We start from the raw sequence: 112,884 nt of genomic DNA, 5'->3' as shown, positions 1-112,884 counted from the left end.
GAGGAAGGCCATGGCCACGGCGAAGAGGAGGGCCACGGCGGTGGGAGCACCGTCACCGTTTCGCCGCAACAATTCGCCGCCATCGAGGGCAAGCTTGGCAAGGTGGAGATGAAGGACCTCACCACCGCCCTCAAGGCCGTTGGCTTTTTGAAAGTGCCGCCGCAGAACGTGGCCGACATCACCGTGGCCATGGGCGGCACCGTGCGCGAAGTGCTGGTGCAGGAAGGCGACCATGTGAACAAGGGGCAGGTGCTCGCTACGGTCACCGACCCTTCGATCATCCAACTGCAACGCGACTACCTCGATGCGAAAGCACGACTGGTGTACGCCGAAACGGAATTGGAACGCCAGACCGAACTGGCCCGCGCCAACGTGAGCGCGCAGAAGACCCTGCAACAGGTCACGGCGGAACACGCCTCCTTGCGGGCCAGCGTGAACGCCCATGCCGAGCAGTTGCGCCTGATCAACATCGACCCCGAGAAGCTCACTGCCAATGCACTGCGCTCAGCCGCGGGCATCGTAAGCCCCATCGATGGCACCGTGGCGCACATCGCGGTGAACGTGGGAAGCAAGGTGAGCAACGATGCCACCATGTTCCGCGTGGTGAACAACAGCAAGCTCCACGTGGACCTCTTCCTCTACGAACAGGACATCGCCTCCGTGAAGGTGGGCCAGACAATCGACCTCAGCCTTACCAACCTGCCGGGCAAGAACTACACGGCCGTGGTCTTCGCCATCGGCAGCGCTTTCGAACGCGAGACGAAGACGATCCCGGTGCACGCGGAGATCACCGGCGACAAAGTGGGCCTCATCGACGGCATGGGCGTTACCGGGCGCATCAGCGTAGGCCACGCCACCACCACCGCCGTGCTCACCGAGGCCATCGTGAATATGGAGGGCAAGGACTACGTGTTCATCAGGACCGAAGGAGAAGAGGAGCATGGGCATGGGCATGATGAAGAGCCCGCGCACAAGGAGGAACCGGCGCACAAGCACACCGAAGGGGAAGCACACGATCGCGCAACGGAGAACAAGGACGCGCATGCCAAAGGAGACGAGCACGAACATGACCACGGCGCGGAACATGCACACGAGGCCGTGGCCGACAGCATGAGCTTCCAGCGCATCGAAGTGAAGCGTGGAACGACCGATGGCGCGTACACAGCGGTCACCTTCCTGCAACCGGTGGACCCGGACGCCGAAGTGGTGACCGGTGGCGCCTACTACCTGATCGCGATGATGAACACGAGTGAAGGACACGAGCATTAAGATCATGAGCACCCATCACGCCCTTGCTGTTCGTTCCACGTGGCGGACCTACCTACCCGCCATTGTTTCGTTCATCCTGCTACTCAGCGGCATCGCCATCGACCAGCTGGCACCGCAGCTCTGGCAACAGGCCCGGTGGCGTTTCGCCTGGTACTTGGCCGCGTACCTGCCGGTAGGCTTGCCGGTGCTGGTGAATGCGGTACGTGCCATCGCGAAGGGCGCGGTCTTCAGCGAGTTCTTCCTGATGAGTGTGGCCACTATCGGCGCCTTCTACATCAAGGAGTACCCCGAAGGCGTGGCGGTGATGCTGTTCTACGCCGTGGGCGAACTCTTTCAGGATGCTGCGGTGGACAGGGCCAAGCGCAATATCCAGGCCTTGCTGGATGTACGTCCGGATACCGCGAACGTGCTGCGCGACGGCGTCCCGGTGGAAACGCCCGCTGCTGAGGTGAAGGTCGGTGACATCCTCCGCATTCGCGTGGGCGATCGCGTGCCGTTGGACGGAAAACTCCTGAGTGAAAAAGCGGCCTTCGATACCGCGGCCCTCACGGGCGAAAGCGTGCCGCGCACCATCGTGAACGATGCGCCGGTGCTTGCGGGCATGATCGCTGCGGACAAGGTGGTGGACATGGAAGTCACCAAACCCTTCGGCGAAAGCAGCCTCGCACGCATACTGGATCTGGTGCAGAACGCCGCCAAGAGCAAGGCACCAACGGAGCTCTTCATCCGCCGCTTCGCACGCATCTACACGCCGATCGTGGTGGCGCTGGCGTTGGGCATCGTGCTGGTGCCGATGGTAATGATACAGCCCTACGTCTTCAACGACTGGTTGTACCGCGCACTCATCTTCTTGGTGATCTCCTGCCCTTGCGCACTGGTCATCAGCATCCCGCTGGGCTATTTCGGTGGCATCGGCGCAGCAAGCCGCAAGGGCATCCTGCTGAAGGGCGGCAACTACCTCGATGTGCTCACCAAGGTGAATACCGTGGTGATGGACAAGACCGGCACGCTTACCGAGGGCGTGTTCGCTGTTCAGGAGGTGAAGCCTGCGGAAAGTACCAGCGCGGAGCAACTGCTCGGCGTGGTGAAGGCCATGGAAGCGCACAGCACGCACCCCATCGCAAAGGCCGTGTTGGAACATCCGCAAGGCGATGCCATGGGCGAGGCCACGAACGTGGAGGAGATCAGCGGCCACGGTATGCGCGGTACGGTGCAGGGCAAGGAGGTGCTGGTGGGCAATGCGCGCCTCTTGAAGAAGTTCAACGTGCCCTACCCGGCGGACGTGGATGTGGTCGAGGATACCATCGTGGTGTGTGCGATCGGCGGCAGCTACGCGGGCTACCTCACCGTGGCCGACAAGGTGAAAGCGGACGCACAGCAGGCGGTGAACGAACTGCGTGCATCGGGTGTGCGCGAGATCGTGATGCTCAGCGGCGACAAGACGGCCATTACGCAGCGCGTCGCGGCCAAGCTGGGCATCCACAAGGCCTTCGGCGACCTGCTGCCCGAGGACAAGGTGGCAAGGATGCGGGAGGTGAAGAAGAACCCTGTGGCCGTGGTGGCCTTCGTGGGCGACGGCATCAATGATGCGCCGGTGCTCGCGCTCAGCGATGTGGGCATCGCCATGGGCGGCCTTGGCAGCGATGTGGCGATCGAGACGGCCGATGTGGTCTTGCAGAACGACAAGCCGAGCAGCATCGCTGAGGCCATCCGCATCGGCAAGGCCACCAAGCGGGTGGTCACACAGAACATCGTGCTCGCTTTCGGGGTGAAGGCTATTGTGCTGGTGCTGGGTGCGGGCGGTTTGGCCACGCTATGGGAAGCCGTCTTCGCCGATGTGGGCGTAGCGCTGCTGGCGATCCTGAACGCGAGCAGAATGCGGTGAGGGTTCTGGAACATAACTTGCGTGGCTACGAACATGAAACAGCTGACCACCCTGCTCTTTGCCTTTTGCACACTGGGCCTATCTGCACAAACCGGTGCAGTTTCCCCGCCCGCCAAAGGCAAGAAGACCGCCACCATCGCCATCCAGAGCACTGGCATCTGCGATATGTGCGAGAAGACCATCGAGACCGAACTCGTCTATACCAAGGGCGTGAAGAAGGTGGATGTGGACCTCAGCACCGCTGCCGTGAGCGTGACCTACGATCCGCGCAAGACCGACGCGGACAAATTGCGTGCAGCACTCACCAAGCTGGGGTACTCCGCTGATGGTACACCGGGTAATGCCTCAGCATTTGCCAAGTTGCCCCAATGCTGCCAGAATGAAGGCTGCGGCAAGTTGCCGGTGAAGCAATGAAGCTTCATTGGGCCATGCCGACGCAGGTGCGGCCATACTACGGAGCAGAGTTGCGCAAGAGCGAAGAGGCTCGCACGCTCGGCGATCTGCAACTCGAATGGCACCATCTCGAGCGGGCCCATATTCTCGGCCAGCGTTGGCCCTTGGAGCACAACGCGGTGCATTGGCGCATGCTGAAGTTCGGGTTCCGTACCAAGAACATGCGCGAGATCATCGGACAGTTGCCGCGTCTGGTCTTCGGTGGGGTGAAGAGCTTCGCGGGCACGGTGCCGATCGGGAATACGGGCGGAGCGAATGTGCCGGCGCTGAAGCCGCTGGCGTTACCAGACGACCTAGCAGCGATACTCAATGACACCTTTGCCGTGTGATCGATAGTGCGATCACCGTGTCCGAGAGTGAATGGAGTATCGTGCCCTTCGCGGGTCACATATTCCGCCGATACTGCCCCCCCACCTCAAACATTGCAGCAGTTAACTGACCCAGGCTGCAATACTTGGTCGCTTCCATCAAGACCGCAAACATGTTCTCGTTCTTGATCGCAGCCTCTTGAAGCTTCCGAGTGCGGCTTTCCCTTCAGCCTCATAAGCCTTCTGCACGTTCTCCACGGTGCGGATCTGCGCTTCCTTCTCCTCTTCCGTAGCACGGATCACTTCCTTCGGGAGAACGGTCGGCGATCCTTTGCTCGACAAGAACGTGTTCACCCCAATGATCGGATACTCACCCGTGTGCTTCAGGGTCTCGTAGTACAAGCTCTCTTCCTGGATCCTTGAGCGCTGGTACATGGTCTCCATGGCGCCCAGCACGCCGCCGCGCTCGGTGATGCGGTCGAACTCGCTGAGCACGGCCTCTTCCACCAGGTCGGTGAGCTCCTCGATGATGAAGCTGCCCTCGCGCGTTCCCTTGCTTTGATCACACTACGATGTACCGCTCTTGCAAATACGTTAGCCACTTATCGAAATCGGGTGATGGCGAATGCTCCTGGCAGATATCAAGAAATCGTTCATAAGTAAGCGTCATGAACCTGCCGTCCGGTGCGGCTAGGAAGGACTTGTAGCCTGTGCAAGCGTCGTCCATTTGCTTATTGCCTTTCGGGAACAAGGTGAGCGAGGTAGCGTGGGCAAATCGCTCAGGATGCTTGAGCAGAATGCTCTCCGCGAGTAGGTGGTTCCGCCAGATCTGCCGGTAATCGTCTGTGATCACCTGTGTTTCGCATCCCGGCTTGAATATCCCACAGGCAGCCATGACCTTGAAGTAAATAGAGGCTCGGTCATTCACAGTTCGCTCTTCCGTGGAGCCATGCTTCAATTTGTAGGCGCGTTCGGTGTACTTCACCTCAATCCCGATAAGCCCCCGCCGACCTTCCTTATCAGTGCTTTCGGTATATGCATCGAAAGATGTACCATCATTCAAATACTCTGAACGTGGCGACGGCGCAAACTCGATGCGAATCGGATCGACAGTGCTCAAGGGTTCTCCAAGCAAGTCTGAGAAAACCTGCAGGCGATACTTATCGTCCAAGTTCAGGGGCCAGAGCATGTTCAACGGAATGTGCTCGCTCCGAAGCATGTTCCCATAGACCTTCTCGCTCGTTATCGGATAACGCTTCCTAGCGGCTTCCAAGATGCCTAACTCGGGATAGAAGTTGCATCCTGCATCCGCGTCGCATGGCGTTAGGAAGTTGCCGTAGTTCTTCGTCTTACTCCATCCGTGTGGCAATTTCAACCGCTCTGCACGGAATCTTGATTGATGAAGGCGCGCCTTCTTCAGGAATTCGGACTTATCGAGTCCGTCATCCCCGCTGTATTGTGGTCCGATACCGTAACTCATCACATATTCCTTCTGTACTGTCCGCCGACTTCGAACATGGCCGCAGTGAGTTGACCGAGACTACAGTACTTGGTGGCTTCCATCAACACTTCGAACATGTTCTCATTCTTGATCGCAGCTTGCTGGAGGTCTTTGATGGCTTTGGCCGCCTCATCCGCATAAGCAGTTCGGAGATTCTCGACGGTCGCTATCTGGGCTTCTTTCTCCTCTTCCGTAGCTCTGATGACCTCTTTCGGCAAGATCGTCGGTGATCCTTTGCTCGACAGGAAGGTATTCACCCCGATGATGGGATACTCACCCGTGTGCTTCAAGGTCTCGTAGTACAAGCTTTCCTCCTGGATGCGGCTGCGCTGGTACATCGTTTCCATCGCACCCAAGACCCCACCACGTTCCGTGATCCGATCGAACTCCGTCAACACCGCTTCCTCGACGAGATCCGTCAATTCTTCGATGATGAAGCTGCCCTGCAACGGGTTCTCGTTCTTGGCCAGGCCGAGCTCGCGGTTGATGATGAGCTGGATGGCCATGGCGCGGCGCACGCTTTCCTCGGTGGGCGTGGTGATGGCCTCGTCGTAGGCGTTGGTGTGCAGGCTGTTGCAGTTGTCGTAGATGGCGTACAGCGCCTGCAACGTGGTGCGGATGTCGTTGAAGTCGATCTCCTGCGCGTGCAGGCTGCGGCCGCTGGTCTGGATGTGGTACTTGAGCATCTGGCTGCGCTCGTCGGCGCCGTAGCGGTGCTTGAGCGCCTTGGCCCAGAGGCGACGCGCCACGCGGCCCATCACGGCGTACTCGGGGTCCATCCCGTTGCTGAAGAAGAAGCTCAGGTTGGGCGCGAAGGCGTTGATGTCCATGCCCCGGCTGAGGTAGTACTCCACGTAGGTGAAGCCGTTGGCCAGCGTGAACGCGAGCTGCGAAATGGGGTTGGCGCCGGCCTCCGCGATGTGGTAGCCGCTGATGCTGACGCTGTAGAAGTTGCGGACCTTTTGGTCGATGAAGTACTGCTGAACGTCGCCCATCAAACGCAGCGCGAACTCGGTGCTGAAGATGCAGGTGTTCTGCGCCTGGTCCTCTTTGAGGATGTCGGCCTGCACGGTGCCGCGGACCTGGGCGAGGGTGTCGGCTTTGATCTTGGCGTAGACGTCGGCCGGGAGCACCTGGTCGCCAGTGATACCGAGCAGGAGCAGACCCAGACCGTCGTTGCCTTGGGGGATGTCGCCATGGTAACGCGGGGCCGTGGGCTTCGGGCCTCGGGCTTCGGGCTTATCCGCGGTCGAGCCCGCAGCCCGTGGCCCATGGCCCGCAGCCTCCCATCTCTCTCGTATCCGCTTTTCCACTTCCTCAACGAGACCATTGGCGCGGATATACTTCTCGCAGTTCTGGTCGATCGCGGCGTTCATGAAGAAGCCGAGCAGCATGGGCGCGGGACCGTTGATGGTCATGCTCACGCTGGTGTTGGGCGCGGTGAGGTCGAAGCCGCTGTAGAGCTTCTTGGCATCATCGAGGCAGCAGATGCTCACGCCGCTGTTGCCCACCTTGCCGTAGATGTCCGGACGACGACCGGGGTCGTGGCCGTAGAGCGTGACGCTGTCGAAAGCGGTGCTGAGGCGCTTGGCCGGCATACCCTGGCTCACGTAGTGGAAGCGCTTGTTCGTGCGCTCCGGACCGCCTTCGCCGGCGAACATCCGCGCGGGGTCCTCGCCCTGGCGCTTGAAGGGGTAGATGCCCGCGGTGTAGGGGAAGAAGCCCGGCGTGTTCTCCTGCATGGCCCAGCGCACCTTGTCGCCCCAGCTCTTGAACTTCGGCAGCGCCACCTTCGGGATCTTCAGGTGACTGAGGCTCTCGGTGTGGTTGGGCACCTTGATCTCCTTGCCGCGCACCTGGTAGATGTAGAACTCGCCGCTGTACTTCGCCTCCTCGGCCTTCCAGTTCTGGAGCATGGACCAGAGGTGGGGGTCGAGGTCCTTCTTGATGGACTCGAACTTCGAAATGAGGGCTTCAAGCTGCAAGCCACTAGCCTCAAGCTTGTTCGGGGTCGAGCTTGAAGCTTGAGTCTTGAGGCTTGAAGCTTCGAGCAGGTCAGGACCACCGAAGGTCAACACCGCACTGTACAGCCCGTAAAGCTTGTCCGCGATCTCCGCCTGCTTGCGCACGTGGGCATCGTAGCGGCGGTTGTTCTCGCTGATCTCGCTCAGGTAACGGCTCTTGGCGGGGGGGATGATCCACACCTTCTCGCTCATCTCGTCGTGGGCGTGGAAGGTGCTCTGGAAGTCGACGCCCGTCTTCTCGGCGATCTTCTTCATGAGCCGCGCGTACAGCGTGTTGGTGCCGGGATCGTTGAACTGGCTGGCGATGGTGCCCACCACGGGCAGGTCATCGTCGTTGGCGTCCCACAGCTGGTGGTTGCGCTTGTACTGCTTCTTCACGTCGCGCAGGGCATCGAGGGCGCCGCGCTTGTCGAACTTGTTGATGGCCACCACGTCGGCGAAGTCGAGCATGTCGATCTTCTCCAGCTGCGTGGCCGCGCCGAACTCCGGCGTCATGATGTAGAGCGAGACGTCGCTGTGGTCCAGGATCTCGGTATCGCTCTGGCCGATGCCGCTGGTCTCCAGGATGATCAGGTCGAAGCCCGCGGCCTTCAGGATGCTCACGGCCTCCTTCACGTGCTTGCTCAGCGCGAGGTTGCTCTGGCGCGTGGCGAGGCTGCGCATGTACACGCGCTCGCCGCGGATGCTGTTCATGCGGATGCGGTCGCCCAGCAGCGCACCGCCGGTCTTGCGCTTGCTCGGGTCCACGCTGATCACGCCGATCGTCCGCTGCTGTCCTTCCGGGCTTGACCCGGAATCCAGGATGAAGCGGCGGATCAGCTCGTCCACCATGCTGCTCTTGCCCGCGCCGCCCGTGCCCGTGATGCCGAGGATCGGGGCCTTGCTCGCTTCGGCCTTCTTGTGGATCTCGTCGGCGATCTTGCCGAACACTTCGGGGTGGTTCTCGGCGGTGCTGATCAGCTTGGCGATGGCCGGCCAGTTCTGCGGGCTCAGCTTCTTGGCCTCGCCGTTCACCTTGTCGCTCAGGTCGAAGTCGGCCTTCTCCAGCAGGTCGTTGATCATGCCCTGCAGGCCCATCGCGCGGCCGTCATCCGGGTGGTAGATGCGCGTGATGCCGTAATCGTGCAGCTCCTCGATCTCGCTGGGCAGTATGGTGCCGCCGCCGCCGCCGAAGATCTTGATGTGCCCCGCGCCCTTCTCCTTCAGCAGGTCGAACATGTACTTGAAGTACTCGTTATGCCCGCCCTGGTAGCTGGTCATGGCGATGGCGTGGGCATCCTCCTGGATCGCGGTGTTCACCACATCCTCCACGCTGCGGTCGTGCCCCAGGTGGATCACCTCAGCACCGGTGCTCTGGATGATCCGCCGCATGATGTTGATCGCGGCATCGTGGCCATCGAACAACGAGGCGGCGGTAACGACGCGGATCTTGTTCTTGGGGGTGTAGGGAGGAGCTTGGACGAAGGACATGGTGCGAAGCTATTGACCTGGATGCCTCGGTTTGAGGTTACTCATCATAAGGACTACATTTGACTACATGAAAACCACCCGCGAGCTCACCGCCATCATCGAACGTGAGGGCAACGGCTATGTGTCGCTATGCCCGGAGTTGGACGTGGCCAGCCAAGGCGATACCGTGGAAGAGGCGCGAGCTAACTTGATCGAGGCCCTCGAGCTGTTCTTCGAGACCGCCTCACCCAGCGAGGTGCGCGAGCGGCTTCACGATGAAGTGCTGGTGACCCGCGTGAAAGTGGCGGTGTGATGCGCACGCTGAGCGGGCGCGAGGTCTGCGCCATCCTTCGAGCGCACGGATTCGAGCAGGTGCGGCAGCGCGGCAGTCACATCATCATGCAAAAACAGGTTCCCGGCTCCACTATCACGGTGCCTGTGCCGGACCATAAGGAGATCCGCATCGGCACTTTGATGTCGATCATCCGCCAAAGCGGTTTGGACCGTTCGGTATTCGCCTAGGCTTCCACGCCACGGCTGTGCCCCAAGTGAATCACCTCGGCGCCGGTGCTCTGGATGATGCGCCGCATGATGTTGATGGCGGCATCGTGGCCGTCGAAGAGACTGACGGCGGTGACGACGCGGATCTTGTGCTTTGGGACGTAGGGTGGGGCTCGGACGAAGGACATGAGGCTAAGGAATCTGGAGAGGGTGGACCCGAACTCATCCCGCCGCGCGTTACGTTAGCCCAGCGCAGCATTGATCTCATCATGCGGCTCACGCTTCTTCCCTTCGCGCTGCTGCCGTTCAGCGCACCTGCCTGCACCAGCTTCAAGGTGACCGCCGATGGCCGCACCTTCATCGGCTGCAACGAGGATGCGTGGAGCATCAATGCACAGGTGCGTTTCGAGCCGGGCCGCCGTGGCGACTACGGCGCCATCTATTTCGACCACTTCAACGGCCATCCCCTGCGGCAACAGGGTCCCCAGTTGGGCATGAACGAAGCCGGGCTGGTGTTCGATGGACTGACCATCCAACCACACCAGGTGACCCCCGTTCCGGGCCTTCCACAGGTGCGGTTCGACGACCTGATGCCGATGCTGATGCGCACCTGCGCCTCGGTGCAGGAGGTTGCCAATCGGATGCGCACGTACGACCTAAGCTGGCTTACCCGCTCCATGCTCTTCTTCGCGGACCGTCATGGCGGCTACCTCATCGTAGAGAACGATACCATGATCCTGGGCCATGACCCGGCCTATACGGTGAGCAATTGGCGCATGGGGACATGCAGCGATCCCGCCACGATCCCCATTCCACGCTTACAGAGGGGCCGCGAACTACTGCTGAGTGGCATGGGTGCGTCGTTCGAGGAAGCCGAGAACGTGCTCTCCACCATGACCGTATGCCGGCCGAAGAAGGGCGAAGGCACCTTGTTCAGCGTGTTGTTCGATCCGCAAGAGGCCAAAGCGCACCTCTACTTCTACCACGATTTCAGCCAGTGCGTCACCTTCTATCTGAAGGAGGAACTCGCGAAGGGCGACCGCACGGTGGATATGGCCTCGCTCTTCGGTGCGCGTCCGGAATACGATCGACTGAAGAGCTACCTCACGCCCTTCCACCAGCGGTGGCTGTGGTGGGCGATGCTCGGGCTGGCCGCGTGGGCGATGGTCCTCGGCGCGGTGAACCTTGTGCGATTCATCGTGCGCGTCGCATCCCGATCGCTCGGGCGCCACAGCAGGTCGGTGATCGCTCCGCTGCTATCCGGTCTTACCTGCGTTGTGCTCATTGCCTTGATCGGCGTGCTGCTGATGCAGGAAGGGGTGTACTACTTCGGGCTGGGTTCCGTGCATCAAGCGCTGGCTTGGGCCCCGTTGCTCCTTACGCTGTTCGGTTCTGCTTCGCTCTGGGTTCAATGCAAGGGCAATGCACCGCGGCGCACGATGCTGCCCATTGGTGCCCTCCTCCTGGCGGGGCTTTGCGCGCTCGGCTATTGGGGCATGCTGCTGCCCTGATGACCGAATCCGAGGAAGTCCAAGCTGGAATCGCCTAACCCGCCCTTCTGAATACCAATCCCAACCAGCCGCGGTCCACGCGGATCTCCTGCAGGATGCCGTCGCGATAGACGTAGTGGTTCTTCTCCTTGTTCGGCAGCTTCAGGATGTACTCGCCCGGGGCGATGCGCTCCAAGGGGCACTCGAAGAGCTCGCTCTCCACGAAGATGCTGTCCTGCCCCACGGGCTCATCGTAATACATGCGCGCCGTTGTCCATGGATTCTTCGGGAGGTCGGCGCTGTACACTTTTTCAGGATGCACCACATAGAGCCCGCGTCCGCCGATGCACCGGAGCGCGCTGCTGTCACGGAGCGCGCCGCTTTCGTGCACGGTGGTGAGGCAGTTGGTCACGCGCCCATCAACATGCATCGTGCGCGCCACCGTGTGCACCTGCCGCTTCCACAGGAAAGTGAAGTCCGAGCGGGAGATCATCGAATAGGTCACGCTGTCCCCTTTGGCCACGCGCAGCACGTCGATGGTGCCGAGCATCTTGTTGTTGTGGAAGATGTGGAAGACGCCATCCTGCGCGGCGCTTTGGAATGAAATGAGGAACAGCCCGAAGGCTAGCGTGCGCAGCATGGATGGGAAGGCGCGGGAAATGTAGGCGGCTAGCTCAGTTCTTCCACAGGGAACACGTGCCGCACCGGCCCGCCAAGCGGATCCTTCTCCTCCTTCGGCTTCGCGAATGCGCTCCGAGCCAGGTAGAGCGACAGCGCACCGATGCACACCGAGAGGGCGCTCAGCGCGATCGTCCATGCATCCCCTTCGCCCCTGGCTGCGGCGCTCAGCGCGTTCAAGAGGGTGGTGGCGCTGAGCAGGTTCCCCCAGCCCACCCACTCGAACACTTGCCCTTGCCAGCGAAAGAGGCTCCACCCAACGAGCAAGGTGGCAATGGGGACCAGGCTCAAGTAGGCCGTGGCCTGATCGAACTGGATGTCCTTCTCCAGCAATGAGCGGAGCACGCGCAGCCCGGCCGATAGGGCGATGATGCCCAGGAGTGCCCAGTGCGCGTTGCGGAATTTCTCCCGTGCCCATTGCGTGGGCATGTAGCGCAGCAGCTCGGCGATCTTCTTCGGTTTGGCCTCGGGGTGCTCCAGCACCAGCGTATCGAACACCGCCTGCTTGGGCATGCCGAAGCCTAAGAGCTCCTTCGCTTTGTTCCGTACGGCCTTGTTCATGGAAGGGCGAATGTGCGGAGTACGTCTTGAATACTGCCACCGTCCATGGAATCGAATTGCCGTTGGTCGCGAGGCAGCGGGTTGATGATCTTATCGTCCAGCGCATACATTCGTTCTGCCATGCGGATAACCATCCTCTTCCTGTTCGCGATGCCCTTGCTTGTTACAGCCCAGAACTGGTGCCCGCCGGGGGCGACGTGGAATTTTGAAGAGTTGTCCATCGGCTTCACCGGCTATCGCCATCGCGTGTACGAAGGGGATACGATAGTGCTCGGTCAGAATGCCCAACGTATCCGTACGACGGGGATGAGGGTGGACTTGCTATTGCAGGATACCGTCTGGATCGATCAGGTCCAGTACACTTCGCTGCTGAGTAATGTGCTCATGGTGCCGGCATGGAGCCCGAATGGTGTGGCTTGGGACACGTTGCTGCGTTTCGATGCCGTTCCGGGCGATCGATGGTACCCGCCAGGCTACGGTCAAGCCTGCGCTGGGCTGGAGCCTTTCGGCCAGTACCAGGTCTTGGATACGAGCCATGTAGTCGTGAATGGAGTGTCTTTGCGCCGTTGGGCCTACGGTATGCTCGGTCCGAATGGGGAGATCATCGCTGGCAACGCCTTCTATTACGAACGGGTCGGGTTCACATCCAATTTCGTTCCCTACGCATACTGCGGGATTATAATAGATGTAGGAGAGATGTTAATGTGCTACTGGGATGCCGACCTGACGTTTTTTGGGCCATGGACTGCTCCTGGCACCGAATGCGACTTCACTCTTGGCGCAGCAACCACAGCGAGCGTCCAGTTGGTTGCTGTTGCGCCCAACCCGGGCCGCGAGCAAATCACGCTCACCCTGCCTTCATCGCCTCACCGGGTCGAGGTCCTCGATGCCTTGGGCCAAGTGGTGGCTATGCGAACCCATGTCGCAGGCATGACCACCATCGGTACCACGCAGCTCCCTTCAGGCGCTTACCTGATCAGGGTTGAAGGAGCCGATGGCGCACGCACGAGCTTGCGCTGGGTGAAGGAGTGATCGGCCACTTGGCGTTGAAAAGCGAGGAGGCCTTTGGAACGCTGCTTCATTGGTTCCCCTACATTCACCAACGCTAATCCAACGGGCCATGGTGAGATTCGCCGCTTCCCTTCTCTTCCTGCTTTTCGCTGCCGCTGCCATCGCGCAGTGCCCTAACAACAATGTGCTCACGGGCGCGGCCGTGACGCCCACCTGCCCGGGCACCACCAATGTGCCCTGCGTGCAGGGCGGCCAGTACGCGCTGATCAATGTGGTGACGGGCAACACGTACACCTTCAGCACCTGCGGCGCCTCCTTCGATACGCAGATCACCCTTTACAACAACGCCGGTGGCGGCTCGCTCGGCTACAACGACGATTTCTGCGGACTGCAATCCACGGTGACCTGGACAGCGGGCTTCACCGGGCAGCTCCGTGTGCTGATCGACCTGTACAACTGCGCCACCAACGCCACCTGCGCGCCGCTGGCCATCACCTGCGCAACGCCGCCCGCTGGCGATTGCGTGTACACGCTCACGCTCTTCGACAGCTTCAGCGATGGCTGGGGCACATCGAATGTGGGCGTGAGCATCAACGGAGGGCCCTTCCAGTACTACACGGTTCCATTCGGATCGCCTTCCGTCTCCGTGCAGTTCGGCGTGAACATCGGCGGCACGGTGGTGCTCACCTACAACGCGTCGGGCGCCTGGCAAACGGACAACTCGTACATCCTCACGCTCGGCGGCTCCACGCTGTTCAATTCCGGCACCCCGCCGGCAGCGGGAACCACTTACGCCGGCACGGTGACCTGCGTGCCGCCGCCGCCACCGCAAGAGGATTGCCTCGGCGCCATGACCATCTGCAGCAACGTGTCCATCGGCAACAACACCACCAACACCGGCAATGTGGCCGACATCAACCCAATCAACTCCGGCTGCCTCGACGTGACCGAGTTCCAGGGCACTTGGTACGTGTTCTCGCCCAGCGCCTCCGGCAACCTCGGCTTCTCCATCAATCCGCTCGGTCCGGATGATTATGATTGGGCGGTGTGGGGGCCATACCCGCCAGGCTCCAACCCCGGCAACCTTTGCCCGCCCAGCGGACCGCCAATCCGATGCGCCGCCTCGAGCGGTCCGGCCACATTCGCGAGTACCGGCAGCTATTCCACCGGCATGGGCCATGCCACTTTCTCGCCCCCGCAATTCGCGAGCACGGCGGTTTCCTATGGGATACCCGCCACCTTCGATGCCTGCCCGCTGGTCGCTCCGCAGCGTTGCGGCTGGGTGCCCGGCATGCAGGTCGTGATCGGTCAGGTGTACCTCATGTACATCAGCAACTGGAGCCAGAGCAGCACAGGCTTCAGCCTGGATTGGATCCTGCAGAACGGCGCGTCGCTCGATTGCACCATCCTGCCGGTTGACTTGCTGAACTTCGATGCGCACCGCGACGGTACAGGCGTGAACCTGGAATGGCGCACGGCGAGCGAATCGGGCACGGCATACTTCAGCGTTGAGCGTTCAAGCGATGGCCAGTCCTTCGAGTCCATCGGGCATGTGCAGGCTGCTGGGAGCAGCGCACAGGCGATTGACTATCGGCTCGTCGATGAGCATCCCTTGCAAGGCGTGAATTATTACCGTTTGCATCAGGTCGATGAGGATGGGGCGGCTGCTTACTCCGGCACCCGTGTCGTGCACATCGTGCCCCTCGCCAGCACGGTGCACCTGGTGCCGAACCCGGGCTCAGCCATGGTGCAGGTGCTGCTGAATGGCGCTGAGGCAGGTGGCCTCTTCGAATTGCGCGATGCGACCGGGCGCCTGGTGTTGCAGCGGCTCATCTCGGATGCGCGCATGGAATTCGATGCCAGTGCGCTTCCCTCTGGTGTGTACGGCTACCGCGTGCTCGCGCGGAATGGCGAGGCCGCTGCGCGTGGCACCTGGGTGCGCGACTGAGCCTTCTACTCCGGGATCAAGCGCCCGCTTCCCGTGATCACGCTCTGAACGCTGGCGGGATCGCCTTTATAGAACACGTCGCCCGCGCTGCGCACCTGCGCCTCCAGCTCGTTCACCGCCCAGCAACGGATGTCCGCCACGCTGCTGTTGTTCACGCGGACAGTGCTTGCGCGAAGTCCGCTCGCATCGATGGGCGCCATGATACCGCTGTAGAGGTTCGCTTCGTTGCACGCGCCTGTGATCAGCGCATCGCCAGCGCCGGTGTGCAATGCGATATCGAGACGGTCAACATCAACCTTAAGGTCCACGCTGCCTTCCGCGCCCCATTGCTCCACTAGGAGGTAGTCGCAGCGCAGCGTGTCGGCGCAGCTGATGTCGCCTGTGCCGCGCAGGGTGATACGGCAGATGCCCTCAGCCGGTACATGAACCGTGATGCGCGGCTTGAAGCTGCGGACCCATCGGCAGCGCATGTCGTTGCGGATGCTCAGGGTTCCGTCCTTCACATCGGTGACCACCTGCCCAATGAGGTTGGCGCCGCCTTCCACCGCCACGCTCCCCGTTGCGCGCGCCTCGAACACCAGATCGACGCGGTCCTCGATCTCGACGGAACTGAATGCAGGGACAGCGCGCTCTTCCACTTGATTGGAGCCGGTGCTGGTCACGCAATCGTCCCATTGCTCGCGCTGGCAGCCGGCGAGCACGATGAGCAAGCAGGGGAGAAGAGGCTTCAGTTCCATCGGTATCCGATGCCGAACTCCCAATGGTCGGCGGTGGCGAAATGGGTCTTGAGGCAGACACTGGCGAGCAGGCGCTTGCCCAAGCGGTAACGCATGCCGGTTCGTTGATAGACCGGAGCATCGTCGGGAGCAGGGCTGTATAGATAGCCGCCGAATTGGAAGAGCAATTCCCCGCGCCCCAGCAACAGGGAGCCGCCCGCATGCGCACCGGCTTGCGTGAGCGCCGCCCGGCTCTTCCCTTCTAGCCCGGGCAGCACCGTGGCCAGGTCGCCTTTGTTGAACAAGTCGATGCCGCCGCCCAGCGCGCCCTTGCCGCCCACGCGCCAGCTCGCATCAGCGCTCAGCGCGTACACGCTGTACTGGCCATTGAGCGGACGGCCGCTCTCGCTCACGCCGAAGGCAGCAACCACGTGGTACTCGCGGCGCTCACGTTCGAAGCCGATGCGCTCCGGCGCGCTGCGCTGCGGGGGCGCCTGCCCTAATGCGTACGATGCACCGAGCGATAGGCTCAGGAAGTTGAGCCCGAGGTTCGGCTGCTTCGCGCTGCCGTTGCTCCAATGATCGATGCTGAGGCCCAGTTGCACAGCGATGCGCTGGGCCTCGTACCGCAATTCGGGCATCAGTTGCATGGCGCCATTGATCCGCGAGCCGATGGCGATCTGCCGCGTGTTCTCGCGCCGGTCGAATGGTTTGCTCACGTAGCCAACGCCCCAGCCCACGCGCAGGCCCAAGCTCAAGCGCTCGCCGTGCATCAGCGGGAAGGTGAGATAGGGCATCAGGCTCATGGCATCGCCGATCCGCTGCGGATTAGCCATGCGCGTGTGGATCGCGAGCACGCCGTAGCGCGGAAGCCCGTAGGTCCGATGCCATTCCCGATCGCCCTCAACGCGGCGTTCGATGAACACTTCGCCTGCACCAGCATGACCTTCCACCAGGATCCAACTCGCCGGCCGGTGCGCCCAGAGGAAGCCGTAGTGACCCCGCGCTCCGATGCTCCACGGCTGCTGGGCGCAGGCAGTGGCCGCAAGGATCAGAATTGGGAGTAGAGCCGGTCGCATTCGGCGGGGAAGTTATCCGGCATGCCAGCCGCCTCACGCACGCCCTCGCGGATGGAATTGCAGGATGCTCGCCCGCAGGTATTCGCGGTCGAGGTGCGTGTAGATCTCCGTGGTGGTGATGCTGGCGTGGCCCAGCATCTCCTGCACGGCGCGCAGGTCGGCGCCGCCCTCGACCAAATGCGTGGCGAAGGAGTGGCGGAAGGTGTGCGGGCCGATGGCTTTGCGCACGCCGGCCTTCACCGCGAGCGCGCGCACCAGCTTGAAGACCCACATGCGCGAGATGCCGCTTCCGCGCCGGTTCAGGAAGAGGATGTCCTCCGCGCCTTTCTTCACCGGGAGATGGCCGCGCTCATGAGTCTGGTAGAGTCCGATCCAGTGCAGCGCCTCCGCGCCGATGGGGACCAATCGCTCCTTGTCGCCCTTGCCCACCACGCGCACGAATCCTTCCGCCGCGCTGATGCGCGAGATCCGCAAGCCGCAGAGCTCGCTCACGCGCAGGCCGCAGCCGTAGAGCGTCTCTACCATGGCGCGGTCGCGGTGGGCCATCGGTTTGCTCAGGTCGATGGCGTCGCAGATGGCATCGACCTCGTCGAGCGTGAGGAACACGGGCAGCTTGCGGCCGAGGCGCGGGCTGCTGAGCAGCGTGCTGGGGTCATCCGTGATCGCTTTCTCCTTGCGCAGATAGCGGTGGAACATGCGCACCGCGCTGAGCAGCCGCGCCTGACTGGTAGCTGCTGCACCGCCCTTTGCAATCGTCGAGATGAATGCCTGCAGGTCGTCGAGGGCGAAGGCGTCCGGTGCGATGGGTGGCGCCTGCCCCTCCGCATGGGCGCGCAGTTTGCCCAGGTCGGTGAGGTATGCCGAGAGCGTGCGGTCGCTCAACGAGCGCTCCAGCTTCAGGTGCATGCGGAATCCGCGTAGCGCCTTGTCCCAATCCATGCGTGCGAAGGTGGAGCGGCTTGGGCCGGGTAAGCCGTGCGCTCAGGTACGCAATGCCAACGCGGCGATGTGGATCCTTCCGCGCTCGGTCGGTGATAGCGAACTTCGCCCGCATGAGCGCCACGCCACGCATCCTCATCCTGAACGGACCCAACCTCAACCTGCTCGGCTCGCGCGAGCCTTCGGTTTACGGCGGCCGCTCCTTCGAGGAGTATTTGGTGGAGCTGCGCGAAGGGATGCAAGGGTGCAGGATCGATCACCTGCAGACCAACCTGGAGGGTGAGCTGGTGAGCGCCATCCAGCAGGCCGATGGGGTTCATGCTGGCGTGGTCCTGAACGCCGGCGGTTACTCCCACACCTCGGTGGCCATCCGTGATGCGGTGGCCGCCGTGCGCGTGCCGGTGGTGGAGGTGCACATAAGCAACTTGCTGGCGCGCGAGCCTTTCCGGCACGAATCGCTCGTGGGAGCGGTGTGCGCGGGCAGCATCATGGGCCTGGGCCTCGATGGCTACCGCTTGGCGGTGCTTCACTTGCTGGAGCGCCCCTGAACGAAGGCAGCGGCATCGAGCTGGTCGAAGCGGCGCCATCCGATGATGAAACGGTCGTAAGCGATGCTGCGCAGGTAAAGGCCCGTGAGGTCGGGGTCGCGCTCGGTGCGCATCAGCTCCCGGCGCTGGCGCAGCACGCGAGGCAGAGCGGAGAAGTATGACCAGTGCGCGCGCATCACCTGCCATGCGTGGCCGGGGTGGCCTTCGAGCAGGAACTTCAGCGAAGCGAAGCCGTCGAGCACCAGGCGCCGAAGGATCCGCAGGCCCAGCGCTCGCGACTTCAGGTTCTTGGTGAGCACGATGAGGCTGTTGCGGAAGTTGAGGTAGGTCTTGAAGGTGCTGCCATAGCCGAGCGATCCGCCGCCCACGTGCAGCACCCGAGCCGCACTGGTGTAACCGATGCTCCAGCCCATGCGGCGCAACCGCCAGCACAGGTCGATCTCCTCCATGTGCGCGAAGAGCGCGGCATCAAAGCCGCCCGCTTCGCGGAATGCATCGCTGCGGATCATGAGGCATGCGCCCGTTGCCCAGAACACCGGGCGGTCATCGTCGTACTGTCCGTTATCCTGCTCCGTGAGCTCGAAGATGCGGCCGCGGCAGAAGGGGTATCCGTTGCGGTCGATGCAGCCGCCCGCTGCGCCGGCATGCTCGAAATGCTGCGGTGCCGCGTGGGCGAGCACCTTGGGCTGGCAAGCCGCCATGCGCGGGTGGGCATCCATGTACGCGTTGAGCCGATCGAGCCAGCCCGGCATCACTTCCACATCGCTGTTGAGCAGCACGAAACGTTCGGCATCGACCTGCTCGAGGGCGGCATTGTATCCACCTGCGAAGCCGAGGTTCCTCACCAGCCGCACGCAGCGCACTGCGGGGTGCGCGGCCTGCAGCCACGCGACGGAATCATCGGTGCTGCCGTTGTCGGCCACCACCACCTCAGCCCCTGGGCTGTGCTCCACCACGCCAGACAGGAAGCGCTGCAGCCAATGCTTGCCGTTGAAGTTCAGGATCACGACGGCCGTCCGGTTCATGGAACGGCAAAGGTGGCGCGCATCGGCCTGAGCGCTAGCGCGGCATCTGGAAGAATTCCCGCACGCGGTCGCCCTCGATGGTGTTCAGGTCGCGCTGCTGCACATCGCCAGGCGGATTGTTGCGCCCGTGCAGCACGCGCAGCCATTGCGGGTTCTGGATCTCGCCCGGCACCTCGCTGTGCAGCAGCTCGAAGCAATTGCTGGCCAGGTCCGGCTGGTAGAAGACGAAGCGGCGGTTGGTGAACTGGCCGGCGCGGTAGTAGTGCCAGATGGTGTAGGGCGGGGTGCCCATCTCGTTGAATCGGTCCATCATGGTGTTGGGCGGCCCGTAGCGCAGGTACACGTAGCCGCGGCCGGTCTGGTAGCCGCGCATCACCCGGCAGCCGAAGAGCTTATTCACCTTGATCACTTCGGCGCGGTAAGCGTTCCATGCGGCTTCCGGGTCGGCGGGATTGCGGTTCATCCAGAAGCTGTAGAAGAAGCGCCGCATCAGGTCGATGTCCCGGTCCTTCCACCGGTCGTCGATCACCTTGCGCTCCAGCGGCTCGGCGATCGGGTGCATGCTGCTGATGTGCTCCGCCAGCGAGTCCCGATCGGTCATCGCGCCCGCGAAGGTGTTGCTGAGGTCGAGCGCGGCCAGTGATTCCAGGTCGTACCGGCGCTGCGCCGTGTTGCTCCGCTGGAAGAAGGCCTCCTTGCGGGCCAGCAGCGCTCCGCTCCTGTCGCGCGCCTCGATCACCGCCAGGTAGTTGCCGCTGGGCAGCTCACCGATGGGCAACTGCACCGCCACCGGCACCACGGGGGCGGCTTTCGCACGGATGCTCCGCTTGAAGGCTCCTTGCACGCGCTTGTGCTCGAAATCCTCGATCTGCACGTTGAGCAGGAACAGGCTGTCGGCGCCGAATGCCGCATCTGTGCCGTAGACCTCAGCGTAGAGCCCGACCTCCCCGATGCTCGTGGGCAGGTAGTCGCTCAGCAAGGGGACCGGCCAGAAACCGGATGCGCGCGGCCGTGCGGCAGTGGCCGTTTCTATCCGCTCCGCCAGCATGATCTCGCTCAGGCTCACACCGTCAGGCAAGGCGCCAACAGCGAGCGGCGCGCGGTAATGCGTCACGGTGGTGTCGCTGCTGTTCAGATCGCGCAGCTCGATCACCAGCTCATACGCTCCCGGCGCAAGGTCGAAGGATTCCTGATGGATCAGGTCGGTCTGCAGCGAATCGAGCCGCTCAGGGCCGAGCACCTCGGTCTTGGCGAATGCCTTGATGGCGCCGGCCTGCTCGATCAGCGTGAGGGCCTCTATCCTTGCCTGCATGAAGCCTTCGGCATTGCGCGTGGCCACCATGGATCCCGCGAGGAAGGCCATGCTCAGCTCCACGCGTGGCCCCACGCCGGGCACGTGGTAAACCTTGGATTCAACCACGATGCCGACAGCGCCATCGGTGATGGTGGGCGTGAGCAATAGGAAGGCGAGTGCGCAGGGGTTCCGCATGGTGTGCCAAAGCTAGCGCCCATGCTTGGCCGGCTGCTGCCGGTGCCTTGGCGACCCGCGCCGCTGCCTGCACACTAGCGGCACGCCAACGGTTGGTCATCAGGGTTCACCATCGGGTTTAACCAAATGGTTAATATTGCGCCCGCAGGCCCCCCGAGAAGGAAGAGACCACCGAGCAGCGGATCCTCGAAGCGGCGCGCGCGATCTTCATCCGCAAGGGCATGGCGGGCACCCGCATGCAGGAAGTGGCCGATGAGGCCGGCATCAACAAGGCGCTCCTCCACTACTACTTCCGGGATAAGCAGCGGCTATTCAAGGGCGTGTTCAAGGGCGGTGTGGAGAAGCAGTTCGGCTGCATCTGGGATTCGCTCAAGGGGCGCGAGCACCTCTTCGAGGCCATCGAGGCCTTCGTGGCGGCCTATCTGGACCGCATGACCGAGAATCCGCAGCTGCCGCTCTTCATCGCCAATGAGCTGAACCGCGATCCCGATGGGCTGCGCGCCTTCATCGACCGGGGCATGGATAGCCGTCAGTGCTTCCTGAGACTCGTGTCGGAAGCGCGGGAGCGCGGCGAGATCATCGACATCGATCCGCGCGAGCTGCTGGTGAACATCATGGCGCTGTGCGCGCACCCCTTCATCGCCCGGCCCATGATCATGCACGTGCACGGCATCACCGAGGAAGCATTCCGCCGCATGATCAGCAAGCGCCGCAAGTCCGTCCCCGAATTCATCATCCGATCCATCCGCGCATGAACGACCTCTTCAAACGAAGGCTGACCGTGATCATTGGCCTGCTGCTCCTCGTGGGCGGAGTGGCCACCTGCAAGCGCTTGGCCGGCAGCCGCAGTTCACCCGAGCGCACCAACGGTCCGGCTGCTCCCCGGCCTGTGCGGGTGTTGGAAGCTCGCAATGGCCCCGTGCGCATCAGCATCCCGGTATCGGGCCGAGTGCGCGCCACGGACCGCATGCTCATCACAGCGGAAGTGGGCGGCGCATTGCAGCGCACCAGCAAGCCCTTCCGCGAGGGGACATCATTCAGCAAGGGCGAGCTGCTCTTCCGCATCGACGAAGGCGAGGTGCGCGCACAGATCAATGCCCAGCAGAGCGCCTTCATCCGTGATCTGGTGCAGCTGGTGCCCGATCTGCGGATCGACAGGCCCGAGGAAGCAGCCAAGTGGGAGGCTTACCTGAAGAGCGTGCCCATTGAAGGCGTGCTGCCCGCGTTGCCCGTGCTGAGCAGCGATCGGGAACGGAACTACCTCGCCGGGCGCGGGGTGCTGGACAAGTACTACAGCTTGCGCGCGCTGTATGAGCGCATGGCGAAGTATGCGGTGACCGCACCATTCGATGGCGTGGTAACGACAGCGGGGATCGAGCCCGGGACGATCATCACCCCGGGCACACGACTGGGAGAGCTCATCGCGCCCAACACGCTCGAATTGGAGTCGGCTGTGGGCGCGGGTGAGCTGCGGCACGTGCGCGTTGGGGACACCTTGCGCTTCCAGGCCGAGGATGGGAGCGAGGCAAAGGGCCGGATCATCCGGGTAGGGGAGACCATTGATGCGGCCACGCAGACCGTGAAGGTGTTCGTGCAATTGAGCAGCAAAGGATTGCGCGATGGCCTGTATGTGTCCGGCACCATCGATGGCGGTAGCGTCGAGGAGGCGATCGCTGTTCCGCGCAGCGCGCTCACCGATGATGGTGCGCTCTACACCGTGAAGGACTCCTTGCTGGCCCGCAATCCGGTGAGCATCCTGCATCAAGGCATGGAGCAAGCGGTGGTGCGCGGCATCGCCGAAGGGCAATGGGTGGTCACGGATCGGATGAGCGGAGCCTTTGAGGGCATGCGCGTGGCACCCGTCAAACCATGAAAGGGCTCACCGGCTATTTCCTCCGCTATCGGGTGAGCGCGCTCGCGGTGATGGCGCTGCTGCTGATCTTCGGTTGGTTCGGGCTGCAGCGCACGCGCAGTTCCTTCTTCCCCGAGGTGGAGAGCCGGCGCATCCAGGTGCAGGTGGCCCATCCCGGCGCATCGCCCGAAGAGGTGGAGCAGGGCGTGGTGCTGCGGATCGAGGATGACCTCAAGGGCGTGAGCGGCGTGGAGCGCATCAGCAGCGTGAGCCAGGAGAACGGCGGCGTGATCACGGTGGAAGTGCTCAAGGGCTTCGATGCCGACGTGGTGCTCCAGGACGTGAAGAACGCCATCGAGCGGATCCCGGCATTGCCCGAGGGCATGGAACCCGTGCGCGCCTTCAAGGTGGAGAGCGTGCAGCCAGCGGTGAGCTTTGCGCTCACCGGAGAGGGCATCGGCCTGAAGGCGCTGAAGAATGCCGCGACGCGCGCCGAGCTCGACCTGCGCGCCATCCCAGGCATCAGCAAGGTGGCTGTTACGGGCCTGCCTGAAGAGGAAGTGGAGGTAGCCTTCCGCGAGGAAGACCTGCGCGCGGCCAACCTCACGCTCGCGCATGCCGGCGCGGCGCTACGCGCAGCGAACATCGACCTCACCGGGGGCAAGGTGAAGACCGCCGATGAGGAATTGCTGATCCGCGTGCGCGATAAGCGCATGGATGCCGAGGGCCTGCGCCATACCGTGATCCGCGCTGGCGCTGATGGCCGCTTGCTGCGGCTGAGTGATGTGGCCGATGTGCGCGATGCCTGGGCCGACGATCCCGCGCGCAATTACGTGAACGGCCAGCCCAGTGTGGTGCTCAGCCTCAGCAGCACCATCACCGAGGACATCCTCTTCATCGCCGATACCACGCGCGGTTACATCGATTCGTGGAACCGGAAGGGCGGCCCCATCCGCGCGGAGCTGATCCTGGACAGCACCACCGTGCTGCGCGACCGCATCGAGATGCTAGTGTCCAATGGCCTGCAAGGGTTCGTGCTGGTGCTCATCACCCTCGCGCTCTTCCTCAACTGGCGCCTCGCCTTCTGGGTGGCGCTCAGCATCCCGGTCTCCTTCGCAGGCATGTTCATCCTGGCGCCAGGGCTGATCACCATCAATGTCATGAGCCTCTTCGGGATGATCCTCGTGGTGGGCATCCTGGTGGACGACGGGATCGTGATCGCAGAGAGCATCTACCAGGAGCATGAGCGGGGCGTGCCACCCGTGCAGGCGGCTTTCATCGGCATCCGCAGGGTGATCGGCGCGGTGATCAGCAGCGTGCTCACCACCGTGGCCGCCTTCACCAGCTTCTTCTTCATCGAAGGAAGGCTCGGCGATTTCGCACCGACCCTGGCCATCGTGGTGATCGCCACGCTCGTGGTCTCGTTGATCGAGGCCGCCTTCATTCTGCCTGCGCACGTGGCGCATTCCGAAGCGCTCACCGCGCCCACGCGCAACCGCCTCGAGATCTACATGGATGGCGTGATGGGCCGGCTGCGTGACCGGCGCTATGGCCCCTTCCTGGACCGTGTGCTGCGCAACCGGATGCTTTCCTTCGGCGTCGCCTTCTTCCTGCTGGCCTTCACGGTCGGCTCGGTGGGCGCGGGCTTCATCAGGACCACCTTCTTCCCGGTGATCGAGCGCGACGACGTGGGCGTGGAGCTGGAGATGGTGGCTGGCACGCGCGAGCATGTCGTGTTCGATGAGCTGCAACGCCTTGAGCGTCTGGCCTGGCAGGTGAATGACCAGCTCAGCGCCTGGAGGCCCGACAGCCAGGATGTGATCCTCAAGGTGCAGACCATCCTGGGGCCGCGCGCCGAGCAGGGCAAGCTCAACATCGTGCTGCTCAATGCCGAGGAACGTGGCTTCAAGGCAGAGGAGATCACCAGTCGCTTGCGGGAGCGCGCCGGGGAATCGCCGGGAGTGGCCAACCTCACCTTCGGCCTGGCCACGCCATTCGGGAAGCCCGTGAGCGTTTCGCTGCGCAGCCACGACCTGTCCGAACTCAATGCCGCGAAGGACGAATTGCGCGCCGAGCTTCAGAAACTGCCCATGCTCCGTGATGTGGTGGACAGTGACCGGCCCGGCAACCGCGAATTGGTGCTGCGCCTGAAGGACCAAGCGCGATTGCTCGGCTTCACCACCCAGGAGGTGCTCGCGCAGGTGCGCCAGGCCTTCTTCGGGCTGGAGACCCAACGCGTGCAGCGCGGTGAGGATGAGGTGAAGATCTGGGTCCGCTACGCGGAAGATGCGCGTTCCTCCTTGCGCCAGCTCGAGGACATGCGCATCCGCACGGCTGACGGGCGATCGTATCCGCTGAGTGAGCTGGTCACCTACCGTATCGAGCGCGGGATCCGCAGCATCAGCCACCTCGATGGCAAGCGCGAGGTGCGCGTGGAGGCCGATCTCGCCAACAGCGGGCAGAGCGCCACCGATGCGCAGGAAGTGATCCGCTCCGAAGTGATGCCTGCCGTCCAGGCCAGGAATCCCGGGCTGAGCTACAGCTTCGAGGGACAGGGCGAGCAGAGCCGTAAAGTGGGGACATCGGCACAGCGCGTGTTGCCCTTCACCCTGCTGATCATGCTGTTCCTCATGGTGATCGCGCTGCGCTCATTCCCGCAGGCCATCGCCATCCTGCTCGGTCTGCCGTTCGCATTCATCGGCATCGGCTGGGGGCATGCGCTGCACGGGGTGCAGATCAGCCTTTTCAGCTTCTTCGGCGCCATCGCCCTCATCGGCGTCATGGTCAATGACTCGCTGGTCATGCTGAGCGCATTCAATGCGAACCTGAAGGAGCGCATGACATTCACGCAAGCCCTGCGCGCAGCGGCGCTCTCGCGCCTGCGCCCCATCCTGCTCACCTCGCTCACCACGGTGGCAGGCCTGCTGCCCATCACCTTGAACACCAGCTTCCAGGCGCAGTTCATCATTCCCATGGCCATCACGGTGGCCTACGGGCTGGTGGTGGCCACTTTCATCACCCTGGTGCTGTTGCCCATCTACATCACCGTGCTCAATCAGGTCCGGCGCTTCATCCATTGGCTCTGGAATGGGCGTTGGCCAACGCCTGAGGAAGTGGAGCCGGCAGTAGAAGAGATCCCCCATGAGAATCAGGAGCATCATCATCAGTAGCCTTGTGTGCTGCGCTGCATCCGCGGTGCTGGCGCAGGACACGCTCAGCCTGGATCGCGCCATCCAGCTCGCGCTCGCCAACGAGCATGGCATCCGCATCGCGCGCAACGAAGCGGCCATCGCCGAGGCGGCGGCCACAGCTGGCAATGCGGGCCTTCTGCCCCGCGTGGATGCCGGTGCGCGCGGCAACTACAGCAATCAGGACACGAGGCTCGATTTCACCGAGGGCATCCCGGATGTGGAGCGCAATGGCGTGGTGAACACCACGCTCGGCGGGCAGCTGGGGCTCACCTACACGCTCTTCAATGGCATGGGCAATTTCGCTGCGCTGGAGCGTTCGCAATGGAGCGCGCAAGCAGCTGAATTGCGCGCACGGGCGCAGGTGGAAGGCACGCTCACGCAAGTGATCGCCCTCTATTACGCCGTGGCATCGCTGGAGGAGGACGTGGCCATCACTGAGCGCCTGCTCGCCATCTCGAACGATCGGTTCACCCGACTGAAGGGCAGGGCGGAGCTGGGCGCCACGGGCAGGCTCGACCTCCTGAATGCACAGGTCGATCTGCAAGCCGACAGCGCCGCGCACATCCTGGCGCGGCAGCGGCGCGATCGCACTGCGCGCGACCTGAACGTGCTGCTCGGATCGGGGCCTGATGCGGCCCTGCTGGTGTCGCGCCGGATCGCTTTTACCGGACCGCTTTCGGAGGAGCAACTGGTGCAGGAAGCCATGCACGGCAATGTGCAGCTGGCCTCGGCAACGGCACAGGTGCGCGCGGCGGAAGTGGATCAGCGGATCGCGCGGTCGCTCCGTTGGCCGCGCCTGGACCTGAGCGCGAACTACGGCGTGAACGACCAGCGCAACGGTGTCGGCCTGGTGCTCGGCACCTACACGCAGGGATTGAACGCGGGCCTCACGCTGAGCGTGCCCCTCTACGATGGCGGGCGCGTGGGCACGCAGGCGGAGCAGGCGCGGCTGCGCGCCGAGAATGCGGCGATCGCCGAGCAGCAGGCCCGCGTTCAGGTGGAGCGCGATGTGCGCAACGCGTTCACCGCTTGGAGCAGCCAGCGCGAGGTGCTGCGGATACAGGGCGAAGCGGTCTCCACGGCCCGCCTCAACTTCGACCGCACCCGCGAACTGTTCCAGGCCGGCCAGATCACCGGATTGCAATTCCGGCAGGCGCAGCTCGATCTTGCGAACGCCGAGCGGCAGGCGGTGGTGGCAGGATTCGATGCGAAGGTGGCCGAGCTGGGCCTGCTGCGCGCGAGCGGTGGCCTGCTAGTCGCTCTCGGGCTCGTCGGAGTCCGATGAAGCTTTGCGCTTCCGCATCCGGAAGAGCACTTCGAAGGCGGCCTGGCCGTCGGTGCGCATGTGCAGGCTGCCATCGAGCTGCTCCGCCAGCGCCTCCACGATCTCGAGCCCGAGCTTGCCCTGTCCGATGCGCAGTCCGCGTTGCGGGGGCACGCCATTGTTGGTCACCACCAGGCGGTGCAGGTCGCCCTCCACGCGCGACACCGTTAGCTCGATATGGCCGCCCGTGGCGTGCGGGAAGGCATGCAGGTAGGCATTGGTGACCAGCTCGCACACGATGATGCCGAGCTCGATCGCGGTGTCCTGATCGCATTTCAGGCCCTGCGCATCGACGCTGATGCTGACGGTGCTGTGCTGATCGCTGTGCATGGCGCTGATGGAGTCGGTGAGCTGCGTCAGGAACGAATCGAGGCTGATGCTGCGCAGGTCGGGCTGGTCATAGAGGCGGTGGTGCACCAGGGCGATGGTGTCGATGCGGCGCTTGCCGCGGAGGAATTCCTCGCGCACGGCCGCGTCGTCGAGCGAGCTGGCCTGGAGATTGAGCAGGCTGCTGACCACTTGGAGGTTGTTCTTCACGCGATGATGCACCTCGCGGCTCAGCACATCGCGTTCGCCCATGGCCTTGGTGAGCCGATGCTGCAGCTGCCTCGCATGGAGGTCCAACAGCCCGGCGCGCTTGCGGTGCTTGCGGCCGCGCCAGGCCAGCATGATCAGGAGTGCGGTGAGCAGGGCGAGGGTCGCCGCGCCGATGTTGAGGGCGCGCCGTTCGGACGCTGTCCATTCACTGAGCGGTGCGGTCTCCATCATGATCACGGCATGCAGCAGGCAGCCGTTGAGCTGCACCGGGCTCACTTGCATGGCATAGGGCACGCCGCCGTGCTCCAAGTGGTAGGCGTTGTTGAATTTGCGCTCGATCCAAACCGGGAGCGCGCTGGCGAGCGCGATCGCCATCGGCTCGGCGGTCGCAGCCGCGTTGGCGGCGTACACCTTGCCATCGCCGTTGATCACCAGCACGCCATTGCGCATCATGGTGGGCGAGCGGGCATCGAGCCTGTCCGCACGGCCGAGGTCGAATTCGATCATGAGCACACGGTACGTCTGATCGCTGCCCGGCCTTCTGATCAACTGGCCGACCTGGAGCGCGCTCTCCGTGCTGTCCACGAACTGGCGCTCATTCCAAACGGGCTCGTCGCGGTTGTTCTCGATCGCCTTGCTGAACCAGCCTCGCTCACGCGGGTCGTAAAGGCCGTAGGCGTTCCAGGTCATGGGCACGGTGTCGATCCTGTAGGGCCCCGTTGCGTAGGCCTTGGGCAGCGAATCCTTGCTGCCTGATTCCGTGCGCACCAGAACCGCTCCTTCGTCCGTGCGATGCAGGCTGATCTCGTTTCCCAGCTCGTCAGCCAATCGCACCGAATTCACGGGCCAGTGGGCGTGCAGCACCGCTTTCCACCGTTTGATCAGGTCATTCTCCGATGCGCCCTCCGCTATTGCCGCAGCTTCCTGCTTGGCGATGCCCTGCCATTCATTGAACATGGCGTCGATCCGCACATCGAGCATCTGATGCGAGCGCAGGAGGCCGAGCCCGGCGAGGTCTTCCGTGCGTTGCCGGATCTCCGCATGGTAGCGCCAGAGCAGCCATGCCGCAGCAAGCACGAGCATGGCCAGGAGCCAGGGCAGGGCGCGGTCCAGGGTGTTGCGCTGCATCAGGGGCAGGATTCGTCGCTGATCACGGTGCGGGTGGCCTCAATGGCGGCGCCGCCATCCTTGATCTGCCCGGTGGTGAGTGCCCGCGGGATGAAGTAGATGCCGTTGAGCCTGCCCGCGAGGAGCATGCCGGGCCGCAGGCAGGTATCCGCCTCGAAAGCCTCAACGGTGCGGCCTTGGTAATAGAGGTCGATGCCGAGGCTCACGCGCTTGTCGGCACCGCTCACATTCTTCAAGCGGAGCAGCAGCTCGCTTGGCTTGCCGGGCGGATGGCTCCAGCGGTAGGCGATCTCGACGCCATCGTGCGTGCCCTTCTCGATGTACTGCGTGCCGGCGCACGAAGCGAGCGTCAAGAGGAAGAGGATGCTCAGCGGTCTCATCGGTGAATCCGTTGCAATCGTTCCAGCACCTGCTCCAGGCCTTCATCGTCGAGGTCGAGGTGGGTGACCATGCGTACCTGGGCCGGCCCGATGGCGAAGCAGCGCACGCCGCCGGCCTCGAGCTGCGCCACATGCTCGCGGGCCGATCGCCCACCTGCCAGGTCGTAGATGATGATGTTGGTCTCCACGGGCATCACGCGCGCGCACCAAGGCATCACCGCCAGTGCATCGCCGATCCGCTTGGCGCGCTGGTGGTCATCCTTCAACCGGTGAACATGGTGCTCGAGCGCATGCAGGCCAGCAGCCGCGAGCATTCCCGCCTGCCGCATGCCTCCGCCGAACCGCTTGCGCACTCGGCGGGCCTGGTGGATAAAGGCGCGATCGCCGATGAGCACGCTGCCCACAGGGGCACCAAGGCCCTTGCTGAGGCAGATGGAGATGCTCTGGAAGGTGCGGCCCCAATCCTGCGGAGAGCCGCCATCAACGGCCATGGCGTTGAAGAGCCGCGCGCCATCGAGGTGGAGTGCCAGGCCATGCGCATCGCAGATCGTTCGGATGCGCGCCGTTTCTGCCCTGTCCCAGACGGAGCCGCCGCCGCGGTTCACGGTGTTCTCGATCACAACGAGCCTTGTGTTGGCGAGGTAAGCCGCGTTGCGGTCGTTGATGGCCGCCTCGACATCCGCCGCGGTGAACCGGCCGCGATCGGCAGGCAGGTGCTTCACGCTGCAGCCGCTGTTGGCCATCATGCCGCCGCCTTCGTAGCGGTAAACATGCGCGCCTTCCTCGCAGAGCACTTCGTCGCCGGGACGGGTATGCACGTTGATCGCGATCTGGTTGGTCATGGTGCCGCTAGGGCAGAATAGCGCCGCCTCGTGGCCGAAGAGCGCGGCCATGCGCTCTTCCAAGGAATTCACGGTTGGGTCCTCGCCGAAGACATCGTCGCCTAGTTCCGCGCTCAGCATGGCCTCGCGCATGGCGGGCGTGGGCTGGGTCACCGTATCGGATCGGAGGTCGACGATGCGCACGCGCCCAAGATAACGGGCTCCTTTACTGGGCTAATGCAGGTGCTTGTGCAGCTCGATCAACAAGGGCAGCTCGGCTTTGCCCACGCCATGGAAAGCGCTGGCCACGGCATCGGCGCAGCGGTAGATCAGTTCCTTGCGCTGAGTGGTGAGGTCGTGCCGGTGGCGCGCCATGTAGGCGATGAATGAATCGAAGGCGCCCTCCACGGAAGCGCCGCGCTCGGCCAGCACATCGAACTCGAATTCGGTGATGTAGGCCTGATCGGTGCCGAAGTGGTCGGTGCTCACTTCCTGCGGCACCAGCTGATCGCTCACCACCTTCTTCAGCGTGCGGATCTCCTGGTCGGAGATCTTTCCATCGGCGGCCGCGATCGCGTAGAGCAAGCGTCCCAGTTCCTTGTAGAAGAGTTGTGCTTCCATGGCGGTGAAGTTGGGGCCGAACGAAGGTACGCCCGCCTGACGTCTGTCACTTCACGCGCGCCATGAGCACTCCATCGCGCAGCGGGATCATCACCGGGTCGAACCGGGGATCCGCGTTCACCATGTCAGCGAATCGGATCAGCGCGGCGGTCTGCTCATCGCGCTCTTGCGGAGGCGCCAGCACCTTGCCGCTCCAGAGCACATTATCGGCGACGATGATCCCGCCCTTCGCCATGCGCGGAAGGACAGCTTCGAGGTAAGCGGGGTAGTTCTGTTTGTCGGCGTCGATGAACACGAGGTCGAAAGGGGAGGGGAGTTCCGGGATCACCTCAAGCGCTGGCCGATGGTGCATGGTGATGCGGTCGAGCATGCCGGCCTTCTCGATGTAGCGATGCACCATCTCCGGCAGGTAGGGGTCGATGTCGATGGTGTGCAGCATGCCACCGGGAGCGAGCCCTTCGGCTAGGCAGAGCGCGCTGTAGCCGGTGTAGGTGCCGATCTCAATGGCGATGCGGGGCCGAACAAGCTGACTGAGCATGGCCAGGAAGCGGCCTTGCAGATGGCCGCTGAGCATGGCGGGCATGTGTACCCTCTCGCGCGTCTCGGCGGCGAGCTCCTTCAGGTACCAAGGCTCCTCGCCGCTGCGGGCCTCGCAATAGGCATCGAGGTCAGGGGAGATGAATTGCATCAGGGGAGCTTGATGAAGCGTGCGGTGCTAAAGCCCTCGTTCAGCCGAAGTTGCAGCATGTAAGCACCAGCTGAGAGATGATGGATGGGCAGAACTAAGCCCATTGTTCTCCTGGATTCGGCCCGCCACGACACCCTGGGCATTGATGATGATGGCCTCATTGTATGACATGCCCTCAGGCAAGCGTATCGCCTCAGTAGCGGGATTCGGGATTACGCTGAAGGATGACGGCGATTGTTCGCCGATTGAGAAAGCGAACGAGGTCCCGAACCAATCGTTCCGGCGTGCCATTGTGCCATCGAGTCCAAGGCCGTAATTCAGGAAGTTCCAGCCACCAGCGCAGCCGGATACTGCAACGACGCCTCCACGCCGCTCGCTTGGAAGCACCGCGTCTGCAGAGTTCCCAGCCCGATGCGGAAAGGCGGAAAGTTGTCGCCCTGAAGTTCGAATTGTCGATCGCACCGGCTATGTAGTAGAGGCCTTCAGTCCAACTCGCACCGCTTCCGCCGAACCGGCCTTCGGGCATTGCTGGCATCGGCGTCCACTCGTCCCCGAAGGTGTTGTAGGACCAGCACTCATCCAATGGAGCATAACTGGAATCAGCGCCACCTGCGACGAATCCGCCTTCAGCAGTGGCCATCCGGTGCCTGCCCACACCGGGGAGGGACGAGCGCTGCTCCCAGGAATCCGTGAAGGGGTCGTACTTCCACAACTCGTTCAAAGCAGTTCCGCCGGCGATGATCCCTCCGCAGATGTAGAGGTTGCTGGCCAAAACGAATGATCCGCATGCGTAGCGACCAGCACCGGGCAGTGAGGCACGCTGGATCCAGGATTGCGAGCCCGAGTCGAAGGACCAGAGCTCGGATAGCGGACCGGAGGCATCCAGGCCGCCGAACAGGTAGCCTTGGCTGAACAGGCTTTGCGCTGTGCAGTATTGCCGGGGTGACGCCGGTAACGTGGTTGATGGGCTCCAGGTCTGAGAGAAGGAGTCGTACCTCCAGAAGTCGTTCGTCAACGACCAGCCCACTTGCATGCCCGTCCCCACGTACACGTCGCAATCGATGGTGAAGGCAGCCGCATCATCCCTCGCCGTGCCAGGGAAATCAGGCAGCTGTTCCCATTGGAATTGGGCTGCTGCGAGGCCTGAAAGCGCCGAAGCGAAAGCGAGCGCGGACGTTCTCATGCGCCCGAAGCTAGCTCAACGACCGGCATCCGCGCGCAGCAGGGCGGTGCGCTCGGCAGCTGCGAGCTCGGCTATCGAGCGCGAACCGGAGCTGGATCGATTCGATGCTCTGCGCGGCGAGGCCCGCGGCCATCGCCAGCGCCAACGACAAGGTCGAGGGTCGGACCATGGCGCAAGGGTTTCTGGTTAGGATGATTGAACAACCGCGGTCGCCGTGCGATCAGATGCGCGTACCCCGGATCGTGCGGCTTTTCACCAATGACCTGTTGCCTTCGCGGTAACGAGCGGCGGTTGACCGGCGCTTCGGGCGGCTTCTTTTGCGCCATGGCCCGCAAGGCGGCGGTTGACGCCCTCACGCTCTTCGACTCGCTGGTGTACACCTGCCAGTACCGCGTGAGCATCGATGTGCCCAGCGATGCGCTGGCTTGGGTGATGCAGACGCGCCATGCCTTGCGCGACCGCATCGGGCGCTTCGAGTGCTTCTATCGGCTTCCGGGCATCACGCTGATCGAGAGCGAGCTCCCGCCGGAGTACGAATCCACATTGAGCGATTCCATTGTGCGTGGCGCATCCGGCCAGCGCGGCTTCCGGCTGAAGCTCGATGGTATCCGCCATTCGGATGACCGCAAGCGCATCTATGTGGGCGTTGAGCCGGTCGGGCCGATCAGCGCATTGCAGCAGCGCTTGCTGGATCACGTGCGCGCGAACAAGCGCATCAAGAAGCTCGGTGTCGATGTCCCGATGCAGCCCATGCTGCTGATCGCCGGTCCGCTCAAGGCCGCGCAGTTCGAGCAGGCCTGGGCCATGCTGGAGAATGAGCAGTACCGCGGTGAGCGCGCAGTGACCGACCTGACGCTGATGAGGCGCGAGGTGGCCGACGATTCGCTCGATGAGCATTTGAAGAGCGTGAAACTCGAACCAGCGTTCTGAGGCCATGTTCACGATCCGCGCCTACGGCTTGTTGCTGAATGCGGAACGGACGCAGGTCCTTGTTGCCGATGAGTTGATCAAGGGACAGCGCATCACCAAGTTCCCCGGGGGTGGCTTGGAGTATGGCGAAGGCTTGAAGGATTGCGTGATCCGCGAGATCCGGGAGGAGATGGCCGTGGAGGCTTTGGACGTGGAGCATTTCTACACCACGGATTTCTTTCAGCAGAGCGCTTTCCACTCCGCGCCGATGCAGGTGGTGAGCGTGTACTTCACCTTCCGCGTTGCGGAATGCGATGCCATCTGGGTGGTGCAGGATCCGTTCTCAGGAATCGCTGGCCCCGGCGATCAGGAAGTGTTCCGCTGGGTGCCGCGCGCGCAGCCCGCAGAGGAAGCGGTGTCGCTGCCGATCGACCGGCACGTATGGCGCATGCTGCAGAAAAGGCGATCCTGAGCCGATACCTTTCGGCCATGATGAACCGACCCCTTCTCTTCGCCCTATCGCTCCTTGCAGCGTTCACCGCATCGGCCCAGGAGAAACCGAAGCCTAAGGCCCTGTTCAACGACAGCACCTCAGTGACCGGCGGCTACTTCGGTTTCACGCCGAAACTGACCAACGTGATGGGCGCTGATGTGCTCTTGCTCGGCTTCAGCGGTGCCTTCATCCTCGAGCACAAGGTGGCGCTGGGCCTGGGCGGCGCATGGAGCAGCAGCACGATCAAGAATGTGGCCTATGAGCAATTCCTGCGTGATTTCGGCACCGAGGATGTGAGCGGTCTCGAGCTGCGCTACGGCTACGGCGGCCTGTTGATCGAGCCGATGATCCTGGGCAAGCATGCGGTCCACCTGACTGTTCCCGTGCTCATCGGCTTGGGCAGCGTGTCCTACAGCTACCCGCGCTCGAACAGCGGGAGCAATAGCGATCGCCGTAACCGCACCGATGGGCAGGCCTTCGTGGCGGTGGAGCCGGGCCTTGAGCTTGAGGTCACCGTGGTGGAGGCCTTCCGCGTGGGTTTCGGCGCTTCCTACCTGTGGACCAGCGATCTCGAGCTGCCATACACCGCGCCCGATGCGCTGCGCAATTACATGGCGCGCATGACGGTGAAGATCGGCGGGTTCTAGGGGCCCAGCCGCTTCATCACCACGGCGCCGACCACCTCGTAGAGCTCTTCCGGACCTAGCGTCCGCCAGCGCAGTGCATCGAGCTTGCCGCCGAGCAGGAAGTACTGGTCGATGTTCGCCGCTTGCATGTCGTCGAGCACGTGCGGGCGGAAGTTGAGCAGCGCGATCCAGCCATCGGCCTCGTTCACCTCGTCGAACCACTCGGCGTAGTACTCGTCGTCGCTCGCGTGGAAGTTGAGCACGTTCTCACCGATGAGGATGAAGCGCTGGATGCGGTTGGCCATCAGGTGCTCGATGATGTTCCGCTTGAGCGTCATCACGTCGTTGTGCAGCAAGTCGTTCCACTCGCCGATGAGCTCCAGGATCGCGAAGCCATCCTCGTAGTCGGCGAAGAGCACCTTCATGTAGAGCGTGCTGCTCCCGAAGCTGTCCCATTGCGGGTGGATCAGGTGGTTGTACACGGCGTTGGTGAAGTAGATCTCGCTGTGCTCCTCGCCGAAGAAGGGCGAGCGCTCATCCTCTTCACTGGTGTACTTGTGCCGCCAGTTCCAGAATGGCTCGATGTCGTGCATGGCGCCTAGTTGTTCATCGGCGGCTCTCCACCGCCTTCCGCACGCTGCCGTGCCTCTTCAGCAGGTCGTTGGCCTCATCATAGCCGATGCCGAGCCCGTCCATCACCATGCGCGTGCCGCGGTCGATGAGCTTGTTGTTGCTCAGCTGCATGTCGACCATGCGATTGCCCTTCACGCGGCCGAGCTTGATCATGGCTGCGGTGCTGATCATATTCAGGATGAGCTTCTGCGCGGTGCCGCTCTTCATGCGCGTGCTGCCGGTGACGTATTCGGGGCCGACAGCGGCTACGATGGGATGCTTGGCCACCAGGCTCACGGGGCTACCCGGATTGCAGGTGATGCATGCCGTGAGGATGCCTTCGGCGTTGCAGCGCTCCAATGCGCCCACGACATACGGCGTGCTTCCGCTGGCGGCGATGCCGATCACGGCATCGTCCGCTCCTATGGCATGCTCCTCCAGGTCCTTCCAGCCCTGCTCGCGATCATCCTCAGCGAACTCCACTGCTTTGCGGATGGCGCTGTCACCGCCCGCGATGAGGCCGATCACCAGGCCGTGCGGCACGCCGAACGTGGGCGGGCACTCGCTCGCATCCACGATGCCCAATCTTCCGCTCGTTCCCGCGCCCAGGTAGAAGAGCCGGCCCCCGCGCCGCATGCGCTCCACGATCGCCTCCACCAGTGGCTCCATGGCCCCGATGGCGCCGGCCACGGCCTCCGCCACGCCCCGGTCCTCGCTGTTGATGCCCTCGAGCAATTCGCGAGTGGTCTTCAGCTCCAGGTCGTGGTGGCGTGATTCGCTCTCGGTGATGCGCTGCATGGGTGGAATGGCAGGTTGGGGGGTGGAAGGTTGCGCAGGTTGAGGGTTATTGGCTTGGTCAGTGCCCGAGGCGCCGGTTGCTTCGCGATGGATAGGTTGACCGTGAGGGATTCAACCCTCAACCCCTCAACGCGCCGTGGCCTGTGCGTTGGGCCAACCTGCATTCCCCCGCAAAGAAAAGGGCCTCTGCCGCATGGCAGAAGCCCTTCCCCATTTCGTCGCGGAACGGTCAATCGAGCATCAGTTTGCGCATCGCGCGGCCATGCTCCAGTTCCAATTCCACCAGATAGGTGCCGGGGCTGAGCCCCTTACGTTCTATCACGAAGCGTTGCGCGGCAGGATTGCCAGCGGCAACCACGCGGCCGTTGATGTCGAGCAGGCGGAAGCGGCGCACCAAGCCCTGCGCGCAGGAGACGTTCACGTGACTGGTTGCGGGATTGGGTTGCATCGAAAAATCCAGAGCATTACAACAATTAATAGACGAGGACATGTCAAGTTCTAAAATCCAAGTATCCATCTCGCCGCTGTTCTGTTGCGCGAAGAGGCCATCATTCGAGCTCGTAGTGCCGCAGAGAGCAATGCTCCCGTTGCTCTTGCGGATGGCGCAGGTCGCATAGTCCATCGAAGAACCCCCAAGCACTTGTGTCCAAATCGAGCCACCTCCTAACGTGAAACTCGAGCAAACAATGTCGGTTGTTGATGGATTGTCGAGGTCTATGGTGGAAGTACCGAACAGCAGATGGGTATTCGGATTATCCGTCAAGACCATAGGGGACCAATCAGCCTCACCTTCGAAACCTGTGCTGCCTTGACAAACGGAGTTCACGATTGCACCAGCGGCATTTAGCTCAATCAGCCAGTAATCGTAGTTGCCGTTATGGCCTTGCACGTCGCCACTATTGTTGCTTGATCCGGTGTTCGCGGAAACTAGGATATTGCCATTGCCCATTTCTAACAATGGTGTTGCCCATGAACCCAAACCGCGCAGCAGATCAGAGTCATCGCCTCCAAGGCAGTTCTCCCAGATTAGGTTTCCGAAGGCATCGAGTTTGACAATCCAGACATCAAATTCGCCGTGATAACCGGTGATGTCGCCGTGATTGCCAGGCGTTGAATAGTTTACTTCGCCACCTACGATAAAGCCCGAGTCATCGGTCAAGCTCAAGAGAGACTCACCTGAATCACTCTCCGCGCCTCCAAGGCACTTTTGCCATACGATGTTGCCGCTGGCGTCCAGTCTCAGCACCCAGATGTCGCTTTCACCGTGCCAGCCAGAAACATCACCTGTGTTCGGTGAGGTTGTGTAACCGAGCAGAAGGTAACCGCCATCCTCCAGGGTTAAGACGTGGTGCGCGCCATCGTCCATCGTTCCGCCGTACAAGCGCTGCCACTCCACGATTCCAGACGAACTCAATTTGATGGCCCAAGCATCCAATTGACCATGGTTGGTTGAGAAGGAACCGTTAGTTGAACTTGAGGTACCGGCAATAATGTAACCTCCGTCGATTGTAGGTCTGATGGATGGGAATTGACTTGAATACTCCGATCCATTTCCGCCAAGGCAGTACTTCCATTCAATTCCTCCAGCGTCGTTGAGTTTGATAATCCACAAATCGGTGTCACCGTTATGCCCGGTGACATCTCCGTCTGTTGATGCTGTTCGCGTGAGTACGATGTATCCTGAGTCCGTACCAGGGATAATGGTGCTATAAGTCTCGTCCAAGGACCCGCCCAGGCATCGCTGCCAAGCAAGGGTGCCGTCACTTGTGACTCTAACAATCCAAACATCTGCTCCACCATGGTGCCCTTGTACCTGCCCCCCTTCACTTGACGCGAACCCATTCATAACATAGCCACCATCGCTGGTTTCGATGATTGATAACCCAAGCTCCACGCTCGGTCCACCGTAGCATTGGGCCCACTGTACTGAAAGCTGTGCTAAGGAGTCGATTGAGTTTCCTAGTAAGATGAGGCTTGACAGGAAAAGGGTCTTGGCCATCGCAAGTCGGTTTGCGTTCAAAAGTAGCTGAGTACGGCTGACGATCGCATACTCTATTAAACTGCGGGATTGCTGCAAGGAAAAGGGCCTGCGCCGGTTGGCGAAGGCCCTTCTCCATTCCGTAGCACGAGGATTAGTCGAGCATCAGCTTGCGCACGATGCGGCCGTTCTCCACTTCCAATTCAACCAGGTAGGTTCCAGCCACGAGCCCGATGCGCTCAATGGTGAATTGCTGCGCAGCCGGATTGCCGGTGGCTACGGTGCGGCCATTGATGTCGAGCAGGCGGTAGCGGCGCACGAGGTTAGTCGCATTCACGCTTACGTCATATGTGGCTGGGTTGGGCCAAATGCTCACCACATCATTGTTCGTGACCTCGTCGACACTGACGAATGTGCATGGATCTGCCAGTTGCAAGGCCGTCACGATGCGGAGATTCAGGTAGCCATGGATGGTGTCCAGGTACGCCCGGCCCTTCGTCGGGCTCATATCCGGGTTGCTGGCGCTGGCGGCCTGGCCTGCGGTGATGGGCGGAGGCCCGGCGCTGACCACGGTCTGCGCGAGGGCGCCGTTCGGGTCCCACCACTGCCAGGGGCTGGCTTCTTCCTGCGCGGGCGCAGGCCATTGCGGGCGAATCAGGGGGAAGAGGCCCTCTACATCGGTGCGGATCTGAACGCTGTTGGCACCGTGCGTCTGGGTGCTGCCATAGAGGTCGCGCGCTCGGTCGGTGTAGGGGTCGCCATCTGGCAGGGAGGCGAAGCTGGCGTTGTTGCCGTAATCATTCACCAGTTCCATGAACAGATTGCTGCCCTGCACAGGCACCACCGGGCCGCCGGTGGTGGGCACGATCACGATACCCTCGGTGAACGGAGCGAACGGATCGAATACCGTATGGAATGCCACCATCGGAACGTCGCCAGCATCAAGCCAGCTTGTGTCGGCGAGCGCGCCACCGAGATTCACGCAGAACTGGCTCTCATAGCCCCAGCCGTTCGGCCGGTAAAGGTTCAGCTGTCCGCCCAGTCCGTGAATATTCCCCACTTGCAGGCTGTCCACGAAGCTGACCGTGGGATCGAAGGGGTCGGGCCTGAATTTCTCGATGTAGAGTTCCGCAGGATCATCCAAGGTGGCGTTGGCTAATGAGATGTAGCCGCCTGTGCCTTCGCCCACGACGATGATGCGATCTGCGCAGATGCCGTAAGTGTTGCTGCCTTGGCCCGCATCGCGCTTGAGTGAGCGAATGCAATGCCGCACATCCTGCAGGGCGCGGTAGATGGCGTTGAGCAAGCTGCTGCGGCGTTCGAGCTCTGTGGCGGCCAGCGGATTCCAGCCTAGGCGGTAGCTCATGCTTACGGCCACGTAGCCCCGTCGGGCGAAGCGCTTGCAGTTCTCCACAGCGCTGCTGTCCTTCCGTGTGCCATTGGGGCTTCCGTTGATTGGGGGAGGCAAGGCATTGCCGGTATGGATGTACACCACCAAAGGTCGCCGCTCCAGCGGATCGATGGCCGGATCGGGCTGGTACACATCCATTCGCAGGTTGGTCACCTTCACGGCGGTGCTGCCATCGGCGGGATCGAAGTAGGCCGACGGGATGGGGTTGCCCAGGGTCACTGCTGTTTGCAGCTCGGTGATGTTCGCGGTGACGTTGGGCGAGGCGAAGTTGCTGGTGAGGAAGTCGATGTTGGTGCCGTAGATCACATCGTTGGTGATGGTGATGTTGGCATCGCTGAAGACCTCGGTGAGGTAGCGCTGCGCGCTGGCACGCGCGGTGACGGCTACCAACGCGAGTGCGAAGGCGAAGCGTAGGGCTGATTTCATGTGTCGAGGGTTTGAGTTGGTGTGCCGAAGGTAGGTGCGCGCACCGAAGCACGGTGGATCCGGGCCCGCAATTTTCCACGGCAGCGCCCGATCCCGATGGGGCCGGCAGCCGGCCGGGCGTTGGCCGCCCTATACCTGCCGGAGCTTCTCGGCCACAGCTTCTGGCAGGTGCTGGAAGAAGGTGTCGCCGCGCAGGCCCAGGCGGAGCGTTTCAAGGGGGATCACCTCTTCGGGAGCGATGTTGCCCAGGTTCACATTGGCGCCGAGCTGCTTGATGAACCAGACCTGCTGCGCCTTCTGCGGAGCCTCCCACATGATGTGCTCGGCGGGCACCTTGGCCAGGATGCGGTTCACGAGCTGGGTATGGGCATGCCCGCTGGGGCGATAGATGCCCACGGTGCCGCTCTCCCGTGCTTCAGCGATCACCTTCCAGCTGCCTGCATCCAGCTCAGCGTTCATCATGCTCACCCATTTCGATGGGCTGATCAGGATGCCGCTCTCCTTGCTGCCCACCTCGCTGAGCACCGTGACATGCTTGGCCAGATCGGTGATATAGCGGCACTTCTCCTTCTGCGGCATGTTGATGGAGCCGTCGCTCACTTCAGCGGTATCGAGGCCGAATTGATCAAGGAGCTTGCGGTAGTCCTTGTATTGCCCGCGCGCCACGAAGGCCTCGAAGAGCGTTCCGCCCAGATAGACGCGGATGCCGGCCTTCTGGTACAGCTTGATCTTCTCCTTCAGCTTGTTGGTGATGAACGACGTGCCGAAGCCCAGCTTCACCAGGTCGGTCAGCTGGCCGCTCGCCTCGATCATGTCCTCGGCCTGGCGAATGGCCAAACCCTTGTCCATCACCATGGTGAGCCCGTGCTCGCGCGGCTTTGCCGTGCGTTCCGGGATATGCGAGAGCGTATAGTTCATGGAGCGTAGAGTCCCAGGAGATGGATCACCTGGGGCATGGCCGAGGCCTCGGGGTAGTGCTCCAGGAATTGCGCATGGCCCGCGTGATCGGCCATGAGCGCTTCTTCCAGTTCGAGCAGTCCCTGCTGCTGCTGGCCCGCGCGAAGCAGGTAGCTGGCCAGGCGGTAACGGTAGCGCGGATTCATGCGGTGGACCTGGTCGCCTTCGCGCAATTTCAGCATGGCTGCCTCGGGGCTCTTGAGGCCGAGCAGCAGGTCGGCGTGATCGAGCCAGCCATCGAGGTTGCCCGCGTCGAGGTTGTTCAGTCGGGTGTAGGCCGACAGTGATTCCTCGTACCGTTCGTTGCGGCCAAGCGCATTCGCGTAGTAGTACCACGCGTCGCCCGAATCCGGCGCGAGGCGAACCGCTGTCTCCAGGTCCTTCACGGCCTCGGTGAGCTTGCCTTGGATGTCCTTCACCACGCCACGGCCCACCCAGGCATCCACCCAGTTGGGGTCCAGTGCCAAGGCCTGGTCGTAGTGGATCAGCGCTTGCTCATGGCGCTCCATCTTCTCGTAGCATTCGCCGATGTAGCTGAAGGTGACGGCCTGCGGGCCTTCGATGGCGAGGACCTCCTCGTAGCAGGTCACGGCTCCGGCATAATCGCCTTTCACCAGCATGTTGCGCGCCTTGGTGAAGAGCGCCGAGCCGAATTCCTCGTTGATCGCGAGGCAGTATTCCAATGCCTCGTTGCTCTCATCGATCCGGTCGAGGCGGGAGAGGGCGTTGCCCAGGCTATACCACGCCACCAGGCTGTACGGGTGCTCATTGGTGAACTCACGGAAGAAGGCAATCGCGCCTTGGTCCGCGCCGGAGAGCTCGTAGCAATGCGCGAGCTCGTAGAGCAGGCCTTCGTTCTCAGGGTTCACGTCGAGGCCGCGCTTCAGCAGGTCGATGGCTTCGTCGTATTTGCCCAGGCTCTCGTGCTCGAAGGCAAGGTCGAGCAGGATCTCATCGTGGCCTTCATCGGCGAGCTCCAGCGCGCGGCGGTAGTGCTCAATGGCCCGGCGGTAGTTGCGGAGCTGGCTGTGGATGCTGCCCTTGTGCAGGTGCACCTCGGCGCTCCAAGGCTCCAGTTTGCCCAAGGCGTCGAGCACCTCGAGGGCCTTGTTCAAGCGCCCGAGGTTCATGAGCACCACGGCCTCGCTGTACATCAGCTCCACCGATCCCGGGTGCTGCGCCATGGCGAAGTCGAGCGCTTCCTTGGCGCGCCGCGCATCGTTCTCCTGCAGGTAGTGGTCAATCACCAATTCAAGGTCCTCCACGTCGAAGAAGACATTGGTGCCCTTGCGGAGCATGGCCTCGTAGCGGTCCACGCAGCCTTGCTGATGGTTGCGATGCGGTGGCGGGTGATGACCTTCGTTCATCCACTGGGCGCGAGTGCGCCATACAGGGCAAAAGTAGCGGATGCGGAACTGGCGCGCTCGCTGCCGATCCGGCTTATGAACAGGCCCTTAAAGATTCCGGGTCAGCCACTCGGTCATCATCTCATACAAGTGCAGCCGTGTCGTACCGCCGCCGATCCCGTGGTTGCGATCGGGATACATGAACTGGTCGAAGGGCTTGTTGGCCTTGATGAGCGCGTTGGTCATCTCGGCGGCGTTCTGGTAATGCACGTTGTCGTCGGCCAGGCCGTGGATGAGGAAGTAGTTCCCCTTCAGCTTGTTCACGTGGAACACCGGGCTGTTGTCGTCGTAGCCCTTGCCGTTGTCCTTGGGCAGGCCCATGTAGCGCTCGGTGTAGATGCTGTCGTAGTAGCGCCAATTGGTCACGGGCGCCACGGCGATGGCCGCCTTGAAGAGGTCGGCGCCCTTGGTGATGCAGAGGCTGCTCATGTAGCCGCCGTAGCTCCAGCCCCAGATGCCGATGCGCTCCTTGTCCACCCACGGCTGCTGGCCCAGCCATTGGGCGGTGGCCATGTGGTCGACCGTCTCGTACTTGCCCAATTGGCCGTAGGTGATGTGGCGGAAGTCGCGCCCGCGATGGCCCGTACCGCGCGGATCGACGCACACCACGATGTAGCCCTTCTGCGCGAGCAGGGTGTGCCATAGGTTGTTGCGCCCGCCCCAGGAGTCGAGCACCTGATTGCTGTTCGGACCGCTATATTGCGTGAGCAGCACGGGGTAGCGCTCCCGGCTCTGGAAGTTCGCGGGCTTCATCATCCAGCCGCGCAGCTCCACGCCCTCGCTCGTGGTAAAGGTGAAGAACTCACGGGGCAGCATGCCGTAATCGGTGCAGGTCCTCGCCAGCTTGGCGTTGTCCTTCAGCACCTTCACCTGCTTGCCGCTGCCTTCGTGCAACGACACCACCGGCGGCGTGTTCAGCGTGCTGCGCGTGTTGATGAAGAAGCGGAAGCCCGTGCTGAACTCCGCGTCGTTCACACCACCCAACGGCGATAGTTGCATCACGCCTTTGCCGCTCAGCGGCGTGGCCAGCACCTCCTGGTTCTCGGGCGCGCTCTTGGCTGCGGTGAAGATCACGCGCTGCCCTTTCTCGTCGATGCCCTTCACGCCGACCACATCCCATGCGCCGCGTGTCAATTGCAACTGCGAGCCATCCTTCAGGTTCACGCGGTAGATGTGGTTCCAGCCATCCTTCTCGCTGGTGAGGATGAAGCCGCTGCCATCGGCCAGGAAGAAGAGATCGTCGGTGACCTCGATGTAGGTGGGGCTGGTCTCCTTGTAGATCTCGGTGGGAACCGGACGTGCCTTGGTGCCGGGCGGCGGCAGCTTCACGGTGCAGAGCACCTTCTCGTTCTGCAAGCGGTTCAAACGCATGAACCATGGCTCGCCCTTCGGCGTGAAGCCCAATCGGGCAACGTAGATGTCCGTCTCTTCCGTGCCCAATGGGATGCTGTAGGTTAGGCCGCCGCTGAGGTCGCGCAGGTGCAAGGAGATCCTGCTGTTGTCCTCGCCGGCCTTCGGGTACTTGAAGCGGTACTCGCTCGGGTAGAGCTGGTTCTTGTAGAGCGTCAGGTCGAATTCCTTCACGCCGCTCTCGTCGCTGCGCAGGTACAGGAGCTTGCTGCCGTCGGGGCTCCACGCATAGCCCTGCACCAGGGTGAATTCCTCCTCGTACACCCAATCGGTGGCGCCATTCAGCACCTTGTTCCACTCACCGTCGTTGGTGATCTGCTCCTCCTTCATCGTGCCCAGGTCCACCACGAAGAGGTTGTTGTCGCGCACGAAGGCGGCCTTGCTGCCATCGGGGCTGAAGGTGGCCAGGCGCTGCTTGGCTTTCTTCACATCGCTCAGCGGCACCAGCTTCTTGCTCGCGCGGTCGAAGACGTAGTTGTAGGCGAAGGAGCTGTAGCGGTAGATCGGCTCGCTCTCCGTCTCGAATAGCAGCTTCTTCTCATCGCCGCTGAAGCTGTAGCCCTCAATGCCGATGGGCTCTTTGCTGCCCGCCGGCACCAGCTCGCTGGATTTCACAAGCGTGGCCACCTTGTTGCCCGTGCGATAGGCGTACTGATTGATCGCTCCCTCGCCGGATTCGTCTTCGAGCACGGTGTAGTGCAGGCCATCCTTCATGCTGGCCAAGCCGCCAACGAACTCGGCGCTGAAGAGCGGGCTGGCCCAGATGTCCTTGTTGGTGAGGGCTTGCTGGGCGGTGGCGGGTTGCAGCAGGCCCAGGCACAGGAGGGCCGAGAGGGAAGCGTGGCGTGCGTTCATGCGTTCAGTTGAGGGGTGGGCAAGGTAGCTGCGTGGCTCCTTCGGGCCGAGGCGGATGGTCATGCGCGCCACCGTTCATCACTGTAACTGCATGATTCAGAATCCTACCGAACCCCGGCCGCTTCCCGCTGTTACTTCGCTGCATGCTCGGGCACCGCTTCGCCAGGTACGTTCCGCCGCAGGACGATAGCACGCCCTTCGAGCGCTTGCTGCCGCTCTTCATCGAGCTGCTCACCCACACCAGCGGCGATGTGGAAGAGGCGCTCGACTGGATGGACGAGCTGGACAAGGAGCACGGCTTCTACACGAAGGCCTACGGCCGCAAGGAGTTCGAGGACGATTTGAGGAAGCACGGCATGATCGGCCGGCCAACGAAAGGCGGGAAGACGCCCCTCACCGGCAAGGCCGAGAAGCTGATTCGCGAGCGCGCGCTGGACCAGGTCTTCGGCAAGCTGAAGAAGAGCGAGCGCGGCAGCCACGGCCTGCGCAAGGCCGGCCCCGGCGATGAGCCCACCAGCGACCGGCGCGCCTTCCGCTTCGGCGACCGCATTGAGCAGGTGGCCATGAGCGACAGCATCCGCAATGCGCAGCAGCGCGGCATCGACGACCTGCGCATGAGCGAGGACGACCTGGAGGTGATCGAGACCGAGCACCAGAGCGCTTGCGCCACCGTGCTCATGATCGACATCAGCCACAGCATGATCCTCTACGGCGAGGACCGCATCACCCCGGCCAAGAAGGTGGCCATGGCGCTGGCCGAGCTGATCAAGCGCCGCTACCCGAAGGACACGCTCGACATCGTCGTCTTCGGCAACGATGCGTGGCAGGTGAGCCTGAAGGACCTGCCGTACCTGCAAGTGGGGCCCTTCCACACCAACACGGTGGCCGGCCTCGAACTGGCCATGGACCTGCTCCGTCGCCGCAAGGTCCGCAACCGCCGCATCGTGATGATCACCGACGGCAAGCCCAGCTGCATCAAGCGCGACGGCGAATACTACATGAACAGCTTCGGGCTCGACGACTTCATCGTGGCGCGCTGCCTCGATGCGGCTGCGCGCGCGCGCAAGGCGCAGATACCCATCACCACCTTCATGATCGCGCGCGACCCATACCTCCAGCGCTTTGTCGAGCGCTTCACTGAGGCCAACCAGGGCCGCGCCTTCTACACCGGCCTGCAAGGCCTCGCGGACATGGTGTTCCGCGATCATGCTTCCAATCGAAAAGCCTCCTGATATCCAGCGTACGGGCGCATCATGATGCGCCCTCCCTTGCCACATGAAAAAGCTCCCCACCACCCTCGGCGACCTAAAGAAGAGCGGCTACGCGCCCCGCTCCGTAAAGGCCGAGCTCCGCGCCAACCTCATTGCCCGGATCCGTGCCGGGCAGCCGCTCTTCGAGGGCATCCACGGCTATGCCGACACCGTGATCCCTGCGCTTGAGCGAGCGATCCTCGCCGGCCACAGCATCAACCTGCTCGGCCTGCGCGGACAGGCGAAGACGCGCATGGCCCGTTCGCTCGTGCAGCTGCTCGATGAATGGATCCCGGTGGTGGAAGGCAGCGAGATCAACGACGATCCGCTGGCGCCGATCTCGCGCTTCGCCAAGGACCTCATCGCAAAGCACGGCGATGCCACGCCCATCACCTGGCTGCACCGCGACCAGCGCTACACCGAGAAGCTCGCCACGCCCGATGTCACCGTGGCCGACCTCATCGGCGACAGCGATCCCATCAAGGCCGCCAACCTCAAGCTCGATTACAGCGATGAGCGCGTGATCCACTTCGGACTGATCCCGCGCAGCCATCGCGGCATCTTCGTCATCAACGAATTGCCCGACCTGCAGCCGCGCATCCAGGTGGCGCTCTTCAACATCCTGCAGGAAGGCGATGTGCAGATCCGCGGCTTCAAGCTGCGGCTTCCGCTCGATATCCAGTTCGTGTTCACCGCCAACCCGGAGGACTACACCAACCGCGGCGCCATCATCACCCCGCTGAAGGACCGCATCCAGGCACAGATCCTCACGCACTATCCGGAGAGCATCGAGCTGGGCATGCGCATCACCGCGCAAGAGGCGCGCACCACCAACGAGCAGGCCACCCGTGTGCGCGTGCCTGACCTGCTGCGCGTGCTCGTGGAGCGCATCGCGATGGAGGCCCGCTCCAGCGAATTCGTTGATCCGAAGAGCGGCGTGAGCGCGCGCCTCACCATCAGCGCGCTGGAGAGCTTGATCGGCGCGGCCGAGCTGCGCGCGCTGCGCAACGGTGAGGAGCGCACCGTGGCGCGCATCGCCGACCTGTGGGCCGTGGTGCCCGCCATCAACGGCAAGATCGAGCTGGTGTACGAGGGCGAGCAGGAGGGGGCCGATAGCGTGGCGCGCATCCTCATCGCCACCGCCATCCGCAACGTGTTCAAAGAGCTCTTCCCCGATGCCGTGAAGGCGCGTCGGGCCGCTGAGCAAGCGAGCCGCAAGTCGCAGGGCCGCGACGATTACTCAGCCCTGCTCGATTGGTTCGATAACGATCAGCTGGACCTGCTGTCCGATGCCAAGGACGAGGAGCACCTCGCGCTATTGGCCACGGTGCCGGGCCTGCGCGAGAAGGTCACCGGCAAGCATCCGTACCTGAAGCCTGAAGAAGTGCCGCTGTGGATGGAGTTCATGCTGCATGGCATGGCCGAGCATAGCCGCATCGGGCGCAGCAAGCTCACGCGCGGGCACCGCTTCGGCGATGTGCTGGGCTCGCTGTTGGGCACTAGCAGTGACGAGGAGGAGGAAGAGGCGTGAGGCTCACTCCTCCACGAAATCCAAGTCCTTGCTGAAGGTCTCGGTGCTGCGGCGCACGGCCCAGAAAGCGCCGCCGATGCAGAGCAGGCCCACGAGCAGCGCGGCGGTGATATTGCCCACGGGGGTCACGAGCGCACGGAAGAGCATGGTGATAGGGTAGATGCTGCCGCGCACGAAGTTGGGCGCGGTGATGGCCACGGTGCCGCGCAGGTTGGTGCCGAACTGCTCGCTGGCCACGGTGGCGAAGATGACCCAGTAGCCCGTGGCCATGCCCAGCGCGAGGCACATCCAGTTGTAGGTGGCGATGGTGGCGCCGCGCATGCCGAAGAGGAAGAAGAGCGTGAGCGCGAGGTTGAGGCCGAGGTAGAGCATGATCACCTTGCGGCGGCTGCGCTGCCATTGGCTCAAGAGCCCGCTGAGGAGGTCGCCGAGGCTGAGGCCGATGTACGCGTAGCGGATGGCGGTGCCGTTGATGCGCTGCTTGTCGGCGGCATCGAGCGCGCTGGTGTCGATGCCGAGCTCGGGCACGAAGACATCCTGGCTGAGGCTCACGAGCAATCCGATCACGTACCAGATGGGCACGCCGATGAGGATGGTCTTCAGGTAGCGCAGCACGCGCGTGCGATCGCCGAAGAGCATGCGCAAGCTGCCGCGCTCCACCTCGCTCTTCTCCGCGCTCTTGTACAGTCCGCTCTCGAAGGTGCCCATGCGCAGCACCAGCAGGGCCAGGCCCATGGCGCCGCCCACCACGTAGGCCACCTGCCAGTTCATCAAGCGGTATCCGGTGAACGATTCGATGAACGCGCTGATGCCCTCGCCATAGCCGCCCACGATGCTCGCGGCCACGGCGCCCAGGGCGCCCACGGTGACCACGATCATGGTGCCCCAGCCGCGTTTCTCGCGGGGCATGGTCTCGGCGATCAGCGTGATGCCCGCGCCCAATTCGCCTGCGAGGCCCACGCCCGCAATGAAGCGCACTGCGCCGTAGCTCACCAGGTCGAAGGTGAAGGCGTTGGCGATGTTGGCGATGGAGTAGAGCAGGATGCTTCCGAAGAGCACGGTGATGCGGCCCTTCTTGTCGCCCCATACGCCCCAGAGCACACCGCCCACCAGCATGCCGAGCATCTGGATGTTGAAGAGGTCGATGCCGCGGTCCTTGATGTCGGGATGCCCGGCGCCCAGGATGAACTCAAGGCTCTCGCGCTTCACCACGTTGAAGAGCACGAGGTCGTAGATGTCCACGAAATAGCCGAGGGCGGCCACGGTCACGAGCATCAGCGTGCGTCGGTCGAAGGCGCGGGAAGGCATGGGGCGAAGATGCGCGTTGGCGCCGGATCGCATCGGGACCGACCACGGCCTTAAGGCATCCCGGTCTTCCGCTTGCGCTGCCGCCGGTTGTGCCAGGCATCGAACTCCGTGCTCGCCCACACGCCCAAAGGGATGAGCAGCAGCATGGCCAATACCGCCCAGCCCACGTTCAGGTCGAACGTGAATGTCGCGGCGATCAGCAGCAGCATCACGACGAGGAAGACGGCAGCGATGCCGAAGCAGCCGAGCATCTTGGGCGCGAAGTAGCCGAAGGCGGTATCGAAGTACTGCGCGTCGAAATCAGCATACTTCATCCTGCTGAACTGCTCGGCGCGCGCGCGGGCCTCGCGCTGGTAGCGGTTCACATCGCGCTCATAGCGCGGCTCTTGGCGCGGTGCGGCACGGCGCGGACTGGGGCTGTTCCGCGTCATGTCATAGCGCAGGCGCCTGGCCGGATTGCCAAGCACCTCAACCGCTTCGGTGATGCGCACGAAGCGGGCCTGCGCATCGGGCAGCGAAGAGACATCGGGATGGTATTGCTTGGCCAAGCGCCGGTACGCCGTGCGGATCTCGTCGGCTGTGGCCTCGTGGCTCAGCCCGAGCGCGGCGTAATGGTCCATGCAGCGAACATAGGCTGCTTGATCCCAGCCTTCCGCCGCGACGACTGCGCAAGGAAGCAAGCTGCTGCACCGCTCGACGCGGCATGCGTGCGCATGGAACTGATGCTCGATTGCTTTCCCTACATTACACGACCAAACCAAACACCACTCGTAACCATGGCCGACACGCGTCTCTCCAATCCGGTGATCGTTAGTTCCAACACCGATCCAGCACCCAGGAACGTGACCGTTACGCCAGCCAATGGCTCCGATGGCACCTACACGTGGACGTGCGTGGGCCAGAAGGATACCGGCAGCACCAGCATCATCACGTTCTCGGTCTCCGGTGCCGCGTCCAACCCACAGATCGTTTCGAAGACCACCAACCAGGTGAGCGCCACCTGCCAGGTGAAAGCGTCAACGAAGAACTACGTCCAAGTGACCGCTGCATTCACCTCGCCCAGCAACAGCTCCAACTGGACCATCGCCATCTCGGGCAGTGGCACTGGCAGCACCGTGCGGTTCATGCGCGGCACCGGCGGAGGCACGGTCAGGCGCCCGGTCCGCAAGGCCGCAGTGCGCAAGGCAACAAAGCCTGCCGGGAAGAAGGCCGCCAAGAAAGCCGCCAAGAAGGCCGTGAAGAAGGCGGCCGCGAAGCCGGCGCGGAAAGCGGCCAAGACGATCCGTAAGACTCGTGGGAAGTAGGATCCGGATCGAAGGAAGCACTCTCATAGCGGCATCCTGCTGCCTGTTGATCGCCGTTGCGGTGAATGGGCAGCAGGGTGCCGTGAGCCCCATCGATCTAGCGTGGGCCGATAGTGTTTCCGCTGAACTGGAACAGAACCGGGCCCGCCCGCCCGCGCGCACGCTGGCGTTGACCGAACGCTTGTTGAGGATCTATGGGCAAGCGCTCGATACGTGCCGGATGGGGCGGGTCTCGACGTTCCGGAGCCGCAGCTTCGAGCAATTGGGCCAATTGGATTCGGCCATGACCGCGATGCAGCGCTCCTTCGATTATTTCCGGCCGGGGTGCGACAGCCTGGGGCTGATGCGCGCCTACCTCGCCAAGAGCAACATCCATTTGAGCCTGCTGGAGAATGCCAAAGCGGATTCCATCGGGAGCGTGGCGCTCGCGCTATGGAATCCGGCCTGGAAACCCGCTTCGATCCGGAACGGATTGGTGACCAACCAGGCGATCGCCCGTGCCAATGCCGGGGATCTGGATGGAGCCCTCGCCGCCTTCCGCACCGTTTACAGGCTGGCCACGAAGGATAACGACCACTACGATGCGGATGGGGCGCTCACGAACATCGGAGTGATCAAGGAGATGAGCGGCGACATCGACAGCTCGGATCACTACTACCGGCTCGCATTCTCGGCAGCCCGTGAGAAGGGCGATTCCATCTTCATGGTGAAGCAATGGATGAACCTCGGATACAACCGGGCGGTCGTCGGTGACCATCGCGCTGCGCTGAACCTCATGGATTCCGCCCTGGCCGTGGCCACGCGCAAAGGCATGCTCGAGGAGCGGGTCAACCTGGAGAAGTGGATCAGCGATTCTTTCCTCGCCCTGGGTCGGTCGGACAGGGCCGTGGATCACCTTCGGGTGCACCTGGCCCTGAAGGACAGCCTGCTCGGGATCGAGCGGGTGAAGGTGCTCGCCGAGATGCAGGAGAAGTACGAGAGCGAGAAGAAGGAGAAGGAGATCCTGGGCCTGAAGGCGGATAACCTTGAAAAGGACCTGCGCGATGAGCAGCGGATTCGTGCCAGGAACATCTACATCTCCATTGGGGTCGTAGCGCTCATCCTGTCCGTGGGGCTCTGGAGCCGTTTGCGTTACGTGCATCGCGCCAAGTCGGCCATCCAGAAGGAGAAGGACATCAGTGAGGGCCTGCTGCTCAACATCCTGCCAGAGGAGGTGGCGGCCGAGCTGAAGGCGAAGGGCGAGGCTGAGGCGCGCCTGATCGACGAGGTCACCGTGCTCTTCACGGACTTCAAGGGCTTCACCGCCATCAGCGAGAAGCTCAGCCCCAAGGAGCTGGTGCGCGACATCCATGAGTGCTTCAGCGCGTTCGACCTGATCATGGAAGAGAACGGCATGGAGAAGATCAAGACCATCGGCGATGCGTACATGGCCGCCGGCGGGCTGCCCGTGGCCAACGCAACGCATGCCGCCGATGCGGTGAGGGCCGCGCTCGCGCTGCGCGATTTCATTGAACAGGGCAAGCGGGACAAGATCGCAAGAGGGCTGCCCTACTTCGAGGTGCGCATCGGGATCCATACCGGCCCAGTGGTGGCGGGCATCGTGGGCGTGAAGAAGTTCGCCTACGACATCTGGGGCGACACCGTGAACACGGCCAGCCGCATGGAGAGCAGCGGGGAGCCGGGCCGCGTGAATATCAGTGAAGCGACGTACGCGCTGGTGAGGGAGGTGAAGGAGGTGCGGGATGGACGGGAGGTGCCGGCGTTCGAATTCACCCCGCGCGGAAAGGTGCAGGCCAAGGGCAAGGGCGAGGTGGAGATGTGGTTCGTGGAGCGGGCCTGACGGATCAGCGGTCCCGGAACAGGTCGATGTGGCGGCTGATCCGCTGCTTCAGCGATTCATCACCTGCCGGATCCACCTCCAAGGTGAGCCGCGCATTGTCCCGGAAGAGCCTCGAGACCTTCGAGGTCTCCGTGAACCGGATGGTCCAAAGCTGGCCGTCTATCACGATCGAGCGCGGCACTTCCTCATGCACGTTCAGGGTCGCGCGCACCTCGCGGGTCGTAGGGTCCAGGAGGCGGACCAGGGCGCAGCCGGTCTCTCCGTGGTGCTCGGCGAGCTCCGCATACAGGCCTCCGATGCCGAAGCACCGTCCCTCGGCCAGTTTGCCGGAAGCGGAGGTGGAGGTTGCAGCTCGGGGCTTCTCGACCTTGAGCACGCGCGGCTTGATCTCCTCGTCGTAAGCGCCATTGAATACGTAGGCCTCCTGTGTCTGCTTGTACAGCGTGCGGTAGTTGATCCAGCAGTAGCCGTCGTTGCCCCATTTGGGGCCGAAGGAGTTGTAGAAGAGGAAGGTGCTGTCTGCCGCGTTGTAGCCGCAGCACACCAGGGCGTGCCCGCCGCCATCGCCGGCATCGGGCCGGTCCCACACGAAATGCTTGCTCCCGGCGCGGAAGGCCGAATCGCCGCGCTGGAAGAACGTATCGTCGATATAGATGCCGATGAGCAGCGGTTCGCCGCGGGAGAGATGGTATTGCCACTGCATCGGATTGAAGGGCCCTTCGTGGTACGGCGGGCAGCCCGGACAGGGATGGAACAGCTTCACCGGCGTGCGCAGCTTGCGGAAGAGCGCGCTGTCCATCACGCTCTCGCTCGGGCTGTCGCGGCAGCCTTTCAGCGCGCCCTGATAACCGTACACGCTCGCGGGCACATTGCCCCAGCGGCTCGCGATGGTGAAGGTGGCCGCGATGGCCACACCGGAGTAGCACGCGTCCTTCGTCTTGTCGGGGGCCGCGTAATTCTTCACCATGGTGAAGAGGAAGCCGGGGCTGAGCACGTCTTTCGCTGCGGGCTTCTTCGATTGGTCCGGGGTGATGCCCTTCGCCTTGTTCTCCTGGTAGGTCATGATCCCGTACCCGATGGACCACGCGGTGCAGGAGGCGTACGGGCCCTGATTGCCGGGCTGCACGAAATGCTGGCGGATGTCCACGCGCTTGGGCAGCTTCTTCCCTTTGGGGATGTTGAAGCCATACTCGATCATGGTCTGCAGGTACGTGCTGTCGTTCGGCAACGGGAGGCCGAAAGCCGGCGCTTGGGCGCTTGCTGCGCTCAGCGCGCAGAGCAGTGCGGCGGTTGCACCAATACGTTCTGAGTTGATCCGGCGCATGGGTTCGAGCGGAAGGCAAGATACCGCATGCCCGAAAGCCGCGACCAGGCGATGCCAGAGGCCCGTTGCCTCACAGCAGGGTCGTTGATGCCGATTGTGCCCTTGGACCCGGTTGGCCTACCGCGTGGTGATCACATTATGGATGGTGCCGCCGAGCGGCTCATTCACCCAAGCGCCGTTGCCGCTGTCATCTACCGAAAAGCTCCAGGCGTTCGTGTTGTTCCAGACCACCACTTTGTCCCCATGCGCCACGTTGCTGTGCACCGTTCCGCCGATCGCCTGGCTGGTCCAGATCCCTTGGCCCGCTCCGTTCACGTGGAAGGCATGCGCCGTTGAGTTGTTGTGGAGCACGATGATCCGCTTGGTGGCCGCGACCAGGTGCGCGGTGCCGCCGAGCGCATGCACGGCCCAGGTGCCGACGCCGGCATTGTCCAAGTAGAAGGCGTACGCGTTCGTGAAGTTGTACACCACCACGCTGCGCTTGGAGCCGATCGACAGGTTGTTGGAGCCATTCAGGGCTTGCGCCACCCAATGCCCTACGCCGTCGGGATCCTGATAGTAGCCATGGGCGAGGGTGTTGTTGTACAGCACGATCAGGCTGTCGCGATCGTTCGGGTCGCAGCCGCCCACGCCGGGCATGCCCGGAGGACCGGGCGGACCGGGCTCGCTGTTCTGCGCGTACAGCGCGTACGGCACGCTCAGCAACTGGCTCGTCCCAGTGATCGAGTAGTTGGTGCCGCCATCCGGGTCGGTCTCCGATTTCAGGAAGTATGGGCCGTTGCTCCAGTCGATATCAGCGAAGACGCCGCTCACGGTTGCGCCCGATCCGATCTGCACCGTGGCCAGGCCGTTGGCATTCGTGGTGGGCGCATGCGTTTCGGCGTACACCGCAGTACCCGAGCTGCTCCCTTGGAGGATGCTCAGCCGCATGCCTACGGCGGTGTTCACGATCAGGTCGTCGGCGCCGCCGCGCAGCACGGCTTGGAAGCTCATCTGCTGCGGGGCCTGGGCCAGCAGGTTGATGGCCGCCCATGGGCCGAGGACGAGGAGCGCAAGGGTCTTGCTCAGGGTCATTGCTTCAGGATCTTGAAGGTGTTCTGTCCGTCGTTGCTGCGGATGATGCGGAGCAGGTAGCCCGCAGATGGCAGATCGAGCATGGGGATGAAGGTCCGCGATCCGGCCAATCGGCCTGTGCGCAGCATGGAGCCGTCGGCGCCGAGCAGCTCATAGCGTGAATGGCCATCCACTGTATGGCCCGATTCCACCGTGATGCCATCACGGGCCGGATTGGGCGAGACGGAAACCGCTTGATCCGGGGCTTGCGGATCCACCACGCGGAGCACCAGGTACTCATACGCTTGCTGCACGCCCTGGCTCACCGTGCCGCCCGCGCTGTTCATGGAGGTGAAATCAACCTGACCGACCGAGTAACTGATGGAGCCTCCGCCGCCGCCCGCATCACCGCCAGAGGCGGGCACGGCTCGTTGGCCAAACGCTTCACCAGCCAGTGCGCCGCAGAGGATCAATAGGAGTGGTCTCATGCTATCGGTTGGAAAAGTAGGAGGTTGGGTTCATCGGGTGCGCGAACAGAATCCCGGGTTGAATGTGATTTCATCTGCGCGGTGCCCGCTCCTGCGCCTGGGCATGATCACTGCTTCAGCACCAGCTCCGCTTTCCGGATCACCAAACTCGGGTTCTCCTCGGCCGTGAGGATCGCCTTGAAGGTGTAGGCGCCATCCTCCGGCACGGTGTACTCGCCGTTCTTGCCGGTGAAGCTCCATTCGGTGTGGCCGTTCAATTCGGTCTTCGCCTCGCCGATGGTCACGTTCTTCTCCATCGGGTCCAGCTCGAAGAGCTGCAGGTCGGCATCGTCCTTCACCACGCGCACCTGCCTTCGGCAGGCAGGCGGCGCATGCGCAGCGCGGCGGCGCCATCGTAGGCGATGTCCAAGTGGCTCCAGAGCGCGATCACATCGTCCTTCTTCAGGTCAAGTGTGGCCTCGCGCATCACCAGGGTCTCCGGCGTGCTCAAGGTATCGATGGAGAGCCGGGCCAATTCCTTACCGGTGATGGCTTCGCAGGAAGAGAAGAGCACGATGGCGAGCGGGAGGATGAGCAGGTGGCGCATGCGTTCCGGACTTCTTTGGAGGAGGGCGAAGGTCAGCAGCATCCTTCGAACACGGATCCACGGGCGCTGACCGGGTGATCAAGCGCCTGCTGGCCCGATCCTCTTCCAACGGACACGGTGAACGCTGGGCACCGCGCCCCGGAATCAGGTCTGGTGCTTGAGGTTGCGCCCGGTACCGTGACATGCAAGTCCTTGATGGACAGCGTACTCAACCATCCGTAGAGCCGTGCGTACAAAAGCCCGAGTCGTTCCTGCATCCTCGCTCTGTACCATGTCACTGAGCATCTCCTTCAAGCCAGGCCAGCGGCAGTCGTTCGCGGCCGCGCACTATTTCAATGGCGCAGCCGAGGAGGCCTTGCATGAGAGCATCATCCAGCTCAAGCCACGCCAATACCATCTCGAACTTCCGCTCGGGCGATCGATGCGACTGCGCATCTGGTCTGCCGAGCAGTTCGATGAGGACCGTGCGGGCCGGGTGCTCCTATGGCTGCAGGGGCTGCACCAGGACATCGATGCCCTGCGCGACCGCGCCCAACGCGATGAACTGCTGGGCGACATCATCCGCGGGTGGAGCGCCGCCAGCCACGATGGCCTCACCTTCCTGCTGGAGCACTGGGGCGATGCGCCTTCGGCCAACGAGGATCCCGTGCTCACCGTGGGTGTGCTCGGCGGCCGCATGGTGATGCTCTCGACCGACGCGCTGATGTTCGCAGAGCTGCACGAAGGCCTGTGCGGGCTCTCCCTGGCGCGCTTCGGCAGCTACCTGATCGAGATCGATGCCGATGAGCGCAGGCGGCTGAAGCGGGCCTGAGGCCGCCGCTGGTTGCCCGTTCGCACCCGCCTCCCCGCGCCACGCAGCACCTATACGGATTACGCTACTGCTGCGGGAGGGGCAGCCGATGCTCCTGTTCCGGCGGAAAGGCGGCTTCAAAGGCCGAGCGCATCGCTGTGCAGCTGGGCTTGCCTGCCTTTCTTCACCAAACAACCTCCCGATGAAGCTACGCATACTCGTCACCTTGCATGTCGCAGCATGCGTGGCAGCCCTTGCCGCCCAGGCACCGGGCTCACTGGACCTCGGTTTCTCCGGTGATGGCATCGCCACCGCGCACTTCGCGCCGATCGGCAGCGATGCATCCATGGGCATGGCGATCCAGCCGAATGGACGGATCGTAGTGGTGGGCAGCACGCAACAGGATACGCAGAAGAGCTGGGCCCTTGCCCGCTTCATGCCCGACGGCACCCTCGATGCATCGTTCGGGAGCGGTGGCATGGTGGTCACCACGCTCCTTCGGGCAGAACGGATCCGGCAATGACCTCGCGCTGGATGCAGAGGGCAAGGCGGTGCTGGTAGGCTTCTCGGGCCAGGGCGCTCCGAATGCCAACGATTTCGTGGTGCTGCGCTACCACACGGGCATCGGTGTGGGTATTCCAGAATCCGATGGAGGACCGTACTCGATTTCCGTGGTGCCCAACCCGGCCAGCGACCAGTTTCGCGTGAGCGGCCGAGCGAGCGATCTATTGCGCGTGACGGACATGACCGGCCGCACGGTGCTGGTGCGTACCCTCGGTGCCGATCAGCAATTGATCGACGCGAGCGGTTGGGCGCCTGGCACGTACGTGATCTTGCTGGAGCGCAAGGGGAGGATCCTGCGCGAAAGGTTGGTGGTGCAGTAGCGGATCAGGCGCCGGTCGCTTGGCGACCCAGCGTAGGCTTGAAGTCCTTCGGATGGGCGCGAGCCAGGTTCGCGGTCAATGGCATTCGTTCGTCGCTGAAGGGCCCTGGCACGCTAGCTTGCGTGCATCAGATCATCGCCCATGGCAACCAAGAAGACTGCAAGCACGCGCGCAACCAAGCCCGGCAAACAGCATCGCGGGCAACCGGAAGGGCTCTCTGCCTCGCATGCTCGCGCAGGCTCGCAGCTCGAGCGCGAACGGCATCTGTATCCGGGCAGCACGATCCCGAAGGCGGGCAGCGCGCGGAGCAATAAGAAGCCGAAGAAGCGGGGCTGAGGCGCGGGCAGGTCGAGGATCGGGCGTACGCGGAGCGCAGTGCTTCGTGGATCGCTCGCCTACTGCTTCAGCACCAGTTCCGCCTTGCGCACCACCAGGCTCGGGTTCTCCTCGGCGGTGAGGATCGCCTTGAAGGTGTAGGCGCCATCCTCCGGCACGGTGTACGCGCCGTTCCTGCCGGTGAAGCTCCATTCGGTGTGGCCGTTGATCTCGGTCTTCGTCTCGCCGATGGTCACGTTCTTCTCCATCGGGTCCAGCTCGAAGAGCTGAAGGTCGGCATCGTCCTTCACCACGCGCACCTGCCTTCGGCAGGCAGGCGGCGCATGGTCAGTGCGGCGGCGCCATCGTAGACCAGATCGAGGTGGCTCCAGAGCGCGATCACATCGTCCTTCTTCAGGTTCAGCGTGGCCTCCTGCATCACCAGGTGATCGGGCGTGCTCAGCGTATCAATGGCCAACCGCGCCAGCTCCTTGCCGGTGATGGCCTCGCAGCTGGGGAAGAGGAGGAGGGCGATGGGGAGATAGAGGAGGGGGCGCATGGGCGCGAAGATTATGATCGCCATGGATCGCGGCGGTCGGTAGTAGGAGAAACGCGATGGTGAGGGAGCGGACGAGGCGGATGCGGGCTAGCCACGTCGCTGCGCCACTGATCGCAGATCAGCGGCAGCGCTAACGGTCATGCTCGCGGGAGCGACAACGGCCTGCTGGCCAAGCCCACCCACGGCGACATCATCCGCTTCGCGCCGCCGCTGGTGATCACTGAAGCGCAAGTGATGGAGGCGGGTAAGATCATCGCGCTCTGCGTACGGCAGTTCGCGTGAGGATTTCCGGAGGCAGATGAGCTGCGCCGCGTGCTGCCTATAAGCGGTGGTCATTCGCTGTTGGACGCTTGCGAGGCTGTCACTGCGAGGCTCTGCGAAGCAATGCGCGCAATGGCGTTCAACGGATGAGGCTTGCAGCAGTGCGCTCGTGCGTGGGCTTATTGGTGCGTTGGGGCGCATTGCTGCAAGCCGATGTTAGGTGCCGTTCTTCATTTCTTCTTTCCTGGTTTATGATATCCACCAATGCTCAGGTTAATGAAATACATTGATCCACGAATGTCCAATGGATTCTGGAAATATGCTGGATATACTCCTGTTAGTACCCTGAAATAGAGGTATTGTGTCACATATTCATGTCCCGGGAATTGGTTTTTCTCTTTTATCGGAAAATGGATCTTGAAGTCAAAAGCTGTCCCGACGGAGAATGAAGGAATCCAATTCGTTGATTCACGTTTTGGTTCTGAGCTATTGGAAGAAGAGTTGAACGCCTTGAGTCCACCACTCACGAAAGGTATGATCGTGAACCTTTTTGTATTCAGCAATTCGTAACCTACTGAAAGTTGCAAATGAGTGGAACCTAAACCATTCCCTTCATTCCAATTCTCTCCGTAATTCAAGTCACTGATTATTGATCCCGAGATTCCACCTGTCTGGAGGATATAATGAACCTTTCTATACGAGAATGTTAAACCGGCATTGGCATAGCACCATCCATCTTGGACCATGTTAGCTGCATTTCCTGTCAGAAGGAAAATTCCTGTACAAGGCCCTAGTTCTGCTCCGACACCCCAATTCCCGTAGTCATATTCTGCATCTGCCGTATCAGATTGAGAATATGTCTTAATACCAAGAAGCAGAAAGCATGTGATTGTAAGCAGTCTCATTTTAATGGTGCACAACGGGCCTGCGCTTGCCGCAGGCCGCCTTTCGTGATCTTGTTCCTGGACGAAGTTATCATGCTTCAACGGGAGTTGTCACCGGTACGAGGGCGGCTTGCGGCAAGCGCATGTTGGTGGCAGTTATTTTATGATCTCTTTTACCCTTATGGGAAACTCCGCGGCTACCTCAAAGGCTTGAAAATCTCCCTGTTTCTTTCTGATCCATTCGGCGTCGTTGTCATCATTGCCTTTGTAGTAAACGATGCCGCTCACTTCCGTATGTATCCATAGCAGTTCGTCGATTAATTCCAAGTAATCCGAAAATTGAGTATCTCTACTAATTTCAATTTGAAATTGCGATCTCAGCCGTGTTGATCTGTTGCGTCCGATGTACCTAACCAGACCGTTCCTTGTTTGAAACAGGTCATTCGTATCTCCATTTAAAACGAATGAATCCGCCCCTAGCATTTTGACAGATATTATCTCATCTGGGATATCTAGTGGATATTTTTCACAATGGTCGCAAGTTTCAATTTCGATGGTGCCGTCATACTTGTTGATATGCGTGATTGGCCGTTTTAATAGTATGACCTGCTCGTCGTTCTCGTTGGTCTCAATGTTGAGCATTGAATCACGTAGCCTTTGTCAAATAATTCTGCCATGACAGGCGCAACCATTCCCAATGGTGTTCGACTGTCCACGTGTAACCATACAATCTGTCCATGAGCTTCACTGAACCCGAAAATTCCATCGTCTGATTTTCTTACTACATGGTTATTGAAAAGGTAAAATAAAGAATCCTTTGAACCGCCAATAATGAGTTCATGCTCAAAAGCACTGGGGAATTGATGTATACCTGTACTGCTGGATACCTTTTCTGTAAGTTGAAAATCTGAGGTAAGATTTCTCGTCCTGTTGTTGAAGTACGTTTCTGCTGTGACACAATCGCGGTGAGGTATTAGCCATAAGGTATCACCCTCACCGTACATTGTCACAGTCCCGTTATCGTCTATGATATAATTCGTGCTGAACGTATTATCGACCCAAGGGTCAATGGTCATGATATTTCCTTTGAAGCTAATGAAGGATGCAAAACAACTGTCCGGATTTTGGCAAACAGTGTCGTTAATTACCATTCGGTTGTCTCGAATATTCCATGTTTGAAATTGTTGGCCTTTATTATTCCATACAAGGTGATAGTGTCCGTCGAGATTCGGTTGACTGCATGACCACAATAAGGGCAACAATAGACTTACTGTTATCTGGCCCGTGCTTGCTTTCATTGTAATTGCCACCAACGTGGAGCTATGTGCAGCGCAGCGCGTGGGATTGTGTTGGGAGCGTTGCACATAGCGTGTGTTGGCCCCGTTCTTTTCTCTTCAGGCATTTAGGTGACAAGGCTAAAAAGCAACAACATGGCAAAAAAGCAGAACATTCCAGAAGGCTTTAACGACATAGACAAGACCCCGCCACCTGACGGAGCGCTGATCATATTGGTGTTCCACAATGGTGAGCGGGCCAATGCAACGGTCAAAGGTGAATGGTTAATGCACGCTCCGGGTCAAGTGAGTGTGCAGGCACTTGTTCGACCTCCGATTGCATGGGCGTATCAGATAAAGGCCGAAGGTGGTAATTGAATGGGGGCCAACGGGCCCCCCCCCCCCCCCTTCTTTTTTTTTTTTTTTTTTTTTTTTTTTTTCTTCCCCCCCCCCCCCCCCCCCCCCCCCCCCCACCCCCCCCCAAAAACTCCCCCCCCCCCCCCCCCCCCCCCCCCCCCTTTCCCCCCCCCCCCCCCCCCCCCTTTTTCTTCCCCCCCCCCCCCCCCCCCCCCTCCCCCTCTTTGTCCCCCCCCCCCCCCCCCCCCCCCCCCCCCCCCTTTTCCCCCCCCCCCCCGCTTTTCCCCCCCCCCCCCCCCCCCCCCCCTTTTTTCCCCTTTTTCCCCCTTTTTTCCCTTTTTTTACGGGAATTTCGGTTTTTTCCCCCTTTTTTTTTTTTTTTCCCCCCCCTCTTCTTTTTTTTTTCCCCCCCCCCCCCCCCCCCCCCCCCTCCTTTCCCCCGCCCCCGGGGCCCCCCCCCCCCCCCCCCCCCCCCCCCCCCCCCCCCGGGCGCCCCCCCGGGCCCCCCCCCCCGGGGCTTCCCCCCCCCCCCCCCCCCCCCCCCCCCGCCGCCCCCCCCCCCCCCCCCGGGGCGGCGGGGCCAGGAAAACCATTCCCCCCCCCCCCCGGCGCCCCCCCCCTTCCCCTTCTTCCCCCCCCCCGTGTTTCCCCCCCCGGCCGTTTTTTTTTTTCCCTGGGTTTTGGGTCCCCTTTTTTTCCCCGATTTGGTTGGCTTTTTTCGGCCTGCGGTTTTTCCCCCCCCCCCCCCCCTCGCTAACTCGTCGGTTGTGCCCACTGTGGGGTTTATTTCCGGCCTTGGGCGGAGTGAGGAATTGGTTCAATGATGCCAATAGGGGAGCAAAAGCCCAACTTTTCGTCACAGGCCGAGGTCATCCAAGGGGCTCCTGATCTTGCCAATGGCTTTGGTGCTGACATGGGTGTAGATCTCCGTGGTCTTCGAGGAACCGTGGCCTAGCAGGGTTTGAAGATAGCGCAGGTCGGTGCCCTTCTCCAAGTGGTGCGTGGCGAAGGCGTGCCCCTGCGAGCTGCTCAGGCACAACGCCATCTGCTCACCGATGCAGGGTCTTCCCTCTTCATCCGCGCAAGGTCTTCAGCGAATACAACCAACACGATACTTCCGCAGCGGTCTCGGCGCAGCGCTCCACCCCCACGCGAAAAGCCCCGGCTGGAGGCCGGGGCTTTCGCTTGAAGAAGGAAGGTTGTCAGGGGCCTGCCGCGGCCCCGGCTCACGGCTCAGGCCGCGCGGGCGATGGCGGGGTCGCTCATGAGGCCCTCACCAGCTGCGCCGATCGCGCTCACGCTCACCCAGTAGGCCTTGTAGCTCTCCAGGTCGGTGAGCATGAACCGCGACTTGGTGGTGATCCCCACCACCTGCCACTCGGCCTGGATGTTGGGGTCCTTGTCGGTGATGCGCACATGGTACGCATCCGCGCCGTGCTGCGCGGTCCACACCACTTCGGCCTCGCCCTGCTTGCCCGTCATGCGCACGAAGCGGATGAAGGGCGTGCCCGGCAGGCCCACCGGTACGGGCACCTTGCTCAGCTCGAAGCCCGAGCTGGCCAGGATGGCCGCGTCGCCCTGCGCCGTGAGCCGCACATAGTCGGCCTGCTTGCGCAGCATGCTCCGCACGTCCAGTACCAGGTTGTTGCGCAGGATGCGGTCCTCCAGCCCGCCATGCTTGGCCTTGTTGATGGCCACCTCCAATTCATCGCCCAATGTCGTCATGTCCGCCAGCGGCACGGCGGGGGTAGCGAAGTGGGCGTTCCCGGTCATTTTCGACACCACATAGCGCAGCAGTGCCAACAGCGTTCCCGGGATGAGACGAGAGAGAGAAAGCTTGATGTTTGCCATCGTGCTTCCGGGCTTTTCGGATCCGGCCTGACCGGCAAGGACGTTTGTTAGTTGATCCGGGGGCTTTAACGCGGCCGGTTCAGCGCAACCCGCCTATTCCTGCAGGAATGTTCCATGCCGGCGCGGAATCAATAGTTGCGCCCCGCACGCAAGGGCTATTCCTGCATGAATATTCCAGACCTGGTAACCCTTCCTGTCAGGCGCATGGCGCCAGCGCGCCGCGCCGCGTCGCAACGGATCCGCCAGCTGGCGCCAACACGTGGCGCCACATGCACCATCCTGCCGATCGACATGGACCCCGATGTCGGCTGACGTGCACCCCGATGCCGATCGACATGGACCCCGATGTCGGCCGACGTGCACCCCGATGCCGATCGACATGGACCTCGATGTCGGCTGATGTGCATCACGATGGCGACCGACATGAACTCCGATGTCGGCCGACGTGCATCCCGATGTCGATCGACATGGACCTCGATATGGGCCGACATGCGCCATCATGTCGATCGACATGGACCCCGATGTCGGCCGACATGCACCACGATGTCGATCGACATGGACCCATCTGCAGGGTGGCCCGTGCCAACCTGGTGACCTGCTAACACCAGCAGCCCCCGGCAGGGGTCAGGTCTGCGCGGGAGGCGTTGGCCCCACCACGTTCACGTGGATGGTGTACAGCGGCGTGCCCGGCGGCGGCGGCGCGGTGAGCACCGCGAGGTCGCAGCCCAGCGCCAGGGCCAGCCGGGCCATCAGCTCGTTGCTGGGCGTGTACTTGTCCTTCTCAATCTTGCTGATGGTGCCTTGCTGCACCCCGCAGGCCAGCCCCAATTGGGTCTGGGTGAGCTTCAGCAATACGCGGTGCAATCGGATACGCTCGCCGTACATGGTGTGTGGGTTTATTGTTCTTCATGCTGCACATAACCGGCTATTCACTGAACGTGAAGCTAACGGCGCCTTGGGGCCGGTGCGTTACCCACAAATGGTTGCCATTTCCACAGGGGGCGGTTGATGGCAGGGCAGCGGCGCGCACAGCTACCAGGTGCGCTGACGGCCAACGACCCGAGCATCGGGGCCAACGCGCACGCCATCGGGTACACCACGCGCGGCAGCCACCAAGTCACGGACCTGGAGAGCAAAGGCCAGCTGGTTCTGCGTGAGCGCCATTGGCAGCGCCGGTGAGGGCCGCATGCGACCCCGCCATGGGCCGGGCCGCCTAAGCGCAGCACTGACCTTGACTAGCTACCCATGCGAAAGCCCCGGTTCCTCGGCCGGGGCTTTCGCGTTTGGGGGTGCCACGAGCCAGAGACTCGCGGCAGCGGGGTGAATAACTAACCGTTGTCGGAATCAGGAGCGTCTGTACAAATCCGACTGGGTCTCCGATTTGGGAGGCCGATCACCAGTGAACGCAGCGCGTGGTTCCCGAAGACGAAATATCCTGCTTCGGCATAGAATGATGTGTTTAGCAAACGCCTTTGTCGAAAGCATTTAACAACTCCTCTTATCTGAGATTTTGGCAGGTTAGACGGAGCCATTACTTTACTCGTCGACTAGGCGAACCAATTCTGCCGTTTAAACCGCCATGACTTTGTCGAAATTGCTGACACGGGCAATTCTAAGGAACTAGAATTGTATCCCAATGCCACAAACCGGCAGAGGAAATGACTAGAGACAAGTGTTATCGGTACATCTACCGCGATGCGCGGAGTGGCCAGATCGTAACGGAGGAGTTCGCTCGCCGTTACCCGCAGTACACGGTTCGGGAACGAATTGAAGTTCCTTGTTGATGGTTAGACCCATACACAGGGGCTGATAGGTTCAGCCGAACAGGAGCCTCACCCTTGGTGGGGCTCCCTATTTTCAGCCCGTGCCCACAGACCCCATCAATTCCTTCCTCATTTACTGCGCAACCCACATCAAGGGTGACGAGAAGGGTGAGGCTCAGACTTTCCTTGACCGCTTTTTCACGGCACTAGGCCACACTGACGGATACAAGGGTGCAGGTGCGACACTTGAACATCGCTTGTACAACAAGCGCACGCATAGCACCAGCTTCGCGGACCTGGTATGGCCGAAGCGTGCGCTCATCGAGATGAAGAAGCGCGGCGAAGACCTCTCGCTGCATCTGCAACAGGCCACCAACTACTGGTTCAAGCTCGCTGGCGACCGCCCGCGCTATGTGGTGCTCTGCAACTTCACCGAGTTCTGGGTGTACGACTTCGATACCGATCCGGATGAACCGCAGGACAAGGTGAAACTGGAGGACCTAGCCAAGCACAAGCAATCGTTCACCTTTTTGCTGCCGCGCCCGACCGTGCCCGTGTTCCGCACGAACCGTGTGGATGTTACCGACAAGGCAGCAAGGAAGGTGAGTGAGGTCTTCCGGTCCATGAGCAAGCGCGGTGTACCGCGTGAAACGGCGATGCACTACACGATGCAGTGCATACTGGCCATGTTCGCGGAGGACGTCGAACTATTGCCGGACAAGATCTTCACCCGCCTCATTGCCGAGTGTGATGCGGAAGCCGGAAGTGGGCCTGATAAGTGCGCAAAGAGCTTCGACCTCATCGCAGGACTCTTCCGGGCCATGAACGAGGAGGGCATCACGGAAGCGGGCAAGTATCGCGGTGTGGACTATTTCAATGGCGGGCTCTTCCAGAAGATCACACCGGTCGAACTCACCAAGCACGAGGTGGGCATGCTGGATGCCGCGTGTATGCACGATTGGAGCAAGGTGAACCCGGCCATCTTCGGCAGCTTCTTCGAGGGTGGCATGGAGGCTGGCGAGCGCCACGCCGCCGGCGCCCACTACACGTATGAGATAGACATCAAGAAGATCGTCGACCCCGTCATCGTCCAGCCTTTCCAAAAGGCCATCGCCCTCGCGCTCGAAGAGAAAGCCCCGTTGGATGCGCTCTACAAAGTGCTCGCGTTGCTGCGTGCATTCCGGGTGTTGGACCCCGCCTGCGGCAGCGGCAACTTCCTCTTTGTGGCCTACCGCGAAATGAAGAAGCTGGAAAAACAGTTGCTCGCCCTCATTCGCCAGCACAGTACCAAGGCCGCCGATGCCAAACGCTTGCGCGAGTTCCTTGAACGTGAGCCCTACGTGAGTACGCGCCAGTTCTACGGCATGGATATCAAGTCCAACGCTGTTGAAGTGGCGAAGGTGACCTTGATGACCGCCAAGGAGCTGTGGTGTACCGAACATGGCGAAGACTATGACCGCGAAAAGGCTCTACCGCTGGATAACCTCGACGCCAACATCCAATGTGTGGATGCCCTGCTCAATACGGATGGCACCCAACGCGCGTGGCCCGAAGTGGAAGCCATCATCGGCAACCCGCCATATCAGAGCAAGAACAAGATGCAGCAGGAGTTCGGCGCGGAATACGTGGCCAAACTTCACACCGCATACCCTGAAGTCCCCGGCCGCGCGGACTTTTGCGTGTACTGGTTCCGGAGAGCCCACGACCACCTGAAGGAGGGTCAGCGCGCGGGACTGGTCGCGACTAATACCATACGCGAGAATTACAGCCGCCAGGGAAGTCTTGACTACATAACAGCGAACGGCGGAGTGATTTACAACGCTGTTTCGACCCAAGACTGGCCCGGCGAAGCATCATTGGATGTCTCCATTGTGTCTTGGAAAAAGGGGACTTTCACTGGCCAGCCGTATCTCTATGTTCAGGATAAGAATGGAGAACTTTACATGCATGAAGTACCCGTGATTAACAGCAGCCTGTCCATCGGCACCGATGTGGCCGGCGCCAAAGTGTTGCACTGCAATACCGAGCCCAAGTGTGTCTTCCAAGGGCAGACGCATGGGCACGATGGCTTCCTGCTGGATATCCACACAGCTCAAAAACTGCTTGCGAAAGAAGCGCGTACCACTGAAGTACTGAAGCCCTTTTTGAACGGTGAAGAGTTGCTCAGCGAACTCGATGCCCAACCGGCTCGGTATGTCATCGACTTCGCTGGTCTTGACATCCAAGCAGCAAGTTCATTTCGGTCGCTCTTCGCACACGTAGAGAAACATGTGTTGCCGGAAAGAGAAGCTCGAGCGGCAGAGCAGGAGAGTGAGAACGCGGCGTTGCTGAAGGTGAACCCGAAGGCCAAGGTCAACAAGCATCACATCAACTTCTACAATCACTGGTGGCAATTGAGCTGGGCGCGTGAGGACATGCTGCTGGGCATCGCTTCGTTAGAACGATACATCACGTGCTCACGGGTCGCCTCACGGTCCATTTTCGAATTTGTCCAGTCGACCGTTCACCCGAGCGATGCACTCATGGTCTTCGCTTTTGAGGACGACTATTCTTTCGGCATCATTCAAAGCGACGTCCATTGGCAATGGTGGAAGGCGAAGTGCAGCACATTGGAAGCCCGTTTGCGCTACACGACGAACAGCGTATGGGACACCTTCCCTTGGCCGCAGAAGCCAACTAAGAAACAGGTAGAAGCCGTGGCACAAGCTGCCAAGACCTTGCGCGAGGCGCGCACCAAGGCCATGAAAGACCACGGCATGAGTTTGCGCGACCTGTACCGCCTGCTGGAGAAGCCCGGCAAGAACCCGATCAAAGACCTGCACGCCGCGTTGGACAAGGCTGTGCTAGCGGCCTACGGCTTTGATGCGAAGAAGGACCTGCTGGCGCAGCTACTGGAGCTGAACTTAGCAGTAGCAGAACATGAGGCGAATGGTGAGAAGGTGACAGCACCAGGGTTGCCTATCCAATAGTAGATTAACTGAGATACGACCACGAGGAAGCCCATCGACCCCGCCAATGCGGGGTTGTTCAACACATACCGCTCCGCAGGCTATAAGGAGCAAGTGATGGCTTGTCGAGGTGGGTGACGACTGTAGAGCTAGCAGGACGGACTTGCGCGTGATGGAAGCCACGGATCGCAGATCCGCGGTAGCGGGGGGCTTGTGAGTCCTTAGACTATGCGCCGAGCTAATTGCTGTTTCGACTGTCCTGTAACTTAGCAATCAAGAGGTCAACGACGGCTCTAATCTCGTCGTCCTTATCTGCGGCCTTCTTGATTGTGTGTCCACCGACTTTTCGGCTCTCATCGAAGGCACTCTCAGCAACATCATCAAACCAAATAGGAATGACCTTTCCGTCCTGGAACCGGTCCTTAAACACATTGGATTCAAGCCTTGTCCAAACTCGCATCGGGTAATCTTTGCCAAGCAGTACGACAACAAATTCTGCTTCTGATGCATATATCGGTCGCAGATACTCCTCAACGTCCTCGGCTAGAATTCTCTGTTGTTCATTCTTGTCGTAAAAGACTTCGACCTCATGTTCGGTCAAGGCATCGAAAATGCCCTTTGCGTAGCTTCGGTCCGGCCCTGCAAAGGACAGAGCAAAGTCATACTTGCGATTGAATGAAATGGTCGTGAATCCGATTTCCTTCGCGAAGGACCTCCAAGAAATGTTGCTGATGTAGAAGAGGAACTGCGGGTCCTCAATCGTCAAGGTTTCTGCGTCCTCATTGAAGTGAATCACTGAGTCAATATCCGGATTTGAATTGATTACCTCTCCAAGAAAACCCTTGTCAATCACTTGGCCGATGCTTCCGCGCAATTCATTGTGTTTTCGAAGTTCTTCTTTAAGATTCAAAGACCAACTCGGACATTCAGACAACCAGTGCAAGACATGCAGGTATGGCGCCCTGCCAGCCTTGCGCAGTTTTGACCCACGACAAAAGTCAATGCAGCGCTGACGGTAGACCTTGTCGAGTCGGGTCCATACACTGGATTTTACTAACTCGAAACTGGTATCTAAGAACTTCGGCACATGTGTTCTCTCAAGCACCTTCGATTCAAGACAAATCTCTCGACAGAGCATCTGTGCGAGGTAGAAGCTACCATGGACTGCCTCCACTACATCACCCTTGACTCCAATCTTCAGACCTAACGAGTCCTCTCCTTTTTCAATTAACGCTACAATCTTCTCATCCGGTTCCGATTCAAACTCAACGATATCTAACCTGTTCACAAGGTCATTCGCAAAATGAATGAGGCTGTCGCCGGCTCTGTTTATCCCAATGATGATGACTTTAGTATCATCGTCAGCACCATCGGCAAGCAGTTTTAGATAATCTGCTAAGCTGTTTTGCAGCGCTGCATCAAGCTTGTGAAAGTCATCGATGACGATTACTCCAGCCCCTTTTGTGGTAGAAATGCTCCGGATGTACTCTATGTCCGTGGGTCGTCTTCCACTTAACCTGAGCACGTCCCCGGATAGACCGGCCTCCTTTATGGCATTCTCAATAGCGGATGTCTTACCAATGCCCGACGGGCCTTCAATTACTAAGCACCTTCCGGCAGTGCGTAGGCTGAGCAGAATTTCCGGGTAGCGCTTCGGAACGACAAAGGTGTATGTGGGAGTTCCATTGGTACGAAAGACTTCCTCAAGCCGCAGAGTGGCGGTTTCTGGTATCTTCTCTTTCATCCGCTGGTAATTGAATATTTCGGATTCTCCACAGCTGTCGCACCTATTCATGACCTGGTATTCCCCTCACCCCCTCACCATCTCCACCACCTTCTCCACCACATCCTCTACGCTGGGCTTGCAGGCTAAGTTAATTCTCCTCCCGCTACCGCGGATCTGCGATCCGTGATTCTTTCTAGGTCTTCACGGGGGTCAGAATGCATGTTCTGACGCATAGTGCCCGCACCACGTGTCCTTGTAGATACTACCACAAACTCCAGGTCCACCGTTGCCGTGATAGTATCGCTCACAATGGCATTTGTCGTAGTGGGCACATTGGCCATAGCCTTCAGACTTAGCCTGGTCTTGATGCGCAAGAAGGATCTGTTCCGCTTCCAGTTGAAGCTTACTGATCTCTTCACGGATTTCGGCGAACCGCTTCCGAGCGTCTTGGAGATTGAGGGTGGTCATTGGTGTTGGTAGTTGTTACGGTTGGCCAACTGGCGTCCGCCGTTTCTGGAGAACCAGCCGGAAGTTAAAAGTAGAAATTCTCCGATACCGCGGATCTGTGAGCCGTGGTACCACACTAGAGGATGATGTATTGGTCCGGATCACAGATCTGAACCAGCTGAAGAGATTCGCGGGAGCGGGGGCCAAAGCGCGGACTGCTGGAAGGAGGCCGTGCAGTGCCAGAAATTCATTAACGTTGTATACTACCAATTGCTAACTGATGAAGTACACATCCTTCCTTCTCTGTGTCGTGCTGTTGGCGGGCCTTGCCTCTTGTACGACCACAACTAAAGTGCAAACCTCGAAGTCAATGGACATTTATGGTGCAGGCGTGATCCAACATCCGGTGATTGGCGAACTGGAGGTACGGGTCACAAAGATTTCGGCCTCCTTGACGGAGAGCAGTACCATTCACATGGAGACATTGAAGAGCATGGTGATTGCTGACGCCATTAAGACCGCAGCAGCCGACGTGCTGGTGGAGCCAACTTTCACCACGGAGACAACGGGAATGCGCACGACGATTACCGTTGTCGGTTTTCCTGCCAATTACAAGAATTTCCGCTTGATGCGAACTGAGGATGTGCCTTTGCTTGAAGCCGGTGTGCTCCAGAAAGCAAAGACCACGGAACCGGTTGCAGTGAAGAAGAAGGGTGGTGGGGCAGCGGCCGCAGGCATTGTTCTGGGCACGCTTCTTACGATTGGGATCGTTCTCGCTGCTGGTTTGCCGTAAAGGTGCATGCTGCCGTGTGCGCCGCAGTTGGCTGACAAAGCCGGTAAGCTGGGCGGTGGTCGGGATCACAGATCCGAACCAACGGAAGAGATTTGCGTGAGCGTGGGGAGTTTGTTCGATGTACTTTCGTTCGTCAATCCTCGTGAGTCCTTGAAGGACGGTTCAATCCCCCTCTGCCTTGTGCTTTTTTTCCAAGGCGTGGTCCAGGGGCAACCCTATTATCAACGTGCATTTGGCGGCCTTCTGAACGACCGGGTATATGCGATCTGTGCCACCGAAGACAATGCGGTGATTCTGGGAGGCATGACCGGTAGCTTCGTGGCAGGGACCAACGCGGATGATCTCTACCTGACGAGAATTCATCGGTCTGGAGAAATGCAATGGTCTAGACATTACGACTGCGGGATAGTCTCATGGGCACTAGATCTCGCTACTTGTAGTCACGGTAGCATCATGGTGGCAGGGGGGCGAAAGCCGACTTCCGGTATCCTGCTCCGTGTGGACTCATTGGGGGATGTGGATTGGGCCTATACGGGCGCAGTTCAGCGCTACACAGCGGTATGCGTAGGTATTGATGAGATGGTTTACGCCCTTGGCTATACAGTTGGAACCAACTCGGACATCCAATTGGACAAATTCCGAGCGGACGGAACGCTGCTTTGGTCCAAACGGTACGGAACTTCTAATGCTGAAGTGACCGGCGGGGTCTCTCCAACTGCCGATGGGGGTGCTATCGTGGCTTGCTCAACACTTGTGGCAGGCTCTGGAGTCGATGGCCTGCTGATGAAGGTGGATGGCGATGGTGATATCGAGTGGTCGCGCACTTTCGGTCTCGCCGCGGCCGAGGAGTTCCATGATGTGAAGGAAATCGCCACGGGCGGCTATGTCGCGGTGGGAGCCACAAGCGGTGGGCCGGCCCTCGCCATTCGGGTAAACAACGTTGGGGATACCTTGTGGACGAGGGTCTTCGACGGCGGAATCGGAAGTTGCCGCTTCCGGACCGTTCAGGAGGTAAATCAAGGCTTCCTGATCAGTGGAGAGTTCTGCTCTGGGTCTTGTTACCCACTGCTGGTGCTGCTTGATGACGCTGGTAATCTGGTTTGGCAGCGCCGGTTGAATGGGTGGAACATCATGCCCACGGAGCCCGGACTACATGCCCAATTTACAGATGGTTCGTTGGCCCTGACCTCTTCTGTTGCAGACACCGGCCCAGGTTCGCGGGACATCTGCATGGCCGTGTTGGACGGTCAGGGCATGGGTGCGGACTGCGAACTTGCGACCGAGGTGATGAACACGCTTTCGCCGACTTGGTACCTTGGTGTCCAGGGCGAAGCGCTAGGGGCTGGGGGGGTATCCCCGCTAATGCCGACGGCCAATCCTGCGGCCACATTGCTCGAGAACATATGTGGCAATGTTGGTCTCGCGGAACGCGCTCCGATTACGACCGATCTGGTCATCGATGCGGGTTCCGGCACAGTGGCCATGCAAAGCCTCCCATCGCAGGGAACAGTATCCCTTTACAATGGACTTGGCCAGGAACTGGAGTCCTGGCGCGTGCAGAGCGCATCGTTGAGCATAACGCTTGCAGGCAAGAGCTCAGGGCTATTCCTCGTCACCGTACTTGACAAGTATGGAAGACTGCTCGCGACTTACCGTGTTGCGGCTGTCCACTGAACCTCCGATGTGGAACCTTAACAGGTCTCTCAAAAAGAGTCCACAGCGGGCGAGTCACTATGAGCAGAGGTCAGTCCACTCCGGGTTCATGCCCTCGATGAGCTTCACCTTGCGCGCGCGGTTGCCGGCCTTCAGTTGCTTTTCGCGCTCAATGGCCTTGCTCATGCCATCGATCTTCTCGTAGTACACGAGCTTGTCCAGATTGTACTGCGCGGAGAAGCTGTTGGGGTAGGTCTTGTTCTTGTGCTTGGCCACGCGGCCCTTGAGGTCGGAGGTAACGCCCACGTAGAGCACGCCGCCGCGGCGGTTGGTCATGATGTACACCCAGGCGGTCATGTTCGTTGGTGCTGATCACGGTCGTCAGGTTGCAAGATCGCTTCGGCTGGCCTGGCGGCCAGCCTCGCGATGACCGGCTTCGGGTATTGATACCCGAAGCCGGTCATCGCGAAGCCCCGCCTGGGGCGGGGCTGAAGCGATCTCGTTACGCGCGAAGCGCCACCCTACTCACTGAGCATCCCCACCACCTTCTCCACCACATCCTCCACGCTCGGCTTGCTGAAGTAGTCGCCATCGCTGCCGTAGGCGGGGCGGTGCGCCTTCGCGGTGAGGGTTGAAGGCGTGCCATCGAGGTAGCGGTAGCCGCCCTGCACTTCCAGGATCTGCTGCAGGATGTACGCGCTGGCGCCGCCGGGCACATCCTCATCCACCACCAGCAGGCGGTTGGTCTTCTTCAGGCTCTCCACGATCGTGTGGTTGAGGTCGAAGGGGAGGAGGGTGCGCACATCGATCATCTCCACATCGATGCCGAGGGCGTGGAGGCGCTCCGCTGCTTTCTGTGCCACATGGAAGGTGCTGCCGTAGCTCACGATGGTGATGTCGGTGCCTTCGCACCAGACTTCGGGCACGCCGATGGGCACGGTGAACTCGCCGAGGTTGCTGGGCAGGCGCTCCTTGCTGCGGTAGCCGTTGAGGCATTCGATCACCAGCGCGGGGTCGTCGCTCTGCAGCAAGGTGTTGTACATGCCAGCGGCCTGCTGCATGTTGCGCGGCACGCACACCACCACGCCGCGCAGGCTGTTGATGATCATGCCCATGGGGCTGCCGCTGTGCCAAACGCCTTCTAAGCGGTGGCCGCGCGTGCGCACGATGAGCGGGCACTTCTGTCCGCCTTTGGTGCGCCAGAGCACGGTGGCCAGGTCGTCGCTCATGCCTTGCAGGCAATAGAGCAGGTAATCGAGGTATTGGATCTCGGCCACGGGGCGCAGTCCGCGCAGCGCCATGCCGATGCCCTGGCCGAGGATGGTGGCCTCGCGGATGCCGGTATCGCTCACGCGCAATTCACCGAACCAGCCCTGCATGCCTTCCATGCCCTGGTTCACATCGCCGATCTTGCCGGTGTCCTCGCCGAAGGTGAGCAGCAGCGGCTCCTGCTCGAAGAGGGCCTTGAAGTTGTCGCGGATGATGATGCGGCCGTCGACCTGTTCGTCGGTGGCGTATTCCACCGGCACTTCGCGGACCTTGAGGCAGCTCTTCGCGCTCTCGGAGTAGAGGTGCGAGCCGTAGCGGTCACCGTTCAACGACATCGCGTTCTCGATCCAATCTTTCAGAGGCTGGCGTGCGATGGGATCAGCCGTGGCGGCCAGCAGCAACGCACGCCGGGCAGCGCTCACCACTTCCTTGCGACCGGGGCTCATCTCAGAACGAAGCTCCTTGACCAGGTTGGTGATGGTCTCCGCCGTGTTCGAGCCCTCAGGGAAACGCGCACCGGCCAGCGCTTCGATCATGAACGCCACATCGTTCAACTCGGACTTGATCTCGTCCTGGAACGCTTTCCACGCGGCTTTCTGCGCGGCGCGCGCATCGGCCTTGGCCTTGGCTTCCAGTTCCTCGAGCTCCTGCACGCTGGCGATCAGCTCGCCGCCGGGACGCGCATTCAGGATCCACTCGCGGAACTTCACGTTGCAGTCGTACACCTTGTACCAATCGAGCAGGGGCACTTCCTCCACGCGGTTGCCGTCCTTGTCGCGGATCCAATCGCTCACGCTGCTCTTGTAGCGCTCGTGGCTGCCGCTGGTGCTGTGGCCCTGCGGCTGCGTCACCTCCTCCACGTGGATGAGCACGGGCACATGCTCGGCGCGGCACAGGGCGATGGCCGTCTCGTAGGTGCGGTTCAGCGACACGTAGTCCCAGCCCTTGGTCTTGAAGAGCTCGATGCCATTGGTGCCCGGCTCGCGCTGGAAGCCGGAGAGCAGCGTGCTGATGCTGCCCTTGGTGGTCTGGTAGGCCTTGCTCACGCTGATGCCCCAGCCATCGTCCCACACGCTCATGGCCAAGGGCACGCTGAGCACGCCGGCGGCATTCATGGTCTCCCAGAAGTGACCTTCGCTGGTGCTGGCATCGCCGATGGTGCCGAAGGCGACCTCATTGCCTCTATCAGTGAGGTGCGTGTGGCCGTGCAGCGCCTCGTTGTTGCGGAACACCTTGCTCGCCTGCGCAAGGCCGAGCAGTCGCGGCATCTGTCCGCCGGTGGGGGAGATATCGGGCGATGAGTTCGGCTGGGCCATCAGGTCCTTCCACTCGCCGTTGTCGTCGAGGCTGCGCGTGGCGAAGTGGCCGTTCATGCTGCGGCCTGCGCTGCTGGGGTCGGCCTGCACATCGGCGTGCGCATAGAGCTGCGCGAACCATTGCTGCACGGTGAGCTGCCCGATGGCGAACATGAAGGTCATGTCGCGGTAGTAGCCGCTGCGCCAATCGCCATCGCGGAACTGCTTGGCCATGCACACCTGCGCCAGTTCCTTGCCATCGCCGAAGATCCCGAACTTGGCCTTGCCTCCAAGGACTTCCTTGCGGCCGATGAGCGAGGCCTCGCGGCTGAGCACGCAGAGCTCGTAATCGCGCAGGACTTCCTCTTTCAATTCGCTCAAGCTGATCTCGGCTTCGGGTGCGGTCTTGGTGCGGGCCATGGCTGATAACGGGTCGTGGCGAAGGTAGTGGCATGGGGTGAAGGTGAAGTGATGCGCGGTGCAGCTTCATGCAGCATCTTCGCGCCCGTTCGCTGGAGCGTTGGTTGCCGAGGCGGATGCCCGTGCCTGCCGCACCCTCCCGCCTCAAGGTCATCCTTGCTTTTGCGGCCCTCTACATCATTTGGGGCAGCACGTATTACGGCATCAAGGAGGCGCTCACGGGCTTCCCGCCCTTCATGCTCGGCGGCCTGCGCTTCGCGGCGGCGAGCGTGATCATGTTCGTGATGACCCGGGCACAGGGTTTCAGCGTAGTGCCGGAGAGCGGACTTTGGAAAGTGCTTCTCGTGGGCTTCCTCCTGCTCTTCGTGGGCAACGGCGCCGTGGTATGGGCGCAGCAAACGGTGCCCAGCGGCGTGGCGGCCATCGCCATCGCCGTGGCGCCGCTCACCTTCACGCTGGTCGACAAGCCGCAGTGGGGCGTGAACTTCCGAAGCCCTACCACCATGATCGGGATCGCAGCGGGGATCACAGGCGTGTGGCTGCTCTTCCGCGAGCGGTTGAGCGTGCAACTGACGGATCAAGGTTTCGAGGCCGAGGCCACGGCGATCGCGGTGCTGGCCTTGGGCATCCTGGCCTGGCCAAGCGGCTCGGTGTGGAGCAAGTACAACCCCGTGAAGCTCTCGAACACGGCGAACAGCGCGTGGCAGATGCTCACGGGCGCCGTGTGCTTCCTTGCGGTGAGCGTGGCGCGCGGCGAATGGGAGGGTTTCTCCTTCGCCGATGTGCCGCGGAATGCCTGGATCGCCGAGGCCTACCTGGTGGTCTTCGGCAGCGTGATCGCTTTCAGCGCCTACGTCTGGCTGTTGAGCGTGCGACCGGCCACGCAGGTGAGCACCTATGCCTACGTGAACCCTGTGGTGGCCGTGCTGCTGGGCGTATGGCTGGGCAAGGAGCAGATCGGCGTAATGGAGATCGGCGGGCTGGTGATAATCCTGCTCGGCGTGCTGCTCATAAACTGGGCGAAGTACCGCGCCCGCTGAACGGCGTGCGGGCAACATCGCCCACACGTGTGCCGTATGACGCGCGTGCTCACGCGGATACACCCCTTCACGAGCCTGGCCCTGCTCCTCTTGCTGGCCTCGGCCGTGCCCCTCCTGCTCGGTGAACCACTGCTCATGGCCGGCATGCTTGTGCTGGCGCACGGCTTCGTTCAGCTCGAGTTTAAGAAGTACACGAGCAACTACCAATTCACGCTGATCCTGCTCACGGCGCTGGCCATCGGCATCGCGCTCGACCTGCGTTACAGCACCTGGCCCATGCTCACCTTGGCCATGCTGCTGTCGGGCACGGCCATCATCGCCCGGCAGGCCTTCATGCAGCAGTTCACCTATGTGAACCTGCTCTGGCTCGATTCGGGCATGTCGGTCGCCGCCGCAGGGCTGTATGCGTTTGCGGTCAGTGGCCAGCCTTTCGCCTGGGACCTCTGGCTCGCGCCGCTGCTGCCCATCGTGGGCGCGCTCGGGCTCACCTTCAGCTATGTGCAGGACGGCTTCCGCATCCGGCGCAGCACGCGCTTCGGCTACAAGGTGCAGGTGGGGCAGGAGGCGGTGGACTTCACGCTGCCCGATCAGGACGGGCGCCCGGTGCGGCTCTCTTCCTACCGTGGCCAGCATCCGGTGCTCTTGATCTTCGTGCGCGGCGATTGGTGCCCCGGCTGCCACATGATGCTGCGCACCTACGAGCGCAATCGGCAGCGCTTCGCCGAGAAGGGCGTCCACGTGGTGGCCATCGGCCCCGACAACATCGACGTGAACCGCGACATGGTGGCGCGCATCGGCGTGGGCTACCGCATGCTCAGTGACAGCGACCAGCAGGTGAGTGGGCAATACGGCGTGGTGTACAACAACCCCTTGCTCGAGGTGGGCGTTGATTACGAGCAAGGCATCCCGTTGCCCGCTTCATTCCTCATCGACGTCGATGGCATGGTGCGTTACGTCTCGCGCCCCGATCGGGTCGGCGAGTTCCTGGACCCGGAGCTGATCTTCGGTGCGCTCCAAGGCCTCAATGCGACACCAGCAGCATCATGGAGCTGAGCATTGGCCTCGCCGTGGTGGCCGTGCCCGTGGCGCTGCTCGGCGCCGCTACCGGATTGGCCTTCGCGTACAACCGGCTGCGTGCGCGCCATGAGCGCATCGAGCGCGACCGGGCCAGTTACCTGGAAGTGCTCGAGGGCAGCAACGACGGACTCTTCGTGATCAACTTCGTCAACGGCCGCATCTATCAGGCGAACGAGAAGGCCGCATCGATGCTGGGCTATGCGCGGGAGGAGTTGCAGGGCCTCACCATCTTCCAACTGCACCCGGACAGCATGCTGCACCGCAGCGCCGAGCGCATCGCCGATGCGTGGGAGAAGAAGGGCGCGGTGTATGACGATGTACCGATGCTCACTGCCAGCGGCGCCGTGCTCCCCGTGGAGAGCAGCGCACGCGTGACCAGCTACGATGGCCGGCCCGCCATCATCCTCTTCATCCGCGACATCCGCGAGCGGATCGCCCTGCAGGAGAAGGTGAGCGAGCAGCAAGCGCTGGTGAAGCGCCAGAACGCGGACCTGCTCAGCAGCATCCGCTACGCGCAGCGCATCCAGCGCGCGGTGCTGCCCGAAGCGGCCGATCTCGCCGCGTTGTTCCCCGAGAGCTTCATCCTCTTCCGTCCGCGCGATATCGTGAGCGGTGATCTGTTCTGGTTCACCGAGGTCGATGGGAAGAAGGTCGTGGCAGCGGCGGATTGCACCGGTCATGGCGTGCCGGGCGCCTTGCTCAGCCTCATCGGCGCCTCGCTCTTCGAGGAGGTGGTGCTGCAGCGCCGCATCACGGAGCCAGCGGCCATGCTCGACGCCATGCGCGCAGGATTCGAGCAGGTGCTCAACAAGGGCGAGCTCGAGGTGAGCCACCGCGATGGCATGAACGTGAGCGTGGCCGTCGTGGATGAGCGCAGCGCCACCTTGCGGTTCGCCGGGGCCTACCATCCGCTCTACCTGGTGCGCAACGGTGCGCTCACCGAGTTGAAGGCCGACCGCATGCCCATCGGCTACCACGAGGGCATCGACAAGCCCTTCGCCCAGCACGAAGCGCGATGCCTTCCCGGCGATCGCATCTACCTCTTCTCCGATGGCATCGCCGACCAGTTCGGCGGGCCGCAGGGCAGGAAGCTGCGCAGCGCGGGCTTCAGGCAATGGCTCGTGGAGACCGCGGGCCTGGGCATGGACGATCAGCACCAGGCCATCAGCGACCGCTTCCGCAATTGGAAGGGGAACGAGGAGCAAGTGGATGATGTGCTGCTGATCGGCGTGCAGCTTTGATCAACGGCCGAGGTCATCGTCAACACCAAGGAGCAGGATGAGATCGCTGATGGCGATCGAGTCGCATTGCGCGATGTGCATCGGGACGCTCTGCTCACTGACATCCTTGATGGCCAAGCCATCGGCGACCGCGCGCTGCCAAGCGGCACCATCGCCGCCGATGAAGAGCACGCGTCCTTGCGGCGCTTGCTGATGCGCCTCGCGCACCCATGATCGACGGTCGTAACCGGCACCATAGGCCGACGGGAAGCCCTCGACGAGCACCGGGCATGCGTAGCAGGTGAGGTGCGCGGTGAAATGCGTGCGATGGTCCACCTTGATGTGCGGCCAGCGGATGGGAACGATCAAGCGGCAGTCGTTGTTGATGGCCGTCTCACGGATCGTCTCGCAACGGTCACGCACCGATCCCGACGGCTCTTGGCGAACCCAGGCGCATTCCTGCTGGGCCAGCTCGCGATCCACGGTGCCGTGCAGCGCCTGTGCTTGCACGAGGACCGTGATCAGCGCCAGGATCGGGCTCGCGATCGCGAACCAGCGCGGAACCCGTGAGCTCCGCAGCAGCCAGGCGAGCACGCCCGCCAAGAGCAAAGGCACGCTGAGCATCATCCGCGAGCGCGGGAAAAAGACGCTCGCGCATCCTTCATGCACCTTGGGGATGCCGAGCGCTAGGACCAAGACGGTCATCGCGGCGATCATGGACAGCGCCACGCGCCATTCGCCTTGGCGCAAGAGCACGAATGCGGCAACGAGCAGCAAGGCGAGGGGCAACCAGCCCAAGCCGCCGAAGGGATGCAGGTGCTCGAAGTGCAAGCCGATGTTCGCGAGCCCGTCGATGATCAACGACGGGTTGAAGGCCAGGTCATTCGCGCCGATCCCATGCACCACGGAACCGGGTCGGGAGGCATACCATGCTTGAGCAGCACCATGCACGCCATAACCGGTCGCGGAGGCAAGGGCCGCACTGATCCACAGCGAAGCATGCCTTCCATCGCGCAGTAGCAGCCAGAGCGCGACGGCAGCAACAGCAGGCAGCGCATTCGCATTGCAGAGCAGCGCGGCCACCAGCGCGAAGGCCGAGAGCAGGTGCCGGGTCAACGCATGGCGCACATTCAGCACCCAGGGCACAAAGGCCAACAGCGCGAGCCCATGCACCCAGCCGCGCGGCATGCTCGTGATCATGGCCCACTCCGCGGGCAGCACGAGCGGCACGAGGGCGATCACCAAGGCGGGGGCCAATGCGCCTTTCCGGAGCGCCAAGAGGCTCCACGACCAGAACGGGAGGAGCGCGAGCATTGAAGTGACGATGGGCAGCGCGATCCACGGCGCAGCCCCCACGCGGTTGAAGGGCGCTGCGAGCAGGGCCTCCAGCATGGGGTTGTAGTTCTGGCCGTAGAGGAAGGGCTCGCGGAAGATCCCGTTGCCGTAATCGGCGGCCACCTGCATGATCAGCGCATCATCGATGCCGATGTGCGTGAATGCGAAACCGAAGAGGACGATGGTGCGATCGACGAGGCCCAGGCCGAGGATCAGCCAAACCGCCGTGCGGAGGAGCCGGTCATCGCTGGGCCTCCGCATGGGCGATGTGCGCGAGATGATCGGCGGGCGGGAGCCAGTGCCACGATGCATCGCGCCGGAGCCAGGTGACCTGCCGTTTAGCGTAATTACGGCTGTGCTGCTTGATGAGGGCGATGGCCGCAGCCAGGTCCAACGCGCCATCGAAGTGCGCGAAGAGCTCCTTGTAGCCGACGGTCTGCAGCGCATTGAGTGAGCGATGGGGAAGGAGGGCGCGCGCTTCCCCCACAAGTCCCTCGGCGATCATGCGGTCCACGCGTTCGTCGATGCGGGCATAGAGCTGTTCGCGCGGCAGCTCCATGGCGATGCGGATGATGCGCATGTCCGCGCGGTCCTGTGCGCCCGAGCGCTGCTCGCTGTACGGCTTGCCGGTGAGCAGGCATACCTCGAGCGCGCGGATCACGCGGTGCGGGTTCGCCCGGTCGATGCGCGCGTGGGTGGTGGCATCAATCTTCTCGAGGTCCTGCACCAGCGAATCGAGGCCTCGCGCCTCGAGTTGCTTCTGCAAGCGCTCGCGCAATCGGGGGTCGCTGGCCGGCAACGGGTCGAGGCCCTTGACCAGCGCGTCGATGTACAGGCCGCTGCCGCCCACGAGCACGGCGATGCCATGCTTGGCGAGCAGCTCTTGCAGCAGGGGCTCCGCTTCACGGGCGAAGCGGCCCGCGCTCCAGGTCTCTTCCAGTTCCAAATGCCCGAGGAAGTGATGCCTCACGCCGTGCAGGTCGTGCTCCAAGGGCCGCGCCGTGCCGATCCGCATCGCCCGATAGAACTGCCGCGAATCGGCGCTGATGACCTCCGTTCCGAAGTGCTTCGCGAGCGCGATGCCCGCATCCGTCTTGCCCGAAGCGGTGGGCCCGCCGATGATCACGAGCGCGGGCAGCTGCATCAGCGGAACTCATCATCCTCGCCGCCGCCCTGGCCGAACTCATCGTGGCCATCGCCTTCCTCGCCCTCACCTCCGAAGAGGTCATCGTCATCGTCCTCCATGCCATGCTCCTCCTCGCCCAGGTCGTAGGGGTCCTCCTCGAGGATGCCTGCGGTGAGGTCGTCCTCCTTGCTATGCTCGTCGGGTGCTTCGTGCATGCTGAGCACCACGCGCGGATACGTCAGGCCTTCCTCCGGCTCGCCCGCGCCGATCAGCTCCACCATGAAGAGCCACAGATGCAGGAAGTCATAAGCGTAAACGAAGCGCTGGCTGGTGCTGCGCATGTGATCGCTGATGAGCACATCCTTCATCAGGGCGGGCACATGGCCCTCTTCGGCGAAGCCCAGATCAGCCAGCGGGATCTCCGCGCCCTTGTCCCAGTTCTCGTCGCTCACATAGAAGCACGCCATCTCTTGCCCGATGAAGGCGAAGGCCTCCTTGATGGCGTTGTGGAAGTCGAAGAAGCTCTGGTCGCTCCCGATCTCGATGTCGCGGAAGGCCTCGCTCGGGTGGTCGATCAGGACACGGAAGCGGTAGATTCTCAATGGAAGCGGGTTGGGCGGTTGGGTGGCTGTGGCCTTGCGTGCGGCAGGCGTGGCAACAACGCGCGAATCTAGCGGCAGAAGGGCTCCCGCGCGGCGCCTGGGCAGCGCGTCGGCCCATTCAACCGGCTGGCCGCACCTGCTGGTCGAAACGTTGGCACCCTTCTGCCGGACCTCCCGTTGCATGGCCCAAACACCGCCACATGTCCCACCGCTTCCCTTCCTTCCGACAAGCCTCTGCCTGCCTCGCATTCCTGCTTGCGGGCGCTGCTTCTGCCGCAGTGCCTCCCGGCAGCCGTTCCGATAAGGACGAAGTGATCCTCACCGGCTGGCTGCACGTGGAGGACCACACCTGGCGCGATGCCAAGGTGAGCGTGGAGGTGGATGGCGTGGTGAACACCGCGCAGGTCTCAGAGACCGGACGCTTCGATCTGCGCGTGCCCGCCAACACCGAGGTGCTGCTGCGCTTCGAGAAGCCCGAGCACCTGACGAAGGAAGTGGTGGTGAATACCGCGCACTCGGCGATGGGACAAGCCGGACGCAACAAGCGCCATGTGCGATTCGCCGTGATCCTGGAGCTGGAGCGCCACATGGCCGGTTTCAGCTACCACAGTCCTGTGGGCAACATCGGCTTCGATCCCGATGGCGGCTGCCTGGCCGTTACGCACCGCCGGGAGAAGATCCCCCCCGGCCGCAACAAGCCGATGGAATTCTGATCAGGACATTGCCGCAACAACAGCGCAGGGCCTTCTCATCGAAGGCCCTGCTCGCGTTCACCTGGATCCGCGCACGCTATTCCTTCAGCACCCGGCCGAGCATGATGCTGCGGCCCGTGTCCGTGAGCCGAACGGTGTATGGACCCGATGCGAGCGGCGCGATGCTGATCGCAGCAGCGCCCTGTGCATATGCTGTGAGCACCGTACGCCCTTGCGCATCGATGAACTCGAGATTCCCGGAGAGGTCGGCGGGAAGGGCGATGTTCAGGATTTGGGACGCTGGATTCGGCCACAAGGCGGCGCCTATCGTTTCAACGTGCGCGATTCCCGCGCCCATATCGAGGTCGAAGCCCATGTCCTGCCAGGTGCTGCTCGTGGTAGTGCCCGTGACCGTGCCGCTGGTGTTGGAATAGAGCTTCCGTCCGTTATTGGGCGTAGTGCCGTATGTGCCGAATGCCGCAGCAGTGGTGGTCTGGAATTCGATCTCGATGATGAGGGTGCGGTTGGAGTTGTACAGGAAAGGCGTCTGCAGGTCGATCGGGAACCAATCGCCCGTGGTTCCGGCCGGGATCGTGTAGGAGGCGGATGCCAGCACGGTGCTCAGCCCGGTGAAGTAGGTGTTGCCGCCGGCGAAGGCCACCTCGTTCGTGAGCCCCAGCTTGATCGTGAGGTTGCCGAGCGTGACGCCCGTGGCCTGCCCCGTGGTGCCGTACCGGTAGTAGAGCCGGGTGATCGGGCCGCTCACCGGATTCACCAGGTCGCCGGGCAGGTAGAGGCATTGCGTGCGGAGCGCCGTGAGATTCCCCAGCAGGAAGGTGCTGTTGCTGGTGCCGAAGCCCTTGTACACCTGTTGAGCGCGAACGAGGATCGGTGCGAGCAGGATCAGGAGGACCGTGCAAAGTCTCGTGGGTTCGATGCGCATGGGTTCTGGGTTTGGTTCCACCAAAGCTAAGCGCACCGAGTATTCGCTTGGACATGGGTCGGACTAGCAAGCCGATGAAGCGCCACGATCGGTGATCGGCGTGGCTATCTTGCGTGCATGAGGTTCAATGGCCTGGCATTCCTGCTTCTCTGTGCGCAGTCGCAGCCATTCCCTTTCAAACTCAGTCAGCCTGATGCCATCCTTCGGCTCCCGGGAATGCTCACCGAGGTGAGCGCGCTCACGGACGTTGACGAGTTCACAGTGGCCTGTGTGCAGGACGAGCTCGCTGTCATGTACCTCATCGATGTCAATTCAGGACGGATCAAGGGAACCCTTGCCTTCGGCGGGCCCGGCGATCTGGAGGGACTCACGCGCGTGGGCAACGAGTACTATGCGCTCCGCAGCGACGGCCTTGTCTATCGGATGTCCATGGGTGACATGAAGATGGATGTGCTTGACACCTTCCGCCTGCAACTGCCTCAGGACAACCTTGAGGGCTTGGGCTATGATGAGCGCATGGGCCGGGTCCTCATAGCGCCGAAGGGCGTCGTGAAAGGTGATCCGACCACCCGTGATTCAAGGGCCATCCATGCCTATGACGTTGCCAGGCGAGAGCTGCTGCCGGAGCCCGTCCTGCGCTTCACCGTGTCGGGCATCGTCGCACAAGCACGGGCCGCTGGCTTCACTGTGCCGGAGCGTACCACACCCAAGGGCCGTTCGGTGCCAGCCCTTAAATTGCGTTTCAGCTCGGTGGCTGTTGATCCGCTCTCAGACCACTATTACCTGCTCAGCGCCGTTGACCGCACGCTGCTGGTCTTGGATCGGACCGGCAAGCTGGTTTCTTTACAGGAACTCAGCGAGGAGCTCTTCCCGAAACCGGAGGGCATCACCTTCCTCCCCAGCGGCGCTATGCTCATCAGCAACGAAGGCAAGGGGACATCACCCAACGTGCTGCGGTTCGAGCGCAAGTGATGATGGTTTGCCTTTACGAGCCACTGGCCATAGCCGAGGCCTGGATCGAAAGCGTTCCCGATGCGCAGACAGGAACGGGTGCCCTTCACTGCACTTTGAACAGCTTCACGCTTCCGCCATCAACGAGATAAACGGCGTTGCTGAAGGCATCCACCTCGTACTTGGGGTTCTTGTCGTTGCCCAAGGGGATGGAGCCGACCACGCTGCCGTCGGCCTTGTTCAGGGCCTGCAGCACATAGCTGCCCTTGCCGGCATCGCTCATCAGGTAATGGATGCCCGCGGTGCTGGTGCTGGCCTTGAAGCGCGCGTTGGCTTCCTGGAAGAAGCGCTTCGCGGCGCCAGCGGCCATCTGCGCCCCTTCACCATAGACATCGCTCACGGCCCCGGTGATGTCGCGGGCGGCGGCACTCCCGGCATCGGTGACCTGGATGCTCTGGCTCGCAGCGCCGAATGCCGCGCTCGTGTAGCCGAACGCCGCGGCGTAATAGGCGGCCCGCACGGCGCTTGCGTATTTCAGCGCACGCACCAGGCCGCTCTCGCGCGGTGCCGGGAAATACTTGCGGTAGATCTCCTTGCCATCGGCTCCCAGCAGGGCCAGGTTCTGATCGCTGCTCACCACGAGCCCCGCCTCGGTGTGCTCCAGGCGCGTGGGCTTCTCCTTGCCCTCGAAGGAGAGCGGCGCGGTGCTTACTGCGGTGGCCGTACCGCCGCTCGCGGGCACGCTGTACAGGAGGCCATCCTTCGTGTTCAGCACCCAGGTCTTCCCTTCGCTGGTAGCCACGAGGCCCGCTCCGCCCTTCATGGGCTTCTCCAGCCGGGAGAGGCCCGTTGACAGATCGATCACCTCCACTTCCTCAGCACTGGCCACGAGCAGGTCACCGCCCAGCATGGTCACTTGCTGCACCACGCCATCGAGCTTCACTGGTTTCTTCCAGACCTCGTTGCCGCTGGCGTCCACCAGGGTCACCACGCCATCGTCCTTGCCGCTGGTGAGCAGCGTGCGGTCGCCCAATTCCACGGCGCCGGCCAGGATCCCCTTCACGTTGATCCCCTTGCCATTCTTGCCCCACTTGCCAGCGCCGCTCGAATAATCGAGCAGGTCAATGCTGCGCTTGTCGCCGGCGCCCACGAGCAGTCCGCTCTTCAAGGGAACCAAGGTGCCCAGCTTCTGCTGGAACTCCAACGGCGCGCTCCAGGCATAGCCGCCATCGGCGATGCGGAAGGCGTTCACGAAGGTCTTGTAGGTGACCGTCACGGTCTTCTTGCCCTGCGAATCGGTCGATTCCTTGCGCTGCTCGGTCTGCATGCCCATGAAGCAGAGCTCGGGCGCGTGCGGCGTGGTGATGAAGACGCCACCGATGCCGGGTATGTTGATGTTGGCGCCGCCCTTGTCGAGCAATGCTGCGAAGCCCGCCATCTTCTCGAAAGAAGGATCAGGGCATTTCTTCCAGAGCTCGGCGCCGGTCTTCGCATCCAGTTTGTAAGCGAAGAAGAGCGTGCTCAGCAGGATCGCGTCGGGACCAGCGCTGTTGCAGGCGGTGAGCCGGCTGAAGCTGTCGTCCTTGGTCCAGCGCACCTGTCCGGTGCCCATATCCACGCAGGCCATCGCCGCTTTCTTATCGGCCTTCTGCCCAACAAGGACGATGGCGTTATTGGCGTAGAGGAAATACTTGCTGGTGATGTTGCTGATGCCGGCTTCATCGCTGCTGAAGGCCACCGTGCCGCTGAAGGGCTCTACGATGAAGAGCGCTTCCGGCCGGCCATTGGGCACGAGGGTCACGAAGGGCGAGCGGTCCACCTCGGTGTATCCGGTCTCGGGTGCTCCGGCCAATTCCTTCAAGGTCCAGGACACATCGCCTGTGGCGGGATCCACGCCTTTGAGGCCCTCGGCGGTGCAGACGACCACGGCTCCTGCTGCGGTGGTGCGCATCCATTGCACGGCACCGGTGCTAGCGGTCCAGGCTGGGCTCAACTGGGCAACGGCGGAGATGAGTTGGAGGGCGAAGAAGGGGGAGGAGGAGCGGGCGTAGTGAAGCGTTCATAGGGGTACGGGTTAGGGCGTACGGCCTGACAAGGTATGTGCCGTTATGCCGAACGGGCTGCACCCTGCAACGATCCGCACGAACGGACGCGCGCTACTCCGCGGCTACGGCGCTCGTCACCTTGCGCTGGGCATAGTTGCCCAACAGGTGCCTGCGCACGAAGCGCGGCGTGGCATCGGTGCCCACGAACTTGTTGTAGGTCTTGGGCGGCACGCCATAGAAAGCATGCGTGCTGCCATCACCGAAGTGCAGGCGCAGCACCTGGCCCTTGTACTCCCAATTGGAGATGCCGCTGGTCATGGTCTGCTCGAATTCGCCGGCGCGGGCCGAGAGCGTCTCCGGATGCATGCCTTCGAGGAACTTGTAGGCCGCGATGATCCGCTGGCTCATGGCCTCCGCCTCGGCGCGCTCAGCCTCCTCTTGGAAGCGGTCGGGGTGGTGCTGCTTCATCAGCCCCTTGTACAGGAGGTTCAGCTCTTTCAGGCTGATGCCGGCCGTGGCGCCCAGCAGTTTGCGGCTCTCGAGGATCTCCTTCATGGTGTGCTGATTTCGGAAACGGCCGCGAAGGTCGGCTTTTATTGGTTAAAGCGATAGGGCTTTGGCTGATTGGTTCGGTATCATCAGTTCATCAGCCGAAGTGATGCAGAGGGGATTCTTCTCACTTCAGACCACCAGCAGGAACAGACCAAGAGCAAAAAGCACAAGAATCGCGATGACTGCTCCAGTTCCCAACGAGTGGCGCTGCGATCTTCTTGCGGCTGATGTCGTCTTCGCTGATTGGAAGGGCGAGGCAGCCTCTTTCGCGCCTTATGTGCGAGGCACCATTGCATGCGGTCAGTACTTGATGAACCGCACACCAAGTCCCAAGCGCATGTACATGGTGTAGTGCAGGAGGGTTTCTTCCATAGCCACTTCTGTGGTAGGCAGGGCAGAGGTGTGATGTTCCAGCTCATAGGATTCGCCCATGTTCGTTCGCGTGGTGCCGAAGAGGTCCCAATAGAGGCCGATTGCATCGCTCAACGCGAACACGAAGCCCATGCCGATGTCGAGCCCTCTTGTGTTGAAGCGAGCGGTTGTGGAGTGCTGGCCGTCATGCTGGTTCTTTAGCGTGGCTGTGCCGATTTGGTAGCCTACTGTTCCGTAGAAAATGCTGCGGTTCTGCTTGCCCATGTGGCGAGTCATACCCAAGTGAAACCCCCAATGCCGTCGGCTGAATTCCGAGGGCACCCCGCCGTAGAGGTCGAGCGCCTTCTTATTGGCGTACAAGCTTGTGTCGAAATCGGTGTTCGTATTGCGTACGGCATAGTACTCGACCTTGAACACGATAGGAGGGAACACATTGCCGGTTGGGCGAGGATTGGCAAGCTTGCCGTCCACCAGATCGTATCGGTACTCAACACCGAACACGCCGATCTGGTACATCAGCGATGCGTTGACCGTTTGGGCGATTGGCGATTGCCTGAAGTATGGTTTCAAGTAATCGTCATCGCCCAGCCAAGCGTGGTCGATCCCGGCCGTGGCACCGAGGAACAAATGGCTCTGGCCAGCGCCTTCTTGCGCGAGAAAGGTTGCGGGGGCCATCAGGCTTGCGAGCAGCAACCACATCTGGCTCCAGCGGGCAATCGGCGTCTTGTGCATCATGATCTCGGATTGAGCGTTGTTCCATCGGCCTTGATTCACTTGCTCCCCTTCTTCACCACATACCAATTCCAGTGGAACTTCCAGTAGATCATGGGCAGCACCTTCAGGTCCTCGCCGATCACTTCGCTCAGGGGGTTGTCATCGGGGTCTGCGTAGAACCAGGCACCCAGGCCCAGGCCGAAGCAGTAGCTGGGGGTCTTGCGCCCTTCCTTATAGCGCTCGCGGGCCCAACCGGTGGCGAACATGCTCTGCTCCACATCGAGGCTGAGGCTGGTGCCGCCTCGGATCATGAGGCCGTTGCGCACGATCTTCCTGTCGAAGCTCTTGTAGCTCTGCCCGAAGAAGATATCGACTCCGCCGTTGAGGATGGGAGCCACCACGAACTTGGATTCTTCTTGCTCTCGAATGACATTGCCAAACTGGTCATAGATCGTGACGCGCTTGTAGGTGAAGGTGGGGTAGAAGGACACCCCCGCCTCCAGCGCGATGTTCGGGTGCGGCGCTGAGCGGGCGTGGATGCCCAGCAGGCCGCCACCTCCAATGCTCACGCCTAGTCCCAGGATGCCGCCGTAGTCATCCATATCGGCCGGAGCCGTGTTCTGAACCGCTGTGGCCTCTTTACTGATGCGCACCACTTCATCCATGCGGTAAACGAAGAGGCTACCGTCGTAGGTCTTGATCTTGATGCTCTCGCCCATCACTTGCTCCACGATGGTGCCGCGGATCACGGAGCCGTTCTTCAGCTCCACCACATCGATGGTGCTCTGGGCCAGGCATTGGGTGCCGATGAGCAGAATGAAGGGAAGCAGGAGCCGGCGGAGGGTTCGCTTCAAGGAAGGTTTGCTGAGGTTCATGAGGCAGGGGGTTTGGTGTAGTGAAGGTGCTGTTTTTCTGGTTGGTGCAATACCGGTGCGAGGCGATTCTCAGTGGTGCAGCACGAACGAGGCGGAGAGCAGGTCGTGCAGGGCTTGCTTGCGGCGGGTGAATGCGATGAGGAGGAGGCCGGAGCCGAGCGTGAGCAGCGTGAGCAGCTTGGCATGGAAGCGCGCTGTGGCTCCGAGGAAGTCGAGCCGACGGCCCAAGGGATCGGTGACGCGCAGGTCCAAGGCGAGCTTGCCCGGTGTGGCTTGCAGGCGCGAGCACTCGAAGCATGCGCTGTACGCCCAGGCCACCAGCAGCAGCGCGGCGAGCAGGCCCACGGCCCCGGGCATGCTGATCCGCGGATCGGCGATCGCGGCCCGCAGGTCCAGTCCGACGAGCTTCGGCAGCGATGCCAAGGACATCAGCAGCGCGGCGTCGATCATTGCCGATGCTGCGCGACGGCCCAGACCTGCGAAATGCACGGTTGATTGAGTGGTTGCTGGGGCGGATGACATGGTTGCCTGATTGCCATTCACCAAGGCTTCGTGCCGTTGGCGATGCAAGGATCTGCCAGCCCTGATGGGCGCCGTTAGTGACTATGCGACGAAGACTTGGGACTTTGTTGCAAGGCGCCCCGCTTGCGGGTTTGGCGCGCGCTTGCGGATCTGTGGCGGTGCCGTTTCCGCCTGATGGTCAGGTGGTCCTCACTTGCGGAGGAGGAAATGGCTGGGCGGTTTCTCCCAGTAGGCCTTGAAGGCATTCGAGAAGGTGGAGGGATCCTCGTAGCCCACCCTGCGCATGGCCTCGGTCACGGTGCATTCGCCCTTCTCGAGGAGCTCGCGGGCCACGGTCATGCGCTTCTCGCGGATCAGCTCGCCGGGGGCGCGGCCGATCAAGGCGTTGAGCTTGCGGGTCACATTGCTGCGGTCCATGTTCAGCAGCACGCCGAGTTGATTCGCGTTGAGCTCGGGGCTTCCGTACCGCGCTTCGATCAAGGCCTGCACCTTCTCCACCCAGATCCGGTCCATGTCGCGCAGCGGATCCAGCGGGCGGTCGGGTTTCAGGCCCAGGCTCGCTTGGTTGTGCGCGCGCACCTTCTCCGTGCGCGCGATCGCGTTGCGCGCGCGGGCCAGCAATTCCCGTGGCTCGTAGGGCTTGGGCAGGAAATCGTCGGCGCCCTCGTGCAGGCCGCGTATGCGCTCCTCCATATCGGTGATGGCCGTGAGCACGATCACGGGCACATGGCTGGTGCGGATGTCGGACTTCAGTTCGCGGCACACCTCGAAGCCGTCCTTCATCGGCATCATCACGTCGGTGATCACCAGGTCGGGCACCAGCTCGAATGCGCGCGCGAGGCCTTCCTCGCCGTTGTGCGCACGATGCACACGGAACTCAGAACGCAACAGGTCGGCGATGGCGGCATTCAGGTCGCGGTCGTCCTCGATCACCAGCGCGATCGGTTTGGCAGTGCCGTATTCGTCAGCCACCGGCTCTGGCTCCACAGCTTCCTCCTGCTCTTCGTGCAGCATTGGGTCCACCAGGACCGGACCATTCGAAGCGCCTGGCTCCGTGGTGAAGGGGAATTCGAGATGCACGGTGGTTCCCTGACCCAGCGCGCTCTCCAGCCTCCAACGCCCGCCATGCATCTCCATGATGCGCCGCACATGGAAGAGCCCAACGCCTGCGCCCACCTGCCCGGCGGCTTGCGGGCCATCACTGCGCTCGTACAGGTTGAAGATGCGCTGATGGTCCTCGGGGGCGATGCCGCTGCCGGTGTCGGCCACGCTGATCCGCAGCGCCTCAGAGCCATCCATCGTGCACCGTTCGGCCTTCACGGTGATGGCGCCGTCATCGGGAGTGAACTTGAATGCGTTGCCCAGGAGGTTCTCCAGGGCCATGGTCACCTTCGGGCGGTCAAGCGCGATCACTGGGTCGCCATCGGCTGGGATGAAGCGCAGCTCGATGCGGCGGTCGGCGGCCATCGGGCGGAAGTCGGCCACCACCACGTGCAGCAGTTCATTCACGCTCATCGGCGAGGCATCGAGGGCGATGTGGTCGTGTTCCTGTCGGGCGGTCTCCAGCAGTGCGGTGATGCGGCCGGTGAGCTTATCTACGCTGCGGCGCAGCACTTGGGTAGTGGGCTCGTCCATGCGCTCGGCTGGGTTAGCGGCGAGCCGCTCCACGCGTTGCTTGATCAGCGTGAGCGGCGTGCGCAGGTCGTGCGCCACATTGATGAAGAAGCGGGTCTTGCGCTCATCCTCGGCCTTGGCGCGCTCGGCTTCTTCGTGCTCGCGCGCCACTTGGTAGCGCAGTCGCACCCTGCTCAATAGGATCCAACCCACGCCGAAAGCGAAGAAGGCGCCGGCCACGATGAAGAGCGCCGTGGCCAGATTGGTGCGGTGCCACGGCGGCGCGATCGTGATCCATAGCGAGGACGGCGCATCGTTCCAGATGCCGTCGTTGTTGGCGGCCTTCACCAGCAGCTCGTAACCACCAGGATCCAGGTTGGTGAAGCTCACCCGGTTCTGCGTGCCCAGGTGCACCCATTCATCCTTGTAGCCCTTCAGCATGTAGGCGAAGCGGTTCTTCTCCGGCGAGATGAAGCTCAGCGCGGCGAAACGGATGGTGAGGTCGTTCTGCTCGTGGTTGAGCTCTATCGTGTCCTGGTATGTGATGTTCCGATGAAGCGGCGAACCCGGTTTCCCGATCTCCATCTCCGTGTGCCCGATCACGAGCCCGGTGAATGCCAGCTTCGGCAGGTATGGATTGAACTTGATGGAATCGGGGTAGAATGCATTGAAGCCGTTGATGCCGCCGAAGAAGAGCTCGCCGTCCTGGGCCTGATGCGATGAGCCGGAATTGAATTCCAGGCTCTGGATGCGATCGCTCAAGCCGTAGTTCGTGATTTTGCCGCTCTTCGGCTCGTAGCAGCTGAGTCCGGCGTTGGAGCTGAGCCATATCCGGTCATGGCGGTCGATCTCCAAGGCGTACACCACATCGTTCGGCAGGCCATCTTCCATGGTGAGCCTGGTAAAGCGTCCGCTCGTATGATCGAACGCGTGCAAGCCACCGCCATAAGTGCCCAGCCAGATCATGCCGTTGCTGTCCTCACGGATGCACGTGATGAAGCCGTTGGCGAGCGCTGTGGAATCCGAGGGATTCATGGGGAAGTGGCGCAGGTCCGTGACGCGCTTGGATGATGGGTCCCGCCTGAATGTGAATAGCCCTCGGTTCATGGTGCCGTGCACATGCGTGCCGTCCTGCGTGCGGTACTGGCAGAAGGCCTTCTCGTAGCCGTGAATGACCGAAGTGCTGGGTTCTTTGGTGTGAGGCACCGCTTGGAATGTGCGAGTATCGATCAAGTTGAGATTGCAGCCCGTGTGGAGCATGCCATCATGTTCGAGCAGTAATGAGAAGGTCCCGTTGCACGCACTGTCAGCGTCGAAGCGCACAGGCGGTTCGCCAGTAGCGCCGAAACGATAGATTCCGGAATGATCCGTGGCGGCCCAGATGCCTCCGATCGCATCCTCTACGATGCTCCGGCAGGTATAGCCGATCGTGCTTGGCGCGTCGAGCAGGAGATTGCGGACGGTCTTGCGGTCGGCTTCCACCAGGTCCAATCCGTTCTGCGTGCCCACCCACAATCGGCCCCGGCTGTCCTTCAATAGGCCGCGCACCTTGGGAGCGCTCAAGGGCAGGTCAGCATCGCCACCGAAACCGTAGTGCTTGAATTTGGCGGAGACGCGATCCAGGACAAACACGCCCTGGTAAGAACCGACCCAGACGCTGCCGTCGGAGACCTGCACCAGGCTGGTGATCTGCATCTGGGCGTTGGGGCTGCGCATGTCGGGGAGCGGGATGCGCGTGGGCGATCCATCGGCATCGATGTGATGCACGCCGTCGAGGGTGGCCGCGAGGATGAATCCATCCAGGGGCAGTGCTTCCACCATCACGGATCCGGGCACCGCCACCTCCATGGGTTCAATCGGGTCTATGCGCGATACCCAGATCCGCTCGCCGATCTTGAAGCGGAGCACGGAATCGCCGTGCTGCCAAAGCGCGATGCCCAGTTCATTTCCCATCGGGAAGCCGGCCACGTCTATCGGTTCGACCCGCGTGAGGTCGTCGCTGATCTGTAAGAGCAGGGGCCTTTCGGACTCGTGATCCATCGTGGAGACCATGACGCCCTTGGTCGTGCGCGCAAGACCGGAAATCGGCGCATTCGGATGTACCGCTGGGATGCGGTCATGCGCATTGATAACAGTGCCCGCTGCTGGGTCGTAGATGAACAGGCCCCAGAATGTCCCGAGCAAGAGCCTCCCATTGCTGAGGTCTGCGATGCTCCGCAAGATGTATGAGCTGCCAGGAGCCGTGCTGTTGGCTGGGAAAGGGACCGAAGTGAAGCGGTCCGCACGCTGGTCGTAGAGCAGCACGCCGTGCTCATCCGAACCAGCTACCAGTGATCCTGATCGGGTGATGAACAGACTATGAACCCTGGCGGACTTGACCGATTCGCCATCCAACTGGATGTGCCTATACACCTTGAACACACGTCCATCGAATCGATTGATGCCGTCCTCCGTGCCGATCCAGATGAAGCCGTCCGGGTCCTGCACGATGCTCGCTGCGGAGGTCTGCGATAGGCCATGTTCCACTCCATAGTGGCGTACCGTCCACCGTGAAGGATCCGGTTGCGCGGTTGCACCCCATGCCGAGGCCATGCATGCGCAAGCAATCAGCCAATAGCGCATGGGAGAGGGCATAGGTGGGTGACAGTGGATATTACCTGTCGGCGGGAAGGTACCGATCCGCCCCATCCAGCATCCTCCAAACCTGGCCGACCCCTACTCCTCCGCCACCGTACCGCCCGCCTCCACCACTTCCACCCAGCGGCCCAAGCTCCGCGCATGGATCGTATGGTCGTACATGGCCTCGCACACCGCGCCCGGCAGGTAGTACCGACCGGTGTAGCTGGCGTTGAGCAGCACGCGGTAGGTGTGCGTTTGCCCGCGCCACAGGTTGAAGTAGGTGAGCACGCGGTCGTCGCGGATGTCCTGATAGGTGAAGGGGCCTTGTGCCGCTCCTGTCAGCGTGCCTTCGAGGCGCGTGTTGCGGATCTCCCAGCCGCTGGGGAATAGCTGCGAAAGGGCCAGCTGCTGGTAGCCGTTGCTCACGCCCGGGTGCGTCACGTTGACCACCGCCATGAAGTCGGTGCCTTGCTCGATGCGCGCGGGATCGATGCTGGTGCCATCCATGAGGGTGTAAGCCACGGTCATGCCCAATCCGCTGCTGGTGGCGTTCTCCTGCCCAGCCAGGGGCGTTCCCGTGCGCACGAGCCGTGCGTAGAGCAATGCCTTGCCCGTGTTCTCGATCTTCACGCTGGACTTGCCATCCGGCACCGGCAGATCGATCCGGCTGATGGCGCGCTCGCTGAACTTCTCCGTTCGCTTGCCATTGAGGGTGAGCGCGTAGTTCATGCCCTTGCCCAGTTGGCTCTTCTCGGCCAGGCGGCTCACGGCGAGCAGGCCGAAGGCGGTGCTCTGCGTGCTCCACCAATCGTTGCTGCTCAACCTCTTCGCGATCCGCGCGACCACGGGCGCGGCCTTCTCCATGTCGCCCATGGCGATGAGGGCGTCCACGATCATGGCCTCGTCGCGCAGGTCGCTGCCGTAGGTCCAGTACTGCTCGGTGTAGGGCGACACCTGCGTGCTCGCGCCGTTGACCAGCTGCTGCGCCACGTCCTTCCGTCCAGCGTGCGCGTAGGCCGCCGCGAGCATCCACTTCGCCTGCAGGCCCAGGTCGCTCTGCTCGCGCAGGCGGTTCATCGCCGGCAGCTCATGTGCCTTGCCGAGCGCCAGCACATAGAGGCGATAGGCCTGCACCAATTGCGTGGCGTTGCGGCTCCAGCTCTCGGGCACCACGCCGTTCCATTCGCGTGCCTGCTTGCGCTGGAAGGCGAGCCAATTGCTCTTCACGTTGCCGGGCATGGCGTAGCCTGATCGGTCGGCCTCTACCATGAAGTGGCCGGCATAGATCGAGGTCCAGGTGTCATAGTGGTCGCCGCCGGGCCAGTAGTTGAAGCCGCCATCGGCGCGCTGGAACTGCACCATCTTCCGCAGCGCGGCCTCCACGTTGGCGCGCGCCATCTGCTCACCGCGCACGGGCAGCTCCATCACCTTGGCGATGAAGAGCTGCGGGAAGGCCTTGCTGGTGGTCTGCTCCAGGCAGCCGTGCGGATAGTCGAGCAGGTATTGCAGTCGGCGGCCCATGTCAACCGCCGGTATGCTGCTGATCTCGAGGTAGGCGCTGTTGGTGCCTCGCACGCCGAGGGCAGCCGGGGTCGCGCTGAAGCTCTTGCCGGCATCCAACAAGGCTTCGGTGACTTCCGTGGCGGGCAGGTTCGGCTGCCGCACCTGCAATTCGATCTTCTCGCTCGCGCTCTCGCCCGCGCCGCTCACGCTCACTTTCAATTTCGCCACGCCCACGGCCTCCTTCACCTTCACGCGGAAGCTCACCACCTGATCGCCGGCGCTGCTGAAGCGGATGGTCTTCTGCGATGGGCCTTCGGGGATCAGCAGTTCATTCGGCTCGATCTTCACGATCACCTCTTTCACCTTCGGGTCCATCGCGAAGACGGTGACCGGCAGGTCCGCTGTTTCGCCAGGAGCGAGCACGCGCGGCAGGGTGGCCAGCACCATCAAGGGCTTGCGCACGGGCACGGCTTGTTCGGCGTTGCCGTAGGATTTGTCGCCGTCGGTGGCCACCACCATCATGCGCACGCTGCCCACGTAGTTGCTGATGGTGAAGTCGTGCCTGGCCCTCTTTCCGCGCTCGAGCTTGAAGGGGCCCACGAAGCGCACCACGGGCTTGAATCGGTTGGCGCGCGCGGCGTCGCCCTTGCCGGCATCGTCGCTTCCGCCGAGGGCGAGCACGCGCTGCAATTGCCTGCCGTATGCGCCGATCACCTGGTCGTAGAGGTCCCAGGTGCGCACGCCGAGCGCCTCGCGCGCATAGAAGTGGTTCCAGGGATCGGGTGTCTTGAAGCGCGTGAGGTCGAGCAGCCCTTCATCGACGATGGCGAGGGTGTAGGTCATGGGCCTTCCGCTCTTCTCGGCCACTTCCACGCTGAAGGGCGCATCGGTCCTGATCTCCTTCGGCGCCGCGAGCACAGGTGCCAGGTGCGTGAGCGGGTCCTCCACCAGGATCGGGATCACGCCGTAGAGCCGCATGGGCAGGTCGTTGCCCTTGCCGCCTTCCTGCTCCGGACGCGTGAGCTCTTGCGGCTGAATGAGCATGACGTGCGCGTACACGTTGGGCGCCATGTCGGCGGTGATGGGGAAGGAGTGGCGGGTCTCCTTGGCCTTCAGGTCCACCCACACGGCATCGAGCACGCGGCTGCCGGTCTCCAGGCTCACCAAGGCACGGCCGGTGCCGCCGCTGGGGATGATGAGCGTGCAGTTGTCGCCCACGTGGTACTTCTCCTTGTCGGCATTGAAGCTGAGCACGGCGGCCTGGTCGGGGTCCTGCCGCCGGCTGCGGCCTTCCCAGCCGGGCCAATCCATGTACACCTGCACGGCGCTGGCATGGCCGCTGGCGGGATCGGTGATGCGGATGGCGAAGCGGCCCCATTGCGGACGATCGATCCGGAACTTGAAGGTCGTTCTGCCCTTCGCATCGGTGGTGAGTTCCTTCTCTTGCTGCAGTTCCACGCTCGGCGATGAGATGTAGCTGGCCGCTCCGGTGATGCCGCCATCCCACCACCAGTTGTAGTTGAGCTTGTACACCTGCGCCTTCAATTGGTGCTGCGCGATGGGCTTGCCCTTGGCATCGATGCTGGCGATGCTGAACTGGTAGCTGGTGTCGGTGATGTAAGTGCCCCAGTTGTTGCGCGTTTCGGGCGACTTGATCCCCACGTAGCTGGTGTAGGGGTAGTAGGGCACGCTCACGCGGTCCATGCTGGCATCGCCGCCGGCCTCGAAGACGCGGGTCACGATGTTTTTCTGCACCACGGCAGGCGCGCTGCGGCCCATGTGCAGGTCGAGGTCGAAGGCGGCTTCGCCCTTCTCATTCAGGTTGCCATCGAAGGCCACTTGCTCCTCATCGGGCACCCAGGTGCGCAGATCGTTGAACTCGTATTTGTCGTAGCCCTTGAATTCGGGCCAGCCGTGCGTCATGGTCACCGTCACGCGGCTCTTCAGGTTCTTGGCGGGGGCGCCATGCAGCCAGTGCGAGCGCAATTTGATGGTGGTGCCGCCATCGGCGCTGAGTCGCTGGCCTTCGGTGCCGCTGGGCCCGTCGGGGAAATCGAGCAGCACCTTCAGGCGGTTGGGCTTCACCGTTTCGATGCGCAGGCTCTTGTGGAAGGCGGTGCCGCCCACGCGCACCACGGCGTTCCAATACCCGGTGGGCGCATCGGGCACGGTGGCGCAGCGGAAGGCGTACACGCCGTTCACGCTGGTGGTGCGCACATGCTTCTGATCCAACCGTCCGCGCGGATCGCTGATCTCCAGCACCACCGGATGGTCCTTCGGCAAGGTGTGCTTCGGATCCTGCAGCATGAAGCTCAGGTAGAGCGAATCGCCGGGACGCCACAAGCCGCGCTCGCCATAGAGGAAGCCCTTCAATCCTTTCTCGATGGCTTCACCCTCCACGTCGTAGCTGCTCACGCTGAGCGAGCCGCCGTCGTCGAGCTTGAGGTAGCCGCGCTGCGAGCCTTTGCTGGCCACGAGCAGGAAGGGCTTGTGCTTCGATGCGGGCAGGGTGGCCAGGCCCTCGCCATCGGTCACGGTCTGACCCATGCTCTTGCGCTGGAAGTCGAGCAGGTCGAGCTTCACGCCGCTCAAGGGCTTGGCGGTCTTCAGGTCGCTCACTGCCAGCAGCATGCTGCCGTCGTTGCCCACCTTGGCGATCAGGCCGATGTCGCTCGCGAGGATGTTGCGCGCCGCCGTGGTGTTGCGGAAGTAGTAGCTGGCCTTGCAGGGATCCTCGCGCTCCTGATAGTTGTACCCTTCGTCGTAGTCGTAATACTCGTAGTCGTCGTAGTACCAGTAATCCTGTTGGTCGTCGTAGGCGGCTTGCTCTTCTTCCCAGCTCTTCTCACGCGGGACCTCCACGGGATCGCCGCCCTCGCAGGGATACACGCTCTGATGGCGGCCGAAGGAGAGCTCCACGCGGTACACGGCGCCGGGCTCGGTCTTGAGGTGGTCGGCGAGATCGAGGTAGTAGGTGTTCCAGCGGCCCAGGTCGGGGCTGTCGGCGGTCTTTAGGCTGATGGTCTTGCGCGAGACCAGGCGACCTACACGCGCCAGTTCACGGTTGCCATCGAGCGCATTCACCTGCAGGAACTGGCTCACGTTGCTCTCGTGCACCTTGATCACGCGCACATCAACGGCCTTCAGGTTCACGGCCTGGAAGGGGAGGAGCAGGCCATCGGTGCTGGGCAGGATGGTGCCCTTGCCGTTGAAGCGCACGGCGGGCTTGAGTTCCTCGAACACCAGTTCCACGCTCACCTCTTTGCCAAGCGTGCGGCCGTTCACGTTGCGCAGGCCGGCGCTCACGTAACCGTCCTGTTTGCCTGTGAGCCGCTGGGCGGGATAGAGCACGAGCTTGTTGCCATCGTGCGCGATGCGCAGGTCGTCGGCGCCGGCAATGCCCACGAGGCCGCGCAGGTCCTGAGCGGGGTCCAGCGGATCGCTGAAGAGCAGCGTGGCGAACTGCTCGCCATCGCTGAAGGTGGTGGCGCTGATCAGCGCGAGATCGCCGATGGCAGGCACATCGAAGGGCAGGGTGGCGGCGTCGGTGCTGCCGATGCCCTTGCCGTTCCAGTTGATGTCCACGCGCGAGGCTGCATCGCCGCGCTTCACGCTGTCCACCGTGAAGCGGTGATAGCGGCCGTTGGGCTCATGCTCCCAGGTGAGCGGCAGATCGCGGCCTTCTTGCTTCGCGGTGAAGCAGCCTTCGAGGTCCTGGCCGGTGGCATCGTCGCTGGTGTACACGCTGGCGATGAGCCGCTGCCACTTCAGGTCGGTGGCGCTCAGCGACTGCATCTCGTTCACGCGTGCATCGATGCCTTGCTTGAAGGTGCTCACCTCGAAGCGGAAGTCCTCCAATCCCTTGGGCACCTCGATCAGGTCGCCGAGCCTGAAGCGCACCGCGTAGGTCTTGTCCTGCGCCAATCGTTCATCGGGAACGAAGGCCAGGGTGAGCTCATCGCGCATCTCCACGCGGCCCTTCACGCTGGGCGAGAGGTCGAAGAGTTCCTGCAGGGCCGTGGCCGAGCTATCGCGCCAGCGCTGCCCCGCAGCGATGCGCACGATGATGGGCGAGCGCGCGCTGATGTGCCCGCCGGTGAAGGCGGGGATGTAGGGCGTGAAGGCGGCATCGGGCTTGGCGCCCTTCTCGTTGTTGCGGCAGGCAGCTAGCACGAAAGCGCACAGCACGGTGAGGCCGAGCGCACGCGAAAGGCGAGGCAGAGTGGGCATGGTGGCGTGAAGGATGCGGTGAAAGTAGCGGTGCGGGTTCCAAGGCGCACGCGCGTTCCGAACGGAGCAACGGTGGCCGTGAAGGCACTATTGCGGAAGAGGAAAGATTCAGTTCTCGGTTTCGCTTCACGAGCAATCACCATGAATAGGAATGGACGCCAATGAACAAACCGCTCCGAGTGGCGATCCGGAGTGACGGCTCCGATTGGCGGTGTTGAGTGGCAGTTCTGAGAGGTCGCCGGAAGCGATTGCGTTATTTCGCCGCACCAAGCCACAGCCCCCATGCGCCACCTCATCACCGCCATCCTCTTCCTCTTCACCTGCGTGCATGCCAGCGCGCAGATCCCGTATTCGCAGACGCTGCCGAACATCCAAGGCTCGCAGCTCAACAGCTGGGTGGAGTTCACCTTCCCGAACACGACCGCGCCCACGGGCGGCGGCGCCTCGCTCGATTTCGGCTGGCTGGCTTGCTGGCAGCAGGTCTTCGGCGGAAGCAGCAAGATCTGGATCGAACTGGAGACCGGCGCGGATGCGTGGACGCAGGTCTATTACGAGACCGGCAACGTAACGGAGTGCGTCACCTTCAGCCGCACGGCTAACATCTCGAACGCCAACCTCACCAACGCGATCGCCACCGGCGCAGGCTCGGTCACCGGTCGCGTGCGCGTGCAGGATTCGTGCTATCCGGGCGTGGGCTGCTCCTCCTTCAACGACCCGGTGGTGAGCGGGCTCACCCTGGAGTACGATGCGCACGCCGCCAGCTTCACCGCCAGCGATGTGAGCTTCTGCCCCGGTGGTTCGGTGCAATTCACCGACGCCAGCCTAGGATCGCCGAGCAGCTACGTGTGGTACTTCGAGGGCGGCGTGCCCACCACGAGCACCGAGCCGGATCCGCTGGTGCTGTACCCCAACCCCGGGAGCTTCGATGTGGTGCTGAGCGTGGTGACCGCCAACGGCCCCGATGAGCTGCAGCTGAGCGATTACATCCTCGTGCACGCCCCGCCCAATGCCTCGGCCGGGCCGGACGAGGATGTGTGCATCGGGCAGACCGGGCAGCTGCAAGCCTCCGGAGGGAGCAGCTACCAATGGTCGCCCAGCACCGGGTTGAGCAACCCCGCCATCACGAACCCGGTGGTCACCGTCACCGAGACCACCACCTATACCGTGGTGGTCACCGATGCCAACGGCTGCCAGGACGACGATGCGGTGACGGTGACCGTGCATGAGCTGCCCACGGTGATCGCCTCGGCTGTGGACAGTACCCTGTGCCCCGGCGATACCGCAGCGCTCAGCGCGGTGGGCGCGCTCAACTACCAGTGGAGCCCGAACCTCTTCATCAGCGGCAATACCGGCGATGCCATCAGCGCCTGGCCGCCGAGCGATTTCACTTGGACCGTTTACGGCACCGACGCCTTCGGTTGCGCGCACGACACCACCGTGGCCATCGATGTGCTCGATGCGCCTGCCATGCCCGTGGTGACGAACCTGGGCATGACCATGAGCTCCACGCCTGCTTCAACGTACCAGTGGTACCTCGACGGCGAGCTCATCGCCGGTGCCATCGAACAGGAGTGGGCTCCGTTGGCCAACGGCAACTACAGCGTGACCATCACCGATGCGAACGGATGCCAGAGCACGAGCGCGCCCGTGTACTTCGGCACGGTGGGCGTAGCCGATGCCGTGGCCATGGGCCTGCGTGTCTATCCGCAACCAGCCGATGAGACCATTACGGTTACCGGGGTGTCGGCCAGCACGGACGTGCGGCTGCTCGATGCCATGGGCCGCGTGGCCTTGGCCAAGCGCTCCGGTTCCAACGGATCGCTCACCCTCGATGTGCGTGCCCTGGCGCCGGGCGGCTATGTGCTGGAGCTGGGCAGCGGTGCTGCGGCGAAGCGGATCGCCGTGGTGGTGGAGTGATCCGGCCAGCATCGCGGTATCCCATCGTCTGCAGTCACTGCTGCAAAGGCTTGAGTCGGATCGCCTGCTTCGGTTGAACCACCTACGTGGCCATGGAACCGCATCGCCGTACGTTCGATCCCGTGCCCCCTCAAGCCCCCCGCCTGTTCACGGTGCTCTGCTTGCTCACCATCCTGGGCAACATCTTCCTCATCGTCACCAACCTGTTCAAGGCCGGCATGCTGTACACGGGCATCGAGAACGGGGGCGTGGGCACCGGCGCCGTGGTGCCCCTCCAGATCCTGATGCTGGCCGTGATCCTCTCCTGCGCAGGGGCCGCGATCGGCGCCGCCTTCATGCTGCTGGGCAGGCGGCTCGGCCTCCGCATCTACGTGGCATCGAACATCGTGCACCTCCTCGCCACGGTGTGCGTCATGCTGCTTTGGCTCATGACCGTGTATCTGTCCTTCATGGCGGTGCTGCTGTTCTTCTACTGCTTCATCCCGGCGGGCTTCCTGGTGTATTTCCGCAGGAATAGGGCGTGGCTGAAGTGATGCCTGCTTAGGGCTCCCGAAACGCTTCCTTCTGCCCGCAGCTACTTGTCCTGCTCCTGTGGAACCGCGATCCGAAGTTGCCGTTCTTGTTGTGCTTGAACTTGCCTTCCACGGGTCGCTGTTTTGCGCAGACCCATTTCAGGACGAGTCACACTGCGGAGGTTCCTCCTAGAGATGGCGCTCGCCGGAATGCCTGCTGAGGCTTAGAATGCCGAGCCGAATCGACGAATGCGCGAGCGGTGGATGGTGACCTACTGCTGTATCAGACAAGGCCATTTCCGCGATCAACTGCTTGTGCGGCGCAGCACGATCCTCTTCAGCTCGGGGATATGCTTCTGGAGGATCGGCCAGACGAATTGGTCGTCGATGCTGTCGTAGGAATGGATGAGCCGGTTCCGGAACTGGACAATGCGATCGGCCTCCGGTATCGGATGCACAGGATCCAGCTTACGGATCTGGTTCACTGCTTCGCCGATGATGCCCAGCTGCCGTTCCACCGCGCTCTTCACCATCGCGTGCTTGGTGTATGCCTCGAACCCATCGATCCGGCCTTGTGCCAGGAAGGCCTCGATCAGCTTGACCGCCCGCAGGATGTCAGCATAGCAGCCTTCCAGTCGCTCCATCGTAGATGAGTTGCTTGGAACGGTCGATGGCGCGCTTCTTCACCGGGTTCTGCAAGGAGGAGGGTGTGAGCAGGTCCACCTTGCGGTGGAAGAACACTTCCATGCTGTCCCAGAAGGACCAGAGCCGTTCGCCGGTCTCCACTGGATCGCCGCCTTGCACCTCCACCAGCAGGTCCACGTCGCTGTCGTCGCGGAAAGGTCCATCCACCGCCGAGCCGAAGGCATAGAGTTCTTTCACCTTGTGTGCGCGGCACAGGCTTATGAACTGCTGGCGGTGGCCATTGATCAGATCGGCAAGCATGCAACAAAGGTATCGGGCGGGCATGCTCAGAACGAGAGCCGTTAGAGCGCCTTGGGATCACCGATCCGTTGCACAGAGGCCTGGCTGGTTGCCACGGATCACCGCTTCCACGATCCGCACCAACGCCCTCAGAAGAGCCTGCAACCCACCACGCAACTGAACACGATGTTCGTGTCAACGATGTCCCGGGTCAAGATGTCCTTGAGCCGGTTGGCACATGTGCGTTCGCACCTGCGCGCAGCGCCCCGCTGTTCAAAACTCGCCGCCGCGCAGCCGCTCCCGCGTTGTTCTTTCTGGGCCTCGACTTTGACGCGAATGCCGTCGCTGCCCAGCACCCCCTGCCCGGTGAATGGCCTGGTGCCCTGGTCACAGGGCGTGTGGCCCATCGTATGGCGCGCACCGCACCCGGTGCTTCATTGGGTGTACACCATACACGCCAAGCCGCCCAACGAGCCGCTGCAGATCCACTGGAATGTGAGCCAGGCCGATATCGTGCGCGCCATGCTGGCCCACGCCGCGTTCAGCACCGGCGCCTATGTGCAGCTCGGCCCCATGGTGCGCCGACGCATCGTGCAGCGCAAGTGGAGCTTCGAGCGCGGCTGCTTCTTCTACCGCATCGAGGGCAGCAGGCCCGGCAGGGAATGGAGCGTGAGCGAAGAGGAGCTGAAGGAAAGGATGAAGGGGTGAGGGGGGCTGCATAGGCGCACCGCGCAATGGGCCGCCGCTTCCCCCTCTCCTGCGGAATTGCGATCCGTGGTCTTCTCTTTCGGCATCCGCCTCCGGGTTATTCCAAAGGAACGCCGGGACCAATAAGAAAGGAGAGCCTGCGCGGGCTTAAGGCGCACATGCGCGGTGGGGCGGGTCCTTCACGACCGCGATCACACGCGTGGTGGGCGCAGAAGCCCTCACGGTCGACCTACTTCACCAGCATGAACTTCATATCGCTCGCCGCTTTGATGTGGTGATCGACGCCCATGGGTAGCAGGATGTACTCACCGGCTGCCACCTGGTGCACCACGTCCTTGATGGTCACGGTGGCCTCCCCATCAAGCACCGTGAAGAGCGCATCCGCAGGTGAGGAATGCGGCGGAACATCCTGACCTGCTTTCAGCGCGAACACCATCGCCTTGGCGTTCCCGTTGTTCAGCACCAAGGTGTTCTGGAACTTGGCCGCATCGTAGGCGGCGGCGTCCGCAAGGCGCGCAGCAGGGTCTTGGGCGTTGGTGTGCATGGCGGCGGTGATGGCAATAGCAATGAGGACGGTTCTCATGAAAGGGGGTCTTTGTTACGCAGGAAGTAAAGGCCCAAGAGCACCACGGCGAGCACGATGAGCACGGCGCCGAGGAGCACGAAGATGGGCGAGGCATGCAGGTAGATCTCCAGCAGGATGCCCACCGGCATCAACATGCCCAGGAGCGCCAGCCATGCAATGGTGCGGTGCTGCTTGGCGGGCATGGCGCTGCGCAGGAGCAGGAAACCGATCACGATGTTGAGGAAGGCGAACAGGTTGCCGTGCACATGGGCCAGGCGTGCTTCGAAGTGCGGGCCGTTCCCATCGCTCGCGATCCACGCTTCCTTGTCCGGCGAAAAATCGCGCAGGTAAATGAGCAGGAAACCATAGACCATGAAGAGGCCCATGAAGAGGAAACCGAACGCGATGTTGTGCCTGCCGCTCATGTTGAGGAGATATCGGACACGAATGTCCGCGTAATGGTCTGGGCATTGCGTGAGGATCGTCACCTCCCCTCAACGATCAGCTTCTCCTTTGTCAGCGAAGCAGCCTGCCTTTGGCCAGTGGTAGGTGTCGAAGGTTGGGGCGATTGGGGGGCGCCAAGCCGCTCAAATCTTCAAATAGCACGGCACCCAGGGTCCCCGAGCACGGAAGACCCTTCGAAGGCCGAAGGGCACGCGTGGTCACTCTCAGTGGACCCTGCAGTACGCCATGGCCGCAGGCTCCCCACATGCCTCAGGAGGCCCGGCGGTGGTGCAGGGCAGGCAGAGCACGAGCGTGGACGCTCGCTCGCGAATGCGGGCGCCTGCACCGCCTGCCACGGAGAGCGCCTCCTGCACTGCGGCGTACATTGTGTGATCCTGTACGCGGCACCGCATCACAGCATGATCCTCGACTTCCATCCGATCACGGTCGCGCAAGCCAGGGAGATCGCGACATGGCGGTACACCGGGCACGAGAAGCAGTTGTTCATGGACCCCTACTTCACCGCGCAGGACGGCATGGGTGCGCTGAAAGGTCCGGGTGGCTGCACCGGGTTCGCCGTATGCCATGAGCGCGCATTGGTCGGCTTGTTCGAGTTCACTTTCGTGGAACAGGTCATGTGGATCGGCATGGCGTTGCATCCGGCCCTGGTCGGCAGGGGCCATGGCATGGACCTGCTTCAGCAAGGGATCGATTTCGGCCGACGCACTTTCGCGTACACGGGGGCGTTCGTCGCGCTCGCGGTGGATGCGTCGAATGCCCCGGCGCTGAAACTCTACCAGAAAGCCGGGTTCAAGGAAGAATCCCGGTGTGGGGACACAATCAGCATGAGATTGCAGCTGACCTAGAGGCTGTCGCACGAATACCCTTTGGGCTGCGCGAGGGTCTTCCGCTCCCATGCGGCGTTGCGGAAAGCTTCAATGAGCTATAGGCCATGCTCGGTTCCCGTGCCTTGCCTGGTCGCGGATTAGCTCTCGCTCGCTGCTAGAATCATTTCTTGAGATAGACTCTGGTGTGCGCCAGCATCAGCCCGGCTCGTTCACGCCTCCGCAAAGTATCTCGTAGGGAACCCTGGAGTGGGCGCTTACAGTGCCGCAGGGTCCCCTCCTGCGTCGGGAGTCCCTGCGGAGGCTAACGCTCTCAGGGCTTCACCAGCTTCAGCACAAGGGGATCCCTCCCCTCCATCCGCAGCAGCAGCAGGTAGCTTCCTGCGGACAGATCGCCGGTCGAAAGGACAAGGCGATCGCTCGACCAAAGTTCACTGCGCAGCAACCGGCCTTGGGCATCCAGCAAGTCCACAGCGACGCGAGCTCCGCTGGATGTGCGCCGAAGCACCAGTTCATCCGCCATCGGATTCGGCCCGGCCGCGATGCCCAGCCGCTCCAGCTCCTCGATGCCCACGAATACATCGAATGTGATGGAGTTCGTGAGCGACCATGCGCCGGTGGAGGACAGCGAACGCACCGAGAGCGTATGCGGACCGGCCGCGAGCGCGTCGGTGAGCACATTCAGCAGCAGGCCATTGATCTCTGGAGCTGCGGCTGTGGCCATCGCAGTGGCATTGCCGAAGCCCGGATCCACATCGAGGAAGTACTCCACGCGCACGATGTCGCCACCGGGAGCCATGCTGCGCACCATGAAGAGCCTGCGGCTGGTGAGGCCCCAGTGGCCGGCATCATCCATCATGCGCACCCCGAGCACATGCCCGCCCGGTGCCAGTGCGCTCACATCGAGCGACAGGGGCAGCGACACTTCCGCGGCCTGCGTGAAGGTGATGGCCGTGCCATTGCCGAAGCCGGGATCCACATCGAAATAGTACTCGCCGCGCTGGAGCTCTTGCGCGGACGCAGCCGTGACCGCAGTAGCCGCAGCCACAAGGAAGGATAGCAGGCGTGCCATGGCCTCAGTCGTTGGCGCGTGAACTGATGGTGACCTGCAGCGGTGTTCCCTGGTCCGTGCTGGTGGGCGCGCTCAGCGTGAAGATGCTGGGCACCGGCGGAATGCCGCTGAGCCGGTAGGGCTCGATGCCGCCGAAGATGCCGCAATCCGCTCCTCCGGTGCCGGCACCGATGCCGGGCGATGCAGCGGCGAGCTGGTATTGCGCATCGCCCGTGCCGCCCACGAACACGGTGCTCAGGTCCACGTTGATCTGGTTGCCATTGGTGGCCGGCACGGGGTCCGCGGCGAAGATGTTGTTCGCATAGGCCGAGGTGCCCGGCGTGACGAAGGGCCCGAATACGCAGTTGCTGATGGACATGCCGCTGCCGCCGAAGAGCGCGGTGGTGCCGCTGCCCAGCCCGATGCAGTTGATCAACTCGCCGGACGTGCTGCCCCCCGTTGCGAAGTTGAACGTGCGCGCGATCGTGTTGCTGATCGTCAGATCATTGATGGTGGTTCCGCTGTAGCCCACCACGAAGCCATTCGCCACGTGGCAGCCGTTCACCACGATGCCGGTGAGGTCCAGTGAGCCCACCGGATAGGCGATCGACAGGTCCGCCCCGCCAGCCGAGAATCGGCAACGCTCGATCCGCACGAAGCTCGCCCGCACGCTTGTGGCGCCCTGCACGTCCAGGCCGCTCACCACGGCACCTTCGCTCCCCGCCTGAAAGACCAACCCGCCGGTGATGGCCGTGGCCGCCGTGGCCTGAAGGCCGGTGTTGAAATTCAGGAAGTAGCCCGGCCCGATGACCACCAAGGGCTTGATGAAGGTGCATGCACCATAGCTGCTGCCGCTGGGCTCCACATGGAGGGTATCGCCATTGGCCGCCGCATCGTGCGCGGCCTGCAAGGTGGTGAAGGGCACCGCGATGCCGGTGTTGTTCACGCGGTGGATGGTGGCGTGCGCGCTGAGCGCAGCGGCAGTGGCGAACAGGATGAGAATGGTGCGCATGGCAGGGTAGGGTGGGATGACCGAAGGTGCGGAAAAGTACCGAGAAGGCGAGGAAGGCCGGGCGGGCGGTCCAGCTTCATGGATCAGGTCCGTCGACGCGCGTGCTTGCACCTTCGGCCGCATGCAGTTGCGGCTGGCACACAGCGCGGCATAGGATTCCGTGGACGGGAGGCGCTGCTGCGGTTCGAATATTCCAATTGCGTGTAGCCACGAGTTGCAAACTCGCGGCAGCAGGGTGGCGGTTGGCCTGGGACCGCAGGGTCCACTGCGTGAGGGCCTGCGGAGGCAGTAATCGACGTCGCTGGCTTGGTGCCTGGCCTTTACACCGTTGTCCTTGATGGCGATGGGGTATTCCCTCGGGCGGCGCGGTGGGTGAAGGAGCGGTAGCGGAGCGCCAGCCACGACGAAGTTCTCACTTCAACTGCACCACTTCAACGCGCCGGTTGCGCGCCTTGTCCTCGGGGGTGTCGTTGCCGGCCACGGGTTTCGTTTCACCCCAGCCCCTTGCTTCGAGGCGATCGGCGGCGACACCGGCCTTCACCAGCTCCGCCTTCACCGCAGCGGCCCGGCCCTGCGAGAGCTTCATGTTGGCATCGTCGGCGCCATCGCCATCAGTGTGCCCTTCAACGGAAACGCGCAGCTCGGGATGTGCCTTCAGCATGGCGGCGATCTCATCGAGCACCGGTTGGCTTGCGGGCTTGATCTCCGTCTTGTTCACGTCGAAGGTGATCCCATACGTGGCGAAGCGCCCATCGGTGATCAAGCGGTCGTAAAGCGGCATGCCGCCTTCGGCCAGGCGCACGTTGCGGATCATGGCGGGGAAGCCCTGCGGCCCGCTGTGGTTCAGCGCGTTTATCTCCATCCACTTGGGCTGCTCGGTCACGTTGGGCACGTTCACCAGCCGCTCGCCGTTCAGGTAGATCTTGAGCGCGCGCTTGTTGAAGGAGAGCGCCACTTCACGCCAGCCGGGCGTGTGTCCGGTCTTCTGAGAGCGGCTGCTGTTCTCTCCCTTGTATTGGATGTAATCGATGTTCACCCGGATCTCAATGGCCGGTGTCCCTTGCAGCTTCAGGTAATAACCTTCGTTGCCCTTGTAGTGGAAGTAGGCTTCGAACTCCAGCGTGAACCATTCGGGCAGATAGCTCGCGCTCTTCATCAAAGGCTTGATCGCCGCCTGGTTGCTCGCCCATGCGATGGCCGGTGCGCCTTCGAACTCGGTCACTTCCATCGAGCCCTTCACCAGGTCCCACTTGGAGGGGAATTCACCGACCTGCTCGTTCTTCAGGCTGTCGAAGAAGATCACCCGGTCGCCGGGGGTGAAATCCATCTTACCGCTGGTTTGCGCGTTGAGGTCCGTTGCGGCGATCGCGGCGACGAAGAGCGCCAGTGTGGTGATCCGTTCCATGTGCATAGGATGGGGTTCGCATCGAAGCTAGGCGTGTTGGCCCGGAACATCAACTGCCGACGCGTCGAAGTGATGAAGGTTAACCTGGATCTCACCTGGACTCAATCTGACAGGTTGTTTGCGAAGACAACGACTTGCGCCAAAGGACTCATCCACCACTTCACTCGGCCACCACCAACGCCAATGCAATGGTCTTTCAATCAATGTCCGGGTGGCTGTAGCAGTGGTCCAGGCCTAGTTCGCTGTTCACGGTTCCTCCCGCCGTGACCTCTTACCTCCGCAGGGTCTCCCGACGAAGGAGGGGACCCTGCGGTTCGGTGGGCGCGCAGGGTCCCCTGCGGGAGACCCCCGGAGGTTCAGGGTCCACTGCGTGACGGCCTGCGAAGGCATTACCGCACAAAAGCCGATCTTGTGGCATGTGGCAGCGTCGCCTTGGCCATGCCTTGAGCCTTGGGCTCGGCGTTCTCTTCATCGGGGGCGGCATGAGCAAAGTGTTCGCGCAGCACGCTTTTCCGGGCGTGATGGGTCCGGTATGGCTGGAGGAGGAACTTGCCGAGTACGGCCTCGGGACCTATGCGGTGTTCATTGCGTACAGCGAGGCGGTGATCGGTTTCCTGCTCTTCACGCTCCTGCTGCGCACCCTCGGCGCCGTAATGCTGGTGCCCATGCTCGTGAACATGATTGCCGTCACCATCAGCCTTCACTGGCGCGGCACACCCTATGTCCTGGGCTTCTTCTTCCTGATGAACCTCGCCCTGCTGTACCTGGACCGCGCGCGCTTCGCACCGCTTCTGGGCAGGCCCTTCCCGGCCGCGCATCCGGTCCGCACGCCGCACCTGCTGCTCTGGTGCGGCGGCCTGGTGCTGTTCTGCATCAGCGCCCGGGCCTCCTTCGTTTCGGTCGCACTGGGCTATGCGCTCGCACTAGCCGGGATCGGACTGGGCTTCCTGGCGTATTACCGGCATCAACGTTCGTAGCCGAAGGCGCAGGGTAGCTTCACGATCACCTTCAGCTTGGCCTTCAGTCATCGTCATGCTCCAGTGGCAGCTCCGGCATCAAGTCCCACGCCATGCTGCCCACGTGGTAGCTGAACCACGCGTTGAAGGTCTTCCAGTCGCGCACCTTGGGCCAGCTCTCCTTTAGACCTCCGCAGGGGCTTCGGCTTCAAGACCCTGCGACTCAGCCAGGACCATCACCTTCTCCTATCCGCGAAGCAGCCTGCCTTTGGCGGGCGGTAGGTGTTGAAGGTAGAGGCCATGATTGAGCCAGGGCCACCGTCCCTCGCAAGGCCACGGGATGCGGGAGACCCTGCGCGTGTTTGAAGGCAACGCAGCCGGTGCCGCAGCACGCCGTATTGTACTGTTAGATCGGTGGACACATACCAGAAACCTGGCCAGCGAAGCGCCCCGCTACACTTGCGCGATGATCACAAGCGCCCCTACTGGCCGGTCTGAAGAGGTACGCCAGGCGGAACGGACCCTGGAACGCATCGGCCTGCATATCCGTGCGGCCGATGAGAAGATCCGGGCCCTCTTCGGTGCCAACACGCTGCTGGCCGCGGCGCTCACCTTCACCAGCCAGGTGCGCCTGCGCGCCTTGCCCTCACCTTGGGGCGAGCTGGCCGTTACCGGCACCATCCTCATGCTGCTGGCCACGGTCTGCTCCATCCTCTTGGCCATGGTGGCCCTGCTGCCCCGCACCAAGCGCACCGGCCAGCCGGGCATTACGTTCTTCGGCGACATCGCTTCCATGGGCCAGGCGGAATTCCAGGAGCGTTTCCTGGCCTCCGAGAACGAGGACCCCTTGCCCGGGCTGCTGCATCAGGTGCACATCAGCGCCCGCATCGCCCATGCCAAGCACCGCTATATGCGGCAAGCCGGCCAACTCCTCATTCTGGCCTTGGGCCTCTGGTTCGTCCTGTTGGTGTGGAACCTGATGATCCCGCAGTAGCCGCTGCCGCCTTCACCAACACGCCGGCGCGGCACGAAGGCCCTGTCGAGGGCACGTTGTTGGATACCACCACCGGCGGGCCTGCGCGCAGTTGGGGTCTATCACCTGCTCTTATCCGCGAAGCAGCGTGCGGTTGGCAGGCGGTAGGTGTTGAAGGACGGGGCGATGGTGGGGTCGCGGGGCTGCTCAAAACTAGAAATGGCAAGGCACCCTGCGGAGCGCTAGCGGAAGACCCTGCGCGTGTTCAAATCGCCGCGCTTCCAACGTTGACAATTATCATGGGGCATTTAACGCACAGCGAACCTTGGGCGCTGTGCTTTGGTGCATGGAAGTCGGCGGTGAGGTGCATTTGCTGCGCATCGTGTTGCTGGTGCTCACTGGCCTGGCGGTTTTCCTGCACGCCGTGGACCGCCTCAGCGGGACATTGGAAAGCATGGCCGGTGGCGTACTCCATGCCTGGCTGAAGCGCTACACCACGCACGTGCTCAGTGCATTGCTCGTTGGAACCGTGGTCACCATGTTGCTGGACAGTTCCTCGGCGGTGATCATCCTCACCATCGTGCTGGTGAACAGCGGCATGATGACTTTCCGCAATGCGCTCGGTGTGGTGATGGGTGCGAACATCGGTACCACGCTCAGCAGCCAGATCATCGCATTCGATATCGGGGAGTGGAGCGCGGTACCATTGCTCCTGGGCCTGGTGCTTGAGCACTTCGGAAGGGGAGCGAACTGGAAACGGATCGGTGCGGCCATCTTCGCCTTCGGCCTTCTCTTCACCGGCCTATTCCTCATGGGCTACGCGGTGGAACCGTTGAAGGAACATCCACGGTTCATCGCATGGCTGCATGGTCTGGAACATCCGCTCAAGGGCGCCGCGGTTGGTGGGCTCATCACCCTGGTCATTCAGAGCTCAAGTGCCACCGTGGCCATGGCGATCACGCTGGCAACGAAGGGTATCCTCTCCCTTCCGGCCGGTATCGCCGTAATGCTCGGCGCCGAACTGGGTACCTGCTCGGATACGCTCCTGGCCACCGTACGCTGTCGCCGCCAAGCGATCAAGGTGGGCCTCTTCCACCTTGGTTTCAACCTCGTCAGCATCATGATCGGCATCCTGCTGGTGCATCCCTTCACCGCGCTGGTGGTGTGGATCAGCGGCAACGCCGATGTGGCCCGCAGCATCGCCAATGCGCACATGCTCTTCAACATGCTCGGGGTATTGCTCTTCCTTCCGTTCACGACGCTCATCGCACGTTGGTTCGATGCGTGGTTGCCTGAACGCGTGGCAGCTGAGCCAACCGCTCTGGAAGAGGCACTGGTGTAAGGAACAACCGCAACACGCGCTCAACTGACGCACCTCATGCGCCACAGCGCCACCTGACAGGAACTTCGCGCATGCGCATCTACGTCCTGCTCGCCCATCCTGACAAGGACAGCTTCAATGGCCACTTGGCCGATGCCTATTTCGAAGGTGCCCGCGCCAAGGGACACGAAGTACGGATCCAACGGCTGGGCGACATGCACTTCGACCCCATTCTTTGGAAGGGACACAAGGTGATCCAGGAATTGGAGCCGGACCTGGTGCAAGCGCAACAGAGCATCCTGTGGTGCCAGCACTGGGTCATCGTTTATCCCATGTGGTGGGGTTCCGTGCCCGCACTGTTCAAGGGCTTTCTGGACCGCACCTTGTACGAGGGCTTTGCCTACCACTACCACACCAACGACCCCTTCTGGGACAAGCTGCTCAAAGGCCGCTCGGCCCACATCATCACCACATGCGATGCCCCTGCGATCTGGGCCTGGTGGCAGTACCGCAACAGCGACCTCAACACCGTGAAGCGTGCCGTTCTCGACTTCTGCGGGATAAGCCCCGTGAAGGTGACGCGCTTGGATAGGATGAGGTATGCCGATCCTGCCAAGCGCGCGAAGTGGATCGCCGCACTGGTCAAGGGCATCGCGGATGTACGACTTAACCTGGGTGATCGGCGCACGTTGACATCGGTCATCGACCAAGGCCACCCGACCAAGTAGCTCCGTAACGAACAGCACACTGCCATGATGCATATCCTGCTTCCTACCGACTTCAGCGAAGGATCATTGAATGCATGTGCGTATGCATTCGAGCTGTTCGGCAGCGACAGCACTGCTTACACCTTGGTGCATACCTATCTGGACCCTTTACCAGGCTATGCGGCGATGGTAGATATGAGCAGTGCGCAGTATGCCGCTGCTGTGGAGGGCCTGGCACACTTCACCGAGCGCTTGCGGAAATCGAAGGGGGGAACCCATGTAGTCGTGAACACGCAGGCCATCTATGGGGTGCTCACCTCAAGTCTCCGGTCTGTGTGTGAGGAGAGCGGCGTGGACATGATCGTTATGGGCACGCAAGGGGCTGCGGGGAGCGCAGTGTTCGGTAGTAGTGCTAGCGCCGTGGCAAGAACCAGTCTCGTTCCGGTGCTCATCGTACCCAAAGAGGCCAGCTACAAGGGCTTGCGGCATGTCCTGCTGGCCGACGACCATGTGCGCGTGGAGCCGTTCGCTCTGCGCCCGCTGGTGCAACTGGCACGCCGTTCAACCGCGAGCATCACCATTGCGCATGTTGTGCGCAAGGAGACCGATGTACCGGATGCACGGGTAATGGCAGACTACGAAGAGACCTTTGCAGGGGTCGCACACATGTTCACCTCCGTGGAAGGGAATGATGTAGCACTGGCCTTGAGCGAGGTGGCCGAACGAGAGAATATGGACCTGGTAGCGGTGCTCCATCGGCACGTGGGTTTCCTGGAGTCTCTCTTCCACGGTAGCGTGGCAAAGCACCTGGCGATGCATGCCAGTGTGCCCTTGCTGGTGCTTCAGCATTGATCCGCCT

At 62.2% G+C, this 112,884-nt stretch carries 102 protein-coding genes and 1 pseudogene (1 of these 103 only partly in view); 44 read left to right on the top strand and 59 right to left on the bottom strand.

Annotated elements, in window-relative coordinates; all coding sequences use genetic code 11:
- The 4 genes in view from IPM12_15955 to IPM12_15940 are tightly spaced (at most 33 nt apart) and all read left to right on the top strand, a layout consistent with a single transcriptional unit that may run on beyond the window.
- Positions 1-1,269 carry the 3' portion of an efflux RND transporter periplasmic adaptor subunit gene (locus IPM12_15955; GenBank protein ID MBK9149300.1) on the top strand. It extends 111 nt beyond the left edge of the window, so only the last 1,269 of its 1,380 coding nucleotides appear in the window; its start codon lies beyond the left edge, outside the window; the stop codon is at positions 1,267-1,269.
- A gap of 4 nt (positions 1,270-1,273) precedes the next feature.
- Positions 1,274-3,154: a cadmium-translocating P-type ATPase gene (gene cadA, locus IPM12_15950; protein MBK9149299.1), complete on the top strand. Its 1,881-nt coding sequence runs from the start codon at positions 1,274-1,276 to the stop codon at positions 3,152-3,154.
- Positions 3,155-3,187: 33 nt separating this feature from the next.
- Positions 3,188-3,568: a heavy-metal-associated domain-containing protein gene (locus IPM12_15945; protein MBK9149298.1), complete on the top strand. Its 381-nt coding sequence runs from the start codon at positions 3,188-3,190 to the stop codon at positions 3,566-3,568.
- Positions 3,565-3,936 carry a DUF3703 domain-containing protein gene (locus IPM12_15940; protein MBK9149297.1) on the top strand — a complete coding sequence of 124 codons (372 nt, stop codon included), beginning with the start codon at positions 3,565-3,567 and terminating at the stop codon, positions 3,934-3,936. Before IPM12_15945 ends, IPM12_15940 begins: the two co-directional genes overlap by 4 nt.
- Before the next feature lie 55 nt (positions 3,937-3,991).
- Here IPM12_15940 and IPM12_15935 read toward each other — a convergent pair.
- From IPM12_15935 to IPM12_15925, 3 genes and pseudogenes are all read right to left on the bottom strand, one after another.
- A pseudogene (locus IPM12_15935) lies at positions 3,992-4,446 on the bottom strand (hypothetical protein).
- Between the two features lie 31 nt (positions 4,447-4,477).
- Entirely contained in the window at positions 4,478-5,395 is a 918-nt protein-coding gene (locus tag IPM12_15930) for a hypothetical protein (protein MBK9149296.1), read from the bottom strand.
- A complete protein-coding gene (locus tag IPM12_15925; protein ID MBK9149295.1) occupies positions 5,395-8,910 on the bottom strand; it encodes a methylmalonyl-CoA mutase family protein in 3,516 nt (1,171 codons plus the stop codon). Before IPM12_15925 ends, IPM12_15930 begins: the two co-directional genes overlap by 1 nt.
- A gap of 67 nt (positions 8,911-8,977) precedes the next feature.
- Here IPM12_15925 and IPM12_15920 point away from each other — a divergent pair, with 67 nt between their 5' ends.
- Complete coding sequence (locus IPM12_15920; protein ID MBK9149294.1) at positions 8,978-9,202, top strand: type II toxin-antitoxin system HicB family antitoxin; 225 nt, start codon at positions 8,978-8,980, stop codon at positions 9,200-9,202.
- A complete protein-coding gene (locus tag IPM12_15915) occupies positions 9,202-9,411 on the top strand; it encodes a type II toxin-antitoxin system HicA family toxin (GenBank protein ID MBK9149293.1) in 210 nt (69 codons plus the stop codon). The genes IPM12_15920 and IPM12_15915 overlap by 1 nt, the downstream gene beginning before the upstream one ends.
- Here IPM12_15915 and IPM12_15910 read toward each other — a convergent pair.
- Positions 9,408-9,578, bottom strand: coding sequence for a hypothetical protein (locus IPM12_15910; protein MBK9149292.1), 171 nt, complete (start codon positions 9,576-9,578; stop codon positions 9,408-9,410). The two genes, IPM12_15915 and IPM12_15910, sit on opposite strands and share 4 nt — an antisense overlap.
- 81 nt (positions 9,579-9,659) lie before the next feature.
- Between IPM12_15910 and IPM12_15905 the strand changes: the two genes are divergently transcribed.
- Entirely contained in the window at positions 9,660-10,901 is a 1,242-nt protein-coding gene (locus IPM12_15905) for a hypothetical protein (protein MBK9149291.1), read from the top strand.
- A gap of 34 nt (positions 10,902-10,935) precedes the next feature.
- On the opposite strand, the gene IPM12_15900 is transcribed toward IPM12_15905, so the two are convergent.
- Both IPM12_15900 and IPM12_15895 read right to left on the bottom strand, forming a co-directional pair.
- The gene (locus tag IPM12_15900; GenBank protein ID MBK9149290.1) at positions 10,936-11,520 is read right to left on the bottom strand and encodes a hypothetical protein; all 585 of its coding nucleotides are present in this window, start codon (positions 11,518-11,520) and stop codon (positions 10,936-10,938) included.
- A gap of 29 nt (positions 11,521-11,549) precedes the next feature.
- Complete coding sequence (locus IPM12_15895) at positions 11,550-12,119, bottom strand: hypothetical protein (protein MBK9149289.1); 570 nt, start codon at positions 12,117-12,119, stop codon at positions 11,550-11,552.
- 120 nt (positions 12,120-12,239) lie between these two features.
- On the opposite strand from IPM12_15895, the gene IPM12_15890 reads away from it, so the two are divergent.
- Positions 12,240-13,151, top strand: coding sequence for a T9SS type A sorting domain-containing protein (locus IPM12_15890; protein MBK9149288.1), 912 nt, complete (start codon positions 12,240-12,242; stop codon positions 13,149-13,151).
- An 88-nt stretch (positions 13,152-13,239) separates the two neighbouring features.
- Positions 13,240-15,078, top strand: coding sequence for a T9SS type A sorting domain-containing protein (locus IPM12_15885; protein MBK9149287.1), 1,839 nt, complete (start codon positions 13,240-13,242; stop codon positions 15,076-15,078).
- Positions 15,079-15,083: 5 nt separating this feature from the next.
- Here the strand turns inward: IPM12_15885 and IPM12_15880 are convergent, their stop codons facing one another.
- Genes IPM12_15880 through IPM12_15870 form a run of 3 tightly spaced genes read right to left on the bottom strand, consistent with a single transcriptional unit; the run spans position 15,084 to position 17,812 of the window.
- Complete coding sequence (locus tag IPM12_15880; GenBank protein MBK9149286.1) at positions 15,084-15,815, bottom strand: DUF2807 domain-containing protein; 732 nt, start codon at positions 15,813-15,815, stop codon at positions 15,084-15,086.
- Positions 15,806-16,873, bottom strand: coding sequence for an acyloxyacyl hydrolase (locus IPM12_15875; GenBank protein ID MBK9149285.1), 1,068 nt, complete (start codon positions 16,871-16,873; stop codon positions 15,806-15,808). Before IPM12_15875 ends, IPM12_15880 begins: the two co-directional genes overlap by 10 nt.
- A gap of 33 nt (positions 16,874-16,906) precedes the next feature.
- Positions 16,907-17,812, bottom strand: a complete 906-nt coding sequence (locus IPM12_15870; protein ID MBK9149284.1) for a tyrosine recombinase XerD — start codon at positions 17,810-17,812, stop codon at positions 16,907-16,909.
- 113 nt (positions 17,813-17,925) lie between these two features.
- Between IPM12_15870 and aroQ the strand changes: the two genes are divergently transcribed.
- Positions 17,926-18,360 carry a type II 3-dehydroquinate dehydratase gene (gene aroQ / locus IPM12_15865; protein MBK9149283.1) on the top strand — a complete coding sequence of 145 codons (435 nt, stop codon included), beginning with the start codon at positions 17,926-17,928 and terminating at the stop codon, positions 18,358-18,360.
- Here aroQ and IPM12_15860 read toward each other — a convergent pair.
- Positions 18,339-19,385, bottom strand: a complete 1,047-nt coding sequence (locus IPM12_15860; protein ID MBK9149282.1) for a glycosyltransferase family 2 protein — start codon at positions 19,383-19,385, stop codon at positions 18,339-18,341. The two genes, aroQ and IPM12_15860, sit on opposite strands and share 22 nt — an antisense overlap.
- 34 nt (positions 19,386-19,419) lie before the next feature.
- On the bottom strand, positions 19,420-20,874 hold the full coding sequence (locus tag IPM12_15855; GenBank protein MBK9149281.1) for a GWxTD domain-containing protein: 1,455 nt from the start codon (positions 20,872-20,874) through the stop codon (positions 19,420-19,422).
- Between the two features lie 221 nt (positions 20,875-21,095).
- Here IPM12_15855 and IPM12_15850 point away from each other — a divergent pair, with 221 nt between their 5' ends.
- Genes IPM12_15850 through IPM12_15835 form a run of 4 tightly spaced genes read left to right on the top strand, consistent with a single transcriptional unit; the run spans position 21,096 to position 27,202 of the window.
- A complete protein-coding gene (locus IPM12_15850; protein ID MBK9149280.1) occupies positions 21,096-21,629 on the top strand; it encodes a TetR/AcrR family transcriptional regulator in 534 nt (177 codons plus the stop codon).
- Positions 21,626-22,747, top strand: coding sequence for an HlyD family efflux transporter periplasmic adaptor subunit (locus IPM12_15845; protein MBK9149279.1), 1,122 nt, complete (start codon positions 21,626-21,628; stop codon positions 22,745-22,747). Before IPM12_15850 ends, IPM12_15845 begins: the two co-directional genes overlap by 4 nt.
- Complete coding sequence (locus IPM12_15840) at positions 22,744-25,896, top strand: efflux RND transporter permease subunit (GenBank protein MBK9149278.1); 3,153 nt, start codon at positions 22,744-22,746, stop codon at positions 25,894-25,896. The genes IPM12_15845 and IPM12_15840 overlap by 4 nt, the downstream gene beginning before the upstream one ends.
- Positions 25,868-27,202 (top strand): TolC family protein, encoded by a 1,335-nt coding sequence (locus tag IPM12_15835; GenBank protein ID MBK9149277.1) that lies wholly within the window; start codon positions 25,868-25,870, stop codon positions 27,200-27,202. Before IPM12_15840 ends, IPM12_15835 begins: the two co-directional genes overlap by 29 nt.
- On the opposite strand, the gene IPM12_15830 is transcribed toward IPM12_15835, so the two are convergent.
- From IPM12_15830 to IPM12_15805, 6 genes are all read right to left on the bottom strand, one after another.
- Positions 27,170-28,906: a sensor histidine kinase gene (locus tag IPM12_15830; GenBank protein MBK9149276.1), complete on the bottom strand. Its 1,737-nt coding sequence runs from the start codon at positions 28,904-28,906 to the stop codon at positions 27,170-27,172. The two genes, IPM12_15835 and IPM12_15830, sit on opposite strands and share 33 nt — an antisense overlap.
- Positions 28,906-29,286 carry a hypothetical protein gene (locus tag IPM12_15825; protein MBK9149275.1) on the bottom strand — a complete coding sequence of 127 codons (381 nt, stop codon included), beginning with the start codon at positions 29,284-29,286 and terminating at the stop codon, positions 28,906-28,908. The genes IPM12_15830 and IPM12_15825 overlap by 1 nt, the downstream gene beginning before the upstream one ends.
- Complete coding sequence (locus tag IPM12_15820) at positions 29,283-30,305, bottom strand: aminotransferase class I/II-fold pyridoxal phosphate-dependent enzyme (GenBank protein MBK9149274.1); 1,023 nt, start codon at positions 30,303-30,305, stop codon at positions 29,283-29,285. The genes IPM12_15825 and IPM12_15820 overlap by 4 nt, the downstream gene beginning before the upstream one ends.
- 36 nt (positions 30,306-30,341) lie before the next feature.
- Entirely contained in the window at positions 30,342-30,728 is a 387-nt protein-coding gene (locus IPM12_15815) for a TerB family tellurite resistance protein (protein ID MBK9149273.1), read from the bottom strand.
- 46 nt (positions 30,729-30,774) lie between these two features.
- The gene (locus IPM12_15810) at positions 30,775-31,416 is read right to left on the bottom strand and encodes an O-methyltransferase (protein MBK9149272.1); all 642 of its coding nucleotides are present in this window, start codon (positions 31,414-31,416) and stop codon (positions 30,775-30,777) included.
- Positions 31,417-31,609: 193 nt separating this feature from the next.
- On the bottom strand, positions 31,610-32,599 hold the full coding sequence (locus IPM12_15805; GenBank protein ID MBK9149271.1) for a hypothetical protein: 990 nt from the start codon (positions 32,597-32,599) through the stop codon (positions 31,610-31,612).
- Positions 32,600-32,923: 324 nt separating this feature from the next.
- Between IPM12_15805 and IPM12_15800 the strand changes: the two genes are divergently transcribed.
- The 3 genes from IPM12_15800 to IPM12_15790 are packed head-to-tail and all read left to right on the top strand — an operon-like array spanning position 32,924 to position 34,648.
- The gene (locus tag IPM12_15800; GenBank protein ID MBK9149270.1) at positions 32,924-33,529 is read left to right on the top strand and encodes a 2'-5' RNA ligase family protein; all 606 of its coding nucleotides are present in this window, start codon (positions 32,924-32,926) and stop codon (positions 33,527-33,529) included.
- A 4-nt stretch (positions 33,530-33,533) separates the two neighbouring features.
- Positions 33,534-33,980: an NUDIX domain-containing protein gene (locus IPM12_15795; GenBank protein MBK9149269.1), complete on the top strand. Its 447-nt coding sequence runs from the start codon at positions 33,534-33,536 to the stop codon at positions 33,978-33,980.
- A gap of 17 nt (positions 33,981-33,997) precedes the next feature.
- Positions 33,998-34,648 carry a hypothetical protein gene (locus tag IPM12_15790; GenBank protein MBK9149268.1) on the top strand — a complete coding sequence of 217 codons (651 nt, stop codon included), beginning with the start codon at positions 33,998-34,000 and terminating at the stop codon, positions 34,646-34,648.
- Here the strand turns inward: IPM12_15790 and IPM12_15785 are convergent.
- The 7 genes from IPM12_15785 to IPM12_15755 form a co-directional block, all read right to left on the bottom strand.
- The gene (locus IPM12_15785) at positions 34,645-35,220 is read right to left on the bottom strand and encodes a hypothetical protein (protein ID MBK9149267.1); all 576 of its coding nucleotides are present in this window, start codon (positions 35,218-35,220) and stop codon (positions 34,645-34,647) included. The two genes, IPM12_15790 and IPM12_15785, sit on opposite strands and share 4 nt — an antisense overlap.
- A gap of 13 nt (positions 35,221-35,233) precedes the next feature.
- Positions 35,234-36,037 (bottom strand): N-acetylmuramic acid 6-phosphate etherase, encoded by an 804-nt coding sequence (gene murQ / locus IPM12_15780; GenBank protein ID MBK9149266.1) that lies wholly within the window; start codon positions 36,035-36,037, stop codon positions 35,234-35,236.
- A gap of 229 nt (positions 36,038-36,266) precedes the next feature.
- The gene (locus tag IPM12_15775) at positions 36,267-38,036 is read right to left on the bottom strand and encodes a T9SS type A sorting domain-containing protein (protein ID MBK9149265.1); all 1,770 of its coding nucleotides are present in this window, start codon (positions 38,034-38,036) and stop codon (positions 36,267-36,269) included.
- Positions 38,037-38,169: 133 nt separating this feature from the next.
- A complete protein-coding gene (locus IPM12_15770; protein ID MBK9149264.1) occupies positions 38,170-39,852 on the bottom strand; it encodes a T9SS type A sorting domain-containing protein in 1,683 nt (560 codons plus the stop codon).
- 129 nt (positions 39,853-39,981) lie between these two features.
- Positions 39,982-40,770, bottom strand: a complete 789-nt coding sequence (locus tag IPM12_15765) for a phosphosulfolactate synthase (protein MBK9149263.1) — start codon at positions 40,768-40,770, stop codon at positions 39,982-39,984.
- On the bottom strand, positions 40,767-42,125 hold the full coding sequence (locus tag IPM12_15760) for a tetratricopeptide repeat protein (protein ID MBK9149262.1): 1,359 nt from the start codon (positions 42,123-42,125) through the stop codon (positions 40,767-40,769). Before IPM12_15760 ends, IPM12_15765 begins: the two co-directional genes overlap by 4 nt.
- Positions 42,126-42,263: 138 nt before the next feature.
- Positions 42,264-44,480: a S9 family peptidase gene (locus IPM12_15755; GenBank protein ID MBK9149261.1), complete on the bottom strand. Its 2,217-nt coding sequence runs from the start codon at positions 44,478-44,480 to the stop codon at positions 42,264-42,266.
- A gap of 143 nt (positions 44,481-44,623) precedes the next feature.
- Here IPM12_15755 and IPM12_15750 point away from each other — a divergent pair, with 143 nt between their 5' ends.
- Both IPM12_15750 and IPM12_15745 read left to right on the top strand, forming a co-directional pair.
- A complete protein-coding gene (locus tag IPM12_15750) occupies positions 44,624-45,712 on the top strand; it encodes a VWA domain-containing protein (protein ID MBK9149260.1) in 1,089 nt (362 codons plus the stop codon).
- 43 nt (positions 45,713-45,755) lie between these two features.
- Positions 45,756-47,261: a sigma 54-interacting transcriptional regulator gene (locus IPM12_15745; GenBank protein ID MBK9149259.1), complete on the top strand. Its 1,506-nt coding sequence runs from the start codon at positions 45,756-45,758 to the stop codon at positions 47,259-47,261.
- Positions 47,262-47,264: 3 nt separating this feature from the next.
- Here the strand turns inward: IPM12_15745 and IPM12_15740 are convergent, their stop codons facing one another.
- Positions 47,265-48,569, bottom strand: coding sequence for an MFS transporter (locus tag IPM12_15740; GenBank protein ID MBK9149258.1), 1,305 nt, complete (start codon positions 48,567-48,569; stop codon positions 47,265-47,267).
- 50 nt (positions 48,570-48,619) lie between these two features.
- Positions 48,620-49,189, bottom strand: a complete 570-nt coding sequence (locus IPM12_15735) for a J domain-containing protein (protein ID MBK9149257.1) — start codon at positions 49,187-49,189, stop codon at positions 48,620-48,622.
- A gap of 156 nt (positions 49,190-49,345) precedes the next feature.
- Here IPM12_15735 and IPM12_15730 point away from each other — a divergent pair, with 156 nt between their 5' ends.
- The gene (locus IPM12_15730; GenBank protein MBK9149256.1) at positions 49,346-49,873 is read left to right on the top strand and encodes a hypothetical protein; all 528 of its coding nucleotides are present in this window, start codon (positions 49,346-49,348) and stop codon (positions 49,871-49,873) included.
- Positions 49,874-49,919: 46 nt separating this feature from the next.
- Entirely contained in the window at positions 49,920-51,713 is a 1,794-nt protein-coding gene (locus IPM12_15725) for an adenylate/guanylate cyclase domain-containing protein (protein MBK9149255.1), read from the top strand.
- 4 nt (positions 51,714-51,717) lie between these two features.
- On the opposite strand, the gene IPM12_15720 is transcribed toward IPM12_15725, so the two are convergent.
- The 5 genes from IPM12_15720 to IPM12_15700 form a co-directional block, all read right to left on the bottom strand.
- Positions 51,718-53,037: a C1 family peptidase gene (locus tag IPM12_15720; protein MBK9149254.1), complete on the bottom strand. Its 1,320-nt coding sequence runs from the start codon at positions 53,035-53,037 to the stop codon at positions 51,718-51,720.
- Positions 53,038-53,154: 117 nt separating this feature from the next.
- Entirely contained in the window at positions 53,155-54,111 is a 957-nt protein-coding gene (locus IPM12_15715; GenBank protein ID MBK9149253.1) for a hypothetical protein, read from the bottom strand.
- Positions 54,108-54,578: a T9SS type A sorting domain-containing protein gene (locus tag IPM12_15710; protein ID MBK9149252.1), complete on the bottom strand. Its 471-nt coding sequence runs from the start codon at positions 54,576-54,578 to the stop codon at positions 54,108-54,110. Before IPM12_15710 ends, IPM12_15715 begins: the two co-directional genes overlap by 4 nt.
- 107 nt (positions 54,579-54,685) lie before the next feature.
- Entirely contained in the window at positions 54,686-54,925 is a 240-nt protein-coding gene (locus IPM12_15705; protein ID MBK9149251.1) for a hypothetical protein, read from the bottom strand.
- Positions 54,913-55,164 (bottom strand): hypothetical protein, encoded by a 252-nt coding sequence (locus IPM12_15700; protein ID MBK9149250.1) that lies wholly within the window; start codon positions 55,162-55,164, stop codon positions 54,913-54,915. The genes IPM12_15705 and IPM12_15700 overlap by 13 nt, the downstream gene beginning before the upstream one ends.
- 271 nt (positions 55,165-55,435) lie before the next feature.
- Here IPM12_15700 and IPM12_15695 point away from each other — a divergent pair, with 271 nt between their 5' ends.
- The 4 genes from IPM12_15695 (at position 55,436) to IPM12_15680 (ending at position 57,174) form a co-directional block, all read left to right on the top strand.
- A complete protein-coding gene (locus tag IPM12_15695; protein ID MBK9149249.1) occupies positions 55,436-55,975 on the top strand; it encodes a hypothetical protein in 540 nt (179 codons plus the stop codon).
- 181 nt (positions 55,976-56,156) lie between these two features.
- A complete protein-coding gene (locus tag IPM12_15690) occupies positions 56,157-56,477 on the top strand; it encodes a hypothetical protein (GenBank protein MBK9149248.1) in 321 nt (106 codons plus the stop codon).
- Positions 56,428-56,838: a T9SS type A sorting domain-containing protein gene (locus IPM12_15685; protein ID MBK9149247.1), complete on the top strand. Its 411-nt coding sequence runs from the start codon at positions 56,428-56,430 to the stop codon at positions 56,836-56,838. The genes IPM12_15690 and IPM12_15685 overlap by 50 nt, the downstream gene beginning before the upstream one ends.
- Positions 56,839-56,979: 141 nt before the next feature.
- Positions 56,980-57,174, top strand: a complete 195-nt coding sequence (locus tag IPM12_15680; GenBank protein ID MBK9149246.1) for a hypothetical protein — start codon at positions 56,980-56,982, stop codon at positions 57,172-57,174.
- 59 nt (positions 57,175-57,233) lie between these two features.
- Here IPM12_15680 and IPM12_15675 read toward each other — a convergent pair whose 3' ends face one another.
- From IPM12_15675 to IPM12_15660, 4 genes are all read right to left on the bottom strand, one after another.
- Positions 57,234-57,473, bottom strand: a complete 240-nt coding sequence (locus tag IPM12_15675) for a hypothetical protein (GenBank protein MBK9149245.1) — start codon at positions 57,471-57,473, stop codon at positions 57,234-57,236.
- Complete coding sequence (locus IPM12_15670) at positions 57,461-57,712, bottom strand: hypothetical protein (protein ID MBK9149244.1); 252 nt, start codon at positions 57,710-57,712, stop codon at positions 57,461-57,463. Before IPM12_15670 ends, IPM12_15675 begins: the two co-directional genes overlap by 13 nt.
- Before the next feature lie 491 nt (positions 57,713-58,203).
- A complete protein-coding gene (locus IPM12_15665; GenBank protein ID MBK9149243.1) occupies positions 58,204-58,878 on the bottom strand; it encodes a hypothetical protein in 675 nt (224 codons plus the stop codon).
- 135 nt (positions 58,879-59,013) lie between these two features.
- A complete protein-coding gene (locus IPM12_15660) occupies positions 59,014-59,499 on the bottom strand; it encodes a hypothetical protein (GenBank protein MBK9149242.1) in 486 nt (161 codons plus the stop codon).
- A 788-nt stretch (positions 59,500-60,287) separates the two neighbouring features.
- Between IPM12_15660 and IPM12_15655 the strand changes: the two genes are divergently transcribed.
- On the top strand, positions 60,288-60,509 hold the full coding sequence (locus IPM12_15655; GenBank protein MBK9149241.1) for a hypothetical protein: 222 nt from the start codon (positions 60,288-60,290) through the stop codon (positions 60,507-60,509).
- Positions 60,510-61,344: 835 nt separating this feature from the next.
- Here the strand turns inward: IPM12_15655 and IPM12_15650 are convergent.
- From IPM12_15650 to IPM12_15640, 3 genes are all read right to left on the bottom strand, one after another.
- On the bottom strand, positions 61,345-61,533 hold the full coding sequence (locus tag IPM12_15650; GenBank protein ID MBK9149240.1) for a tyrosine-type recombinase/integrase: 189 nt from the start codon (positions 61,531-61,533) through the stop codon (positions 61,345-61,347).
- Positions 61,534-61,721: 188 nt separating this feature from the next.
- Positions 61,722-62,339: a fibronectin type III domain-containing protein gene (locus IPM12_15645; GenBank protein ID MBK9149239.1), complete on the bottom strand. Its 618-nt coding sequence runs from the start codon at positions 62,337-62,339 to the stop codon at positions 61,722-61,724.
- 624 nt (positions 62,340-62,963) lie between these two features.
- Positions 62,964-63,224: a helix-turn-helix transcriptional regulator gene (locus IPM12_15640; protein MBK9149238.1), complete on the bottom strand. Its 261-nt coding sequence runs from the start codon at positions 63,222-63,224 to the stop codon at positions 62,964-62,966.
- Between the two features lie 123 nt (positions 63,225-63,347).
- On the opposite strand from IPM12_15640, the gene IPM12_15635 reads away from it, so the two are divergent.
- Both IPM12_15635 and IPM12_15630 read left to right on the top strand, forming a co-directional pair.
- Positions 63,348-63,518 carry a hypothetical protein gene (locus IPM12_15635; protein ID MBK9149237.1) on the top strand — a complete coding sequence of 57 codons (171 nt, stop codon included), beginning with the start codon at positions 63,348-63,350 and terminating at the stop codon, positions 63,516-63,518.
- 685 nt (positions 63,519-64,203) lie between these two features.
- The gene (locus tag IPM12_15630; GenBank protein ID MBK9149236.1) at positions 64,204-67,071 is read left to right on the top strand and encodes a class I SAM-dependent DNA methyltransferase; all 2,868 of its coding nucleotides are present in this window, start codon (positions 64,204-64,206) and stop codon (positions 67,069-67,071) included.
- A 217-nt stretch (positions 67,072-67,288) separates the two neighbouring features.
- Here the strand turns inward: IPM12_15630 and IPM12_15625 are convergent, their stop codons facing one another.
- A complete protein-coding gene (locus IPM12_15625; protein ID MBK9149235.1) occupies positions 67,289-68,794 on the bottom strand; it encodes a TIR domain-containing protein in 1,506 nt (501 codons plus the stop codon).
- A 709-nt stretch (positions 68,795-69,503) separates the two neighbouring features.
- Between IPM12_15625 and IPM12_15620 the strand changes: the two genes are divergently transcribed.
- On the top strand, positions 69,504-70,016 hold the full coding sequence (locus tag IPM12_15620; protein ID MBK9149234.1) for a hypothetical protein: 513 nt from the start codon (positions 69,504-69,506) through the stop codon (positions 70,014-70,016).
- 96 nt (positions 70,017-70,112) lie between these two features.
- Complete coding sequence (locus IPM12_15615; protein ID MBK9149233.1) at positions 70,113-71,690, top strand: hypothetical protein; 1,578 nt, start codon at positions 70,113-70,115, stop codon at positions 71,688-71,690.
- 57 nt (positions 71,691-71,747) lie between these two features.
- On the opposite strand, the gene IPM12_15610 is transcribed toward IPM12_15615, so the two are convergent.
- A complete protein-coding gene (locus IPM12_15610; protein ID MBK9149232.1) occupies positions 71,748-72,026 on the bottom strand; it encodes a GIY-YIG nuclease family protein in 279 nt (92 codons plus the stop codon).
- Between the two features lie 164 nt (positions 72,027-72,190).
- Complete coding sequence (locus tag IPM12_15605) at positions 72,191-74,653, bottom strand: transketolase (protein MBK9149231.1); 2,463 nt, start codon at positions 74,651-74,653, stop codon at positions 72,191-72,193.
- Positions 74,654-74,721: 68 nt separating this feature from the next.
- Between IPM12_15605 and IPM12_15600 the strand changes: the two genes are divergently transcribed.
- The 3 genes from IPM12_15600 to IPM12_15590 are packed head-to-tail and all read left to right on the top strand — an operon-like array spanning position 74,722 to position 78,011.
- Entirely contained in the window at positions 74,722-75,693 is a 972-nt protein-coding gene (locus tag IPM12_15600) for an EamA family transporter (protein MBK9149230.1), read from the top strand.
- A 36-nt stretch (positions 75,694-75,729) separates the two neighbouring features.
- Positions 75,730-76,746: a peroxiredoxin family protein gene (locus IPM12_15595; protein ID MBK9149229.1), complete on the top strand. Its 1,017-nt coding sequence runs from the start codon at positions 75,730-75,732 to the stop codon at positions 76,744-76,746.
- Entirely contained in the window at positions 76,737-78,011 is a 1,275-nt protein-coding gene (locus IPM12_15590) for a SpoIIE family protein phosphatase (protein MBK9149228.1), read from the top strand. Before IPM12_15595 ends, IPM12_15590 begins: the two co-directional genes overlap by 10 nt.
- Here the strand turns inward: IPM12_15590 and IPM12_15585 are convergent, their stop codons facing one another.
- From IPM12_15585 to IPM12_15575, 3 genes are read right to left on the bottom strand one after another with little or no spacing between them, the layout of a single operon-like run.
- Positions 78,012-79,586 carry a hypothetical protein gene (locus IPM12_15585; protein ID MBK9149227.1) on the bottom strand — a complete coding sequence of 525 codons (1,575 nt, stop codon included), beginning with the start codon at positions 79,584-79,586 and terminating at the stop codon, positions 78,012-78,014.
- Entirely contained in the window at positions 79,567-80,469 is a 903-nt protein-coding gene (miaA, locus tag IPM12_15580; protein MBK9149226.1) for a tRNA (adenosine(37)-N6)-dimethylallyltransferase MiaA, read from the bottom strand. The genes IPM12_15585 and miaA overlap by 20 nt, the downstream gene beginning before the upstream one ends.
- Positions 80,469-81,053, bottom strand: a complete 585-nt coding sequence (locus tag IPM12_15575) for a hypothetical protein (protein ID MBK9149225.1) — start codon at positions 81,051-81,053, stop codon at positions 80,469-80,471. Before IPM12_15575 ends, miaA begins: the two co-directional genes overlap by 1 nt.
- 200 nt (positions 81,054-81,253) lie before the next feature.
- Here IPM12_15575 and IPM12_15570 point away from each other — a divergent pair, with 200 nt between their 5' ends.
- On the top strand, positions 81,254-81,766 hold the full coding sequence (locus IPM12_15570; GenBank protein MBK9149224.1) for a hypothetical protein: 513 nt from the start codon (positions 81,254-81,256) through the stop codon (positions 81,764-81,766).
- A 76-nt stretch (positions 81,767-81,842) separates the two neighbouring features.
- Here the strand turns inward: IPM12_15570 and IPM12_15565 are convergent, their stop codons facing one another.
- Positions 81,843-82,688: a T9SS type A sorting domain-containing protein gene (locus tag IPM12_15565; protein MBK9149223.1), complete on the bottom strand. Its 846-nt coding sequence runs from the start codon at positions 82,686-82,688 to the stop codon at positions 81,843-81,845.
- Positions 82,689-82,805: 117 nt separating this feature from the next.
- On the opposite strand from IPM12_15565, the gene IPM12_15560 reads away from it, so the two are divergent.
- The gene (locus IPM12_15560) at positions 82,806-83,660 is read left to right on the top strand and encodes an SdiA-regulated domain-containing protein (protein ID MBK9149222.1); all 855 of its coding nucleotides are present in this window, start codon (positions 82,806-82,808) and stop codon (positions 83,658-83,660) included.
- 85 nt (positions 83,661-83,745) lie between these two features.
- Here the strand turns inward: IPM12_15560 and IPM12_15555 are convergent, their stop codons facing one another.
- The 7 genes from IPM12_15555 to IPM12_15525 form a co-directional block, all read right to left on the bottom strand.
- On the bottom strand, positions 83,746-85,590 hold the full coding sequence (locus IPM12_15555) for a PQQ-binding-like beta-propeller repeat protein (protein ID MBK9149221.1): 1,845 nt from the start codon (positions 85,588-85,590) through the stop codon (positions 83,746-83,748).
- Positions 85,591-85,795: 205 nt separating this feature from the next.
- Positions 85,796-86,239 (bottom strand): KTSC domain-containing protein, encoded by a 444-nt coding sequence (locus tag IPM12_15550; GenBank protein ID MBK9149220.1) that lies wholly within the window; start codon positions 86,237-86,239, stop codon positions 85,796-85,798.
- Between the two features lie 297 nt (positions 86,240-86,536).
- The gene (locus IPM12_15545; GenBank protein MBK9149219.1) at positions 86,537-87,343 is read right to left on the bottom strand and encodes a hypothetical protein; all 807 of its coding nucleotides are present in this window, start codon (positions 87,341-87,343) and stop codon (positions 86,537-86,539) included.
- Positions 87,344-87,378: 35 nt separating this feature from the next.
- A complete protein-coding gene (locus IPM12_15540; protein MBK9149218.1) occupies positions 87,379-88,176 on the bottom strand; it encodes a hypothetical protein in 798 nt (265 codons plus the stop codon).
- A 90-nt stretch (positions 88,177-88,266) separates the two neighbouring features.
- Positions 88,267-88,719: an RDD family protein gene (locus tag IPM12_15535; GenBank protein ID MBK9149217.1), complete on the bottom strand. Its 453-nt coding sequence runs from the start codon at positions 88,717-88,719 to the stop codon at positions 88,267-88,269.
- 189 nt (positions 88,720-88,908) lie between these two features.
- Complete coding sequence (locus IPM12_15530; GenBank protein MBK9149216.1) at positions 88,909-92,955, bottom strand: response regulator; 4,047 nt, start codon at positions 92,953-92,955, stop codon at positions 88,909-88,911.
- A 93-nt stretch (positions 92,956-93,048) separates the two neighbouring features.
- A complete protein-coding gene (locus IPM12_15525; protein MBK9149215.1) occupies positions 93,049-98,685 on the bottom strand; it encodes a hypothetical protein in 5,637 nt (1,878 codons plus the stop codon).
- Positions 98,686-98,967: 282 nt separating this feature from the next.
- Here IPM12_15525 and IPM12_15520 point away from each other — a divergent pair, with 282 nt between their 5' ends.
- Positions 98,968-100,602: a PKD domain-containing protein gene (locus IPM12_15520; protein ID MBK9149214.1), complete on the top strand. Its 1,635-nt coding sequence runs from the start codon at positions 98,968-98,970 to the stop codon at positions 100,600-100,602.
- A gap of 92 nt (positions 100,603-100,694) precedes the next feature.
- Complete coding sequence (locus IPM12_15515) at positions 100,695-101,135, top strand: hypothetical protein (protein MBK9149213.1); 441 nt, start codon at positions 100,695-100,697, stop codon at positions 101,133-101,135.
- 284 nt (positions 101,136-101,419) lie between these two features.
- On the opposite strand, the gene IPM12_15510 is transcribed toward IPM12_15515, so the two are convergent.
- Together IPM12_15510 and IPM12_15505 are read right to left on the bottom strand one after the other, a co-directional pair.
- Positions 101,420-101,758: a DUF86 domain-containing protein gene (locus tag IPM12_15510; GenBank protein ID MBK9149212.1), complete on the bottom strand. Its 339-nt coding sequence runs from the start codon at positions 101,756-101,758 to the stop codon at positions 101,420-101,422.
- Positions 101,730-102,059 carry a nucleotidyltransferase domain-containing protein gene (locus tag IPM12_15505; protein MBK9149211.1) on the bottom strand — a complete coding sequence of 110 codons (330 nt, stop codon included), beginning with the start codon at positions 102,057-102,059 and terminating at the stop codon, positions 101,730-101,732. Before IPM12_15505 ends, IPM12_15510 begins: the two co-directional genes overlap by 29 nt.
- A 315-nt stretch (positions 102,060-102,374) precedes the next feature.
- Between IPM12_15505 and IPM12_15500 the strand changes: the two genes are divergently transcribed.
- Entirely contained in the window at positions 102,375-102,746 is a 372-nt protein-coding gene (locus IPM12_15500; GenBank protein MBK9149210.1) for a hypothetical protein, read from the top strand.
- A 229-nt stretch (positions 102,747-102,975) separates the two neighbouring features.
- Here the strand turns inward: IPM12_15500 and IPM12_15495 are convergent, their stop codons facing one another.
- On the bottom strand, positions 102,976-103,329 hold the full coding sequence (locus IPM12_15495) for a cupin domain-containing protein (protein MBK9149209.1): 354 nt from the start codon (positions 103,327-103,329) through the stop codon (positions 102,976-102,978).
- On the bottom strand, positions 103,326-103,736 hold the full coding sequence (locus IPM12_15490) for a hypothetical protein (GenBank protein ID MBK9149208.1): 411 nt from the start codon (positions 103,734-103,736) through the stop codon (positions 103,326-103,328). The genes IPM12_15495 and IPM12_15490 overlap by 4 nt, the downstream gene beginning before the upstream one ends.
- A 438-nt stretch (positions 103,737-104,174) precedes the next feature.
- Between IPM12_15490 and IPM12_15485 the strand changes: the two genes are divergently transcribed.
- Positions 104,175-104,621, top strand: coding sequence for a GNAT family N-acetyltransferase (locus IPM12_15485; protein ID MBK9149207.1), 447 nt, complete (start codon positions 104,175-104,177; stop codon positions 104,619-104,621).
- Between the two features lie 292 nt (positions 104,622-104,913).
- Here the strand turns inward: IPM12_15485 and IPM12_15480 are convergent, their stop codons facing one another.
- The 3 genes from IPM12_15480 to IPM12_15470 all read right to left on the bottom strand — a co-directional run bounded on the left by IPM12_15480 (position 104,914) and on the right by IPM12_15470 (position 108,068).
- Positions 104,914-105,672 carry a T9SS type A sorting domain-containing protein gene (locus tag IPM12_15480; protein ID MBK9149206.1) on the bottom strand — a complete coding sequence of 253 codons (759 nt, stop codon included), beginning with the start codon at positions 105,670-105,672 and terminating at the stop codon, positions 104,914-104,916.
- 4 nt (positions 105,673-105,676) lie between these two features.
- Positions 105,677-106,663, bottom strand: coding sequence for a hypothetical protein (locus tag IPM12_15475; protein MBK9149205.1), 987 nt, complete (start codon positions 106,661-106,663; stop codon positions 105,677-105,679).
- 412 nt (positions 106,664-107,075) lie between these two features.
- Positions 107,076-108,068, bottom strand: coding sequence for an OmpA family protein (locus IPM12_15470; GenBank protein ID MBK9149204.1), 993 nt, complete (start codon positions 108,066-108,068; stop codon positions 107,076-107,078).
- Positions 108,069-108,484: 416 nt separating this feature from the next.
- Between IPM12_15470 and IPM12_15465 the strand changes: the two genes are divergently transcribed.
- From IPM12_15465 to IPM12_15445, 5 genes are all read left to right on the top strand, one after another.
- Entirely contained in the window at positions 108,485-109,045 is a 561-nt protein-coding gene (locus IPM12_15465; protein ID MBK9149203.1) for a hypothetical protein, read from the top strand.
- A gap of 445 nt (positions 109,046-109,490) precedes the next feature.
- Entirely contained in the window at positions 109,491-110,018 is a 528-nt protein-coding gene (locus IPM12_15460; GenBank protein ID MBK9149202.1) for a hypothetical protein, read from the top strand.
- 325 nt (positions 110,019-110,343) lie between these two features.
- Positions 110,344-111,339 carry a Na/Pi cotransporter family protein gene (locus IPM12_15455; GenBank protein MBK9149201.1) on the top strand — a complete coding sequence of 332 codons (996 nt, stop codon included), beginning with the start codon at positions 110,344-110,346 and terminating at the stop codon, positions 111,337-111,339.
- A gap of 71 nt (positions 111,340-111,410) precedes the next feature.
- Positions 111,411-112,046, top strand: coding sequence for an NAD(P)H-dependent oxidoreductase (locus IPM12_15450; GenBank protein ID MBK9149200.1), 636 nt, complete (start codon positions 111,411-111,413; stop codon positions 112,044-112,046).
- A 24-nt stretch (positions 112,047-112,070) separates the two neighbouring features.
- Entirely contained in the window at positions 112,071-112,877 is an 807-nt protein-coding gene (locus tag IPM12_15445; GenBank protein ID MBK9149199.1) for a universal stress protein, read from the top strand.
- Positions 112,878-112,884: the final 7 nt, after the last annotated feature.

Source organism: Flavobacteriales bacterium (assembly GCA_016716605.1).
GTDB lineage: Bacteria > Bacteroidota > Bacteroidia > Flavobacteriales_F > PHOS-HE28 > PHOS-HE28.
The sequence above is the reverse complement of the archived record's forward strand: the minus strand, read 5'-3'. Positions and strand labels throughout refer to the sequence as shown.

What these genes read in the sequence shown, in the direction of transcription:
- IPM12_15875 (MBK9149285.1), bottom strand. Translation starts at nt 16,873, where the DNA reads ATGCGACCGGCTCTACTCCCAATTCTGATCCTTGCGGCCACTGCCTGC.
- IPM12_15825 (MBK9149275.1), bottom strand. Translation starts at nt 29,286, where the DNA reads ATGAGACCGCTGAGCATCCTCTTCCTCTTGACGCTCGCTTCGTGCGCC.
- cadA (MBK9149299.1), top strand. Translation starts at nt 1,274, where the DNA reads ATGAGCACCCATCACGCCCTTGCTGTTCGTTCCACGTGGCGGACCTAC.
- IPM12_15755 (MBK9149261.1), bottom strand. Translation starts at nt 44,480, where the DNA reads ATGAACGCACGCCACGCTTCCCTCTCGGCCCTCCTGTGCCTGGGCCTG.
- IPM12_15605 (MBK9149231.1), bottom strand. Translation starts at nt 74,653, where the DNA reads ATGGCCCGCACCAAGACCGCACCCGAAGCCGAGATCAGCTTGAGCGAA.
- IPM12_15785 (MBK9149267.1), bottom strand. Translation starts at nt 35,220, where the DNA reads ATGCACGACATCGAGCCATTCTGGAACTGGCGGCACAAGTACACCAGT.
- murQ (MBK9149266.1), bottom strand. Translation starts at nt 36,037, where the DNA reads ATGCAGCGCATCACCGAGAGCGAATCACGCCACCACGACCTGGAGCTG.
- IPM12_15660 (MBK9149242.1), bottom strand. Translation starts at nt 59,499, where the DNA reads ATGCTCAACATTGAGACCAACGAGAACGACGAGCAGGTCATACTATTA.
- IPM12_15890 (MBK9149288.1), top strand. Translation starts at nt 12,240, where the DNA reads ATGCGGATAACCATCCTCTTCCTGTTCGCGATGCCCTTGCTTGTTACA.
- IPM12_15835 (MBK9149277.1), top strand. Translation starts at nt 25,868, where the DNA reads ATGAGAATCAGGAGCATCATCATCAGTAGCCTTGTGTGCTGCGCTGCA.
- IPM12_15645 (MBK9149239.1), bottom strand. Translation starts at nt 62,339, where the DNA reads ATGGCAAACATCAAGCTTTCTCTCTCTCGTCTCATCCCGGGAACGCTG.
- IPM12_15925 (MBK9149295.1), bottom strand. Translation starts at nt 8,910, where the DNA reads ATGTCCTTCGTCCAAGCTCCTCCCTACACCCCCAAGAACAAGATCCGC.
- IPM12_15830 (MBK9149276.1), bottom strand. Translation starts at nt 28,906, where the DNA reads ATGCAGCGCAACACCCTGGACCGCGCCCTGCCCTGGCTCCTGGCCATG.
- IPM12_15600 (MBK9149230.1), top strand. Translation starts at nt 74,722, where the DNA reads ATGCAGCATCTTCGCGCCCGTTCGCTGGAGCGTTGGTTGCCGAGGCGG.
- IPM12_15740 (MBK9149258.1), bottom strand. Translation starts at nt 48,569, where the DNA reads ATGCCTTCCCGCGCCTTCGACCGACGCACGCTGATGCTCGTGACCGTG.
- IPM12_15465 (MBK9149203.1), top strand. Translation starts at nt 108,485, where the DNA reads ATGTGGCAGCGTCGCCTTGGCCATGCCTTGAGCCTTGGGCTCGGCGTT.
- miaA (MBK9149226.1), bottom strand. Translation starts at nt 80,469, where the DNA reads ATGCAGCTGCCCGCGCTCGTGATCATCGGCGGGCCCACCGCTTCGGGC.
- IPM12_15500 (MBK9149210.1), top strand. Translation starts at nt 102,375, where the DNA reads ATGCCGTCGCTGCCCAGCACCCCCTGCCCGGTGAATGGCCTGGTGCCC.
- IPM12_15535 (MBK9149217.1), bottom strand. Translation starts at nt 88,719, where the DNA reads ATGTCATCCGCCCCAGCAACCACTCAATCAACCGTGCATTTCGCAGGT.
- IPM12_15515 (MBK9149213.1), top strand. Translation starts at nt 100,695, where the DNA reads ATGGAACCGCATCGCCGTACGTTCGATCCCGTGCCCCCTCAAGCCCCC.
- IPM12_15690 (MBK9149248.1), top strand. Translation starts at nt 56,157, where the DNA reads ATGAAGCTACGCATACTCGTCACCTTGCATGTCGCAGCATGCGTGGCA.
- IPM12_15595 (MBK9149229.1), top strand. Translation starts at nt 75,730, where the DNA reads ATGACGCGCGTGCTCACGCGGATACACCCCTTCACGAGCCTGGCCCTG.
- IPM12_15640 (MBK9149238.1), bottom strand. Translation starts at nt 63,224, where the DNA reads ATGTACGGCGAGCGTATCCGATTGCACCGCGTATTGCTGAAGCTCACC.
- IPM12_15790 (MBK9149268.1), top strand. Translation starts at nt 33,998, where the DNA reads ATGATGAACCGACCCCTTCTCTTCGCCCTATCGCTCCTTGCAGCGTTC.
- IPM12_15475 (MBK9149205.1), bottom strand. Translation starts at nt 106,663, where the DNA reads ATGCGCACCATTCTCATCCTGTTCGCCACTGCCGCTGCGCTCAGCGCG.
- IPM12_15895 (MBK9149289.1), bottom strand. Translation starts at nt 12,119, where the DNA reads ATGAACAAGGCCGTACGGAACAAAGCGAAGGAGCTCTTAGGCTTCGGC.
- IPM12_15810 (MBK9149272.1), bottom strand. Translation starts at nt 31,416, where the DNA reads ATGCAATTCATCTCCCCTGACCTCGATGCCTATTGCGAGGCCCGCAGC.
- IPM12_15855 (MBK9149281.1), bottom strand. Translation starts at nt 20,874, where the DNA reads ATGCGGAACCCCTGCGCACTCGCCTTCCTATTGCTCACGCCCACCATC.
- IPM12_15720 (MBK9149254.1), bottom strand. Translation starts at nt 53,037, where the DNA reads ATGCGCCGGATCAACTCAGAACGTATTGGTGCAACCGCCGCACTGCTC.
- IPM12_15900 (MBK9149290.1), bottom strand. Translation starts at nt 11,520, where the DNA reads ATGCTGCGCACGCTAGCCTTCGGGCTGTTCCTCATTTCATTCCAAAGC.
- IPM12_15730 (MBK9149256.1), top strand. Translation starts at nt 49,346, where the DNA reads ATGGCCGACACGCGTCTCTCCAATCCGGTGATCGTTAGTTCCAACACC.
- IPM12_15885 (MBK9149287.1), top strand. Translation starts at nt 13,240, where the DNA reads ATGGTGAGATTCGCCGCTTCCCTTCTCTTCCTGCTTTTCGCTGCCGCT.
- IPM12_15560 (MBK9149222.1), top strand. Translation starts at nt 82,806, where the DNA reads ATGAGGTTCAATGGCCTGGCATTCCTGCTTCTCTGTGCGCAGTCGCAG.
- aroQ (MBK9149283.1), top strand. Translation starts at nt 17,926, where the DNA reads ATGAGCGCCACGCCACGCATCCTCATCCTGAACGGACCCAACCTCAAC.
- IPM12_15745 (MBK9149259.1), top strand. Translation starts at nt 45,756, where the DNA reads ATGAAAAAGCTCCCCACCACCCTCGGCGACCTAAAGAAGAGCGGCTAC.
- IPM12_15735 (MBK9149257.1), bottom strand. Translation starts at nt 49,189, where the DNA reads ATGGACCATTACGCCGCGCTCGGGCTGAGCCACGAGGCCACAGCCGAC.
- IPM12_15450 (MBK9149200.1), top strand. Translation starts at nt 111,411, where the DNA reads ATGCGCATCTACGTCCTGCTCGCCCATCCTGACAAGGACAGCTTCAAT.
- IPM12_15470 (MBK9149204.1), bottom strand. Translation starts at nt 108,068, where the DNA reads ATGGAACGGATCACCACACTGGCGCTCTTCGTCGCCGCGATCGCCGCA.
- IPM12_15555 (MBK9149221.1), bottom strand. Translation starts at nt 85,590, where the DNA reads ATGCGCACCACCGCAGCAGGAGCCGTGGTCGTCTGCACCGCCGAGGGC.
- IPM12_15905 (MBK9149291.1), top strand. Translation starts at nt 9,660, where the DNA reads ATGCGGCTCACGCTTCTTCCCTTCGCGCTGCTGCCGTTCAGCGCACCT.
- IPM12_15880 (MBK9149286.1), bottom strand. Translation starts at nt 15,815, where the DNA reads ATGGAACTGAAGCCTCTTCTCCCCTGCTTGCTCATCGTGCTCGCCGGC.
- IPM12_15620 (MBK9149234.1), top strand. Translation starts at nt 69,504, where the DNA reads ATGAAGTACACATCCTTCCTTCTCTGTGTCGTGCTGTTGGCGGGCCTT.
- IPM12_15590 (MBK9149228.1), top strand. Translation starts at nt 76,737, where the DNA reads ATGGAGCTGAGCATTGGCCTCGCCGTGGTGGCCGTGCCCGTGGCGCTG.
- IPM12_15695 (MBK9149249.1), top strand. Translation starts at nt 55,436, where the DNA reads ATGTCACTGAGCATCTCCTTCAAGCCAGGCCAGCGGCAGTCGTTCGCG.
- IPM12_15510 (MBK9149212.1), bottom strand. Translation starts at nt 101,758, where the DNA reads ATGGAGCGACTGGAAGGCTGCTATGCTGACATCCTGCGGGCGGTCAAG.
- IPM12_15870 (MBK9149284.1), bottom strand. Translation starts at nt 17,812, where the DNA reads ATGGATTGGGACAAGGCGCTACGCGGATTCCGCATGCACCTGAAGCTG.
- IPM12_15860 (MBK9149282.1), bottom strand. Translation starts at nt 19,385, where the DNA reads ATGAACCGGACGGCCGTCGTGATCCTGAACTTCAACGGCAAGCATTGG.
- IPM12_15910 (MBK9149292.1), bottom strand. Translation starts at nt 9,578, where the DNA reads ATGTCCTTCGTCCGAGCCCCACCCTACGTCCCAAAGCACAAGATCCGC.
- IPM12_15610 (MBK9149232.1), bottom strand. Translation starts at nt 72,026, where the DNA reads ATGACCGCCTGGGTGTACATCATGACCAACCGCCGCGGCGGCGTGCTC.
- IPM12_15550 (MBK9149220.1), bottom strand. Translation starts at nt 86,239, where the DNA reads ATGAAGGAGATCCTCGAGAGCCGCAAACTGCTGGGCGCCACGGCCGGC.
- IPM12_15495 (MBK9149209.1), bottom strand. Translation starts at nt 103,329, where the DNA reads ATGAGAACCGTCCTCATTGCTATTGCCATCACCGCCGCCATGCACACC.
- IPM12_15480 (MBK9149206.1), bottom strand. Translation starts at nt 105,672, where the DNA reads ATGGCACGCCTGCTATCCTTCCTTGTGGCTGCGGCTACTGCGGTCACG.
- IPM12_15570 (MBK9149224.1), top strand. Translation starts at nt 81,254, where the DNA reads ATGTCCCACCGCTTCCCTTCCTTCCGACAAGCCTCTGCCTGCCTCGCA.
- IPM12_15490 (MBK9149208.1), bottom strand. Translation starts at nt 103,736, where the DNA reads ATGAGCGGCAGGCACAACATCGCGTTCGGTTTCCTCTTCATGGGCCTC.
- IPM12_15525 (MBK9149215.1), bottom strand. Translation starts at nt 98,685, where the DNA reads ATGCCCACTCTGCCTCGCCTTTCGCGTGCGCTCGGCCTCACCGTGCTG.
- IPM12_15710 (MBK9149252.1), bottom strand. Translation starts at nt 54,578, where the DNA reads ATGAGACCACTCCTATTGATCCTCTGCGGCGCACTGGCTGGTGAAGCG.
- IPM12_15700 (MBK9149250.1), bottom strand. Translation starts at nt 55,164, where the DNA reads ATGCGCCACCTGCTCATCCTCCCGCTCGCCATCGTGCTCTTCTCTTCC.
- IPM12_15840 (MBK9149278.1), top strand. Translation starts at nt 22,744, where the DNA reads ATGAAAGGGCTCACCGGCTATTTCCTCCGCTATCGGGTGAGCGCGCTC.
- IPM12_15650 (MBK9149240.1), bottom strand. Translation starts at nt 61,533, where the DNA reads ATGGCGTTGTGCCTGAGCAGCTCGCAGGGGCACGCCTTCGCCACGCAC.
- IPM12_15625 (MBK9149235.1), bottom strand. Translation starts at nt 68,794, where the DNA reads ATGAAAGAGAAGATACCAGAAACCGCCACTCTGCGGCTTGAGGAAGTC.
- IPM12_15530 (MBK9149216.1), bottom strand. Translation starts at nt 92,955, where the DNA reads ATGCGCTATTGGCTGATTGCTTGCGCATGCATGGCCTCGGCATGGGGT.
- IPM12_15520 (MBK9149214.1), top strand. Translation starts at nt 98,968, where the DNA reads ATGCGCCACCTCATCACCGCCATCCTCTTCCTCTTCACCTGCGTGCAT.
- IPM12_15485 (MBK9149207.1), top strand. Translation starts at nt 104,175, where the DNA reads ATGATCCTCGACTTCCATCCGATCACGGTCGCGCAAGCCAGGGAGATC.
- IPM12_15945 (MBK9149298.1), top strand. Translation starts at nt 3,188, where the DNA reads ATGAAACAGCTGACCACCCTGCTCTTTGCCTTTTGCACACTGGGCCTA.
- IPM12_15455 (MBK9149201.1), top strand. Translation starts at nt 110,344, where the DNA reads ATGGAAGTCGGCGGTGAGGTGCATTTGCTGCGCATCGTGTTGCTGGTG.
- IPM12_15815 (MBK9149273.1), bottom strand. Translation starts at nt 30,728, where the DNA reads ATGGAAGCACAACTCTTCTACAAGGAACTGGGACGCTTGCTCTACGCG.
- IPM12_15505 (MBK9149211.1), bottom strand. Translation starts at nt 102,059, where the DNA reads ATGCTTGCCGATCTGATCAATGGCCACCGCCAGCAGTTCATAAGCCTG.
- IPM12_15445 (MBK9149199.1), top strand. Translation starts at nt 112,071, where the DNA reads ATGATGCATATCCTGCTTCCTACCGACTTCAGCGAAGGATCATTGAAT.
- IPM12_15915 (MBK9149293.1), top strand. Translation starts at nt 9,202, where the DNA reads ATGCGCACGCTGAGCGGGCGCGAGGTCTGCGCCATCCTTCGAGCGCAC.
- IPM12_15565 (MBK9149223.1), bottom strand. Translation starts at nt 82,688, where the DNA reads ATGCGCATCGAACCCACGAGACTTTGCACGGTCCTCCTGATCCTGCTC.
- IPM12_15665 (MBK9149243.1), bottom strand. Translation starts at nt 58,878, where the DNA reads ATGAGACTGCTTACAATCACATGCTTTCTGCTTCTTGGTATTAAGACA.
- IPM12_15635 (MBK9149237.1), top strand. Translation starts at nt 63,348, where the DNA reads ATGGCAGGGCAGCGGCGCGCACAGCTACCAGGTGCGCTGACGGCCAAC.
- IPM12_15715 (MBK9149253.1), bottom strand. Translation starts at nt 54,111, where the DNA reads ATGACCCTGAGCAAGACCCTTGCGCTCCTCGTCCTCGGCCCATGGGCG.
- IPM12_15805 (MBK9149271.1), bottom strand. Translation starts at nt 32,599, where the DNA reads ATGAGAACGTCCGCGCTCGCTTTCGCTTCGGCGCTTTCAGGCCTCGCA.
- IPM12_15795 (MBK9149269.1), top strand. Translation starts at nt 33,534, where the DNA reads ATGTTCACGATCCGCGCCTACGGCTTGTTGCTGAATGCGGAACGGACG.
- IPM12_15775 (MBK9149265.1), bottom strand. Translation starts at nt 38,036, where the DNA reads ATGGCCAAGACCCTTTTCCTGTCAAGCCTCATCTTACTAGGAAACTCA.
- IPM12_15845 (MBK9149279.1), top strand. Translation starts at nt 21,626, where the DNA reads ATGAACGACCTCTTCAAACGAAGGCTGACCGTGATCATTGGCCTGCTG.
- IPM12_15670 (MBK9149244.1), bottom strand. Translation starts at nt 57,712, where the DNA reads ATGCGCCCCCTCCTCTATCTCCCCATCGCCCTCCTCCTCTTCCCCAGC.
- IPM12_15655 (MBK9149241.1), top strand. Translation starts at nt 60,288, where the DNA reads ATGGCAAAAAAGCAGAACATTCCAGAAGGCTTTAACGACATAGACAAG.
- IPM12_15585 (MBK9149227.1), bottom strand. Translation starts at nt 79,586, where the DNA reads ATGCGGAGGCCCAGCGATGACCGGCTCCTCCGCACGGCGGTTTGGCTG.
- IPM12_15680 (MBK9149246.1), top strand. Translation starts at nt 56,980, where the DNA reads ATGGCAACCAAGAAGACTGCAAGCACGCGCGCAACCAAGCCCGGCAAA.
- IPM12_15545 (MBK9149219.1), bottom strand. Translation starts at nt 87,343, where the DNA reads ATGATGCACAAGACGCCGATTGCCCGCTGGAGCCAGATGTGGTTGCTG.
- IPM12_15800 (MBK9149270.1), top strand. Translation starts at nt 32,924, where the DNA reads ATGGCCCGCAAGGCGGCGGTTGACGCCCTCACGCTCTTCGACTCGCTG.
- IPM12_15850 (MBK9149280.1), top strand. Translation starts at nt 21,096, where the DNA reads ATGGCGGGCACCCGCATGCAGGAAGTGGCCGATGAGGCCGGCATCAAC.
- IPM12_15770 (MBK9149264.1), bottom strand. Translation starts at nt 39,852, where the DNA reads ATGAAATCAGCCCTACGCTTCGCCTTCGCACTCGCGTTGGTAGCCGTC.
- IPM12_15920 (MBK9149294.1), top strand. Translation starts at nt 8,978, where the DNA reads ATGAAAACCACCCGCGAGCTCACCGCCATCATCGAACGTGAGGGCAAC.
- IPM12_15940 (MBK9149297.1), top strand. Translation starts at nt 3,565, where the DNA reads ATGAAGCTTCATTGGGCCATGCCGACGCAGGTGCGGCCATACTACGGA.
- IPM12_15750 (MBK9149260.1), top strand. Translation starts at nt 44,624, where the DNA reads ATGCTCGGGCACCGCTTCGCCAGGTACGTTCCGCCGCAGGACGATAGC.
- IPM12_15765 (MBK9149263.1), bottom strand. Translation starts at nt 40,770, where the DNA reads ATGAACTATACGCTCTCGCATATCCCGGAACGCACGGCAAAGCCGCGC.
- IPM12_15930 (MBK9149296.1), bottom strand. Translation starts at nt 5,395, where the DNA reads ATGAGTTACGGTATCGGACCACAATACAGCGGGGATGACGGACTCGAT.
- IPM12_15460 (MBK9149202.1), top strand. Translation starts at nt 109,491, where the DNA reads ATGATCACAAGCGCCCCTACTGGCCGGTCTGAAGAGGTACGCCAGGCG.